Here is a 113986-nt window from a genome sequence, read left to right on the forward strand (position 1 = left end):
CAGCAAACCCCGCGCAACCCTCGCTCTCAGAGGACCCTTCATGCACCGTCCGCAGCACCGCCATTCCTCCCGCGCCCGGGAGTGGCTGCGTCCGGCCCGCATGGTGGGATCTCGGAAGGAATTTCCCTCACCATGAGTCCCGACATCAAGCACAACGGCAAAGTGCAGGTCGCGCCCCTGCGATCGATGCCGCCGATTGAGCGTTTCACACCCGTCACCCCTCACCTGGCCATCTCTCCGACGGTGAGTGTGGTGGTCCCGGCCATGAACGAAGCGGACAACCTGCCGCACGTCTTCGCCACACTGCCACAGTGGATCGACGAGATCATCCTCGTCGACGGCAACTCCGTTGACGAGACGGTGGCGGTGGCCAGACGCCTGCGGCCCAATGTGAAGGTGATCACCCAGACCGGCAAGGGCAAGGGTGACGCCTTGGCGGCCGGCTTCGCGGCGGCCAGCGGCGACATCATCGTGATGATCGACGCCGACGGCTCCACCGACGGCCACGAGATCATCACGTTCGTCGGCGCGCTGGTGACCGGCGCCGACTTCGTCAAGGGTTCGCGCTACGCCGCCGGTGGCGGCAGCGACGACCTGACGTTCGGCCGCCGGTTGGGCAACAGGGTCCTCACCGGCATAGTCAACGTGATGTACGGCACCCAGTACACCGACTTGTGCTATGGCTACAACGCCTTCTGGGCGCGCCACCTGGAGGCGCTCGACCTCGACTGCGACGGCTTCGAGGTGGAGACCCTGCTGAACGTCCGCGCCGCCAAGGCCGGATTGAAGGTGCACGAGGTGCCGAGCCACGAGCGCAACCGGATCCACGGCGAGAGCAACCTGCGCGTCGTGCGTGACGGCATGCGTGTGCTGACGACCATCCTGCGAGAGTGGCGCCGCCAGCCCGCCCCGCCGCAGCCCAAGCCCGCCACTGCTCCGGCCGCGGACCGGGGTGTCGCGTAAGAAGGTCCGTTGTGAAGACGTCTGTTGTCATCTGCGTATACACCGACGAGCGGTGGGAGGACATCAGGCAAGCCGTCGAGTCGGTCGAGCAGCAGCGATGCCGGCCACGCGAGCTGATCCTGGTCGTCGACTACAACCCGGACCTGCACCTGAAACTCAAGCGTGCCTACCCACAGGCCATTGTGGTGGAGAACACGCACGAGCAGGGGCTGTCCGGCGGCAAGAACACCGGCGTGGCCACGGCCACCGGTGAGATCGTCGCGTTCCTCGACGACGACGCGGTCGCCGATCCCGGATGGCTGGAGGCTTTGGAGGAGGGTTTCCAGGATCCGGGCGTCGTCGGCGTCGGCGGTCGTACCGATCCGCTGTGGGCGTCCCAGCGCAGACCGCGCTGGTTCCCGTACGAGTTCGACTGGACGGTCGGCTGCTCCTACCGCGGCATGCCCGCGGTAAAGGCGCCGATCCGCAATGTGATGGGCGGCAACGCCGCCTTTCTGCGCGAGGTCGTCTCCGAGGTGGGTGGCTTCCACAGCGGCATCGGGCGCAGCGTGCAGGGCCGCAAGAGCCGGCCTCTGGGCTGCGAGGAGACCGAGTTCTGCATCAGGCTGAGCCAGCGCAAGCCCGGCTCGGTCATGCTGTTCGAGCCGCGCGCGCTGATCGGGCACAAGGTGTCGCGGCAGCGCGAACGGTTCGCCTACTTCAGGTCCAGGTGCTACGCGGAGGGACTGTCCAAGGCCCTGGTCACCAAGGAAGTGGGCACCCAGGACGGGCTGGCCAGCGAGCGGGCCCACGCGCTGAAGACGCTGCCGCTCGGCGCGCTGCGGGGCGTCGGCGAGGCGTTCCGCGGCGACGTCGGCGGGCTCGGCCGGGCCGCCGCGATCGTGGTCGGTCTGGCCTGGACCACCTGGGGTTACGTGGTCGGTTCGGCACGGCTGAAGGCGGTGCGCGCATGATCCGCGTACCGATCCTGATGTACCACTCCGTCGCCGACAACCCGAACGACGAGACGCGCCCCCACTCGGTACGGCCGTCGGACCTGGACGAGCAGCTGGCCTACCTGTCGGAGAGCGGGTTCACCCCGCTCACGCTGGGTGATCTGGTGGCCTCGTTGAACAACAACAACGGCAGGAGTATGCCGGCCAAGCCGATCGTGCTGACGTTCGACGACGGCTACGCCGACTTCCACAGCCACGCGCTGCCGATGTTGGACCGCTACAAGTTCCCGGCCACGGTCTTCCTGACCAGTGGCTGGGTGTCGGACGCCGGGGACGACGCCGCGGGCCGGCCGCTGGACGACATGCTCACCTGGGGCCAGGCCCGCGAGGCCGCCCAGACCGGCATCGAGATCGGCGGCCACAGCCACAGTCACCCGCAGCTCGACCAGCTCCGCACCGACGAGCTGCGCCAGGAACTACGCCGGAACAAGGGCCTGCTGGAGGACATGATCGGCACACCCGTCGCCACCATGGCCTATCCCTACGGCTACTCCAGCGCCCGCGTGCGCCGCGAGGTGCGCAAGGCCGGCTATTTCGCCGCCTGCGCCGTGAACAACACCATCGCCGCCGACCGCCACGACATGCTGGCCATCCCCCGGCTGACCGTGGCCCGGCACACGTCCATCAGCATGTTCAAGCGCGCCGTCGAGGGCAGCGCCGTCCCCCTCATCTACCTGAAGGAGCGGGTCCTCACCAAGGGCTACGCGATCGTCAGGCGCACGAGGTACGGCCTGCAGCGGGTGCGTGGCCATGTCTAACCTCTGGGGGAGAGTGCTGCGCGACCTGCGTAGCCCGCTGTTCCGAAACGGTTACGCGCTGATGGCCAACACGGCGATCACCGCGACGCTCGGCATGGGCTACTGGCTGCTGGCCGCCCATTTTTACACGCCCGAGGAGTTCGGCCGCGGCCAGGCGATGATCACCGCGATGCGGCTGTTCGCGTCGCTGACCGCTCTGGGCCTGGTGGGCGCGCTCTCGCGCTTCCTGCCGCTGGCGGGCCGCCGCATCCCCGAGCTCATCCTGCGGGGGTACGGCCTGGCGGCGGCGACCGGCGGCGTTGCGGCACTCGGCTTCCTGCTGACCCTGCCGCTGTGGGGGCAGACCTACTCGGTGCTCGGCGGGTTCGGGCCGGGGCTGTTCTTCCTGGCCTCGGTGCTGGTCTGGTCGGTGTTCACGTTGCAGGACGTGGTGCTGACCGGCCTGCGCGAGGCCACCTGGGTGCCGCTCAACAACCTGGTCTTCGGCCTGGCCAAGATGGGGTTGCTGGTCGCGATGGCCGGCGCGCTGCCCGACGGCGGCATCTTCACCTCCTGGATGGTGCCGACGGCGCTCGCGCTGATCCCGGTCAACTGGCTGATCTTCGGCGTCATCGTCCCCCGGCACATGAAGCGGACCGAGACCGTCCAGGAGCCGCCGCGCCTGCGCGAGATCGGCCGGTTCCTGGCCGGCGACTTCCCCGGCACGCTGTCGATCCTGGCGATCGTCTACCTCGTTCCCACCGTCGTCGCGACCCGGGTGGACGAGGCCACGTTCGGCCGCTTCTCCATGGCCCACACGCTGGCCAGCATGATCGAACTGCTGGCCATGAACATGGCCGTGTCACTGACCGTCGAGGGCTCCTTCGACCGATCGCAGCTGGCCGAGAACTGCCGCCGGGCGCTGCAGCGGGCCTTTATGATCATCGTACCGATCATCGTGGTGGTGCTCGCCGGCGCGCCGCTCATCCTGAGCATCTTCGGGGACGGCTTCGCGGCGGTCGGTACGACGCTGCTGCGGCTCATGGCGCTGGCCGTGCTGCCGCGGGTGCTGATCGAGGTCTATCTGAGCGTGTTGCGGGCGCAGAGCGACGCGCGGAGACTGGCCGCCGTGCAGATCGGGCTCGCGGTGTTCGTGGTGGTCTCGATCTTGGGGCTGTTCCCGTTCGCCGGAGTCAATGCGGTGGGGTACGGCTTGCTGCTCAGCGAGACCCTGATGGCACTTTTGATCTTCAAATCTCTACGCAAAATACTCATTCTTGGTGATATGCGACAGGCTAGCGTCACTCAGGGGTCGTCCGGGGCCGCATGATGGTCAACGTGAGGCAACGTGACGGCGATGGCATGACAACGGGGATCACGGGCTCTTCCGAGCCCATGGGCGACTCCACAGACGGCGCAGAGGAGGAAACGGGCGTGGCCTTCGATCCGGATGCCACGGGCGTCATCCCGCGCCTGCCGCGCCTGGACGGCTCGGACAGCCCCGCGTCCGGCTCTTCCGCCGAGGTCACCGATGGTGACGACGAGGAGGAGCCGGGCACCCTGCCCGCGCTACGCCTGCCTGCCACCCTCCACATCGGCTCACCACCGAAGCCGGAGGGCACAAAAGACACAGCCACAAAAGCCTCGAAGGACTCAAAGGGCTCGAAGGACGCCGCGCCCGAGCCCGCCGCGGATGGCGCCGCCGCGGGGACCGTGCCGACGAAAGTGGCCGCTCCTAAGGTGACTGCCCCGAAGCCAGCCATCCCGGAGGCGACCGCCCCAAAGGCGCCCGGCCCGAAGGTAACCGCCTCGGAGGTGGCCGCCCCCAAGGAGACCGCTTCAAAGGCGCCGGTCCCGGAGGCGGCCGCCTCGGGGGTGGCCAGCCCAGGGGTGGCCGTCCCGAAGGCGGATGTGCCGAAGACGGCTGCCCCTCAGGCGGCTGCCCCCACGGCGGCTGCCCCGGTCGCGCGACTGTCCGTGGAAGCTCCCCCGGAGTCCCCGGCTCCCGCGAAGGCACGCGTCCAGCCCGCCACCGACCCCCCGGCCAAGACCGCGATCAACGCCCCGGCCAAGACCCCGGCCGAGCCCCCGGCCAAGACCCCCGCCAAGACTCCTGCCAAGGCGCCCGCCAAGGCGACGGGGTTGGGTGGACGGGTGGGGCAGTTGGTGCGGAGCGCGCCCACCTGGCTCCCCGCGCTGCTCACGGTCGAGGGCCTGGTCATGTACATCCTGGCCCTGCGTGTCGCCCCAGGTCCGCTGCGCGGTGTCAACCCGGCCGACATCAACGGCCTCGGCCTGATCGCCGCCCTCCCGGCCAGCGCGTTCGCCGCGATCCTGATCATGCTGGTGTCGTTCTTCGTGACCGTCGCCCAGAGCACGGACCGTAAGTTCCTCCTGCTGTTCCAGATCGCCGTCATCACGTTCGCCCTGCACGGCGCCGGTTCGCTGGTGGCGAGTGAGCCCAGGTTCCCCACGGCGTACATCCACGCGGGCTTCGTCGACTTCATCGGCCGGACCGGCGAGACGGCGATCAACATCGACGCCCGCATGGGCTGGCCGGGCTACTTCGCGCTGTTCGCCTTCGTGACGAAGGCCGCCGGCATCACCGACATGACCACAATCCTCCAGTGGACGCCGCTGCTGACGAACCTGCTCTACCTGTTGCCCTTCGTGCTGATCCTGCGTCAGGTGGTGGCCACCACGCGGGCGCGCTGGTTCGCGGCGCTGCTGTTCGTGCTGGTGCAGTGGATCGGGCAGGACTACTTCTCGCCACAGGGCTTTACCTTCGCCCTCTATCTGGCCTTCGTCGCGATCCTGTTGCGCTGGTTCGGGCGGGTGGAGCCGCGGACCAAGCCGATCGCGCCGAAGGGGCTGCGTAAGCTGCTCGGCCGCCTCGACGCGATGACGCCCGGCGAGATCGCCAACACCGGCACGTTCCGGGCCGACCGGCTGCTGATGCTGATGATGCTGCTCGCGCTGTTCTTCGCGGCGACGGCATCGCACCAGATCACGCCGTTCATGATGCTCGGCGTGCTGACGGCGTTCCTCATCTTCAAGCGGACCAAGCTGACGTGGGCGCTGCCGTTCTTCCTCGGCCTGGCCGTGCTGGCCTGGATCAGCTACGAGACCGTGGGGTTCTGGGCGGGGCAGATCAACGCGATCTTCGGCGGCCTGGGCAGGATTCTGACGAACCTGCAGACCAACACCGGCGACCGCATCGCGGGCAGCGACCCGGCGCACGCGCTGGTGTTGCAGGCGCGGCTGGGCATCCTGGCCGTGATCCTCCTGCTGGCGGCGGTGGGCCTGCTCAGGCGGCTGCGGCGCGGGGTGTTCGACCGGGCGGCGCTGATCCTGCTCTGCGTGCCGGTGCTGGCGCTGGGGCTGCAGAGCTACGGCGGCGAGATCGGGCTGCGCATCTACATGTTCGCGCTGCCCGGCGCCTGTCTGCTGGCCGCGTACGCGTTCTTCCCGAACCTGCCCGCCGACAGCGCGGACGTGCGCGAGGAGACCGTGCCCATCCGCAAGCGGAACGTGCGCTTCAACCCCGAGCTGACCAGGAAGCTGTCGGTCGTGCTCGCGGCCTGTTTCGCGGTGCTGTTCGCGGGGGCGTTCCTGGTGGCCCGCTATGGCAACGAGAAGTTCGAGCGGGTGACGACCGGCGAGGTCGCCGCGATGCACTACATCTACGCGCACGACAAGCCGAGCGCCAAGGTCCTCTACCTGACGGCCAAGGAGGGCCCCGAGGTCACCCCGACGCTGCCATGGGGCGAGAAGGACATCGAGCTGGTCAACTTCAACGGCCAGGCACTCGTGTACAAAGATCCGACGCAGATCGCCAAGGCGGTGGCGACGCTCAAGGCCAGCCCGCGCAACACCTATCTTGCCGTCAGCACCGGTCAGATCAGCTACCTGCAGCTCAACGAAGGCTTCCCGGAAGACTGGGGCGCCAGGTTCCGGGCCGCACTGGACGCCTCGCCGGATGTCAAGAAGGTCTTCTCCAACAGCGACGCCGCCTTGTACACGTGGAAGAAGTTCGTCAAGGGCACCGAGATCCCGGATCCCCAGCCGTACAAGGGGCGCGGCGACCCCACTTCGCCATGGACGCCGGTCGGTCTCGCGGCACTGGCCCTGACCTGGGCGAGCATGTTCGGTTACGAGGTGATCCGGCTCAACGGGCCGAACCGGGCGGTCAGGGCGCGCAGGGTGTTGCTGTGGGTGTCCATACCGGCGTTCGCCGTGGCCGTGGCCGTGATCATCGAGCGATTTATCTATATCGCATCAAAAAACTAGATTCACAGGAAACCCTCAGGTTTTGCGGAATGATGTTCGCTGATGAGGACACATCCCGCTATTTCACCCGAGCGATCCGTGGCCACCGCGCGCATCACCTCCGTCGATGCCCTGCGGGGCTTCTCGCTGCTCGGCATCCTCGTGGTGAACATCGCCTTCCTGGCCTCCGGCTACCGGATGGCCGGGATGGCCGAGCCCGCGTTCGTCTCTCCGCTGGACTGGGCGGTCCGGTGGACCGTGACGCTGCTCATGGAGAACAAGTTCTACTTATTGTTCTCCTTCCTGTTCGGCTACAGCTTCACGCTGCAGGTCGACTCGGCCGTGCGGCGGGGCAAGGCGTTCGTGCCGATGTTCCTGCGCCGCCTGGCCGGGTTGTTCCTGCTCGGGCTGGCGCACGCCGTGCTGCTGTTCCCGGGTGACATCCTCACCACCTACGCCGCGGTCGGGCTGGCCCTGCTGCTGTTCCGCAAGATCTCGCCCAGGACCGCGGTCATGCTCGCGGTCGCCTTGACGTCCCTGCTGGCCCTGGGGTTCGTGCTGCTGGCCGTCCTGGCGATGGTGGGCCTGGACACGGCGGGGACGGTCTCGCATGGGGTGGCGGAGGCGGTGAACTCGGACGCGGCGCTGCGCGGTTCCGGCTTTCAGATCATCGGTGAGCACCTGCGCAAGCTCTCCCTCATCGTCGTGCTGCGCGTGCTCTTCCAGGGGCCGGCCGTACTGGCCGCCTGCCTGATCGGGCTCGCGGTCGGCAAGCTCGGCGTGCTGCGCGACCTTACGGCGCACACGCCCACGCTCCGCAGGCTGCAGTGGGTCGGGTTCACCGTCGGGCTGGGCGGCGCGTTCGTCTACACGCTGTCGGCCTGGCACGGCAGCGTGAACAAGTTCCTCGGCGAGGCCGTGGACCTGGTCACGGCTCCCCTGCTCGCCGCCGCCTACGCGGCGACGTTCCTGCGGCTGCTGCCGTATCTGCCCCGCATCGGGCGGGCGCTGGCGGCGCCGGGCCGGATGGCGCTGTCCAACTATCTCGGGCAGTCGCTCATCTGCTCACTGATCTTCACCGGGTACGGCCTGGCGCTCGTGGACCGCGTCAGCCCGCCGCTGGAGGTGCTGATCGCGATGGCCGTCTTCGTCGCCCAGGTCCTCCTCAGCCACTGGTGGCTGCGATCGCACCGGTACGGGCCGGTGGAATGGCTGCTCCGCGCCCTGACGTACTGGAGCCGGCCGGGGCGGGGCGCCCATCAGAGGTCAGGGCGCGCCTGAGGTCCCCGATAGGGCAGCGTGCGGCTGTAGACCAGGTTGGTGGTGGTGCTGCCGAACTGGGCGAGGTCGTCGACGACCTGTTCGAGGTGGGACATGGAGGTCGCGGCCACCTTCAGCAGGTAGCAGTCGTCGCCCGTCGTACGCAGGCATTCGAGGATCTCGGAACGCTCGCCGAGCAGCCGGTGCAGCGGCTCGTGCCGGTTGCCGGGGTATTTGAGCCGCACCACGGCGAGCACGGCGAACCCTACCTTCTCCAGATCCACCTCGGCTCGATAGCCGGTGATGACCCCGGCCGCCTCCAGCCGCTTCACCCGCTCGGTCGTCGCGGACGGGCTGAGATTGACCCGTCGCCCCAGCTCGGTGAGCGCGATGCGCCCGTCTGTCTGGAGCTCGGCGATGATCGACCAGTCCGTCATGTCAAGGCTCTCGGCCATCCACCCAAAATACCGGCAATTCCCCGGCCAATCGTGACGTACACCGGGAAGACCCCCTTCCTGGCGCAACGACCGATTGGCTAGCCTTCACGGGTGCGGATAGGCGTGAATGTCCCGAACTTCGGACCAGGCACCAACCCCGACGTGCTGCGCGACTGGGCGCGGACGGTGGAGGGCCTCGGCTTCGACCTATTGATGATCTCCGACCATGTGGTGGTGACACCCGACGTCGCCAAGCAGTATCCGGCGCCGTTCTACGAGCCCTTCACCACGCTGGCCTGGCTGGCGGGCATCACCGACCGGATCAGGCTCGGGACCACGGTGCTCATCATGCCGTACCGGCAGCCGCAGCTCGTCGCCCGGATGGCCGCCAACCTCAACGACCTCAGCGGGGGGCGGCTGGTCCTCGGGGTGGGCGTGGGGTGGGCGCGGCAGGAGTTCGAGGCACTCGGCGTGCCGTTCCACCGGCGCGGGGCGCTGACCGACGAGTACCTCCACGCGCTGCGCGCCGCCTGGGCGGACGGCGAGGACTACCGAGGCGGGCCGGTGCCGATCTGGATCGGCGGCAACAGCGACGCCGGTCTGCGCCGCGCGGTGCGCCTCGGCGAGCCGTGGCACCCCCTCCGCAACACCCTGCCCTGGCTGCGCGAAGCCGTGGGCCGTCTCGAAGCCCTGGCCGGCGAGCACGGACGCCCGGTGCCCGCGCTGATGCCACGTATCGTCCTCCGGCTCACCACGACCCCGATCACCGATCCCGACCGGCTGGCCGGCGCGGGCACGATCGAGCAGATCGTGGACGACCTCGAACAGCTACGCCTCCTCGGCGCGGACACCGTCGTGCTCGACCCTTTCGGCGGCGACCCGCAGGAGACCTGTCACCCGGAGGTGGCCTGGCACGCCCTCGCGGCCGTAGCCGCCTCCTGGGACCTGCACGCGAACCACTCATAGAACGGAGCGATCATGACGCACGACGACGAGCAGTTCCTGCGCAGAGCCATCGGGCTGGCCGCCAAGGCGCGGGCGGGGGGCAACCCGCCGTTCGGGTCGCTCCTGGTGGGGGCGGACGGCGAGGTGCTCGCCGAGGACACGAACACCTCCATCAGCGACTCCGACATCACCGCGCACCCCGAGCTGAAGCTGGCCCGCTGGGCGGCCCGCGAGCTCACCCCCGAGGCCGCGGCCACCACCGTCATGTACACCAGCTGCCAGCCCTGCGGCATGTGCTCGGGCGCCATCGAGCGGTCGGGGCTCGGGCGGGTGGTGTTCGCGCTGTCCGGCGAGCAGCTCAGCGGGCTCAAGCCGCCCGCCGGGAACGCCGGGGCACAGCTCGACGGACCGGCGCTGTACGACGAGGCACGGGTGCCGGTCGAGGGCTATTACGTCTAGTCCGACACCGGCTTTTCCCCAACAACCTCAGTAAAACCACGCAAACCGCGCTGTCGGCCGCCAGGATGATCGATGGAAACCTGTCGACGCATCAGGAAGGACCGACAGTGAGGTTACGGTTGTTCACCGCGGCACTGGCCGGTGCCGCACTCGTGTCCCAGCTCACCGGGGTGGCGTCAGCCCAGTCGGCCGCTTCGGCCGAGCGGCTGGAGGCGGCGCCCAAGGCGATCGGCTGGGCGGAATGCGGCACCACGTACAAGGGTGAGTGCGCGACCATCAAGGTGCCGCTGGACTACGCGAAGCCCGGCGGCCCGACGATCGACCTGGCCATCGGCCGGTTGAAGGCGCTGGACCCGGCCAAGCGCCAGGGCGTGCTGTTCGTGCACCCGGGTGGTCCCGGTGGTTCCGGCCTCAACTCCTACATCATGGGCCGTGGCATCCCGGACGACAGCCCGCTGCGCCAGTACTTCGACATCGTCAGCGTGGACCCCCGCGGCGTCGGCAGCAGCACGCCCATCCTGTGCGGCGAGGACGTGGTCAACGAGACGCCGCCGACCTACCCGGCCAACGAGGCCGAGTACCAGAACTGGCTGGCCTTCAACGCCAAGCTGTCGAAGAACTGCCGGGAGCGCACCGGCCCGCTGTTCGACCACGTCGACACCACCAGCGTGGCGCGCGACGTGGACTCGATCCGGGCGGCGCTCGGCGAGCGCCAGATCAGCTTCTTCGCGATCTCGTACGGCACCCAGGTCGGCCAGCAGTACGCCGAGCTGTTCCCGAAGAACCTGCGCGCGATGGCCATCGACTCCAACATGGACCACAGCATCACCTCGGCCTACCAGTACATGAAGACCGCCACCGACGACCTCGAGGGCTCGTTCCTGGCGTTCGCGAAGTGGTGCGGCGAGACCGCCGCCTGCGCGCTGCACGGCCAGGACGTCCCCGCGCTCCTGGACGACCTGCTGGCCAAGGCCAGGGCGGGCACTCTGAAGGACCCGGAGACCGGCGACGTGCTGTCGGACGAGGCGGTCCGGATCGAGGTGTTCGAGCCGATGTACAAGCCGTCGGCGGGCTTCTTCCCGCTGGCTGAGCGGCTGAAGGCGCTGGCGGCCGGTCAGGCGGCCAAGAAGGCCGCCGACCAGCCGACGACCTCACCGTCCGCGTCCGCATCGGCCGAGTCGAAGACGACGGCCAGGGCCGCCGCCGCAGCAGCTTCGGCGTCGGCCGCCGAGGGCGTCAACTACGCCTACCCGGCCATCTGGTGCTCCGACTGGAAGTGGAACGTCAGGAGCTTCGCCGAGCTCGACGCCTACAAGCGTCGCCTCAAGGCCGTCGCCCCGCACACCGAGCTGTCCCCGTTCTGGAGCGACGTCCTGACCTGCCTCAACTGGCAGGGCAAGACGTCCAACCCGCAGCACCGCCTCAAGATCAGCGGCACTCCGGCGACCCTGGTCATCAAGGCGAAGGACGACGTGGCCACCCCCGCGGCCTGGAACTACGCCGCCGCCCGGCAGATCCCGCGCTCGGTCGTCCTGGAGTACGACGGTGTCGGCCACGGCCAGTTCCGCAACAGCACCTGTGCGCGCGACTACATCGAGAAGTACCTGATCAACCGCACGATGCCCGCGGCGGGAACGCACTGTCCCACCCAGTTCCCGACGGAACCGCCCGCGACGACCCTGTCCACGCAGGACTCCCCGCTGTCCATCACGGGCCGCCCGGTCCACTGACGTCGAGCCGACCGGTTGTGTGCCCCCTGACACATCGGGGACACACAACCGGCGGTTCTAGCCGATTCCCCTGGCGTAGCCGGGCGAGAACTCGACCGGCAGGGCCGACAGGGCGCGCAGCCGGAAGGACGGCCGCCAGACGAGATCGTCGGCGGGCACCGACAGCCTCAGGTCCGGGAGCCGGTCCAGGAGCACCTCGACGGCCGTGTAGGAGATGACCTCGGCGAGTTCCGGCGCCGGGTGCGGGCAGCCGTGCTCGCCGTGGCCGAAGGACATGTGCGCGTGGTTGCCGGCGGAGCCGCTGTAGGAGTCCGGCCGTACCTGCGGATCGGCGTTCGCGGCGGCGAGGCCGATGACCAGCGCGTCGCCGGCCCGGATGCGCTGCCCGCCGAGCTGGGTGTCATGAACCGCCCAGCGGCCCAGGCTGTTCTGGGCGGGCGACTCCTCCCACATGACCTCGTTCAGCGCCTGACTGGCACTACGGCGGCCGCCCGACAGGGTCACGGCGAACCGTTCGTCGGTCAGCATCAACCGCAGGGTGTTGGCGATCCAGTTGGCGGTCGGCTCCTGACCGCCGCTCATCAACACGACCAGGTCCTGGATGAGCTCCTCGTCGGTGAGTCCCGCGGGATGGGCCACCAGGCGTGAGGGCAGGTCCGGACCGGGGCGCTCGCGCTTGGCGTCGAGCAGCCGCTGCATCGTGGCCTGGACGCGCTGATGCGCCTCCACGACGCCCGGTCCGGTGTTCAGCAACTCGGTCACGTCCGCCACCAGGCGGGGCGTCTCGGCGTCCGGCAGGCCGAACAGCGTAGAGATGGACAGCAGCGGCATCGGCTGGGCGTACTGGGCTATCAGGTCGGCCCGGCCGTGGCCGGTGAACGCGTCGATCAGGCCGTCGGCGGCCCTCTCCGTGCGGGATCTCAGCTCGAACTGGTCGACGGAGGCGAGGGCGTCGCTGATGGCTCCGGCCCGCCGCTGATGCTCGGCGCCTTCGGTGAACAGAATGGACGGCTGGTAGCCGACGAACGCCATCAGCGGCCAGTCCGGCGGGATGCGATCCCAGGCGTTCCACCGGCGGGAGTCGCGGGCGAAGAGCTGCGGATTGCCGAGGACGTAGCGGAGCTCGCGGTAGCCGATCACCAGCCAGGCGAAGATGTCGCCTTCGAGCAGGACCGGGACGACCGGCCCGTACTCCTTCCTCATGTCCCGGTACAGCTGCGCCGGATCCTCCTGGAACCGGGGGCCGTACATCCTCACGGGCTCGGGGACATAGCTCATCGGGTAACCCCCTGGGCGGAGGACATCGCGTGGAGGTGGTTCACGAGGGCGATCAGCACGGCCTTGCTGGAGTCACGCTGGCGGGCGTCGCAGTCGATCAGCGGAACGTCGTCGGAGAGGTCCAGTGCCTCCCGGATCTTTTCCAGGGGATGCGTCGGCTCGTCGAAGTTGTTGCGCGCGACGATGAACGGCATTCCGTGGTGTTCGAGCCGGTCGATGGCGTACCAGGAGTCGGCCAGGCGGCGGACGTCCACCAGGACCACCGCCCCCAGCGTCCCCGAGAACAGCCGGTCCCACAGGAACCAGAACCGTTCCTGCCCCGGGGCCCCGAACAGGTACAGCACCATCTGCTCGTTCAGGCTGATGCGGCCGAAGTCGAAGGCCACCGTGGTCGTGGACTTGGTCTGTACGCCGCTCGCGTCGTCGATCCCCATGCCTGCCTGGGTCATCGTCTCTTCGGTGCTCAGCGGCCGGATCTCGCTGACCGAGCGGACCATGGTCGTCTTGCCCACGCCGAACCCGCCGACGACCACGATCTTGAGTCCGGTGGTCATCGTGTTCCGCAGCGGTGTGCGGACGGGTGGGTCAGAGGTTCTGAAGTCCAACTAGCACCTGCTCCAGGATGTGGGGATCGGGCAGTTGCGCCTTGGCGGGAGCCTTGGGCGGATGGCGGGCGGTGATGCGTCCGGTGTCGAGCAGGTCGCACAGCAGGATCCGTACGACGCTGATCGGCAGTTTCAGCTCCGAGGCGACCTCCACGACCGCCATCGGCTGGCGGCACATCTGGAGGATCTTGACGTGCTCGGACTGCATGCCCGGGGTCGGATCGCATTCGCTCACGATCAGGGTGACCATGTCCATGGCACTCTCGTCCGCGTGACTGCGCCCTCCGGTGACCGTGTACAGCCGGTCCGGGTCCTCGCTCGCCACTCGCCGATAGATCATAGGGCCCGGCTGCTCTGCTGAGGTTCGCGCGGCGGGGCGGTCAGGTATTCCCCGATCTGCTCGACCAGTTCGTTCATGTTGTGACCGATGATGCCGGGGTCGGCGTCATCGGTCGCCACGACGGCGAGGTGGGCGCCCTCTCCCGCTTCCACGATGAACAGCAGCCCGCCGTGGAACTCCGTCATGGACTGCCGCAGCCCGCCGGAACCGTCGCCGAACTCCATGGACGCGCCGTGGGCGAGGCTCTGGATACCCGAGGCGATGGCGGCCAGTTGATCGGCCCGGTCCACCGAAAGCGCGTGGGTGTGGGAGAGCTTGAGGCCGTCCTTCGACAGCACCAGGGCGTGCCGGGTCTGCGGCGTCCTCTCCAAGAGGTTCTCCAGCAGCCAGGCGAGGTCGCGATCTGAGGTTCTCATCGAGATTCTGGGACGGTCATCCGGCATCGGTGCCGGAAGGACAGCCCTCCCTCCAATCTGTCGGTCGGTCACAGGGTGTCGTCCTCTGCGCTGACAGCAGGTGTGTCGGCAGGTGTTGCGCCGCCACCGGTCCCCCGGCTGGCCTGGCGGAAAGCGCTGAATCTCGCTCCGGCGTCGGAGACGGACGGCCTGGGCCTCGTCCTCGCCGGAGGCGAGGGTTCGGCCGCGGGCGTCGTGGACGTCGCCGCCGCGAGCGTCTGGCCGCGCCGGCGCCTGGGCAGATCGCCATCAGCGACGGACCCGGCGGACGCCGGGGCGACCGCGACCGCGGAGGCGGAGGCGGGACGGCGGGCGGCCGGAACGCTCGGCGGACGCGGCGGGTCCGGCGCGGGGGGCGGCGGCGGCTGTGTGACCAGTTTCTGCGGGATCATGACCACCACTCCGGTGCCCCCACGTGAGGACGGCCTGAAGGAGACGGTCAGGTCGTGCTTGCGGGCCAGGCAGCCCACCACGGCCAGGCCCAGGCGCGTACCGGACAGCGTCGTCAGGTCCAGCGGCTCGGACGAGACGGCCTGCCGGGCGCGGCTCAGCGCGGCGGCGCTCATGACGAGACCGCAGTCCTCGATGGTGATCACGACGCCGGTGCTCAGCTCTTCCACGTACACGTGCACCTCCTCGGAAGGAGGCGAGAAGCTGGTGGCGTTGTCCATCAGCTCCGCGAGGGCGTGCATGACGCCTTCGGCGGCGTGCCCGGCGATCGCGACGGTGCTGGCCGAGTGCACCCGGACCCGCTGGTAGGCGCTGATCCGGCCCACCGCGCCGCGCATGATGCTCTCCATCACGATCGGCTTGGTCCAGCGCCGGCCGGAGCGCGCGCCGGTCAGCACGGCGATGCTGTCGGCCAGCCGGCCCGCCTGCGCGGTGCTGTGGTCCAGCCTCAGCAGATCGCCGAGGACCTTCTCCTCATGCCGGTCCTCCATCTCCCGCAGATCGGCCAGCATGCTGGTCGCCAGCGCCTGAACCCGGCCCGCGGCGTTCGCACAGGCCGACATGGCGGCCGCGCGCATGCGGTCGCCTCTGCCGACCTCCTGCGCCAGGGTCCACAGGATGCGCTGCTGGGCCAGGTCGGCGGGCCTGTGCACCTCGGCGAGCGCGGTGTCGACCGACGCCCCGTCACGCAGTCTCCGCACCAGCGCGGGCAGCGTCTGGTCGGCGAGCTGGGCGATGTCGGCGTCCATCATCTGGAGACGGTCGCGGAGCTGCTGTGTCTGCTGCCGGCCGTACAGGCCGAACGTGATCGCGGCGCACACCACGACGGCGGCTGTGCCCAGGCACCAGGCCATGAGGGTGCGCCCCTCGACCGGCGCCGCGGCCACCGCCCACACGCACGCAGAGCCGGCGACGATCGCGACGGCCAGCGGCACGAGCAGAGCCCGACGGTGAACAGGTATGTGAGCTGGCATCAAGCGGTTCCTCGTCGGAGGTCGGAAACGTTGAACCTGAAAGATCTTCGTCGGAGTGTAGTGGAATCTTCGCTTTGTGTGGGCGGTTGGTCACCAATTGCTGCCGTTCTTGCAGGTAGGTCCACTAGCAATTGCCGGCGGCGTGCACCCCGAGGTGATGACGCCGGATCCGGATCCGGTCCGAGCGTCGCACCGGTTCCAGCTCGATCCGGCGCACCCCCTCCGGCACATGCCGCAGGTCGTGCGTGATGAGCAGCGTGGTCCGCCCCTCCATCAGGCGGCGCAGCGGCTCCATCACCCGCTCGGCGGTCTCCACGTCCAAGCCGGTCATCGGCTCGTCCAGCACCAGCACGGGCGCGTCGCGCAGGATCGCGCGGGCGATGGCGAGGCGCTGGCGCTGGCCGCCTGACATGAGGCGGCCTCGCTGGCCGATCGGTGTGTCGTACTTCTGCGGCCATGACTGGATGAAGTCGTGCACGTCGGCCAGTTTGGCGGCCCGCACCACGGCGGCGTCGTCGGCGTCCGGCGAGCCGTAGGTGATGTTGTCGCGGACGGTGCCGGAGAACAGGAGGTTCTCCTGGTGCAGGAGCGTGATGCTGTCACGCAGGGATGAACGGGTCAGGTCGCGCAGGTCCACGCCGTCCAGCATGATGCTGCCGGTGTTCGGGTCGTAGAAGCGCAGGAGCAGCTTGGCCAGCGTGGACTTGCCGGCGCCGCTGGGTCCGGTGCAGACGACGAGTTCCCCCGGTTCGATCACGAACGACAGCTCCCGCAGGGTCGCCCTGATCCGCTTGGGATAGGTGAAGCCGACTCGCGAGAACTCGATCCGGCCCCGGCTGCGTCCCCGCACCGGTCCGGCGGTGGGGCGGTCGACGACGGCCGGGCGTACGGACAGGACCTCCAGGACGCGGTCCGAACCGGCGGCGGCCTGCGAGACGGTGAGGGCGAGTTCGCCCAGGCTCTGTACGGCGGGGTACAGATACGCGAGGTAGGCGGCGAAGGCGAGCAGGCCACCCAGAGTGAGGCGGCCTTCGGTGATCTCCCAGGCGCCGAAGCCCAGGATGACGATCAGGCAGATGGTCTCCAGGACCTGTACGGACGGGCCGTAGAGGCCGGAGAGCCAGGCTTGGGACAGGTTCGCGCGGAGCCAGGTGCGGCCTTCGCGGTGCAGGTGCCTGGCCTCGGTCTGCTGCTGGTTGTAGGCCTGGACGAGCGACTGGTTGGACAGACTCTCCTCGATGACGCTGTTCATGACGCCGTTGCTGGTGCGCTCACGGGCGGCCGCGTTCCTGAACCGGGACGCGAAGAGCTTGGAGACCACCAGGAACGCGGGGACCAGCGCGAACGTGACCAGCGCCAGGTCCCATCTGATGAAGAACGCCGCGCCGGCGAAGAAGATCACGCTCGCCACCGTGGTGAACACCTTGACCAGGCCCGAGCCGACCATTTCCTCTATGGACTCGATGTCGTCGGTGAGTCTGGCCATCAGGTCGCCGAGGCGACGGTTCTCGAAGAAATCGGGTGTGAGGGTCTGCACGTGGCCGAAGACGCGGTCGCGGAGCTTGAGGAGAAAGCGTTCCGCGCCCGCGGCGGTGACGTACGCGCCGGCAAAGGAGACGAGACCGGCCAGCACGGCCAGGCCGAGCCAGGCGGCCGCGGGAGCCCAGAAGGCTCCCAGATCCCGTTCGCTGAGGACCCGGTCGGTGATGTAGCCGAACAGGCCGATGGCGGCGACCTCACAAAGAGCGGCCAGGATCGAGAACACGATCCCGGCCACGAACAGCCGCCTGACGCCGCGTGTGTCCGGCCAGAAGGCCCGGAAGGTGTTCCGGATGGACACCGTCGGCGCCAGGGGCTGAGCGGTGAGTGAGAGCCGCTGGGAGACCCGGCGGCTCTCAGGTGGCACCTCTGCTACCACCACCACCGCCTGCGCCAGCCGCCGCCCCAGCCGCCGCAGCCGCCGCCACATCCACCCCAGCGACGACGACGGCAACCGCCGCCGCGACCCCAGCCCCACCAGTCAGTGCGGTGAGCCGGGAAGAGCTTACCGAGAACCATGATTCCCCCCTGTGCACTAGCACCATTTCTGCTTTCAAAATAGGACGCTAGCACTCAAAAGGTGAGAAAACAGGGGTTGGAGGGATATTTGGGGGCAATTTGACGATCATCGCGGGAAAGGAATGTGGGCAGGCCAGAGGTAAATTGACGATAAAGCGCATACATCGAGCGGCATACCCGACCCCCGCCGGGGCCTGGGCAAACCCAAGCAGGCGCATCGATGATCACAGAAGTGACAATTCACCTCGACGTCTTTCCGAACGGCGCAAGTCGCCTTCGGCAATGGAATTACGGGCGATGGTAAATATTGTTTCGAAGAATGGCGAGGCGAGCGGCTCCGGCAGGCGTCCGGACACGCGAACAGGCCCCCGACCGGTATCCGATCGGGGGCCTGAGGCAGTCCTGGAGACCCCGTCAGGCCCCGCGGCCCGCCCACTGGATCTCGTACGGCTTCAAGGTCACCCGCTTGCCGTCCACGGTGGCGGTGACGCTCGTGTCGGCCGTGTTCACCATGACGATCTGCCGTTCCTGCCCCAGCACCTTGATCCGCTGATCGGAGGTGGTCACCTGCTCCAGTTTCACCCCGGCGGGGAACCACTTGGCGAACCCGCTCAGCAGCCCCGCCATAGGCATTTCCTGCCCCGACTCGGACGACCAGAGGCAGCCGGGGCACTGCGCCCCGCCCTTCTGCTCCGGGTTCCAGTAGAGGGCCGACGTCACACCGCTCTTGGCGAACTCCATCAGCGTCGTGGCCTGTACGGCGATGCGCTTGTCCTCGCTCCAGCCGGAGTTGACCGGCTCGACGTACCACTCCGCCCACCACACCGGCATGTCGTTGCTCTTCTTCTTGAGCCAGGTGGTGACCGCGCCGAACTTGGCCTGGGCGGCGAAGTCGTCAGGGACGTTGGCCTTGTCGTTGGTCATCGAGGCACCGTCGACGACGATGAAGTCCGCGCCCTTCTTGTGCTCGATCCAGTACTCGATCGCGTCCAGCGCGCGCTGGTCGACCGTGCCCCACGGGCCGCTGAGCTCCGAGGGAGCCTGGCCGGAGTTGGTCTCGACCGGGATGTACGGGCCACCGACCTGGATGTCGCCGTTGACCTTCTTCAGCGCCGTGTAGACCTTGTTGTAAAGCTCCGTGTAGCCCTCGGCGTCCCAGCGGTTCGTGGAGGCGTTCCAGAAGCCCTTGAACTCGTTCCACACCATGAAGTACTTGACCGTCGGATACTGCTTGGCGATCCTGACCGCGAGCTTGGCGTAGTCGTCGAAGTGCTCGGGTTTGGGGGCGACCGTGTGGTTCTTGGACCAGTCCGTACGGCCGGCCTGCCCGCCCTTCATCCAGTCAGGCGCGCAGCACAGCGTGATGACCGGGACGGCCCGCGAGGAGGCCATGAGCTTCAGCCGCCGGTCGAGATCTCGCAGGTTGAACTGTCCGGGGCTCGGCTCCGGATTGCCCACGCCCCAGCCCATGATGTGCTGGTTCTGCAGCATGGGGACCCGGCCGAGGATGCCTTTGGCCTGCTCGGTGATCTCGCGGGGCACGTTGTCGGCGCTGTACTGGGTGTGGGTGACGCCCCAGCGCGGCCAGTCGTCCAGGGTGGGCGGCTGCTGCAGCGTCGGCGGCGGCTCGCTCGGCTGGATCTGGGCGACCTCGCCGCCTTTGTACTCGTCGCGAGGGCCGCTCCGCGTGCCCGCGTACACCATGATCCCCGCCACGAGTGCGATCGCGAGGATTCCTACGCCTAACGCGATCGGCCATGGCGGCCTTCGACGTGCGTGTTTGCCATCGGTGGGAATCACGGAGCCTCCACCCTCGCGCGTGGACAAGGGCCGGGACACCTCTCCCAGCCCTTCTCACGGTATATATCAGTACTTGCAAGGGACTTGCGGTCGATCAAGACGCTGGCGGGCGCTGACCTCCAGCCGGGCCGGGAACGCCCGCATAACGGTACGCTACCGGCTGCCTGCCCGGTTGCACGATGAGCAGCGTGCCGGGCTCGTCGGCGTAGAAGGCGCTTTCGACGGCCGCGGCGACGTCGGCGGCGCTCAGCAACGGGAACCCGGCGTTGACGAACATCTCCCGTGCCCCCGCCACCAGCGGCGTGTCCGTGAACCCCGGGCAGACGGCGCCGATCCTGATCCCCTCCTTGGCCAGCGGCCCGGCCAGCGCCCTGACGAGCCCGACCACGGCGTGCTTGGTCATCGTGTAGATCGGGTCGCCGCCGAAGCCGACGAGCCCGGCCAGCGACGAGGTGACCACGATCGCGCCGCCACCCGAGCGCCTGAGCAGCGGCAGGCAGGCGGCGACGCCGAAGACCACGCCGTCCACGTTCACCCCGACGACCCGGCGGTATCGCTCGACGTCGAACGCCGCCACGTCCACCCCGCCCGAGATCCCCGCGTTGAGGTGCACCAGGTCGAGCCGGCCGTAGGTGTCCTCGGCGAGCGCGACGGCCGCCCGCGAGGCCTCCTCGGTGCTGACGTCGCCCGCCAGCCACACGCCGCCGACCTCCTTGGCCAGGCGCTCGGCGCCTTCGCCGTCGAGGTCGAGGATGACGCACTTGGCCCCGCCCGCCGACAGCCGCCGCGCCACCGCGGCCCCGATGCCGCTCGCCGCTCCGGTGATCAGTGCCACAGTGCTCATTTACGACTCCTATGGCTGGTCCAGCAGGCGGTGCGCGCGGGCGATGAGGGTGGGTACGGCGGAACCGATGTTCTCGAAGCCGTCACCCACGGTCTTACCCTGCCGGAAACGGGCGTGGATACCTTCCACTATGACCGCGAGCTTGAAGTTCCCGAACGCCACGTAGAACGGAAGGTCGGAGATGTCACGGCCGGAGACCTTCGTGTAGTGGGTGGCGAACTCGGCGGCGTTCAGGAACCCGGGGGCGAGCGTCACGTCGCCGGCCACCGGGATCCCGGCCCGCTCCTCGTCGCCGGGGTCCTGCCAGTAGGTGAGCGTGAGCCCCAGGTCGGCCAGCGGGTCGCCGAGGGTGGACATCTCCCAGTCGACCACGGCCAGGATCTCGGACGGACCGGGCGCCAGCCGTACGAGCGTGTTGTCGAGCCGGTAGTCACCGTGCACGAGCGTGCTGGCGGAACTGGCCGGCATGCGCTCGCCCAGCCGCGTGACCAGGCGGTCGTACTCCGGCAGGTCGGCGGTCTTCGACCGGTCCCACTGCTGGCACCACCGGGCGAGCTGCCTGGCCAGGTAGCCGTCCGGGCGGCCGAAGTCGCCGAGCCCGACCTCCCGGTAGTCGACGGCGTGGATGGCGGCCAGCACCTCGGCGAGCCGTTCGGCCAGCCGGCGCGTCTCGGCCGGCGAGGGGTCGCCGAGTTGCTCGCGGTTCCTGACGGCCAGGCCGTCCACGTGGCCCATCAGGTAGAACGGCGCTCCGATGACCTCCTCGTCGGCGCAGAACGCGACCGGCTCCGGCACCGGAACCGGCGTCCGGGCGAGCGCGGAGATGACCCGCCACTCGCGCCGCATGTCGTGCGCGGTGGGCAGCACGTGGCCGAGCGGCGGACGACGCAGCACCACGCGGCGCTCACGGGCCTCGATGAGGTACGTCAGGTTCGACTTGCCGCCGGATATCAGCGAGACGGACAGGGGCTCGCCCGCGTCGGGCACGTTGTCGCCCATCCAGCCGGTCAGCCGAGGCCAGTCAATCCCAGGTACGGTCATGGACACACATTAGAACGCCACTCGGTCCTGAAGGCTAGCTGAGAGTTATGTAACGTTCCGGAGCTGCGCAGACGACCATCATGTAAGACCGCTTACCCTGGCTGTACAACAGCTACCTCCAAACTAACTGAAGGTATGCCGACAGTAGGAGCCCATGCGCGTCACACTTGCTCACCCTCGCGAGCTGGGAGCACCTGAGCTGAGCCGATGGCGGGCTCTCCAGGAGGGACACGCGGCCTTCGACAACCCGTTCCTGTCTCCAGAGTTCACGATCACGGTCGGTGAGCTACGAGACATGGTCCGCGTCGCCGTGCTCTACGACGGGCCCGACATCGTGGGCTTCTTCCCCTTCGAACGCCACCCGATGGGCATCGGCAAGCCGGTGGCCGCCGGGCTCACCGACGCGCAGGGCTTAGTCCACGCCAAGGATCTCGAGATCGACCCGCGCCGGTTGATCAAGCAGTGCGGGCTGTCGGTCTACGAGTTCGACCACCTGGTCGCGGGCCAGCCGATGATCTCCGGGCGGCATGAGCGCCACCCGTCCCCGATCATCGACCTGCGCGAGGGACACGGCCCCTACACCGAGTATCTACGGCTGCACTCCGGCAAGACGTACAAGACGACTCTGGCCAAGTCGCGCAAACTCCAGCGTGACATCGGGCCGATCCGGCACGAGTACGCGACCACCGACCCGGCGCCGCTGCACACGCTGCTCGGCTGGAAGACCGACCAGTACCGGCGTACGGGGCGCACCGACCGGTTCGCGCACCAGTGGATCGTCGAGCTGGTCGAGCGGCTGCTGGCCACGCAGACCGAGGGCTTCGCCGGGGTGCTCGACATGATCTACGTGAACGACCTGCCGATGGCCGGCCATTTCGGTCTGCGCACGCGCACCACACTCGCCGGCTGGTTCCCGGCGTACGACACGCAGTACGCCAAATACTCCCCCGGCCTCATCCACCATCTCGCGATGGCCGAGCAGGCCGCCGGGTCCGGCATCCAGGTGATCGACATGGGCCGGGGCGAGAAGGAGTACAAAGAGAAGTTGAAGAACGGCGAGTTCCAGGTGGCCGAGGGCCGGGTCGCCACGATCGGCGCCGCTTCGGCCGTGCACTGGCTGGTGCGGGTGCCCGTGCGCAAGACCCGGGCCACTGTGCTGGCCAACCCGCTGCTGCACAAGACGGCCGACCGGGCGCTGAAGACGTTCGGGCGACTCCGCACGGCACTCCAGTCGTGACGGAGCCGGCCGCGACCGAACCGGTCGTGAAGAGGATCGCCGAGCGCACCGGCCGTCACTGCCTGCTGCTCCCGTCGAACCGCCTCGGCCTCTACCTCGCGCTGCGTCACTGGTGCATGCCGGGGCAGCGGCTGCTGATGTCACCGATCTCCGCCGACGAGATCCTCTTCCTGGTGCTGGCGGCGGGCCTGCGCCCGGTGATCGCGCCGCTGTCGCGCCGCGACGGCAACATCGACGCCTCCCGCGTGAACCTCGGCCAGGTGGACGCCGTCCTGACCACCAACCTGTACGGCCTGCCGGACGCCGTATCCGCCTTCACCGGAAAAATCCTGATCGAAGATGTCGCCCACGCGATGGAGACCACCGTCGACGGCCGGCCGTTGGGCACGTTCGGCCAGGCCGGGGTGTTCAGCCTCTCCAAGCATCCCGGCGCCGGGTCGGGTGGCGTCCTGGCGGTGGAGCGCGTGGAGGACCTGCGCGCCCTCGTACAGGCCCGCGACGCGCTGCTGGAGCCGGGTGCCTTCCGCGCCGAGCTGCTGGCCGTGGCCAGTTCGATGGCCCGTCAGGCCGCGCTCCGGCTCGACCTGGTCCGGCCCGCGCTCCGGCTCTCGCGGCTGCTGGGCATGGAGGAGTCGCGCGAGGGCTACCGGATCCCGCTGCGGCCCGACGAGCTCGAAGCGGCCATGAAGCAGGTGCCGTCGCTGCCGCCGTTCGATCCGTGGGTCCGGGCCGACCTGCACGACTACCGGGCCCGGCGTGGGGCGCTGGCCCGCTGGTACCAGTCGAGGCGGCTGGCCAAGGTGCCCGGGGAGCGGGCGCGCCGCCTGGCGGGCGTACGCATGCTGGCGGAGCTGCCCTCGGTGGCGGCGGGCGTACGGGATCATCTCGACCAGCCGCTGTTCCGGGTGCCGCTGCTGGTGCGCGACCGTGACGCGGCGATAGCCGCGCTGGAGCGGCGCGGGGTGGTGACGGGCTACCTCTACGACCCGCCGTACGACGACTACGCGGCCGCCTTCACCGACCCCTCCCCCGATCCGGCCCCGGCCCGCTGGTGGGCCCGCCACGCCCTGCCCGTCGACCCGGTGTACGCCGCCCGTTCCCTGCCGATCCTGCGCGAGCTCCAGCCCGCCTGAGGCGGCTACGCCTCGGCGCGGACCAGGCGGAGGAAGGCCTTGAGGCCGGAGATCACCTCCTGGTTGTCGCCGAGCCCGTCCACCGTCTCGTCGAAGCGTCGGGTCATGCCGGTCATGCGCCGGTTGAGGTCGTGGTCGGCCGTCTCCAGGGCGTACCGCGTGGCGGCCATCTCATCGCGCAGGCGTTCGAGGTCCCTGCCCAGCTCGTCGGTCCTGATGTGCAGCGCGTCGGCCGACTCGGCCAGCGAGACCACGTCCCTGCGCGGGTAGCGGACCTCCTCGGCCAGCGTCGTGACCCGCCGGCGAAGGTGCGCCAGGTACGCGCCGATCGGGCGGAAACAGGTGGCGAGCAGGTAGAAGGCCGCGAAGTAGTAGCCCACCTGCGCGCCGGAGAAGACCGTGATGCCCGCCAGCACGGCCGCCGACACGACGTGCCCGGCGATCGCGAGCCTGAGCATCCGCCGGCCGATGTCGCGCGCCTCGTCCTCGCGGCCCTGCGGCACCTCGATGCCGCGCTCGCGCGACTCGGGGATGTCTTGTGCGACCCGGCGGGCGGCGAAGTAAAGGTTCCACGGGACGGTGAGGAGGACGACCAGCCAGATAAGGCTGATGGCGCCCAGGCCGAGGGAGAGCAGCGTGGACAGCTGCACCCCCGCGTAGAGGATCAGCCAGGCGGTGATCAGGATGCCGATGACCGAGGCCAGAAGTAACCACCATTTCATGCCGTCCACTCTGGCTCAGGAGGGCGGCTCGGCATCACCGCTTACCTACTCATTCGGGGCTGAGCACATCAGACCGGCCACGATCCGGCAGCCGCGCCTGACGTCGGCCAGCGTGGCCGAGCCGTACCCGATCACCAGGCCGTGCAGGTGTTCGGAGCCGTAGTGGTGGCGGCCCGTGGAGTCGAGCAGCACGCCCTTCTCCCGCGCGGCGGCGACCAGCCCGGGGACGGTGCCGCGGGGCAGCTCCGCCAGCACGTGCAGGCCGGCCGTGTCACCGCGCAGGCGGCAGAGCGGGCCGAGGATCTCGACGATCGCGCCGCGCCTGCGGGCGTACTCCAGGCGCATCCGGCGCAGGTGGCGGTCCAGGTCACCGCGTTCCAGGAGGGTCGCGACGGCCTGCTGGACCGGGCCGCTGGTGCGGTCCGACAGCGTGAGGCGGATGGCGGCGATCCGGTCGAGCAGTTCGGGTGAGCCGACCAGCCAGCCGACGCCGACGTCGGGGGCGAGGGTCTTCGAGAGCGTGCCGAGCAGGACGACGCGCGACGGGTCGAGGCCGTAGAGGGCGGGCAGGGGCGCGACGTCGTAGCGGAACTCGGCGTCGTAGTCGTCCTCCACGATGATCGCGCCGGTGCTCCTGGCCCAGGCGAGCAGCCGCTCCCTGCGCGGGATCGGCAGGCGGCCGCCGAGCGGGTACTGGTGGGCGGGCGTGGTGTAGAGGACACGGAGGTCCTCGGGGAGCCCCTCGACGATCACGCCGTCCTCGTCGACCGGGCACGGCACGACCTTCGCGCCCCTGGCCGCGAACACCGTGCGCGCCACGTGATACCCGGGATCCTCGACGCCCGCCCGGCCGCCCTCGCCGAGCAGGGCCAGCGCGCACAGGTCGAGGCCGTTGCCGGTGCCCCTGGTGACCAGGACGTTCTCGGGGCCGACGGTCACGGCCCTGGCCCGCCGCAGGTGGTCGGCGAGCAGTTCGCGCAGGTACGGCAGGCCGTAGGGGTCCGGGGAGTCACCCGGAGGCAGGTCGGCGGCCTTGCGCCAGGCCCGCTTCCAGGCCGCGCGGTCGTAGTCGCGCACCCAGGGCGTGCCGGGGGTCAGGTCGATCGTCCGCTCGGCCGGTGGGCGAGGCGGCGGCTCGGGGGCGGGCGGCGCCTCGACGGCGAGATGCGCCGCCTCCAGCGAGGCCACGAACGTGCCGGAGCCGTGCCGCCCTTCCAGCCACCCTTCGGCGTACAGCTGCTGGTAGGCCTCCGTGACCACGGTCCTGCTCACCCGCAACTGGCCGGCGAGCCCGCGCGAGGACGGCAGCCGCTCCCCCGGCGCGAGCGTGCCCGCGAGCATGGCCCGGCGCAGCCAGCCGGTGAGCTGTGCCGAGAGCGGGACGGCCGACTCCCTGGACAGGGATATGGGCAGGTCGATGAGGGTGCGCACGAAAGTGGTCTCCGAGAAGCGGGCATTAGTGGCCATTCAGGCTATGTCCACTTTCTCATTACCGTGGTCGCATGCTCTCCACCACACCCCGCACGACGCTCGGCCGCGAGAAGCAACGTGGCAGCAGCGACAGGAACGACCTGTACGAGGTGCTCGACACCGGGCTGTTCTGCCATCTGGGTGTGGTGGTCGACGGCCACCCCATGGTGGTGCCCACCGGATACGGGCGCCTGGGCGAGACCCTCTACCTGCACGGCTCCACTGGGGCGCGGTCACTGCGCGCGGGCAGCGGCGCGGAGGTGTGCGTCACCGTCACCCACGTCGACGGCATCGTGCTGGCCCGGTCGATCTTCCACCACTCCGTCAACTACCGCTCCGCGATCATCTACGGCCACGCCAGGCTGCTGACGGACCCGGAGGAGCGGCTGACCGGGCTCCGTGTCCTGTCCGAGCAGCTCGCGCCCGGCCAGTGGGACTACGTCAGGAAGCCGTCGCCCAAGGAGCTGGCCGCGACCGCCGTGCTGGCCCTGTCACTCGAAGAGGCGTCGGTGAAGATGCGGCGCGGCGGGCCCATGGACGAGGAGGACGACTACGCGCTGCCCGTCTGGGCTGGGGTGCTGCCGCTGGTGACGTCCTGGGGCGAGCCCGTGCCGGATCCGGCACTCCCAGACGGTATGGACGTACCTGTTCACATCCGCGGCCGGGAGTAGTTCCATAAATCAGGAACCACCTGGCAAACTTCTCTCCTTGATCAGACGTCTCATCAGGTGGGCCCTACTCCTGATGGGGGATGGCGATGGAGTGGAACGCTCCTGGTTACACGGAGATCAAGCAGCTCGGGGCGGGCGGCAGCGGCCGGGTCGTGCTGGCGGTGCACGATGAGACGGGCGTCAAGGTCGCGATCAAGTACCTCTCGGAGAGGTTAAGAAGCGACCCGGTGGCCCTGGCCCGGTTCCAGTCGGAGGCGCGGGTGCTGACCACGCTGCGCGACCAGCACATCGCCACGCTGTGGGAGTACATCCAGGACGGCTACGGCGCGGCCATCGTGATGGAGCTGGTCAACGGCGTGTCCCTGCGGGCACTGCTGCGCGAGCACGGGACGACGGGGCCGGAGGCGGCCCTGGTCGTCCTCAAGGGCTCGCTGCTCGGCCTGGCCAGGGCGCACTCACATGGACTGGTGCACAAGGACTACAAGCCCGAGAACGTGATCGTCCGCGACGACGGGGCCAGCAAGCTGGTCGACTTCGGCATCGCCGTCCACCAGGGGACCGCCTCGCGTCCCGAGGGCACGCCCCCGTACATGGCGCCCGAGCTGTGGGAGAACCTGCCCGCCTCGCCCGCCACCGACGTGTACGCGGCGACGGCGGTGTTCTTCGAGTGCCTGACCGGGCACCGGCCGTACCGGTCGACCGAGCCGAGCGTGCTCGGCTACCAGCACATGCACGCCCCGATCCCGGTCCACGACGCCCCCGAGCCGGTACGCGAGCTGATCACGCGCGGGCTGGCCAAGGACCCGGCCGCCCGGCCCGTCAGCGCCGACGCCTTCGTCATCGAGCTGGAGGCGGCGGCGCGGGCCGCGTACGGCGAGGACTGGGAGGAGCGCGGCAGGCGGCGGCTGGCCGCGCTGGTGGCCCTGCTCGCCCTGCTCCTGCCCGTGCCGCAGACGCCTCCGGCCCAGGTCACGACCTCGCTGGCGCAGACCGTCTTCCGTTCGACGCTCCGTACGGCCAAGCGGAACTCGGTGCGGCTGGGCATGGGCGTGGGGCTGGTCGCGGTCGCGACCGTCGCCGTGATCGTCGCGCTGTCGAGCCGCGACCGGGGGACGACGCCCATAGACGTGGCCCTGGTGGGGCCCTCGCAATCGCAGGGACCAGCCGAGCAGGCCCCGCCGGCCACGCCGGTCGCGGTGAGCCAGGAGCCCCCTGCCGAGCTGCCCAGCGATGATCCATCCCCGCTGGCCGTGCCGTCCCACAGTCCCGAGCGGGAGACCGCCGAGCCTGTGGCGGCCACCACGCCGCCGACCACCGAGCCGGCGCCCACCCCGACACCCAAGGTCACCAAGAGCGCCAAGCCCACGCCCAAGGTCACCAAGCCGACTCCTACCCAAACCCCCAAGCCGCCCAAGACCATCACGCCGACGCCCGTGGTCACCGTGACCACGCCTACGGTGACGCCGGCGCCGGTGACCTCGGTCGCGGGGCTCACGCTCGGCGGGCTGACGGTCAATGACGACAACGTGGCCGGCTCCTCGCTCTCCGTCCTCACCACCGGCACGGGACCCATCACCGCGACCGCCGCCTGGTCCGTGGCCGGCGCCCCCGTCCACAGCCAGACCCTGCGGCTGAACGGCGGCCGGTCCTATGACCGCTCGCTCAGCTACACCATGGACGAGCGCCCGTGCGGCAAGAGCGTCACGCTGACCGTCACCACCTTCCCCGCCGCTCCCGGCGGGCCGCGGACCGCCACGGTGAACGTGCCGCCCTGTCCCACCCGGGTGACGGGCCTGCGGGTGTCGCTCGACCTGGCCGCCTCGCCGGGCCGTACGGCTCAGGCCCGGGTCAGGGTGACCACCAGCGGCACCGCCGAGGTCCCCGTGGAGGCCGCGTTCGCGCTGAACGGCGACCAGGTCGCCACCCGCTCGGCCACCCTGTCCGGCCAGACGGCCTACTCGCGGACGTTCACCCACGCCTTCAGGTCCCGCCCGTGCGACGCCACCGTCTCCGTGGTGGTCCGCGCGGGCGACCGGACGGCCACCGCCCGGACGAAGGTGACCTGCCCGCCGAGCGTACGGAAGGTGTCGATCGTGCGGGCCTCGCTCAGCCCGCGCGGCGCGGCCACCGCCGTCGTCTCGGTGACCACCGGCAACGACCAGCCGGTACGGCTCGCCGTCTCCTTCTCCCTCGGCGGCCGGATCGCGCACACCGAGGCCCTGACCCTGTCCGGCCAGACCTCCTACACCAGGACCGTGAGCTTCACCTTCGACAAGGTGCCCTGCGAGACGTCCTGGCTCGTGACGGCCGCGACCCGGCCCAGCGCGGCCGGCGGCGGCGACAGCTCGGGCGGCACGACCGCGGCCTGCCAGGAGGACCCGCCGAAGGACGACGACGACACCGACACCGACGAGCCGAAGAACCCGGACACTCCGGACACCCCCGCCCCTGACACCCCGTCGTCCGACGATTCCGGAACCATCGGCTGACCTCCAGATTCAGTCCTGTCTGGAGATAAGCCGTGAGAAAGCGGTTACGTCTGGTTAAGCTACGGTCCGTCTGATGAGCGTGGGGGCCCAGAGGACTTCAGAGGAGACCGCATGTACGACGATGGCCAGTGGGGGGTCCCGGGTTATACCGAGATTCGTGAGCTTGGCGCCGGATCCGCCGGGCGGGTCGTGCTGGCCCGGCGGGACCACGACGGCGTGGAGGTGGCCGTCAAGTACCTCTCCGAGGAGCTGCGGTCCGACGTCGGCTTCGTGGCCCGGTTCAGGCACGAGGCCAGGCTGCTCGGCACCATGCGCAGCCCGCACAACGCCCGCCTGATCGAATACGTCGAGGCCGGCGCGGGCGCGGCCATCGTCATGGAGCTCGTCAACGGGGTCTCGCTGCGCGAACTGCTCAGGTCGGAGGGCCCCACGGGCCCGGAGGCCGCGCTGCTGGTGCTCAAGGGCTCGCTACAAGGTCTGGCGGCGGCCCACGCGATCGGCGTCGTGCACCGCGACTTCAAGCCCGAGAACGTCATGGTCCAGGGCGACGGCTCCAGCAAGCTCGTCGACTTCGGCATCGCGGTCAGGAACGGCGAGGCCGCCGGCGCCGCAGGCACCCCGCCCTACATGGCGCCCGAGCAGTGGTCGGGCGCCTCCGCCGCGCCCACCACCGACGTGTACGCCGCCACCGTCGTGTTCTTCGAGTGCCTGACGGGCGCCCGCCCCTTTCGCTCGCCCAACCTCGCGGCGCTGGCCCGCCAGCACCAGAGCTCGCCGCCACCCATCGAGGAGGTGCCCGGGCCGCTGCGGAACCTGGTCGAGCGTGGCCTGGCCAAGAACCCCGTCGATCGCCCATCCTCCGCCGAGGCGTTCCTGACGGAACTCGAAGCGGTCGCGGCCAGGGCGTACGGGTCCGACTGGGAGGAGCGCGGCAAGCACCGCCTGGCCCGGCTGTCCGGCCTGCTGCTGATGCTGTTCCCCAGCCCGCCTGAGGGTCCGGCGGAGGGGCAGACCTCGCTCGCCGAGAACCAGTTCGCCGAGCCGGGGAAGGTGCTGAGCAAGCGCTCGACCAAGATCCTCGTCGGCGCCGCCTGCACCGGCCTGCTGATCGGCATCGCGCTCGTCCTGGTGAAGACCACGTCCGACGAGCCCGCCCTGCAGGCGCGGACCACGCAGGTGACCCCCTCCACGACGGAGCCGGCGCCGTCCGCCGCGTCCGAGGACGAGGAGCCTTCCGAGGAGCCCACTCCCACGGTCGAGGAGACCACGCCGGAGCCGACACTCTCGACGAGTACCGCGCCGCCGCCCGTCACCACCCGCAGGCCGACGCCCACACCGACTCGGACGATCACCAGGACTCCGAAGCCCAGACCTTCCAAGACGGCCACCAAGACCGCCGTCAAGACCGCGCCACCGACCGAGCCGACCGAGCCCGAGATCACCAGCAAGGTCGACGACCAGCCGGCGGCCACGTCCGCCACCACGAAGCAGCCCACGAAGCCGCCCACGACCGCGCCTCCGACCGTCCGGCCGACGCGTACCCTCAGCAGCCCGGAGCCCAGCTCCCAGTCGCCGAGGCCCTCCTCCGACGGTGGGGAGAACAGCGGGTCGGCGTACACACCGCCGCCGGAGGGCGGCGCGCTCCTGGCACTCGCACTGGTGACGTCCGGCGCGCTTCCCGTCACACTTGCAGTGAAGCGCCGTATGGCGGGACGACACCGGAGGAAGCGCTAGAAAGGCGTCGGGGGACACACGGTGATGGAGCAAGCGGCGATGGACAATCCGAGACACGGTATCGCCGGCTTCCGGCTCACCGAGAACACCTGGATCACGGAGCTGGGCAACTGGATCGACGCGATCTCACCCGACGGGCGCAGGGCCGGAGCCCTGCTGTTCGACCCGAAGATCATCGGGCTGCCCGGCGTGCGTGAGCGCGTCGTGGCGACGGTGCTGACCGACCAGCGGCTCGTCCTGGGCGGGCTGACCGGGCTGATCCCCGTCGCCGACGTCGTGGCGGCGGGCGATCAGGTCTGGCTGCTCACCGCGCAGGCCGTCAGCCCGACGCTGTCGGACCTGCTGGCCGCCGGGCCGATCGACGCGGGCGGCGCGGCGGCCGTACTGGCGGAGACGGCGCAGACCCTCCTCGCGCTGCACGCGGCCGGGGTCACCCACGGTTCCGTGCATCCCGGCACCGTGGTCATCACCGCCGAAGGCACGCCGCTGCTGTCGGAACGCGGCTTGTCCGACGCCATCCGCGGGCAGGTCTCCCCGCCGGAGCGGGACGCGGCGGCGTGGGCGTCGCTGGCGCGGGGGCTGGCCGCCTCGGTCATGCGGAGCGCCCCGCGGGCGGCGGCCCTCTTCGAGCGGGCCGCGGTCATCGCGACCACCCACGGCCTGGGCGCCGCCAAGTCCGTCGTACTCTCCGAGCCCGCGGCGCTGCCGGGCGGGGCGATCAGGCACGACCGGCTGGCGCAGGCAGCCCGGGGCAGGTCGGCGTTCGCGCATCCGCCCGTGGAGACGCAGCCGCCGCTCGACGAGGGTGACATCGTCACGTTACTCGCCGTCCCCAGCCCTCATCAGGCGCCGGTGCACTTCGGACCGGGGGTGAGCACGCAGGCGCAGCAGGCCGGCAGCACGGCGGAACGGATCTGGCGGGAGGGCCGGGACCAGATCGGAACGGTCCAGCGCGGCGACGGCAGGCCGTCCAGGGCGGCACGGGCGAGGCGGTGGCGGACCATCCTGGCGGCGGCAGTGTTCGCGATCATCATGGGCGGGGCGATCATCGCCTGGCTCAAGCTGAGCTCCGCCCCTGACCTGGCGATCACGTCGATCGACGTCGTCGCGCCGAAGAAGACGCAGGGCTGCAACAGCGCCGTCGTCGTCACAGGCAAGATCGTCACGAACGGTGAGGCCGGCGAGATCACCTACGAGTGGCGCAAGAACCTGGACAAGGAGGTCGTCAAACAGACACTCCACACGACCTCCGACCAGACCGCCTACAGCGTGCCGCTCCGATGGACACTCAAGGGCAAGAGCACCGTCAAGGCCACGGCCACTCTCCGGGTGCTGTCTCCCGGCCCGCTAAAAACCGACAAGGCGAGCTTCACGTACAAGTGCTGAAGCCGAGCCAGCAATGCATATCAAAGCTGTTGTTACTACGCTGACGAATATGACCACGCAGACCCCCGCGGGCTGGTACCCCGACCCGTACGGATCGCCCCAACTCCGTTGGTGGGACGGCGGCCAGTGGACGGACGCCACCCACCCGCTGGAGCAGGGGACGCCAGCGCAACAGCAACCGCCCTCCGGACCGCAGCAGCAGTCGAGTCCCGACTGGTCCGCCACGCCGGCGAACCCGACGCAGCAGTTCGGCCAGCCGACATACGGGCAGTCCGCGTACGGGCAACCCGCCCAGAGCCAGCCGGCGTACGCGCAGCCCACCCAGGAGCAGCCGGCGTTCGGCCAGCCCTCGTACAGCGCGCCCGGCCAGAATCGATGGGGTGACACCCCGCTGCCCGGACCCGGTTACGGTCCGCCGCCGAAGGAGAGCAACCCGTTGCCGTGGGTGTTCGGCGGGCTGGCGGCGCTCGTGGTGGTCGGCCTGATCGTGGTGGCCGGGATCTTCTTCGTGAACCGCAACACCGACGGCACCCTCGCCGAGTCCCCGACGCCCACTGAGACGGAGCAGTCGCCGGAGCAGGGCCAGACCACCGAGCCGCCGTCGCAGGCCCCGGCAGAGCTGCCACAGCCGCAGGACGGCCGCGTCTCCGACCCGCAGGCGGGCCTGTCGTACCAGGTGCCCGAAGGCTGGAAGGTGCCCGAGTCCAGCTCCATCAACGGCACCGACCCGCGCCAGCAGGCCTGGTCGAGCGGCGTGGAGGCGATCTCCCAGGAGAAGTACAACGGCAAGGACAACTGGAACGGCAACGTCTTCACCGGCCTGCTCAACCCGCTCTTCCCGTACACGGGGACGGACGGGCTGAGCAACGCGGCCAAGTCGGTGTTCGTGAACTTCGCCGAGTACTACCCGATCACGCACACCAACAAGATCATCCAGGACAAGGCGCTCAAGATCGGCGACAAGGACGCCTGGGTCCTCCAGTTCCAGCTCGACTTCTCGAAGGAGTCGAAGGCCAAAGGTTACAAGTGGAACAAGGAAAACGGCGCGATCGTCCTGATGGATCGCGGCCAGGGCAAGCCTCCAGCCCTCCTATACACGTCAGTTCCGGACAATCTGGGCACCGACGTGGTCAATCAGGTTCTCAGCTCGCTCAAGCCCGCATAACCGGTGGCACTAGGCTGATGGGGTATTCAGGCGGGCGGATGACTCCGAGCCGCTTGGGCGAGGAGATCGAATGAGTGACTTGCTGGTCTGGATCGACTGCGAGATGACCGGGCTCGACCTGGGTCGCGATGCGCTCGTCGAGGTGGCGTGCATCATCACCGACAGCGAGCTCAATCAGCTGGACGAGGGCGTCGACGTGGTCATCAAACCGCCGCCCGAGTCGCTGGAGCAGATGTCGCAGGTGGTCCGCGAGATGCACACCGCCTCGGGCCTGCTGCCCGAGATGGCGGGCGGGGTGACGCTGGCGGAGGCGGAGTCGCTCGTGCTCGACTACATCCGCCGCCACATCCCCGAGCCGAAGAAGGCGCCGCTCTGCGGCAACTCCATCGGCACCGACCGCACGTTCATCTCGCGCGACATGCCCGCGGTCGACGGCTATCTGCATTACCGGATGATCGACGTGTCATCGATCAAGGAGCTGGTCCGCCGCTGGTACCCCCGGGTCTACTTCGCGGCCCCGGAGAAGCAGGGCGGACACCGCGCGCTGGCCGACATCACGGAGAGCATCAGGGAGCTCCGCTACTACCGGGCGGCCATCTTCGTCGGCCAGCCGGGCCCCGACTCGGCCACCGCCAGAGCGGTGGCCGAGCGTGTCACGGGCTAATTGGGTGGCGTAAAGACTCCCGAAGACCGCTACACTTTTCCTGTGCCGCCACGTCGGCGGTTCATGGTGGGTGTAGCTCAGCTGGTAGAGCGCCAGGTTGTGGTCCTGGATGTCGAGGGTTCAAGTCCCTTCACTCACCCCATGCACGCGGCCGGTCCCTCGGGACCGGCCGTTTGTCGTTTTCTACGGCAACGTCCCCAAAACATGACATTGCGAGTTATGCTCGCTGTCTACCGCTTACGCCGGATGCGCGGGGGCCTCGGCGATCTGACCGTCTGCGCGCGCCCCCGGAGGCCGGATGAGAGTCGAAGACGCAGCGTTCGATAGCGTGTTCACGTCCTTGAGCAAGCGCGAAACCGAGGTCATGGATCTGATCGCGACTGGGCAGTCGAATGGGCAGATCGCGCAGCGGCTGTTTCTCAGCGAGAAAACAGTCAAGAACCATGTCAACCGCATCTACGCCAAACTCGGCGTCGACTCGCGCGTCACCGCGATCGGCCTCTGGCAGTCGCGTCCCACGTCCTGATCGCGACGTCTTGATCGCGGTGCCCTGATCGTGGCGTCCTGATCACGTCGTTTTGGGCGCGGCGTCCTGATCGCGGCCGATCTCCGCACCTGCGGGCGTTCTCGCGTGCCGAGTGTTCTCGCGCCTCTCACATCTCTCGCGCGGGGCCCTGGCGGGTCTCCCCGTGTGGCGGGCCCTTCGTGTGGCGGGCCCTTCGTGCGGCGGGCCATCTTGTGTGCCGGGCCATGCACCGGTTCCCCGCGCGTGCCGACCATCTGGCGTGCCGCGCCTCTCGCGCCCGTTCTCCGCGCGTGCCAGGCCTCTCACGGGCCGGGCCTCTTGCGGGCCGGATCTCTCGCGGGCCGGCCCTTCGAGCGGGCCGGAGCTTCTCGTGGGTGTTGGGGGCCCTTCTTTTACGGCCGGCATGGGGCACCCCCACCCGCCACACGGGGCTGGGCTCTCTCCAGGGGGACGCTCCTCCGGTGGAGGTGGTCTGGCGCCGTTACGAGACGGTGAGACCGTCTCGGGGGCATTCGTGAGCTTGTGTCATTCCCTGCGGGGAATCGTGCTCCGTCAGGCGCGTGGGCTAGAAAGGGAGGCATGGAACGATTCGCGAGCGAGTTGCGGCGGTGGCGTAGCAACCGGCGGGTGAGCCAGCTGGAGCTCGCCAACCGGGCCGGCACCACCCAACGCCATCTGAGCTTCATGGAGCGCGGCCGATCCCGCCCCGGGCGGGCCATCGTCGTACGCCTGGCCGAGTCGCTCGATCTGTCGCTCCGCGAACGCAACGGCCTGCTGCTGGCGGCCGGGTACGCTCCCCTGTTCCCTGAGTCAGGTCTGGACGACGCCATGCTGCGCCCGGTACGCGAGGCTCTGGAGAGCATCCTCGACGGCCACCTGCCGTACCCGGCGGTCGTGGTCCGGCCCTACGGCGAGCTGGTGGCGACCAACGCGGCCTTCGACGTGCTCACCGAGGGGGCCGCGGCCGAGCTGCTGGAGCCGCCGATCAACGTGTTGCGGCTCGCCCTGCACCCCAAAGGCATGGGTTCTCGGGTCGTCAACCTCGCGGACTGGGGCCGGCACATCACCGAGAGCCTGCGGGCCGACTTCCTCCGCAGCCAGGATCCGCGGCTCGACGCGTTCATCGCCGAGCTGGAGTCCTACGTGCCCGAGGCGGTGCCGGGGAGCGACCATCTGGGGTTCGCGGTGCCGTTGCGGTTGCGTACCGGGGATGCCGAGTTGCGGCTGCTGACCACGCTCACCTCGTTCGCCACCGCGGTGGACGTCACGCTGGCCGAGCTCAAGCTGGAGGCCTTCCTGCCCGCCGACGCCGCCACCGCGGCATTCCTCCAGGCCCGCCACCACCGCGACTGATGCTGGGACGGATCACCCCGGCCCGGTGAGATGGGCTTCGGCGCATTTGCGGAAGGCCGCGACAAGGCGGCCGCGGTCGTCGGCTCGGGTGGCCAGCACGACGTGGCTGGGCTCGACTCCCTCCAGGGGGATCATGGTGAGGTCGGGGCGCAGGTCGCCGATCCGGAGGGTCGCAGGAAGGATGACAACGGCCTGCCCGCCGGCGACGAGTTCGAGCTTGTCCTCGCCCACCTCGATGAGGGGACCGTCCGGCGCCGGGCTTCCGTCGGGCCGGGGGTCGGCGCGCCAGAAGGCGTTCCAGGCCGGGTCGAGTGCCCGGGGCATGGGCTCGTCGGCGATGTCGTCGAGGGTGACCGATTCCTTGCCCGCCAGGCGGTGATCCACGGGCACCAGCAGCGCCCGTGGTTCGTCGTAGAGCACTGTGACGTGCAGTTCGTCGGTGGGGAACGGCAGCCGGGTCACTACCGCGTCCACCCGGTGGTCGAGGAGCGCGGCGCGTGGTTCGTCCCAGGCCAGGTGAATGATCCGCACCTCGGCGCCGGGATGCCGGTGGCGCAGCTCGCGCACCGCCGGGGTGACGACGAGGTTGCCGATGTAGCCGATCGCGATCCGGCTGGGCTGGGCGGCGGCCCGGGCCCGCGCCACGGCGCTGCTGGCGGAGCGCAGCAGCGTGAGGGCGAGCGGGAGGAAGGCCTCTCCGGCGTCGGTGAGCCGGGTGCCCTGCGGGGTGCGGTCCAGCAGGCGGGCGCCCACCTGCTGTTCGAGCCGGGCGATCTGCCGGCTCAGCGAGGACTGGGTGAGGTGGAGGGCGGCGGCGGCGCGACCGAAGTGCCGGTGCTCGGCGACGGTGGCGAACGAGCGCACCAGCCGCAGATCCAGGTCCACCGGGGGCAGTGGCGAGTCGGGCATGCGCCCAGCGTAGGCCCCATCATCTGGAGCTGCGGTGATGCGTGAATCGGGATGCGCCTTGCGAAACATTCATTGGACCCTGAATGCGCCGCGGTCCCAAGCTGAGAACCCACTACAGCCCCGTTCAAGGAGCACTCTCATGAGGACCACCGTGGTCGACACGGCCCGCCGGGCGTTGGGGCCGGTCGGCGTGACGCTGCCGGTCTCGTTCACCAGCGCCCTGTCCATCGACCTGCAGCGCGAGGCCGTCGAGCGGCTGGAACGCGCCGGCCACCGCGCCGTCTGGACCAACGAGGTCGTCGGCGGAAAGGACGCTCTTGTGCAGTTGGCCGTGCTGTTGGCCGCCACGCGGCGGATGGTGTTCGGCACCGGCATCGCCAACATCTGGGCCCGGCCACCGCAGACCATGCATGGCGCGGCGGCCGTACTGGCCCAGGCCTATCCCGGCCGGTTCGTGCTCGGGCTGGGGGTCGGCTATCCCCAGCAGGCGGCCGACACCGGCCGGGAGTTCGGCAGCCCGCTGGCCACGATGCGCGACTACCGCGACCGGATGGACAGCCCGACCTCGCCACCCGCACCCGACGTGGCCTATCCGCGGATCATCGCCGCGAACGGCCCGAAGATGCTCACCTTGGCCGGCGAGATCGCCGATGGGGCGCTGCCCGCCGGGGGGCCTCCCGAGTTCACCGCGCAGGCCCGGCAGGTGCTCGGCCCGGACAAACTGCTGGTCGTCGGGCTCTCCATGGTCCCGGGCGACGACCGCGACCGGACGCGAGCGATCGCACGGGAGCAGGTGTCGGCCAGCCTCCGCCTGACCTGGGTCGCGGCCGCCCTGGCCCGGCTCGGCTACTCGGAGCAGGAGATCGCCGAGGTGAGTGACCGGCTGGTGGACGCGATCATCGCCCACGGCGACCCGGCCGACATCGCCGCCAAGGTACGCGAGCACCTGGCCGCCGGCGCGGATCACGTGACGCTCATGCAACCGATCGGCACCGACTTCTCGGCCGGCGTGGACCAACTGGAGCGGCTCGCCCCGGCACTGCGCGACACGGTCTGGAGTTGAACTCCCATGCCGTCCGCACGGCTAGCGATCGCCGTTCCTCGTTGTAGCCCGTCGCTGCCGCGCAGGGGGCAGCGACGGTGAAGGCGTGGGTCAGGTGGCGGGTGGACGTCGTCGCAGGTCAGGTCAGCGGAGGGCCGCCGAGATGGCCATCAGGCCGTGGTCGAGGTCGGATTCCGGGATGTTGAGCGCGGGCCTGAGCCGTACCGAGCGCGGACCGCAGGCCAGGACCAGCACGCCCGCCTCGTCCCGCAGCCGCGTGACCAGCGCGTCGCGCGCGGCTCTGTCGGGCAGGTCGAACGCGCACATCAAGCCGCGGCCCCGGGGGTTGGAGACCAGGTCCGGGTGCTCCACCTGGAGTTTGGTGAGGCGTTCGACGAGGAGCGTGCCGAGGGTGGCGGCGCGCGGGATCAGGCCGTCGCGTTCGACGATCTCCAGGATGCCGCGCGAGCGGACCATGTCCACCAGGCCGCCGCCCCAGGTGGAGTTGATCCGGCCGCTGACCTGGAAGACGTTGTCGGGGACCAGGTCCACGCGGCGGCCGGCCATGATGCCGCCCACCTGGACCTTCTTCGCGAAGGCCACGATGTCCGGCGCCAGGCCGAGCTGCTGGTAGGCCCAGGCGGTGCCCGTGGTGCCGCCGCCCGTCTGCACCTCGTCCAGGATGAACAGCGCGTCGTACTCGTGACACAGATGCTGCATGGCCTGCAGGAACTGCGGGCGCATGTGGTTGTCGCCGCCCTCGCCCTGGATGGGCTCGGCGATGAAACAGGCGATGTCGTGCGGGTTCGCCTCGAAGGCGGCGCGGGCCTGGGCGAGCGCGTGCTGCTCGGCGGCCTCGACCTCTCCGAGGTGTATGGCGGGTACGTCGATGCGCGGCCAGCGGAACTGGGGGAAACGGTCGGTCTTGCCCGGTTCGGTATTGGTCAGGCTCAAGGTGTAGCCGGTGCGGCCGTGAAATGCCTTGGTCAGGTGCATGACCTGGGTGCCGAGGTCACGGGACCGGCCGGCCGCCTCGTTGCGGCGGCTCTTCCAGTCGAAGGCGGTCTTGAGCGCATTCTCGACGGCCAGCGCACCACCTTCGACGAAGAACAGGTGGGGCAGGTCGGGGTCGCCGAGGACACGGGTGAAGGTGTCGACGAAGTCCGCGAGGTGTGCGGTGTACATGTCGGGATTGGCGGGCTTGTTGCGGGCGACCTCGCCAAGGAGCCGGACGAACTCCGGCTCGAAGGGCGGGTTCACGCCGAGGGGTGCGCTCGCGAAGAACGTGTAGAAGTCAAGGTATCGGCGGCCATTTCGGGCGTCGACGAGCCAGGAGCCTTGGCTGCGCTCCAGATCGAGCACAAGCCGGTATCCGTCGACGAGCAGATGGCGGGCAAGGCGGTCGTGTACGTCCATGTCTCCTCCACGTTGAACCAGACATGGCATACGTTTCCCTGCCCCAGCCCGATATATGCGGAAAATTTCCGGGCTTCAGGCCGTAGGCGCAAGCTTCTTCACCCGGAACGACAGCACGATCATCGTGATGCCGTACAGGATGGCGAAGATGCCGACCAGCCAGACCAGCGTGAGCGCGCCCGCGCCCGGCCAGATGAGCAGCAGGGCGCCGAAGATAACGGACAGGATGCCGCCGATGATGAGCATCCATTCGTCCCGGATCTCCTTGCGCATCTGGATGCCGGCGATGATCTCCGACACTCCACCGAAGATCGCCCAGAAGGCGATCACGAAGAGCAGGGCCAGCGACGTGATTCCCGGCCAGACGAATGCCACGATGCCGGCGAGGATCCCGATGATTCCCGAGACGATGAGCCAGACGCGGGACTTGACGTCGTGCCGGAACGCGGCGAACAGCGAGAAGATCCCGCTGACGATCGCGTACGCCCCGAAGAAGATCACGAGTACGTACAGCGTGATCGCGGGCCAGATCAGCGCGAGGATGCCGAAGATCACCGCGAGAATGCCACGAATGAGGACGAGCCACCAGGTGTGTGCGATTTGCTCCATATTGGTCTGATCTCCCGATCGATCACGCAAGCAGACCACCGCACGGTCAAAAGTCAGTAATTCGCCACCTATGCCTGGGAGTAGACCACGATCGACACCGCGATGTACTGCACCACGTAGGCGGCCACCGTGAACGCGTGGAACACCTCGTGGTAGCCGAACCAGCCGGGTGACGGATCCGGGCGGCGCAGCCCGTACACGATGGCTCCGGCGGTGTAGAAGGCGCCGCCGACGGCGACCAGCACGACGGCCACCACGCCCGCGCCTTCGAGCAACTGCGGCATCACGAAGATCGCGGTCCAGCCGAGCGCCAGGTAGAGGAGCGTGTAGAGCCAGCGCGGCGCACTCATCCAGAACACCCGGAAGAGCACTCCGGACAGCGCGCCACCCCAGATGACCACCAGGACGGCGACGCGGGCGGCCCCGTCGAGCGCGAGCAGCGCGAAGGGTGTGTAGGTGCCGGCGATGATCAGGTAGATGTTCGCGTGGTCGAAGCGGCGAAGCACCTCGGCCAGACGCGGACCGAGCGTGCCACGGTGGTAGGTGGCCGAGATGCCGAAGAGCAGGCCCGAGGTGATCGCGTAGATCGCGGACGCGAGACGGGCCTGCAGCGTGGGACCGAGCGCCACGAGCGCGAACCCGGCGACCAGCGTCACGGGCAACGCTCCTGTGTGCAACCAGCCTCTCAGTCTCGGCTTCGCGGAGATGGTCGTCATATAACCTACGGTACCGTAGGTTATGGTGAATCTCTCAACGAGGTCATAGCCCGTTCAGGAAGCGGGCCGCGACCGGCAGCGCGGCGCTCCGGCCCGAGCCGCCGTCCCGTACGAAGACGCTGAAGGCCAGGTCGTCGCGGTAACCGATGAACCAGCCGTGCTCTCGCGACGCCCCCGCCTCGGCCGTCCCCGTCTTGCCGGACACGCCCGCCGGGAGTCCGGCGGCAGCGGCCGTACCGTGGTCGACGACGGCGGCCATCATGTCCCGCAGCGCCGTGACCGTCCCCTCGTCGAGTTCGACCGGCTTGGCGGGCGGGCCGTCGATCTGTTCCACCGCGTCCTTCGACAGGATGCGCGGCACGCGCAGTGAGCCGCTCTCGACCGCCGCCGCGACCATCGCCATGCACAGCGGGGTCGCCTCGACCGAGCCCTGGCCGAAGGAGTCCACCGCCAGCTCGTCCACGCTGTCGGGCGGGTCCATCCGGCCGCAGTGGCCGCCCAGGCCCGTATCCAGCTCGGCGCCGTTGAACCCCCACTTCGCGGCGGTCTCGACCAGATCGTCACCCGATAATCGGCTGACGGCCTCGCGCACGAACGTGGTGTTGCAGGAGTACGCGAACGCGTCGGCGAACGTCACGGTGCCGTGCCCCTGCTCGCCCGCGTTCTTGATCGACCTGGAGTTCGGGATCGTGTACTTGCCGGGGCAGTCCACCTCCGCCGCCGGATCCAGGCCCGCCTCCAGCAGCGCCGCCGCCGTGACCGTCTTGAACGTGGACCCGGGCGGGAAGAAGTCGCGGAACGCGCTGTAGTTGTCCTCCAGCCGGTCGGCCACCGCGAGCACCTCGCCGGTGCTGGGCCGTATGGCGACGATCGACGCGTTCCGCACCCCGTCGAGCGCCCGCGCGGCCGCCGCCTGCACCGAGCGCGACAGCGTGGTGCGCTCCTGACTCACCTTGGGCTCGACGGTCATGAGCCGTCGCGCCTGCTGTCCCGGCAGCGCCGACTCCAGTGCCCACCCCTGCCCCACCTCGTCGAACTCCGGCTTGAGCTCGGCGAGGTAGGACTCGGCGTAGCTGTCGTTGGGGATCTTCTCCCCCTCGCTGGTCACCAGTTGGACCGCGGGCCCGTCGAACTCGGTCAGCCGCACCGTGCCCCCGTCCTTGAGCAGGGGGTCCAGCGTCTCCGGCGCCCAGAGCACCTTCCAGGTCCTGTCGCGTACGGCCAGCCGCAACGTGCTGCTGAACGGCCACGCCCCGAACTCGCGCAGCGTCCTGCTCCCGCTGAACGGCACCTCGGCCGACGTCTCCCCGGTGCTCTTCACGGCCCCGGGCCGCAGCTGGATACTCTCGACGTGCAGGTCCTCCGAGAACGACCGGTGCCGGGTGCTGAAGTCCGCCGGCGGCTGGTAGACCAGGGCCGCCATGCCCTGCAGGTCCCCCCGCTTCCACGCCGCGAAATAGGCGGCCGAGGTCTGCGCGGCACTGCCCTTGACCCTCGTGGACGCCACCATCGCGAAGGCACCTGCGCCGACTACCGCGACAACGGCGATAAACAGCACAATCAGCCTTCGTCGTCGCATACGGTTTACTCCCAGGAGGGGGATCAGCGTGGCACGAGGACAGCGGGAGCCGATGCCCGGCCTGTACCCGGTGACGTTCGGCGAGATTGAACTGCTCCGGGACCTGGACAGGCAGGACGGCTGGGTGCTGTCCAAGGATGGCGTACCTCAGTCGTACGTTGACTTACAAGACCCTACTTATCTGGAATTCGAGTACGTACGCCTTATGGCAGACGTCATCGACCTTCTTCCGGAAGGCGCGCTCGCCTGCGTCCACGTGGGCGGCGGGGCGTGCACGATCCCGCGTTACGTCGCGGCCACCCGCCCCGGCTCCCGGCACATCGTCCTCGAACCCGACGGGCTGCTGGTCAACCTGATCCGCGAGCAGCTCGACCTGCGGTCCGTGCCACGGCTGAAGGTGATCGTGCAGGGCGGCCGCGAGGGCACCGCCAAGGTCTGGGACGACTCGGCCGACCTGCTGGTCCTCGACGCCTTCTCCGGCGCCACCATGCCGGTCGAGCTGGCCACGACGGAGTACATGGGCGACATCGCCAGGGTGCTGCGCCCGTCGGGCACGCTGCTGATCAACATGGCCGACGGCAAGGGGCTGGCCTTCGCCAGGCGGCTCGTGGCGACCGTCCAGGGCACGTTCCGGCACGTCGCGCTGCTGGCCGAGCCGGGCGTCATGCGCGGGCGCCGCTTCGGCAACCTCATCGTCGCCGCCTCGCGGGCGGAGCTGCCGATCGACCTGCTGACCCGCCGGGCGGCCGGTGGCCTCACCCAGGCCAGGTGCGTGCACGGGGAGGCGCTGACGAACTTCGTCGCGGGCGCCGCCCCGATCAAGGACGGCGACGCGGTGCTGGCTCCGGTGCCGCCTCCCGCCGTCTTCGGCTGAGCCCGCGCGCAACTCCGCGGATGCGCGGACGACGACTCACCGGGTGCGGTATGTAGGACGGGGCCGGTGGGCACGTGTTCCGCCGCGTCCGGACCCGAGCCTGAGTCGAAGGAGCTGCCATGTTCTCCCCGTCGAAACCGGCCCTTGCCGTCGTGGCGACCGCCGTGACGCTCACCGCGTGCGCGGGAGTGACCACTACGAACGTCGCCACCACGAGGCCGCTCACGATGTCTCTTGCCGGCTCCTTCGATTGGAACGTTCCACGATCGCTTCCGGCGCCCACCGCGCCACCCGTGGAGATTCCCGGCACGCCTGTCGGGCAGCAGTTGCGCTGGCTGCTCGACGCCCCCGCCAGGGCGCCGATCGGGCAGGCCGAGCTGGCCGAGCACCTCGCCCCGGCGTTTCTGGAGCAGGTGCCGGCGGCCAAGTTCAACGAGACCCTGGCCTCGCTGCGCGGGATCCGGCTGGAGAGGATCCTCGGAGCCGCGCCCACCGCTCTGATCGCCCACGTGGTGGTCGGCGCCCAGACGCTCAAGTTGACGCTCTCGGTGGACGCCACCGGCAAGGTCGACTCCGCGCTGTTCGCCGTACCGGCACCTCCTCAGCCCTCGCCCACGAGCTGGGACGAGTTGGACCGGCGGGCGCGCAAGGCGGCGGCCCAGGTGGGCTTCCTCGCCGGTGAGGTGAAGTCCGACGGCACCTGCCGCCCGGCCCACGCCATAGCCGGTGGCGTGGCGCGCCCGCTCGGCTCGATGTTCAAGCTGTACGTCCTGGGAGCCGTCGCCAAGAAGATCGAGCAGGGCAGGTTCTCCTGGGACACCGCGATGACGATCAAACCCGAGCTGAAGAGCCTGCCGAGCGGCCGGCTCCAGGACCGTCCCGACAACAGCCAGGTGCCCGTGCTGGAGGCGGCCAAGCTGATGATCGCCATCAGCGACAACACGGGCGCTGACCTGCTGCTCCACCAGGCCGGCCGGACCTCGGTCGAGCACACCGCACGGTCCTGGCACGGTCAGGCGAAGCGGAACACCCCGTTCCTGAGCACCAGGGAGCTGTTCGCGCTCAAGGGCGCCGACTACCCACGGCACGCCAAGGAGTACCTGTCACGTGACACGGCCGGGCGGCGGGCCTACCTGTCGGAGGTCGTCGACAAGCTCCCGCTGTCCAGCGTCGTCGCGTGGGCCGCGCCGCGCGAGCTGGACACGGTGGAGTGGTTCGGCTCCCCCGCCGACATCTGCCGCGCCTACGCGGAGCTGGCGAAGAGCCGTGACAAGCGGATCGGCGAGGTGATGTCGCAGAACACGGGCGGGATCAAGCTGCCCGCCAAGGAGTGGCCGACGGTCTGGTACAAGGGCGGCTCCGAACCGGGCGTGCTCGACCTGAGCTACCTGGCCCGCACACCGTCCGGACGCACCTTCGTGGTCACGGCCATGGCCTCCGACCCGTCCGCCGCCCTCAACGAGGATCAGGTCTACGAGGAGCTCGTCGCGCTGGCGCGGGGCGCGTTCGCACTGCTCAAGACGTCCTGAGGCGCAAAGCGTTCCGGGCGGCCCGATCGACTCTTGGACGCCCCCGAGAGCTCCTCGCGCGCCTCCCTGACGACCTCCGCGAGGATCTCGTCCAGCGTGCGCCGCGGCCGCCATCCGGTGAGCTCACGGATCTTGGTGGTGTCGGGGACCCTGCGGGTCATGTCCTCGAACCCCTTGAGATAGGCCTCGTGGTAGGGGATCAGGTCGACGCCCGAGGTGGATCCCGCGTGCTCGATGACCAGCTTGGCCAGCTCCAGGATGCTCACCTCCTCCGCCGAGCCGATGTTGAACGTCTGGCCGACCGCCGCCTCGTTGCCGAGCAGCCGCAGCAGGGCGTCCACCACATCGGCGACGTGGGCGAAGCACCGTGTCTGGGTCCCGTCTCCGTGCACCGTGAGCGGAACGCCGCTGAGGGCTTGTCGCACGAGGCGCGGGATGACCATGCCGTAGGCCGGGCTCTGCCGCGGCCCCACGGTGTTGAACAGCCTGACCACGATGGAGGGCAGGCCACGCTCGTGGTGGTAGGCGTTGGCCAGGATCTCGTCCACCGCCTTGGCCGTGCTGTACGCCCAGCGCACGACCCCGGTGTTGCCGAGGATGCGGTCGGCGTCCTCTCTGAGGGGGCCGGAGGAGTTCTTGCCGTAGATTTCGCTCGTGCTGGCGATGAGGATCTTCTTGCGGTAGCGGTGCGCCGCCTCGATGACGATCTCGGAGCCCCTGATGTTGGTGATCAGCGATCTCAGTGGCTGCTCCACGATCAGCTTGACCCCGACGGCGGCGGCCAGGTGGACGACCACGTCGCACTGGTGGACGAGCTCGTCCACGACCAGTTCGTCCAGGATGGAGCCGCGCACGAAGCGCAGAGCCGGATGCGGGCGCAGGTTGCCCGGCCGCCCGGTGGACAGGTCGTCGAGGACGACCACCGAGTCGCCGCGGGAGAGCAGGGCGTCGGTCAGGTGCGAGCCGACGAATCCGCTGCCGCCCGTAATCAGGTACGTGCACGTGGCTGCGTTGCTCATGATTTCTCCTCTGGACACGTTGACCAGGACTTTCACCTGCCCGTCCCCCCGGTAGCGACACGACGACCCCGGCGGGGCTGGGCCAGCGATCGGTATAGGGCCTCGGTGTCCGCGACGAGGCGGTCCACGTCGAACGAGGCGGTCGCCCAACGGCGGGCGGCCTCGCCCATCCGGCCGGCAAGCAGGGGGTTGGAGAGTAGCTCTACGGCGTGCTCCCCCAGTTCGGCGGCGTCGGTAGCGGCGAGCAGCCCGGTGCGCCCGTTCTGGACGACCTCGGCGACGCTGCCGACCCGGGTGGACACGACCGGGGTTCCGGCCATCTGCGCCTCGATGAGCGTGAGCGGGGTGCCCTCGTTGTCAGAGGTCAGCATGACCACGTCGGCCGCCGCGTAGACGGTCTCCACGTCCTTGCGCCAGCCCACCAGATGGAAGGCTCCGCGCATCGACTCGATGTCCCGTTCCAGTCGCTCCTGCAGTTCGCCGCCGCCGCAGACGACGAAGCGGCACTCCGGCAACCTCCGGAGGATCTCGCGCGCCGCCTGGACGAACCGGTCGGGCCGCTTGACCTGGGTGAGCCGGCCGACGTACGACACCACGGGCGCGTCCAGCGGCAGGCCGAGCTCCTCGCGGGCGATCAGCCGGTCGGGCGTCGGTCCCGGCCGCACGCCGGGCGGGATGACCACGTACTGCTCGGGGCGGCCGATCCCGGCCTCCAGGAGGTCGTCGCGCACGCGCGCGCCCACGGTCACCAGCCGGTCGGTCATCGACGCGAGGACCCGCTCGGAACGCACGTAGAGCGCTCGCTTCGCACCCGAGAAGTAACCGTGCAGCAGGTGCCCGTGGAAGACGTGCGCGCGGGCCGAGGGCACACCTGCCAGGCGGGCGGCGACCCGGCCGAGCGCGCCGGCCTTGGCCGTCCGCGTGTGGACGACGTGGGGTCGGAACGCGCGCATCTCGGAGACCAGCCTCAGCAGGGCGCGGCAGTCGTCGGAGGGCCTGATGGAGCGGCCCAGCCCGGCGATCCGGTGAACCCGCACGTTCGCCCGCCGCAGCCCGAGGTGGTCGCCCTCCTCGTCGTCCACGTGACCGGTGTAGAGGCGGTGCTCGAACTCGTCGGGGTTGAGGCGCTCGGAGATTCCCAGCACTTGGGTGGCGGGACCGCCCACGTTCATCCGGGCGATGATCTCCATTACGCGAATCCGATTGTCCGGCTTCATGCGGCTCCTCTGTGGCGGGCCTGCTTCACGTCGCGAAGCTAGCTGCGGTATCGGCCGTTTCGGCGCAGCGCGTCGCGGTCAGAGGGCAAATGTTTTATCGCTGCCTACCTGCGCGTGATCACGGGCAGTCGGCACTTACCGTCCCTAAGTCCGGCGATACTCCCGGGAACAGGAGCGGTTCTTTCCGGCAAGAATCCATCAAGTCGGGTAAGCAGCCGACCATGCTCGCCCTCCGGACGTGTTGTGACGCACCGCGCGACGCTAGCGTCGTCGTCGTCGCCGGCTTCGAGGCCGGCGGTTCGGTGGGTTGCTGGGCATGAGCGCGTGGCGCCCAGGTGGACTGAAGGTCGCATTCATGGAATACCTCATCGTCGCCCTCGCCGCACTGACGCTCATCCTTGTCGTCAACGCGAGCCTCGACGGCGCCATGGCCCGGCGGGCGCTGTTCGTCCTGCTGCTCGCATTCGCCATCCGTCTCGTCGTCCATGTGTTGGTGCTGCGGCCCGGCCTCATCGAGTACGGAGGTGACAACCACGGCTATGAGGGCGATGCGATGGAGATCGTCAGACTGTGGCGACTTGAAGGCATCCACTTCGTGACCGCGGACGAGTCCCCCTACATGCAGTCCGTCGCCGTGCCGTGCAACGTCTTCGCGTTGATCATGTACGTGTGCGGCGGGCTGGCGCCGCTCGCCTGCACGGCTTTCGTCGCCCTGCTCGCCTGCGTGCTCTGTGTGATCATGTACCGGCTCGCCAGGGTCGTCGGCGCCACCGAGCAGGGGGCCTTCCGCTTGCTCGTGGTGGTCGCCTTCATGCCGGCACTTCTGCTGCACACCGCCGACACGTACAAGGACGGATTCAGCGCCTTCCTGGTGGTCGCGTGTGTGGGCATCGGCGTGTCCCTCTCTCAACGCTTCGCGCTGAGCAAACTGCTGCTGTCCGGGGGGCTGCTGTGGTGCCTGTGGCATGTGCGGCCCTACATGGTGTTCATGTGCGCCGTCCCCTTGGTCCTGGGGATGGCAGTGTCCAAGACCCGGCTCTCCGTGCGGAGGCTGTTCGCACTGAGCGCGCTGCTGGCGACAGGCATGCTGGTCTTCGTAGGGGCCTACGACAACACTCTGATCGAGGAAGGGCAGCAGCAACTGGACCAGGGTCAGTCGACCGTCGTCCGCAGCGGCAACGCCGATGGAGGCTCCGGGATCGAGTTCACCGACGGCGGTAGTGCGTGGAGCGCTCTCGGGCCGAAACTGCTCTACACCGTCCTGTCGCCCTTTCCTTGGAGCTCCGGCAGCCTCACCCTGCAAATGGGCAAGATCGACGTGCTTCTGTGGTACTTCCTGCTCTTCTCCGCGGTGCGCGGGGCCGGGCGGCTCTGGCACCACGACCGCCACACGCTGCTCCAGCTGCTCGCCTTCATCGTGCCCAGCATCATCGTCTACGCCACCACCATGGCGAATGTCGGGCTCATCCTCCGGCAGCGCATCCCCATCGAGCTGATCACGAGCCTGCTCGCCGCCGTCGTATGGAGCAGGCTCTCCCAGGCCGGTTCGCCGTCGGAGTCGCCGGGAGACGACTCTTCCGCCGCCCCTGACCAAGCGGCAAAGCCGCTGACTCCACAACGCCTGCCGTGATCTCGCAAAGGCCCCGCATCACTCCGGTTGCCGGGCCAACCGCCGCCTGTCGAGCAATGGTCGCAGCACCAGCCGCACATCGGCCGCGCCGGGCAGCAGGGTTTGAACAGGAAGGCCCGTGGTGCGCGTGAACCGTGACACGGTCAGGACGGCCATGAAGACGTATGTCGCGCTGGAGGAGAACGCCGCGCCCATCACGCCCCACAGCGGGATCGCCACCAGGTTGAGCAGCACGTTGGCGGTCAGGGCGAGGAGCGAGATGACCGTCATCGTGGTCGGCCTGTCCAGCCGGACCAGATACTGTTCCAGCAGCCGGACCTGCACGAACGCGATCGCACCAGGAGCAAGCGCCAGCAGCGGGGCCACACTGCCCGCGAATGGGGCGCCGTAGACGAGCGGAATCAGCCAGGGGGAGGCACCCGCGAGAGTCGCCACCACGGCGGAAGACGTAAGAAGGTTGATCCGGAACGACCATGCGGTGATGCGCTTGGCCTCGTCAGGCTCGGACGCTGCCTGCCTGGGCAGCACGACCTGCGTGATCGTGTTTCCCGGGATACGGGAAAGCGTCATCACGGTGACGGCGACGGTGTAGAGCCCAGAGGCGGTCACCGACTGGAGCGCGCTCAGCAGCAGGACGTCAAGACTGGCGATGAGGTAGGTGGCCACCCAACCCACGTGGTATCTGCCCGAGAGTGCGAACTGCCGCCGTACGAGAGAGACGTCCCAGCACAGCGGGACTCGCCGCAACCCGTGGAGTGCGAAGAAGAAGGGCAGCGCGGCGCTCACCGCCCAACAGATGACCACGTTCGTGACAGTTATGCGATCGGCGGCCGCGAGAAGAGCGACCGTGAGGGACTGCCCCACCGAGCAGACAACGGTTCTGCGATTCAGTACGTCCATGCGGTCCTGCAGCACCAGGACGCTGCTGAGGTTGACGGCGGCGGCACCGAAGGGAACGGCGAGCAGAGCCCATATCCACAGATGCCATTCGCCGGGCATCGACGTGGCCGCCACCACGATCACCGCGGCCATCGCGGCCACCGTCCCCATCGCCAGGCCCAGGACCCAGCCATTGGTGATCAAGGCCGGATGCCGCGTGCGATCCGACCACAAGGCGAGCTGAGACTTCTCCAACGACAGATGACCCAGCAGCATGGCGATTCCGGCCGTGGTGGTGATGACCGCGTAGATGCCCCTGCCCTCCGGCTGCAGGAAGCGTGCGACGATGGCCCCTGTCACCATGGCGAGCGTCAGCCAGAGTGCACGCGTCGCCAGCGATCGGAACGCGACCCCTGCCGCGGGCCTCATGGCCGAGACAGGTGCGGGCGCCAGAGTGGGATGCGCTCATCCATGGCGCTGACCTCCAGAGTCCTCGCGACCGCCGGGCCGCTTACAGACTTCGTCGTACAGATGGTCGAACCATTCCGCTGTCCGGTTGATGTCCACCAGATCGCCGCTCTCCTGAGCGCCTTTACGGAGCCGCGCGTGGTTCTCCGGCCGCATCGCCTCCAGGATCGCCTCGGCCAGGTCCGCGGGATCACCAGGCTTGGTCAGGTAGCCGTTGTCGCCATGCTGGATCAGCTCCGGGATACCTCCCACCGCGGTGGACACGACCGGCACGCCTGCGGCAAGAGCCTCCATGACGACGACGGGGAGGCCTTCGTGATCAGAACTGAGCACGAGAAGGTCCGCGGCCGCGATCAGACGGGACGCCTCCGAAACCCGGCCGACGAACCGCACGGCATCGGACCGCAACTCGCCGGCACGGCGCGCCACCTCCTTCTCCAGGGGACCGGAGCCGACCAACAGAAACATTGCCTGCGGGTCTTGTTCCACCACGCTTTCCGCCACCTGCAGGAGAATGTCGTGCCGTTTCTCCGGTCGGTGGTTGGCCACGTGCGCGATCAGAAAGGCGCCCTGCGGAATGTTCCGCTCCCGTCGTGTCCGGTGAGCATCATCGGCCCGGCGGCGCAGCTCCGCGACATCGACACCGTGAATCCTGGTGGACAGCTGACGAGCCCCCCTGGCGACGACGGATCGCGCAACCTCTTGAGAGACGGCGATCGTATGGGTGTCCAGCCATATGGTCGCCTGGTCGACCAGCATCGTCGGCAGTGCGTAGCGCACGTTGTGCACTGTCGAGACGAGGATGGGCCGGGGTCTGGACAGGCGGGACGTCAGCCGGAGCAGCGATGCCGGCAGCGGCGAATGCAGATGCAGGACGTCGGGTCGCAGCCGCCTGACCGCCGCGGCCAGATGGAGGAGACGTAGCCGGCGCGGGCACGAACCCACCTGGACCACGTCAATGCCTGCCTCACTGAGTTGCCGGATGCGTTCGTCCGACGCCTGCAGACACGCGACGGTGTAGCGCTTCGAGGCTTGGGGCGCTTTCAGCAGCCTTTCGACGAGCAACGTCTCCGCGCCACCCGTATCCAGAAGCTTGATTACTTCGCAGATGTGCATCATGGGCTTCATGAGGCCATCATCGCCACCAGGTGCGCTTTCGGGGACTATGGCGCTCGGGCGATGGAAAACATTGCTCGCCTGCGGTTTCCGCATTACTCCCGTGCCGTGGAATTCAATGCGAAAAGTTACCCCCCGCTGATGCGCATAAACACGCCTGTAAACCATTGAGCTTTTTAGGCAACAGACGCCCAGGCCTGCCACAGGCAAATCGTCATGGCCCCGACCGACCTTTACGGTACGTCGTGGGCACGGCGCCAGAGTTCGAGTTGCAGAAGCGCCCAGAGTTGAGAGGCATGGTCGGCGCCGCCCATATGGCGCTCGATTATGGATCGGACCGCACCCGGCCGGAAAAGATCGCAAGCACACGCCGTGGGGTCCGTCAGCACGTCATACACCGTGTCCCGAAGCTCGTGCCGAAGCCAGGCGGCCAGGGGCACACCGAATCCTTTCTTCGGATACCGCAGCAGTTCTTCGGGGATCCACGGAGCAACGGCCTGCTTGAGCAGGACTTTCGTCTGAAACTTGCGTATGTGCAGGGCACTGGGCAGAGTAGCGGCCCACTCCATGACGTGGTGGTCCAGGAACGGAGACCTCGCCTCGATCGAATGAGCCATGGTCGTGATGTCCACCTTGGGCAGGAGGTCTCCAGGAAGATAGGTCAGCGTGTCGACGTCCAGAACCCGCCCCAGATCATCCTGGGCCGTCGACGCCTGGAAAGCATGCTCGAACAGTTGATAACTGTCCGTCCCTGCCAGAGCGCTCCGCATCCCGTCGCTGTACAGGCCCCAGCGCTGCTCCGGTCCGAAGCACGACATCAGGCGCGCGTACCGGCGAGAGGGTTTCTCGGCCACGAAATCGAGCATCTGGCCGAAGCGGCGGAAACGGCTGCCCGCAGCGGTTCTCTTCACGATGAGCGAGCCAAGCGCTCTGATACTGCGGGCTGGACCGGACGGCATGGCCGGTATCCACCGAGCCTGATTCATCAGGGCGTGCCGTCGGTACCCGCCGAAACACTCGTCGCCGCCGTCCCCATTCAGGACGACGGTGACATGCTGCCTGCTCATTTGCGCCACCCAGAAGGTGGGGATCGCCGAGGAGTCGGCATACGGCTCATCGAAGTGCCAGGCGAGCCGTGGGAGAACATCGACGAGATCACTCGTCACGACCAGCTCATGGTGGTCCGTGCTGAAGCGATCGGCCACCAGCCGCGCCTTGTGCCGTTCGTCGTACTTGCCATCCTCGAAACCGATGCAGAACGTCTTGATCCGCTCCGAGCTTTGCATGCTCATCGCGGCCACGATGGCGGAGGAGTCCACGCCGCCGGAGAGGAACGCGCCGATCGGACGCTCGCTCACCATCCGGATGCGCGTGGCCTCCAGAAGTAGGTCCCGCAACTGCTCCTCGGCCTCCCGCTCATTCACCACCGGGCGGGTGGTGCGGTCCAACTCCCAGTAGCGCCTGACCGTGACCTTCCCCGCCTCCCAGATGAGCAGGTGCCCCGGAGGGAGCTTGTGCACCCCCTGGTAGATGGACCAGGGGGCCGGGACGTACGAATAGGTGAGGTAGTGATCCAAGGCGATCGGATCTATCTGGCGCGGCATCTCTGGGTCACGAGCGAGTGCCTTCAGCTCTGACGCGAACCAGATCGAAAACTCGTCGCTGCGCCAGTAGAGTGGCTTCTTTCCCGCCCGATCCCGACCGAGGACGAGGCGCTGCCGGGTGCGGTCCCAGAGGGCGAAGGCAAACATTCCTCGGAGCTGATGGACCAGTTCGGGGCCGTGCTCCTCGTACAGATGGACGAGGCATTCCGAGTCCCCCTCCGTACTGAGCCGGTGCCCGAGGCCCGTCAGCTTCCGCCGAAGTTCGGCAAAGTTGTAGATCTCACCGTTGAAGACCGCTACGACGTTGCCGTCCTCGCTGTAGACCGGCTGATCGCCTGTTGCCACGTCGATGATGGCCAACCTACGCATGCCGAGGGACACATGCTCGTCACTATAGAAACCGGCACCGTCAGGCCCGCGATGTGCGATCACATCGCACATGTCGCCAACGAGGCCCTGAGGAGGACGCATCGTGGATGCCACTCCCGCTATCCCGCACATCTGTACCCCCGAAACCGGTTTACGGTCACATCTGCTCCTTGACATCTCTGAGTCGCGCGGCCGCTGTTCCGGCTCAGGCTCCCCGTCGGCGATTCGCTCGGCTTTCACAGCCGGCGGCGCTGCTCGTCGATGTGTCCTGCTCGGTCGGCGGCCAGCGCGGTCGCACCCCCGGTGTCAGTCGGCGGCCCCCGCCTCGGTCCGATAGACGGCGACATCGCTGGAACGAAACACCGGCTGGGCGAACACCGGCAGGTCGGGGCTAACGCCTCCGCGGGACTCATCTGCGATGAGCCACCGAACACCGTAGTGGTCGCGCAGGCGGCTGATCGTCTCTGTGGACGGCGACCGGAAGGCCGCCTCGTTGGTGTCGTATCGCACGCGGTCCCAGAACGGCAGGTGCATGACCAGCAGTCCCGGCTGCCACCGGTCCGCGTTCGTCGGCGTGAACGCCCACCCTTCGATCAGGACGCGCCGCTCGGTCAGGGCCGACACCCAGAACTGACGGGTGTCGCACGGGTTCTCGAAGCCCCACCGGCAGTGGACGTTCGTGGCGATGAGGTCGTCCTCCCCCGCATGCGCGCGCAACCAGCGCGCGGCGCTCAGCACGCCTCCCGGCGCGGGAGCCGGCTGAACCTCCGCCGCGGTCGTCCTGTCCCCGCCGTCGTCCATGCGGGACAGGGCGCGCACGTGGTGGGCGGCGGGCAAGCCGATCGCGGCCAGCCCGGCGAGCACGAGAGCCCAGACTTGTCGGCTCCGCCCCAGCATCAGCATGCCGCCCACCGCCACGGCGAGGACGTCGGCGAGCACGACGTACGGCAGGAAGAGAACGGAGACCGGCTGGCCCGGTGAAAGCGGTGCCCGGACGCCGCAGAGGATCGGGACGGCGTAGGCGCAGAGCGTTCCGGCCCCTGCCGCGCACAGCGCCGCCCGGCGAGAGACCCGCGCTCGCCGCAAGGCAACGACGAGGCCGTACACCGCCAGTGTCGCGAGGTAGGGATGGGCCGCCCACAGGAACCACAGGTGGCTGCCGCCAGGCTGATCCAGCACCAGGGCGGCGCCGAGGCCCGCGGCGCCCAGGCCCAGCATCAGCACCACGTCCGGCCGCAGCAGCAGCTTGGGCTCGCTGAGCAGCCCGAATACCGGAGCGCATGTGATGCCCCAGGCCAACAGGTAGATCGCCGTCACCGCCAGCAGCGGGAGGAGCGGTGCCGCCGTCTCGACCGGCATGCCGGTCAGGTCGTGCCAGATGTCGCCCATGTAGGCCAGGGGGGCGACGACGGTGCCCTGCCGCTGTCCGCCGAAGAGGACGAACTGCGCGAAGATCAGACACACCGCTGTCATCGCGAGGGCGACAAGCGCTCCCCACCGCGGCCGGCGCTCCACCAGAGTGCTCACGACCAGCACGATCAAGAGTCCTGCGGCCAGCATGGGCAGGTGGGTGGCCTTGCCGCCCATCACCGCCACCAGGAGGACGGCGAACAGCAGCCACGCACCGGCGTCGAGCGACCGGTGCTTGAGCAGGTCGATCAGAACCAGGACCACCGCGACGAATATCAGCGCCCCGAAGGTGAACGTGGGACTTCCCCACGCCGCGTCGTGGACCCCGCCATGGGTGAAGGCACTGACCGAGCCGAGGAACAGCCGCGGCGCTCCGATGAAGACCGTGGCCGCCGTGGCGATCACCGCGACCTTCCAGGAACTCGTCACCTTCCGCCCGAGCATCGCCACGAGCACCACGAACGCGGCCAACATCGGCAGCATGCTGAGCCTGAACAGCAGGACCATCGGCTCGATCCCGGTGATCCAGCTTGTGGCGGCGTAGTGCGCGTAGACGAACCAGTGGTAGAAGAGCGGCTCGCCCGCGACTATCGGCACCGTGGGTGGCATGTGCTGCTTCAGCTCAGCGATCAGAGCGAGGTGGAACGGCCCGTCATCCGGATAGCCGACCAGGTCCGGCCAGGTCAGCGGGCCGATGCTGAAGTGCGACCAGGCGCTCCAGGCAACCAGGTAGCAGAAAATCGCCGCCAGGGCCCACGACCACCAGACCGGCGCGTGTGGACGCGCACCGCCTCTCCAGTGCCAGCGCAGCCGCGGAACGGCGAGGAAGGCGAGGTAGGTGGCGATCGGCCACGCCAGGACGAGCAGCGGAACACCGAGGGCCCGGCCGACGATGTAGGTCATCACCTCGACGGCGTACCCGAGCACCGTCCCGAGCGCGACCTCCTCCGCCAGCGTGCGGCGACGTCCGAAGAGGGCGCGAATCAGCAGCAGCCCTGGGAGCGTCACACAGAGCAGGAGATACGCCCCGAAAACCGCTGTATCCCTGGCGGAAACGCCGTAGAACGTCAGCACGGCGACGACGTAGCCCGCGGCGAGCACGGCGGGCAGCCAGGAGATCAGGCGGGATGGGGCCACACGACCGAGCGCATGGCGCGTGACGGGCTGAGGCCGGTCGGCGTGAACGTCCGCCGCCGGCCCCGGTACGGCCCCCTGAAGGGACGAAGGCGTGTTCATATCGGGAGTGTGACAACGCGGACGATCACGGCGACGCAGGCGCTCGCGAACGGGCGGAATCCTTGCCATTCCTTGAGGTCGGCCGCACCGCACGTCACACGGCGTCGCCGGCCTCGGTCCCAGAACAGGCGGTGCTCCACCACCTCGCTGTCCATGTTCTTCGCCTTATGGCCCCAGCCTTTCGGCCGGCACGCCCCTTGGGATCATCGAGACGGGCGCCGTGAGCGCTTACGTCTAAAGATCTCCTGGTATGCCTCGACGTAACGGTCAACCATGGCATCGAGCGTCAAATGCGTGCGCGCCCATGTCTGAGCCTTGTCCGCGAGGCCACGAGCGTGTTCACGATCCTTGAGGACGCCGGCCAGAGCGTCGGCCAGAGCGACGCAGTCACCAGGGGGGACGATGACACCTCGCCCTTCAAGCAGTTCCGACGGGCCGCCGGAGTTCGTGGCGACAGCCGGAACGGACGCCGCCATCGCCTCCATCAGAGCATTGGAGAGGCTTTCACTCAACGACGGGAGCACAAAGACGTCCGCACGCCTCAAGAGCGCCGAGACGTCATGACGAGTGCCGAGAAAGCGGATGTCCGCGGAAAGCAGCCTGGCCTGCTCTTCGAGCGCGGTACGATCCGCCCCATCACCGACCAGCAGTAGCGTGCAGGAGACGCCTCTCTCCTCCATCAGGGCCACGGCTTCGAGAAGGTACCCGTGTCCCTTGGGGTGACGGAGATTGGCGACACATAGGACCACGGGCAGCTCGGTGTCGATCTCTGCCGGTGAAGCGTCGTCAAAGGCCTCCGGCGGCAGCCCGTTGTAAATGACCGCAATCTTTTCCGGCGCCACCCCCTCCTCACGCAGGGTGACGTCGGCCACCGCCTTGGAATTCGCGATAACCATATCGGTAACCCTGGTGGCGGCTCGTTCAACGGCCAGCAGCGCCTTCTTTTTTCGATTCTCTTTGAAGTAACCCAGGTTGCGCCGGCCTGCCACCACGACAGGAACTCCGGCCAGCCGGGCCGCTGGAGCGCATATCACATATCCATAGTAGAGAAAGGCGTGCACCACGTCCGGCCGGGACCGGCGAAGCAGGAATACCAGACGCAGAAACGCCACGAGCGTGTTGATCGGATCACGAGTTATGTGGCGCATGCTGCGGAATCCGAGGAATATGACGCTTATTCCCTCGTCTCGCAGAAGGGTCTCGTACGGACCACTTTCGAACATCACGAGAACACTTGTCGCGATACCTCGCCGATGTAGCATCCGGGCCAGGAGAACTACCGATCTCTCCGCCCCACCCACGCCCAATTTATCCGTGACCAAAAAAACGCTTTTGAGGTGGACTGCCGGATTTGCGGACTGCATATGCCTCTCCTTCCAGACACCTGCCAATTCACCCTCGACAAGCAAGGGGCCGCTCGCATGATCCCCACCCGAAACGGGGATCCCGGCTCACGCCACACCGGTATTGATTCTTTATTCGCCGCTGATTGACCGAGCCTCAAGGCATGATGACCAGGGGCCTGTGTGCTGTTCCGCCGCACCGCGCCGCCCCCGTTCGCCGAGATGGCCGCTGGGTTCGGCGTCGGTGCGGTGACCGCCCAGCGCTATGCGCATGAGGCCGTCGCCTGCTCGCTCGTCGGCGAAGCCTTCGGCCAAGCGGGCGCAGGTGTCGACGTTGCGCCGATGAGCCAGGCCCAGCAGCGCTTGCCGTGCCGGAGCCGAGCGCCGCCACCGGCAGCGGCGTTCGGCACGCCGTGCGCATGCACATCCGGCAGAGCGTCATTGCTGATTCTTGGCGACCGCTTTCGTCGCAGTCTCCTCACGTCGCGATATCGGAGCGGTGCGACTCGGCCTAGTAGACACGCCAGGCGGCATTCGCGTGATCGGACACTCACTCACCGTAATATGAGGCGACTGTTGGATCTGGGCGCACCGAGACGCGGTCATCCTGTTTCGCCTACTTGAACGGTCAACCGAATGGCTCTATCGGATCACGCGTCCTCCGACACCAAGCAGACGATCGTCTCGCATGTGAGGCAGGCCGGATCGCGGAGGGCACCGCTCCCCAAGTCATCCATATGTCATCACGAATGTGACAGGAGCCCATCCATGGGAGAGAAACTGGTCGTCGTTGGCCAGGGATACGTCGGCCTACCACTGGCGATGCGGGCGGTCGAGGCCGGCTTCGACGTCGTCGGGATCGACGTCGACGACTGGCGCGTCAAACGGCTGAACGCCGGGGAGTCGTTCGTCGAGGACATCTCCGACGACCAGGTGTCGGCCGCGCTGCGCTGTGGCCGTTACCACGCCAGCGCCGACTACGCCGCCGCCGACGGCTTCGACGTGTGCGTGATCACCGTGCCGACGCCCCTGTGTGAGGGCGCCCCCGACCTTCGCTACATCGCCTCGGCCGGCCAGTCGATCGCGCCGCGGCTGCGCCCGGGCGCCACCGTCGTGCTGGAGTCCACTACCTATCCGGGCACCACCGAGGAGTACCTCCTGCCGATCCTGGAGGGGGGCTCGGGGCTGCGCGCGCCCGAGGACTTCCTGCTCGGCTACAGCCCCGAGCGGATCGACCCGGGCAACACCGTGTGGCGTCTGGAGAACACGCCGAAGGTCGTCGCAGGCATCGACGAGATCTCTCTGAAGCGCATCCAGCACTTCTATGGGCGCCTCGTCGCGCACGTCGTGCCGGTGTCCTCGGTGCAGGTGGCGGAGCTGTGCAAGCTGCTGGAGAACACCTTCAGGCACGTCAACATCGCGCTGGTCAACGAGTTGTCGATCTTCGCCGAACAGCTCGGCATCGACGTCTGGGAGGCCATCGACGCCGCCTCGACCAAGCCGTTCGGGTTCATGCGCTTCACACCCGGACCCGGCGTCGGCGGTCACTGCCTGCCGATCGACCCGTCGTACCTGTCATGGAAGGTCAAGCGGAGCCTGGGGCACAACTTCCGGTTCGTGGAGCTGGCCAACGACATCAACGACCACATGCCCGACCATGTCGTGCACCGGCTGATGCTGGCGCTCAACCAGCGCGGCAAGGCACTCAACGGCAGCCGGGTGGTCGTGCTGGGGTTGGCGTACAAGAAGAACGCCGGCGACTGCCGCGAGTCGCCGGCGATCGAGGTGGTCAAGTCGCTGCACAAGGTGGGCGCGCAGGTGCGGGCCGCCGACCCGCACGTGCAGCACGTCCAGTTGCCGGCGGGCATCGAGATGGTCGAGGCAACGCGCCGCGAGCTGGCCGACGCGGACGCGGTGCTGGTGCTCACCGACCACGACTGCTTCGATTTCCAGCTGGTCGAGGAGGCCAGCCCGTACGTCTTCGACACCCGCAACCGCTGCCGCGGCGCCAACGTCGAGCGACTTTGAACGGTCGATCGCATGAATCTCGCACTCACCCACCCGGCAGCCCGCGCTCTGCGCCGGGGTGTCACCACAGTCACACCGGGTCACATCGAGGCCGGCTCATGAAGATCGTGCGCGTGAGCTACAGAGTGCCACCGGAGCCAGGTGGCAAGGAACGACACACCGAGTTCCTCACCCGCGAGCAGCTCAAGCGCGGCCACGAGATCACGCTCGCCTTTCGCCGCGGCCATGTGGTGCCGGACGGCGCCACGGTGCTGAGGACCCGGCCGACCCTGCTGTCGCGGGCGCTGGGCGCCAAGTCCGACGTACTCGCTTTCGCGGCGGAAGTGGGCGCGGCACTGCGCCGCAGCGAACGGCCCGACCTGGTGCACCTGCATGGGGACCACGTCGAGGCAGCGGTTCTCGGACCGGTCTGCCGTCGCCTCGGCATCCCGCTGGTGATGACCCTGCACGCCACCCTGTCGGAGCGGCACCGGGCATTCGCCAGGATGGCGCTGCGCGGCGTGGACGCGTGCTTCGCGCTCGGCACGGCCGCCGCTCGCGACCTTGTGGAGCGCGGCGTCGATCCACGCCACATCGAGACCGCCTCCAGCGGTCTGGACCTCGACTCGATCAACCGGACCCCTCATCCGGCGGCCCGGCAGCCCGGGTTGGTCGTGAGCGTGGGGTCGCTGGACCCGATGAAGAACCATGCCCTGCTCATCTCCGCCTTCCATGAACTGCGCCGCACCCGCCCGGACATCCAGCTGGTGATCGCCGGTGACGGCCCCGAGCGTGACGCGCTGCTCCGTCTGGCAGCGGGGGCGGGGGAGCGCGCCAAGGCCGGCGAGGGGAACGGCGTGGTCCTGGCCGGGCGCCTCGCACAGGACGACATCTACCGCCTGGTCCGGCGCGCCGAAGTCTTCGTGCTGGCCTCGCGCCGCCTCGACGGCAAGGGAGAGGGGGTGCCCACAGCAGCCCTGGAGGCCTTGGCTCTCGGCACCCCGGTCATCGTCTCCTCGGACGCCGCGCTCATCCCGGTCGTGCGGGATCCGCAGGCGTACCGGATGTTCACGTCGGGATCACGGGACGAGCTGGTCAGCGTGCTGGACTCCGTACTCGGCGATGAGGAGGCACGCAGCCGCATGAGCGCGTGCGGCGAGCGCGCCGCACGCGAACTCGGCTGGCCCGCCGTCGCGGACAAAGTCGAGCGCATGTACAGCTGGGCGCTCGGGGCCCCACCAACGCCACCGATCCGTGATGGCGCGACACGGATGTGAGGTCGTCGCCCGATGCGAGGCGTCCCGCAGGAGCCGGACTCGAGATTCGAAGACAACCGCAACACGCGCGCGGGGGGCACGCGCCGGTTGAATGAACAGGAGGAGCAGTGAAGGGTATGCAGCTCGACAAGGTGGTCGTGACGGGGGTGGCCGGTTTCATCGGGTCACACCTGGCAGAGGCGCTGCTGGGCCGGGGGGTCAGTGTCGTCGGCGTCGACCGGCGGCGTGCCGAGGAGGACCTTGTAGCGGCCGAGAACCTGGCCGGGCTTCTCGAGCAGCCCGGCTTCCACCTGGTCGAGGGCGATCTCACCGAGCTTGATCTGGTGCCGATGATCGGCGAGGCGTCCACCGTCTTCCATCTCGCAGGCCTTCCTGGAGTGCGTCCCTCGTGGGGCGATCGATTCGGCGAGTACCTGTCGGCCAACATCGCCGCGACGCAGCGTGTCCTCGAGGCATGTGTGACCACGCGCCTCCCGCGGCTCGTCCTGGCCTCCTCCTCCAGTGTGTACGGCGGCAGCGCCGACCGTCCTCTGAGCGAGGACGACTTGCCCGCGCCGCGGTCACCTTACGGTGTGACGAAGCTCGCCGCCGAGCGGCTGGCGCTCGCCTACGCCGCACGGCCGGACGCCCCGACCAGCGTGGTGGCCCTGCGCTATTTCACCGTGTACGGTCCCCGCCAGCGTCCCGACATGGCGATCGGCCGGATTCTCAGGGCGGCGCTCACCCGTGACCATCTGAGGCTGTTCGGCGACGGCAGCCAGCGGAGGGACTTCACCTATGTCGACGACGCGGTCGCGGCGACCATCGCCGCCGCGACGGCTCCCGCCCATGGCGAGGCGCTCAACGTGGGCGGCGGGCGGAGCTGGTCGATGCTGGAGGTGCTGGAACTGGCCGCCGAGGTCACCGGCCTGGACGTGCCGCTGGTGCGCGAGGGCAGGCAGCTCGGCGATGTGGAGGCGACGGACGCGGACCTGACCAGGACGCGTGCCGTGCTCGGCTACCAGCCGTCGGTCTCGCTACCCGACGGCATGAGCCGGCAGTGGCAGTGGATCGCCGCGCAGCACCGCCTCGCGATCGCCGCGTCTGTATAGGCACGTCGCCCAGGAGGTCTCCGAGGGAGGAGCAGCCGCCGCCGTTCGCGCGTACGTGCACGGCGACGGCCGTTCCGCCCGGGAGCCGCGCGGCAGTGCTACCTCGCCGCAACGCCATTACCGAGAAAGGCATGACTCACGTCCGGCTTCTCACGCCGGAGCATGGCCCCGAAATCATCCGTGCGGTTTCAGGCATCGGCGCGACGGGGCCTGGCGATCCGTGACCAACCGCCCGCAGAGAGGCTGACGATGAGCACACCCTTGCGAGACCCGGCGACCACCGGTGCGCTGCTGACCACGCGCAGGCCACGTATCAGCGTGATCGGCACCGGCTATCTGGGCACCACACACGCCGTCGGCATGGCCAGCCTCGGCTACGAGGTCACCGGCATGGACATCGACCAGAACAAAATCGCCATGCTGGTCGATGGGGAGGCGCCCTTCTATGAGCCGGGCCTCACCGAATTGCTGCGCAAGAACATCGAGGCCGGACGGCTCCGCTTCACCACCTCCTATGAGAAGGCGGTGGCGGATGCTGACGTTCACTTTGTCTGCGCCGGAACACCGCAGCTCGCCGGTTCCTACCGCGCCGACCTGCGGTGGGTGGAGGCGGCATTCACGGACCTCGCGCCTCACCTGCATGGCCCGGCGCTGGTCGTCGGCAAATCCACGGTCCCAGTGGGCACCGCTCGGCGAATGGCCGAGATCGTCCGCCGACACGCGCCCTCCGGCGCGTACCACGAGGTCGCGTGGAACCCGGAGTTCCTGCGGGAGGGACGGGCCGTAGAGGACACACTCCGGCCTGACCGCCTCGTCTTCGGGGTCGCATCGCCGTGGGCCGAGGAACTGCTGTACCGGGTCTACCAACCGATCATCGAGGACGATTGCCCGGCCGTGGTGACCGACTACGAGACGGCAGAGCTGGTCAAGACCTCCGCCAATGCCTTTCTCGGCCTGAAGATTTCCTTCATCAACGCGATGGCGCAGATCTGCGAGGCAACCGGGGGCGACGTCCTACGGCTGGCCGAGGCCTTGGGGCATGACGACCGGATCGGGCACGCCTTCCTCGGCCCCGGGCTCGGGTTCGGAGGTGGCTGCCTGCCCAAGGACATCCGGGCCCTGCTCGCATGCACGACCGATCTGGGGCTGCACGACGTGGCAACCCTCCTCGCGCAGGTTGACGCCATCAACCTCAGTCGTCGCTCACGCACCGTCGCACTCGGCCGCGAACTGCTGGACGGCTCATACGAAGGCAAGAACGTGTGCGTCCTCGGAGCGGCGTTCAAGCCGAACACCGACGATGTCAGGGACTCTCCCGCGCTGGCAGTGGCGATCGCGGTCCAGCAGGAGGGCGCCGAAGTCGTCGTCCACGACAGCGTCGCCGGGGCCAATGCCCGGCGTACTCATCCAGAACTGGCGTACGCCGACAGTCTGGTCGAGGCGGCACAAGACGCTGACCTGGTGATGGTGCTGACGGACTGGACGGAGTTCCGGTCCATGGATCCCGCTGTGCTGTCGCCACTAGTTCGCCGCCGCACCGTCGTTGACGCCCGCAACTGCCTGTCGCCGGAGTCGTGGCGAGCTGCAGGCTGGGAATACCGCGCCTGAGCAGGTCGCTCGACCGCTCCCTCTCCCCCGCGTCAATACTCCTGAGAGCGGCAGCACAAGCGCATCCCGATCCTCGTGGCGAGCCGTTCGAGGAGCATCTGCCGAACCGGGCCCTCGGGAGCCGCTGACCCGCCATGGACCGCCGGCTCCCGAGGGCGTCAGCCCGTCGCGGTGGGCTGACGCGAAGCGGTCCGGCGGCTCCGGGTTCTCCCGCACGTGTCCGTACGGAAGGACCGCATAGCGCGCGGCTTGCCACACACAGGGAATAGTTGAAACTTGGACTGAGTTGGGGTGGTCACAACACCACGTGAAGGAGCCCGAGATGCCAGCCGTGACCGTCGAGAACGTGCTCGCCCTGCCCCGTCTGCCTCGGCAGGACGCCTCCAGCCCCGAGCGCAAAGTGCTCGCCGTCGAGACCGCGCCCAGTGGCTTCGAGGGCGAGGGCTTCCCGGTCCGTCGCGCCCTGGCCGCGATCAAGCCGGAGTACCTCGACCCGTTCGTGATGATGGACCAGATGGGCGAGGTCGATTACGCGGCCGGCGAGCCCAAGGGCACCCCGTGGCACCCGCATCGCGGCTTCGAGACCGTCACCTACATGATCGACGGCGTGATGGAGCACCTCGACTCCAACGGGGGCGGTGGCACGATCACGAACGGGGACACCCAGTGGATGACCGCCGGCGCGGGCATCCTGCACAAGGAAGCGCCGCCGGAGTGGCTGGTGCAGCAAGGCGGGCTCTTCCACGGCATCCAGCTATGGGTGAACCTGCCCGGCGCCAAGAAGATGATCGCACCGAAATATCAGGACATCGGAAGCACCAGCGTCGCGCTGCTCAGCAGCCACGACGGCGGCGCCCTGGTCCGCCTCATCGCGGGCGACCTGGCCGGGAACACCGGGCCCGGCAGCACCCAGACGCCTATCACTCTGCTGCACGCCACGATCAGCCCGGGCGCGCGGCTGACGATGCCGTGGCGCAGCGACTTCAACGCGCTCGCGTACGTGCTGTCGGGACGCGGCACGGTCGGCACCGAACGGCGTCCGCTGGTCAGCGGCCAGTTGGCCGTGTTCGACGGGTTCGGCGACCGTCCCGGCCTGACCACGGCGGGCGAGACGATCACCCTGTCGGCGAAGGACACGATGGAGGTCATCATCCTGGGCGGCCGGCCGATCGGCGAGCCGGTGGCCCATTACGGTCCGTTCGTCATGAACACCCGCGCCGAACTGGTCCAGGCTTTCGAGGACTATCAGGCCGGGCGATTGGGATCCATTCCCGCCGCCTGATTTTTTGGCAGCGGAAATGACAGCACGACGATGGGCCGCCGTAATTCACGGCGGCCCATCGTGCTGAATGGGCCATTCTTTTACCGGCGGACTACTGTTTTCTTCGCCCCGCAGTAGTCGAACGGCTTGCTCACGCCCTTGGTACCTGACCTTGGCCATCGCGTAGCGGTGGTCGGTGCTGCGGTCGCAGATGATGATCTTGGTGTGGCTCACCAATCGGCGTCTGTGAGCACATTCCCGTGCCGGTCGGTCAGATAAGCACTGGGACTCGTCCGGGCGGCGGCCGAAGCGGCAATGGTGCCCATGGTGGCGAGCGCGAGTCCGGCGATGGCGGTGACGAGTAGCAGCTTTCTCACCATGCCCCTGTCGTTTGCATTTCCGTAGGAAAAGACGACGACATTCGCGGCTCATGAAAAGCCTGAGTCGATTTTCGCCGCGCCGTCAGCATCGGCTGGAGGTTGCCCGCCGACGGCTCGCCACACCAGTGCGGCGGTGCGTTGCGGCCAGCGTTCCGGCGGTTGGTCGTGGGCGAGAGCGCGGGCGTACCAGTTGCCCGTGCACAGGGTGACGGCGATCTCCAGATCGGCGTCGGCGTCGATGAGACCCCTCCGCATGGCCGTGTCGAGGATGGCGTGGAGACGGCGGCGCCTGGGGGCGATCACACGGGCGCGGTAGCGGGCGAGCACGTCAGGGGCGGTGGTGTCCTGCAGCATGGTGCCGACCAGCGACATTCTCCCTGGCCGGGAGACCGCGTTCTGGAAATCGGCCAGCTCGGCGACCAGATCCGCGAACGGATCTCCGGTGGGCGCGTCCTGCTCGGGTTCTTCCAGCGTGGCCACCGCGGCTGCGGCCAGCTCGGCTTTGCCCGGCCACCTGCGATACAGCGCGGGGCGGCTGGTGCCGGCCTCCTCGGCGACGGCGGCCAACGACATCCGCTCATACCCGTACGCCGACAGATGCCGCCGAGCGACTGCCAGGATCCGGGCGTCGATGGAGGCATCCCGCGCCCGCCCGATCTTCCGGGTCATGGTCCATCCCAATCCATTACAATGCTGTAATGTAATTAAAGTTACGGCTGGCTGAAGAGGTCCATCGTGGTCATCGAATACATCAGGTATACCGTCCCTCCCGCCCGCGCCGAGGATTTCGAGCAGGCATACCAGGAGGCAGCGGGCGCCTTGGACGAGGACCCCCACTGCCTGGGCTACGAGATCGCCCGAGGCATCGAGGAGCCCGAGCACTACACCGTACGGATCGAATGGGACTCGGTGGAAGGGCACGAGCAGGGCTTCCGCCGCAGCGCCCGTTTTGGGGAGTTCTTCGCCGCGGTGAAGCCCTTTTTCCCGCTCATCCAGGAGATGAAGCACTACACCACCCGGTTCGGAGCACAGGGATGAGCGTCTCGATGTCCATCGCCGGGCTGCTGGCGCGGGCCCTCCTGCTCAACCGCGACCTGGCACCCGGCGAGCCGCTGGCCGAAACGGTGATCCGGCCGCTGGCCGCCCTGCCCGAAGCCGCCGCGGAGCCCGAGCCGCACATCACCGAGAACGGCTCGCCGAGCGACCGGTTATGGGAGTTGGCAAAGGATGCGACGCGGTTACGCGCCCAGCCTGGTGCCACGGAGGGCCTGATCGAGGCGACCGCCGCGTTGCAGCACCTGGCCTGCCTGTTCGCCGAGGATGCCGATGCCTTGGCGGCCCGGATCGCCGAGCTGGCCGACATCCAGGCCGACCTGGAGACGCGGATCGACGGCGCCCTCGACGGGCCGTATCTGGTCACCAACGCCACGAAGATCACCAACTGGCTTGGGGAGCCGATCCAGACGTTCCCGCAGATGGCGCTCTGCCGATGCGGCCATTCCGCCACGAAACCGCTGTGCGACGGCAGCCACGCCCGCCACGGGTTCAGCTCCGCCAAAGATCCCGACCGGGTGCCCGACCGCCAGGACACCCATGAAGGCGTACAGGTCACCGTGCTGGACAACCGCGGCATATGCGCGCACTCGGGGTTGTGCACCGACCGGCTGTCCACTGTGTTCCGACAAGGCGAGGAACCGTTCGTGGCGCCCAGCGGCGGCCGGTCCGACGAGATCATCCGCGCCGTACGAGCCTGCCCATCCGGCGCTCTCCACTATGCGATCGACGGCCTAAAGGGCCCTGATCCAGTACGCGAACCCACGATCGAGGTGTCCAAGGACGGCCCGTACCGGATCACCGGTGGCATCCCGCTCGACGGCGACGGCTCTCGGGAGCACTACAGCCTCTGCCGGTGCGGTCACTCGCGCAACAAACCGTTCTGCAGCGGCATGCACTACTACGTCGGTTTCGTCGACCCACCGCTGTCCGACGAACCCACGCTCTTCGAGTGGGCGGGCGGGCTTCCCGCGCTGACGCGGATGACGCACATCTTCTACGACAAGTACGTCCCGCAGGACGACCTGCTCGCGCCGCTGTTCGCCCGGATGTCGCCCGACCATCCCGAACGCGTCGCCGCCTGGCTTGCCGAGACCTTCGGCGGCCCCAAGCTCTACACCGAGCAGTACGGCGGTTACGACCATATGGTCGCCGAACATGCCGGCAAGTCGCTGACCGAACAGTGGCGGGCCCGCTGGGCGCAGCTCATCGGACGAGCTGCCGACGACGCCGGGCTGCCCACCGATCCCGAGTTCCGCGCCGCGTTCGCCGGCTACATCGAATGGGGTTCCCGAATCGCGGTGGAGAACTCCCAACCGGGCGCGACACCGCCACCACACATGCCGGTACCCCAATGGTGGTGGGTGTGCGGGGCGAGACCGGGCTCCCGTATCTCCGCCCTGTCGCCGACCGCCGACCAGACGCAGATACGGCTCCCGGCACCGGACGAGCCGGTTCGCTTCACCGACCACATCAAACCGCTGTTCCGCGAGATGGACCGCAAGTCGATGAGCTTCGCCTTCGACCTATGGTCACACTCGGACGTCACCGAGCACGCCGACGCCATCCTGGACAGGCTCCGCGAGGGCAAGATGCCCTGCGACGGCGCCTGGCCCGCCGAGCACATCGACCTCTTCGCACGCTGGATCGCCGAAGGAACCCCATCATGAGGGCCGACGCTTCAGGTACCGGTAGTGGATCGACAAGTCGTGAAGTACGTACTAATGTACTGACTCATCATGAAGGACGTATATAAATCAGACTTCGACAGTGATCCCGACGGAAGCCTCTTCGATCCCGAGACCAGGGCCGCCATGCGGCAGTTCACCGACGGAGGCGACACTGCCGCACTGGAGGCCGCGGCCGCCGTCCGCACCGCCTTCCACGCCATCGAACGGATGCGCGCCCATGGCAGCCAGGGCAGGGGGTTGAGCTCCGGGGCGATGGACCTGCTGATGCGGCTCGGCGCCTCCGATGAGGACGGGGTGAGCATCGGGGATCTGGCCCAGTCCGCCGGTGTCAGCTCGCGGAACGTGACCGGGCTGGTCGACACGCTGGAGCGGGAGGGACTGGTGCGGCGGGTCCCGGACCAGCGGGACCGGCGTTCCGTACTGGCCCAGATCACCGCCGAGGGCCGGGAGTGGATCAAGGCGTTCAGCGAGCCGTCGCAGCGGGCGATGGCGGCGATGTTCCGGGATTTCACCACCGACGAACTGACCCGGTTCCGGCACCTCTGCCTCCGGGTGGCCGACAACCAGCACCGGCTCGCCCAGTACCTGGAAGGTGCCTCTTGAGCAGCGAGAGTCAGGCGCGCGACGACCTGGGCGACGAGAACCGGGCGCGTGACGCCGTGCAGGGCGAGAACCGGGCGCATGGCGAACTGCGGGGCGAGAGTCTGACGCGTGGCGAGCGGCGGACCCGTGACGTCGTGCGGGGCTACCACGAGGCGCGGTTCCGGGGCGACGTGCCCACCGCCGCTGCCCTCATCGGTGACGAGTTCAGCTTCCGGAGCCCGCTCATGACCTCCGACGACGCCGCCGGCCACCTGGCCGGGATCGTCGGCTTCGTCAATGTGGTCACCGGGGTCGACCTGATCAGCGAACTGTACGGCGAGTCGGAGGCCACGCTCGTCTACGACGTCCACACCGCCACACCGGTGGGCACCCAGCGCACCGCCGAGCATTTCAAGCTCGTCGACGGCCGGATCGCCTCGATCCTGCTGATCTTCGACGCCACACCGTGGCAGCCGATGAGGCAACTGATGGGTTGAGGTGGCGGGCTGAGCCGACGGTTTGCGCGGGGTCAGTCGCCCGTAGTCGACTGTGGTGCGCGGTCGGCCGCCCGTGACCGGCCGCGCGGGCCCGGCTGGCCGCAGCCGACTGTGCGCGGTCGGCGGCGGTCTGCCATGAGCGGTCAGCGGTGGATGGTTACGTGGACGGCACGGCGGCGGCGGTCTGGCGCCAGATCTTGCCGTCTCTGATCACCAGCGTCCCGAACGTGGTGACCTTGTTGCCGGCGATGGTCATGAGGGCGCTGTAGAAGATGACGTCCTCCACCACCTGGAGCGACGTGACCTCGACCACCTCGGGCTCGGCGGCCAGGTAGCCGGTGAACAGCTCGCGGATCTCGGCGGCCCCCCTGGCCACGCGGTCGAAGCGGACGACCATGGCATCGTCGTGATACTGCGCCAGCAGGGACTCCAGGTCTCGGTCCGCGATCGCGGCCAGCTGGCGGTCGAACAGGTCCATGAGGGTCATGCCTCTCCTCCGGGCAAGGGCCGGCGAAGGTCATAGGCGACCTGCGCCGCGCCGTACAAGAGAATCAAGGGGAGCGCCAGCGCGGCCGGGAGCGCGGACGTGACAAGCGTGAGTGCGGCGGCCGCGACGCGGACGCCGGCGGCCAGCCGGTCGCCGGAGCACAGGTGCTGGAGGCCGAGGGTGGCGAAGACCACGGCGGCGGGTACGCCGACGGCCCAGCCCGTGCCCGGATGGGCGATCGCGTGCTCGATCCCGATGCCGAACGCGACCAACCCCAGCGACAGCGGCAGATGAGAGTAGACCCAGACCTGTCCCGCCATCTGGGTACGCAGTACCACGGACTCGTCGATGTGGCCGAAGTACAGCCACCAGAAGGTCATGGCGATCGCGATGCCCGCGAGGGCGATCAGCAGCGTGGCCGGTGTGACCGCGTGCCCCTTCAGCCCGACCACCACCGCGGCGACGACCTCGCCCAGCACGATCACCACGAACAGCCCGAACCGCTCAGGCAGGTGCTCACTCTGCGGCGGCAGCGCGCCCTGGTGCCGCCGCGCCAGCAGCGGCGTGACGAGATCGATCACCATGGCGACGCCCCACAGCACATAGCGCAGTGGCGGATCGACGGCCAGCGACGCCACCCAGATGACCGCCGACACCGTGAACCCGGCCACATAACGGCTGGTCAGCGGCCGCCCTTCGGGCACGTGCCGTCCCGCCCGCAGATAGGCCACGATGAGCAGGACCCGCACGGCCACGTAGGAGAGCGCGAACAACGCGGACCGCTCCCCGATTTCGCCCACGCTCGCGGCCATCGTTCCGATGGCCAGGATTTGTGGAAGTACGAGCAGGCGATGGCTCACGTCATCGGTGTCGAACCGATTCGCGTAGAACACATATCCCGCCCAAGCCCACCAGACGGGAACGAACAACCCGACGAACGCCAGAACCCGCCCGACCTCGGTCCCTTCGGCCAGCACATCGGCCAACTCGGCCACGGCCACGACGAACACCAGGTCATACAGCAGCTCCAGCCAGGTGGCCCGCCGCTGCACCCCCTCGAACAGCCGTAACCGAGGCGGCTGCCAGCTCCTACCCACCCGTACCTCCAACGTGTAATCGTGTAATTATGCCGCCCTGGAAATCTGGTTTGTGCGGGTTTATGAGCCCAGTTGGCAAGGATCATCGACCGCGCTCGGGCTGGACGAATGGCCAAGCCACTTCCTGCGCGGATGACTCCGAAATCGCCCCACGAACGGCGACGCTATCGTCCCATGAACCGCATCGCGGAACCGGCCCGCAAACAGCCGCAGCATCGGCCTGCAAACCCTCGCGGAAGTTCGATGCCGCCCTCTGGTCAGGAGATTAACCGGCGACGCAGGTGCCAGGACCGATGCCAGGGTGCCGGTGCCCGCCCTGGTCGACGGCCACCTTGACCGTAGAGGTGAACTTCGACGTGGTCGTGAACCTGGATGTCGGCGTGATGGCCACGCCGATCGGCACGTTTGCGTGAAGAGCAGTACAAGGTGAGCGAGGTGCACGGCATCGGTTGAGTAGGGGGTACTCACGACAGAACACCCAATCAGTCCTACCTTCGCAAAAAGAACGGACGATGGGGGGACACCATGCACTTCGTTCCATTAGCGCCAGACGCTCTGGCCAAGTTGGAGACCCGCTTCTACGAGCTGAAGGAGGCCGGGCTCCTGCCCGAGCACCTGACGTTCGAGGACTACTACGCGATGTGGCGCTCCGAGCGGCGTGGGCCGCGCTCGGTGGGCCTGGATGACGGCAACACCACCCCGCTCGCCCCCGACGTGAGCCTGATCAACCGGCCGCCGAAGAAGCTCAAAGGCGTCATCAAGACCCTGGTGCTGCTGGTCGATTTCGAGGACCGACCGCACGATCCGGCTCACGACGCGGACCACTTCAGGCGGCTGCTGTTCGGCACTCAGCCGGGCAGCATGCGCGACTTCTACCGAAAGGTCAGCGGTTTCACCGACGACCACGGCATCGATGTCCAGGGCGAAGTGTTCGGCTGGTTCCGGCTGCCGCAGACGCTGGCCTTCTACGCCAACAACAAGTCGGGGATGGACGAGCTCAACTTCCCGCGCAATGCCCAGGGCATGGCGCACGACGCCGTGCTGGCCGCGCAGGAGGCGGGCGTCGAGTTCGACCCCTCCTTCGATGTGCTCGACGAACACCGGGTCACCGCGCTGTTCGTCGTGCACGCCGGACCGGGCGCCGAGACCTTCGCCGACGCCGCCGGGCTGCAGTTCATCTGGAGCCTGAAGTGGACCGTCGGCGAGCAGCCGATCACGGTCGGGCCCGGTCTGCAGGTGAGCACCTTCCTGACCGTGCCCGAGGACTGCAACGTCGGCGTCTGCGCCCACGAGTGGGGGCACCTGGCGGCGCGCTGGGCCGACTACTACGACACCGACCGGGCGCAGACCGGCGCCAAGTCGCACGGGCTGGGCAACTTCTGCCTGATGGCGGCGGGATCATGGGGCAACGGCGGCGTGACGCCCGTTTTCCCGACCAGCATGCTGCGCATGTTCCATGACTGGGTCACTCCGCGCCTGGTCACCGCGACCACCAGGGGCATCACGCTCCGGCCGGTGGCCGAAGGCGGCGACTTCGTGGTCGTCCACAACGATCGGACGATGAAGGACACGCAGTACCTCGTCGTCGAATACCGCCGCCAGCAAGGGCAGGACAAGTTCCTTCCCGACCAGGGCGTCGCGGTCTACGTGGTGGACGAGGCCATACCCAACGTCGACGACGAGCGCCGCCTGGCGATCGAGCTGATGCAGGCCGACGGCAAGCGCCAGCTCGCCAGGATCGGCAGCCTGGGGAACAGGGGCGACGCTGACGACCTGTACCCATCGCCGGGCAACGCGAGCATCGGCAGGGACACCTCACCCGCGCTGAATCTGCCCGGGGGCGGATGGACCGGCGTGACCATCGACATCTCCGGCACACCAGGCGATGAGGAGATGACGATCGACGTCATCATCAGCCCGTAGGGAAACGGCGGCGTCGGCATCCGGGCACGTTCTCAGGCAGGGGGCGCGGACCCGGACCCGACGCCGCGCCGAATCGGAGCCGACCGGCCTACGAATGACCACGGGGTCGGCCAAGAGTGCGCACGTCACGGCGCCCAGCCACGTGAACCGGAGGAGCGTGCCCCTGGAGGGAGCCCGGTCACGTGTGGCGGGTGGGGCCGGCCCATGCCGGCCGTAAAGGAAACTGTTCTTCGAACGAGAGCGAGCCGTAAAAACAGGAGAGACGTCAGCCCAGGGTGAGGCAGGCGACACGCGGCGCGGGTGGGGCGGACGGGGCGGTGGCCTTGGCGTGAAGGACCAGGGAGCGGGGCAGGGCGCCCGTCAGCGGCCAGTCGTGGTGGGCGGTGGCGCGCCCGCCGCCGGAGTTGTCCGTCTTCAGGTCCAGCCACACCTCGCTTGAGGCATCAGCCTGACCGGCTACGTGCTGGAAGTGCGCGCCCGCGTCACCGGGATGGGTCCCGCAGGGCGCGACGTGGAGGTGGGCGCCATACCGATGGTCGGGCAGCAGCCCTTCGACCACCAGCGAGGTCACCGTCTTGCCGCCGGCGGACTCGGCGGTCAGGCTCGCCTGGGCACCCTTGGGGACCAACTTGCGGTTGTAGACGATGGCCGCCGTGGTGCGTCGCTTGAACTCCCCCGCGCCGGTGAGCGAGGTGGGCGCCGAGACGACGCTGGGGCTGGCGCTCTGGGCGGCATCCCGGTCAGCCGCTGGATCGGACGGGCTCTGCGCGCAGCCCGCGACCGTGAGGACCAGCGCCAACGCCGACGCGCGCGCCCTCAGCCGACCCGGCCCTCGGACGGATCCGCGTGCGGCGCCGCCCAGGTCGGCGGACTTCTCCTCGACGACGAAGCCGGGGTATCCGGGGCGCGGCGACCGGTCGGGCAGGCGGACGGATGCGGGCTTCCTCGGTGCGGTGGCGGGTGTGGGCAGGCGCATGGGTACCCCCGGAAGCGGTGACGAGCCTGGGCCAGGCTCACGGGGCCACCACTCTAGCGAGTAACCGACTGGCTACGCACCGTGTTTGACGGCGATCCCGTCGATCAGGCCGGCCAGGATGAAGTCGTTCTCCGTGAGAGCACCTTTGTCGTGGGTGGTCAGCGAGAGGTGGAGTTTGCGCCACCGGATGTCGATGTCGGGATGGTGGTTCAGCTCTTCGGCCTGGACCGCGATCTCGTCGACGATCCGGATGGCCGTGGGGAAGTCGGGCGCGGTGATCGTGCGCCGGATCTCGTTGCCTTCCCTACGCCATTCGGGCAGGTCGTTGAGCTTGCTGTCGACGTCCATACGCTCACGTTACTTCAGCGCCCCCGCGCCGAGCCCGGATTGGATCTGGCGCTGGAAGATGATGTAAACGATCATCACGGGGAGGATCGCCATGCTGAGGGCGGCGAACAGGCTCGGCCAGTCCGCCTCGTAGCCGGCGATGGTGGAGATGTCGGCGATGCCCTGGGTGATGACCCACTTGTCCTTGTCGTCGGTGAGGAGGACCAGGGGCAGCAGGTACTGGTTCCACTGGCCGAGCACGTTGAAGATGGTGATGCTGATCAGGCCGGGCTTGGCCATGGGGAGCATGATCTGGAAGAACGTGCGCGTGTGGGAGGCGCCGTCGATCGACGCCGCCTCGGCCACGGTGTCCGGCAATGTACGGAAAAATGCGGCCAAGAAGAAGACCGTGAACGGCAGCGAGTACGCGATGTAGACCAGGATCAGCCCGATGTGGGAGTTCAGCAGGCCGAGCTGGAGGACGACGAAGAACAGCGGCCCCAGCGCCAGGAAGATCGGGAACGCCATCCCGGCCACGAAGAAGTAATAGATCACCTTGTTGCCGAAGAACTTGTAGCGCGCCAGGACATACGCCGCCATCGAGCCGAACAGCATCGTCCCAAAAGTGCTGAAAAATACGACGATAACGGTGTTGAGCATGTACTGCCCCACGTGGGCCTTGTCCCAGGCCCGTCCCCAGGCGTCGAGCCGCAACTGGCCGGGCAGTTGAAGCGCGTCCCCGAAGATCTCCGTGTTGTTCTTGAAGGACGCGAGGAACGTCCAGAGCAGCGGCAGAATGATCAGCAGCGCCCAGATGAAGAGCGCCACATGCGAAAGGCCGCCGAGCACGCTGGGCCGCGGTCTGGCCGGACGAGGCATGGCCATGTCAGAGTTCGATCCTCTCGCGCCGCGTGGTGCGCAGGGTCAGCACCGCGAACGTCACGGTGAGAAAGAACAGCACGACGCCCATCGCCGAGGCGTAGCCGACCTTGGAATAGGTGAAAGCGGTCTTCCAGATTTCCACCGGCAACACGGTCGTGGCCCCGTCGGGCTCTCCTTTGTCCCCGGCGAGCACCAGGATCAGCGCGAACCCGTCGAACGCCGCGATCCCCAAATACACCCAGCCCACCTGGATGGTGTCGCGCAGCAGCGGCAGCGTTATCGAGAAGAACAGCCGGGCGCGCCCCGCTCCGTCGAGTGCCGCCGCCTCGAAGTAGTCCTTCGGGATGGCGGCCATTCCGGCCGAGAAGAGCACCACGTAGAATCCGACGGCCTGCCAGATCATCACCGCGAGTATCGCCCAGAGGGCCAGGTTCGGTTCGATGAGCCAGCCGACGGGATCGAAACCCAACTTGATCAGGACTCCGTTGATCACACCGCTCTCGTCGGGCCGGTAAACCGCCTTGAACAGCACTCCGACCACGGCCACGGCGAGCACCTGGGGGAAGAAGAACACCACCCGATAGAACCTTGACCCCCAGATACCCTTCATTCCCGCACCCCGCGATCCCCCGCCCAGGTTCAGCAGGAACGCGAAGAACAACGCGAGGACGACCGTCACGAGCGGCAGCACGAGCAGCAGGATTCCGTGATTGCGCAGGGCCCGCCAGAAGACCTCGTCCCCGAACAGCCGGGTGAAGTTGTCGAACCCGACATAGTGCAGCCTCGACTTGTAGCCGTTCCAGTCCGTCAGGGAGATCTGGAACGCCTGGATGTAGGGGCTGATCACGAACACCGAGTAGAGCGCGACCGGAACGGCGAGAAACCCGGCGACGAACCCGTACTTGCGCAACCGCCGCATGGGTTACTGGCTCCGCGTCTGCTTGGTGACGGACGAGTCCTTCTTGATGGCGTCCGCCTTCTTCTGCATGTTCTGGCAGAACTTCTCGGGAGTGATGCGCCCGGCCATGACCACGTTGATCTGCTGGGTGCCGTAGTCGAACAGTTCCTTGTACCAGCCCTCGAAACGGGCGTCGGTGATGATGTTCTGCCCGGCGGCGTCCTGCGCCTTGGCCGCGCTCTTGAGACCCGGGGTGAGGTCCAGCCCTTCGGCCGCGCCGTTGACCACGGTGAGGTTCAGCGTCTTCTCGGTGAAGCCTTTGGCGCCTTCCTTCGACAGCATGATGCGGAGATATTCCAGGCCGCCCTGCGGGTTCTTGCCTTTGGCGGAGACGAAGAAGTTCTCGCCGACGCCCACCTGGATGGCCCCGTACGGCATCTTGTCGGCGGCCGTGACGTCGGGGACCGGGGCGATGGCGTACTCGAAGTCCTTGGGCTTGTCCTTGGCCATCTCGTTCTCGATCCACGAGCCGACCGGGTAGAAGAGCAGCTTGTTCTGGAGCTGCTTGACCTGGGTCTGGGTGTGATCGAGGCCGAAGTACGCTTTATCGCCATACAGCGTCTGGATCTCCACCCAGGCGGTGATCGACTGCTTCATCGCCTCGGCGTTCCAGGCGTTGTCGACCAGGTTGTCGATGTCGATGATGACCTGGTTGCCGCCGATCTTGGCGGCCGTGTAGAGGGCGTTCCAGAGCTGGTAGTACGGACCCTTCTGCCCGGGATAGGCGAACAGCAGGATGCCCTCCTGCTTCGCCGTCTCGCCGAGCGCCTTGAACTCCGCCCACGTCTTCGGAAGCGCCCATCCCTTGTCGGCGAAGAGCTTCGCGTTGTACCAGAGGGCGCGGTGGGAGACGGTGTAGTTCAGGACGAGGTTCTTGTCGTCGATCTTCGCGTTGTCCAGTACGGCCGGCGTCACGGTGTCGCGGACCTTCTTGGCCGGATCGTCGAGCGAAGGCGCGTCGAACAGCGCGGTCAGATCGGCCAGCTGGCCCTCATTGGCCATGGCGGCCAGGTCGAGCGCCTCGGGGCCCGAGTTGTTGACCACATCGGGCACGTCACCGCTGACGAAGCGCGGGCGGAGCTGGGTGCCGATCTGCTGGGTCGCGTTGTGCTTGACCGTCGCTCCGGGGAACCGCTTCTTGTACATCTCCTCGTGCAGGTCTTTGGCGTACGCGTCGCCGTACCCGCCGCTGAAGATCGTGACCTCCAGCGGCTTCTTGGCGTCGACGCCGAACGGGTTCTTGGGGTCGGCGGAGACTGCGATCGAGCCGGTCGGCGTCGCGGTGGGCTCGTCGCCGGCGCCGCTGGTGGCGCAGGCGCTCAGCAGGCCCGCGCCAGGACCGGCGACGAACGCGGTCAGGCCGATTCGGCGCAGCAGCTGACGACGAGTGATCTCTCCCGGGTGGGTCATGGGGGCTCCTGAAGAGGACGGATTAGGAAAGTTTCCTAACCGTTTGCCCGAAGGTACGAACGGCCGCCCGCGCACGTCAAGGGGCGCAATCGAGACGTAACTTTTGCCGCGATCGTCCTCCATGAAGGACAGTAGAGCGCCGCCGCCCAAACAGCCACCCGTAGCCGTACCTGTACTCGTCTTCAGTTACCTGTGCTCGCCTCGTACTTCAGCCGAAGTGCGCTCGGGTCTCGGCGAAGGCCAGGTCGGTTCCCTCCAGGGCCCGCGCCACGTCCTCCTCCGTATGCGCCGCCGACATGAACCAGTTGTGCCACGGGTGGATGTACACGCCGTGCCGCAGGCAGGCATCACTCCAGTACAGGGCGGTCGACAGGTCGGCGTCGCCGTCGAAGCTCAGCCACGGGATGGTCACGGGCCCCGTCTGGTTCACCACGAACCCGTGCGCCTTGGCCTGCCCATACAGCCCCTCACGCAGCTGCGTCCCGGCCCGCTCCATGGTCGCGATGCCCTCGGTGTCGCGCAGCGTCTCGATCGTCGCCTTCGCCGCCGCCATCGCCACGGCCGAGAACCAGAACGATCCCGTCGAATACAGCGACTGAGCCGGCCCGCGCAACGCGTCCGTGCCGGTCACGGCGGCTATCGGGTAGCCGTTCGCCATGGCCTTGGACCACGCCGTCAGGTCCGGCCGCACGCCATAGGGCTCCCACGAGCCCCGCAGGTCGATCCTGAACCCCGCCCGCACGTCGTCGATCACCAGCGCGGCGCCGATCCGGTCGGCCAGCGCCCGCGCGGCCCGCGCGAAAGCAGGCTCTACCAGTTCCTGATCCTCGAAGGAGTCGTGTTTGAAGGGCGTCACGATGATCGCCGCGACGTCCCCTTCGACGGTGGCCGCCGCGGCCTCCAGCGACTCGATCGAGTTGTAGTCGAACTCCACCAGGTCGGCCCGCTCGTTCGGCGTCGTCCCGGCGAGCGACGGGGTGCACCAGGGGTCGGCTCCGTGGTAGGCGCCGTGGGCCATCAGCACCTTCGTCCGGCCGGTGGCCGCTCGGGCGACCATGAGCGCCTGGGTGGTGGCGTCGGTGCCGTTCTTGGAGAACATCGCCCAGTCGGCGCTGGGCACGGTGTCGACCAGCAGCTCGGCCAGCTCGACCATGACCGCCCCCGGCCCGTTGAGGCAGTCGCCGAGAGCGAGCTGCCGCGCGGCTGCCTCCTCCACGCGCGGGTGCCGGTGCCCGAGCACGACCGGGCCCCAGCTGCACATGAAGTCGATGTACTCGCGGCCGTCCACATCCCACTGGCGACAGCCTTCGCCTCGCTCGAAGAACTGCGGATATCCGGGGGCGAAGATCGCCGCGTTGAGGTGCCCGTACATTCCGCCGGGCACGACCTTCAACGCCCGCTGACGAAGTTCAGCGTCTGTCATCTGAAATCCTTCTTTCCAAGTTCAATACACCGCGGGGCTCTGCGCGACCGGGGCTCCGTACGGCCGGCATCGTGGTCACGCCAGGAGGGCGAGGGTGGATTCGAGGTCGGTGAGGCCGGCGTCCGAGCCGAGCCCGGTGGCGACGCGGGCGGCGGCGGCCGTGCCCCAGCGGGCGGCGCCCAGCACGTCCTGCCCGTGCAGCAGACCGGTGATGAACCCGGCACAGTACGCGTCCCCGCACCCGGTCGTGTCGCTGACCTCGACCTTGAGCGCGGGCACCTGCTCGATCCCCGCCTCGGTCACCACCAGGCTCCCCGCGCCTCCCATGGTGACGAGCACCCCGCGCGGCCCTTCCGCCAGCAACGCCATTGCCGCCGCCGACACCTCCGCGATCGATCCACCCGCCAACGCAGCCGACGATCCGTCGGGGGTGAGGCCCGCCGCCATGAGGAGGGCCTGGGAGTCGTTCGGGAGCACATAGTCCACGTGCGGGAGGAACGCCCGTGCCATCCCCAGCAGGTCCGGCATCTCGGACAGCAGGTCCATCGTCACGATCACCCCGTCCGCCCGGAGCGAGTCCAGCAGCGAGAAGAACGCTGGATCACCCAGTCCGAACGTCACGTCCATCCCGCCCAGGTGAACAGCCCGGACCTCACGCAGCCGCGCCACGTCCAGGTCCGAGGACGTGACCCCGAGGTTCGCGCCGGGGACGTGGAAGCTGGGGCGGCCGCCGTCGGGGCGGATCGGGAGGATCGAGGCCGCTGTCTGTTCTCCGGCCTTGCGGGTGAGCTGGGAGACGTCCACGCCGCGCTTGGTCATCACCGCCACCAGGAAGTCGCCGAGTTCGTCGTCCCCGATCGCGCCCATGGAGACGACCTCGTTGCCCAGTTTGACCAGGTCGACCGCCGTCCCGGCCGCGGATCCCGCGGCGGTCAGCCGGATCTGGTCCACCAGGGCGGTGTCCTGTCCTTCCGGGATGTACGAGACGGGCCGGGCGAGGATGTCGACGATGTGCACGCCGACAGTGGCCACAGTGGGGACGGTTGGCTCGGTCATGGGTCTAAATAGACAGACGTCCGAATAAAAAGTCAATATGCTCAGAACAGCACCAGAAGGGGGCCGCCGGATGCCGAAGATCGTTGACCATGACGAACGCAGGCGCGAGGTGCTCTCAGCCGCCCGCCGGGTGATCGTCAGGGACGGCATCGACGCCGCCACGACCCGCGCCATCGCCAAGGAGGCGGGCTACTCCAACGGCGTGCTGGCGCACTACTTCGCCGACAAGGACGAGATCCTGCTGTCGGCGCTGCGTCAGTCGCACCAGCGCATCCGCGAGCGGCTGACGCGCAAGATCGAGGGCGTCACCGGCCTCGCCGCACTGCGCGAACTACTGCTGGACAACCTCCCCCTCGACGCGGAACGTACTCAGGAGACGCGTCTGGAGGTCAGCTTCTGGAGCCGCAGCCTGGCCTCGGAGCACCTCGCTGAGGTCCAGCGCGCCGAGGCCGCCGAGCTCCGAACCGCCGTGCGGCGGCTGCTCGGCGAGGCGCGGGTGGCGGGAGAGCTCGCCACCGACGAGAACCTCGACGACGTCGCCGAACGCCTGCTGGCGTTGGTCGACGGGCTCAGCCTGCATCTGCTGCTCTATCCCGGCCGCCTGGCCCGCGTGGACCTGGAGCGCCTGATGCTCTCCGCCCTCGACCGGCTGTGATCTCTTTAAAGAGAGTTCCATCCTGTACGGCAAGCCGCCCCACCCGCCAACCGCCGCAGATGGCGGGCGTCTGTCCAGGGAGACGCCCGCTGACCGGGCGCAACATCCCGCCGCAACGGCGCTTGGTCACCCGATTCGGCCGTCATCCTCGACCAGAGGCGCCCCGGCCACCCGATCAGCCCTCGGGTAAGGACGCCCCGTCACCGATCCGCCCTCGTCCTCGATCAGAGGCTCAACGTGAATGCCCCCAGTTCCTCCATTCGCCGGAGGAACGGTTCGGCTGGGAATGCCTCTGCCGCGCTGAGGACGCCGGTCTTCTGTGGTCCTTCGCCTCTTGTCAGGCGGATCGCCGCCTCCACCGAGGCCAGGGCGCCGACCCACCAGATGTCGCTCCCCCGCACGTGACCGTTGCGCCCGCCGCCGCCCGGTGAGGTGATCTGGACCGCGATCATGAAGTTGGTCCTGGCCCGGTCGGCGGGCGTGGCGTCCTGGCTGGTGAAGATCTGCTCCTCCTCGAACGTACTGGCCGTGAGCTGCGACTCCACCACTCTGGCGGGGACGTGCCGGGGGATCGTGACCACCTCGCCCGAGGGGAAGGGGGCGATCATCGTGCGTGGTCCGAGTGGCGGCGGGAACGGGAAGACGGTGTTGCGGATCTCCACGGGGCCGACCCGCTGGGCGCCGTCGGCGTACGTCACACGGTCGATCTCGCCGATCAGCAGTTCGGCGGTCTTCACGGCCGCGGGAGTCATCCGCCAGCCCGTCACCGAGTAACCGACCGTTACTCGGTCGACGCCGGGCAGCCCGTCGGCCACGGCGGCGGCGAGCAGGTCGGCGAGGGCTCCGTAGAAGCTCATCTGCGGGATCATCACGATCCCCGCCTGCTGGGCCGGGGCCTGCACGGTGTCGAACAGGTACTTCACCGGATGCGGCTCGATGGCGTGGTCGATGTAGTGGCAGCCCGCCGCTACGGCCGCGGTGGCGATCGGCTCGCAGGTCCGGGTGAACGGCCCGGCGCAGTGGATCAGCACGGCGGCGCTCTCGGCCAGCTCGCGCAGAGCCGGCGGGTCGTCGAGGGCGGCCGGATGGGTCCGTACCCGATCCGGTGCGTTGAGTTCGTCCGCGAGCGAGCGCAGGGCCTCCGCGTTGCGCCCGGCCAGCACGATCTCCTGGCCTCGGGAGAGGAGTTCGGTGGCGACCAGGCGGCCGGTGTGTCCGTTGGCTCCGTAGACGGCGATGAGCGGTGCCTTCATGACCAGCTCTCTTCCATACCGAGGGTATGCAACATTTCGAACATAGGTTCAGCCACCGCTGTCGTCAATGGCATTGCCGCAATTCGGACGACCGACTACATTGCCCGCCATGAGCCTCCGCGAGCAGCTGTGCGAGTACGGGCAGAGAGCCGTCGAGCAGGGCCTGGTCATCGGCACGTCGGGCAACCTGAGCGTCCGTCAGGGCGAACTGGTCGCGGTCACCCCGTCCGGAGTCGCGCTCGACCGGCTGACGCCGGAGATGTGCCCGATCGTGGACATCGAGGGCTACCTGATCGAAGGCGATCTGCAGCCGTCCTCGGAGACCCCGATGCATCTGGCCGTCTACGAGACCACCGCCGCGCAGGCCATCGTCCATACGCACTCGGTGTTCGGGACGGTGGTGGCCACGACGATGACCGAGCTGCCGCCGGTCCACTACAACGCGCTGTTGCTGGGCGGGGTGGTGCGGGTGGCCGAGTACGCGACGTACGGGACGCCGGAGCTGGCGGCCAACGTACGGGCGGCGCTGGAGGGCAGGCAGGCGGCGCTCATGGCCAACCACGGCGGCGTCACCATCGGCGCCACGCTGGAACAGGCCTTCGAGGCGACGCGGCTGCTGGAATGGCTGTGTGAGGTGTATGTGCGGGGGCTGAGCGTCGGCAAGCCCACGATCCTGACCGACGAGCAGCTCGCGGCCGTGGTCGACCGCGCGCTCAACCCCCCGGCCTTCCCCCGCCGCACGCCCTAACGAGCCGGCCACAGAGCCGGTCACAGAGCCGGCCCATGAGCCGGCCGTCACGAGCTACAGGTGTGCCGCCTGTTCCGCCAGTCCCAGCGGCAGGCCGCCCGAGCCCGCGATCTTGTCGTGGAACGACTTCAGCGACCCGTCGTACGACTCCCTGATCCGGTCGATCTCGATCGCCCCCGTCAGGTACGACGGCGCCTGCGTGGGCCAGGCGCAGTACCGGCTGACCTCCCCCTGCGCCGTCCCGGGAGACAGCGACGCCTTCGTCGCCATGAACGTCTCCGCCTCCTCGATCGACATGTCCTCGCAGTGCAGCGCCGTGTCCACCACGATGCGGGCCGCGCGGAAGATGCGGCAGTCCAGGTGCGCCAGCTCGGTGGCGAGCGTGTCGAAGTAGCCCTGCTCGTGCAGCAGCTTCTCGACGTAGAGGGCCCAGCCCTCGGTGAAGTACGGGGTGCGGAACACGTTGCGCACGGTCCGGGTGTTGCTCGCCATGTGCGACAGGTGCCAGTGGTGGCCGGGGTAGGCCTCGTGGACGGCGATCGACGGCATCTGGGCCCGTGAGTTCGTCCGCAGGCGCTGCCGTACCTGCTCCTCGGTGAAGTCGTCAGGCGTGTACGGCACGAAGAACACGCCGGTGCGCGAGCTGCTCAACGGCGGCGGCGCCAGGTAGTGGGCGACGGCGAGGACCGGCCTGGTGTATTCGGCCGAGGGCAGCACCAGGCACTCCTCCCCCTCGGGGAAGGTCACCAGGTCGCGTTCCCTGACGAACTCGCGGGCCCGGCGGGTCTCGGCCTCGTACTCGGCCCGCATGTCGGCCAGCGTGGCGGGGTGGTCGTCCATCAGGGACTCCATCGCGGCCCGCCAGTCCTCGGTGCCGTTGAGCCTCATGGTGACCTCGCGCATCCGCGCGTCCAGCGACGCCCAGGCCGCCTGGCCCTTGCGGTGCAGCTCGGCGGCGTCGTACCCGAGCAGCTCGCGCTCGCGCAGCAGCGTGGAGTAGAGCGGCTCGCCCATCCGCCAGGTGCCGCCGCACTCGAACCCTTCGAGAAAGGCGACGAACGCGTCGAACGCGACGGCGGCCGGCTCGGCGGCGTCCGCGAGCTTCGCGCGCAGGTCGGGGTCCGTCACCATCGACGGGACGGTTCTGGTGAGGAAGTTGCGTCCGGTGCGCGCCTGTCCGAGCCCGCGCTGGACGAGCAGCGGCGCGGCGAGATCGGCGTCGAGGTTCGTACGGCAGGCGGCCAGCACGTCCGGCACCTCGGCCAGCCGGGAGACGGCGGCGGACACCAGCTCGGCCTCGGGCTTGAGCCGCCGCTGGAACGGCGTGAACATGGAGGTGAAGATCGCCGACAGGTAGACGGCCGGGTCGCGCCGCCAGTCTGGCCAGGAGGCCAGGGCGATCGAGCCCCTTAACTGCGACAGGACGAGATCCCTGTCGATGGCGTCGTCCGGCGTCGCGGTCTCCAGCCTGGAGAGCCGGTCCAGCCAGAGGATCTCTTCGCGTTCGCGGGCGGCGAAGGCGGCGGCGGTGAAGTCACCGAGCGTGTGATCGTAGCCGTCGGCTCCCAGGTAGCTGGCGACGACGGGACGACCGGAAAAGTACCACTTGAGAAACTCGTCCACGTTCGCACAATATCCTGGGCTTTATGCCCCTTCAGATCACCGGCGCGCTCGGCGACCCCGACCTGATCCGCCTGCCATGGGATGTCCCTCTCACCGACTGGCCGTCGCATCATCTGGTCGACCTCCCGCGCGGTATCTCGCGGCACGTGGTGCGGTTCGTCAGGCTGTCCGGCAAGGTGTACGCGATCAAGGAGATCAGCGAGCGGTACGCCAAACGGGAGTACCAGCTGCTGTGGGACCTGGCCAGGCTCGACGCGCCGTCGGTCGAGCCGATCGCCTACGTCACCGGCCGGGACGAGGGGCTCGACGCGGCGCTGATCACCCGGCACCTGCAGTTCTCGCTGCCGTACCGCGCGGTCATGTCGGGGACGCTGCGGCCCGACACGCTCACCCGGCTGCTGGACGCGCTGGCCGTGCTGCTGGTGCGGCTGCACCTGACCGGTTTCTACTGGGGCGACTGCTCGCTGTCCAACACGCTGTTCCGCAGGGACGCCGGTGCGTTCGCCGCCTACCTCGTGGACGCGGAGACCGGTGAGATGCACCCGATGATCAGTGAGGGCCAGCGGCTCGCCGACATCGACGCCGCGCACACGAACATCTTCGGCGAGATGCTCGACCTGGAGGCCGGCGAGCTGCTGCACCCGTCGATCGACCCGATGGACACCGCCGAGGACATCGTGACCCGCTACCACCGGCTGTGGAACGAGATCACTCAGGACGAGATCATCGAGGAGGTCGACTGGCACCGGGTGGAGCAGCGGATCAGGCGGCTCAACCTGCTGGGCTTCGATGTGGCCGAGATGATGGTCCGGCGCAAGGTCGGCACCGGGCGGCTCATCGTGCGGCCCAAGGTGGTCGACTCCGGGCACCACCAGCGGCGGCTGCTCCGGCTCACCGGCCTCGACGTCGAGGAGAACCAGGCCAGGCGGCTGCTGAACGACCTCGACGGGTTCCGGGTCGCCAAGGGCCTGCGGCACGAGGACGAGGCCATCGTGGCGCACCGGTGGCTGGCCGAGGTGTTCCAGCCGACGGTCGAGGCCATTCCGGCCCGGCTGCGCGGGAAGCTGGAGCCCGCGCAACTGTTCCACGAGGTGCTGGACCACCGGTGGTACCTGTCGGAGGCGGCCGGGGCCGATGTCGGCATCGCGGCCGCGGTGAAGTCGTACGTGGACAAGGTGCTCGTCCACAAGCCCGACGAGAAGGCGCTCCTGCCGGAGGAGCCGGGCGGACTCTCCGAGGAGCCCGCAGAGCTTCAGTAGGCGCATAATGTGAACGAAATTCCTGAATGCCGCGATCAAACAGATGAATTCAGGAAATCTCCGTCGCGGTTAGGTTTTTCTCCTCCCTGGCCGTAGACATCTTCAACTTCATACATATCTCGCTTTATACGATCACCGCGCTGCCATCCATCGCTCCTACGCTGTCTCAGTCCTCACGACGGCGTGGGAGGGTGCACGTGCTGGGACTGGACGACTGCCTGACCGAGGTCATGGCGATACCAGGGGCATTGGACGCGATGCTCCTCGACCAGACGAGCGGCATGGCCGTGGCCATCAGCGGGCCGCCGCAGGGTGTGGACGCCGAGCGCTCCGCCGCCGCCCTGACCGAGACGCTGCGCGCGACGACGGACGGCCTGTCCCGTTCGTGCCCGGGCGAGACGGTCCGCATTGACGACATGTTGGTTACTACCGACAAAGGCCATCACTTACTCAGGATGCTGGAAACGGTATTCGAGGGGCCGCTCATCATTTACCTGCGCCTCGACTTGGAACGGTCGAACCTCGCCCTGGCGCGCTATCGCCTGCAAGCCATCTCCAGCCAGTTTCTGACCTGAGCCATGGCACCGCTGGACACGCTCCTCGCCGGTCTCGCCCGTGAACGTTCCACGGGCGCCCTCCGCGTGGGCCGAGCCGGGACGATCTTCCTCAGTGAGGGCCGCGTCACGTACATGGAGTGCGCCCACACGCCCGGCGTCGAGCGCGTGCTGGCGGCGCGGGGGCGGCTGCCGGAGACCGCGCTGCGCCGGTTGCAGGCCGACGGGGGCTGCGCCCGGCTGCTGGAAGAAGGGCCCGTCACGCTGGGCGAGCTGCAGTACTGCGTGCTCGCGGCGGTCCTGGACGCCGCGTTCTTCCTGCTGCCGGCCGGTGGGAACCGGCCGAAGTTCCGGCCCGGCGAGCAGCACTGGCTGGGCGGTCAGTGGTACTTCGACGTGGCGGGGCTGATGCGCGAGTGCGCGCGCCGCCGGGCCTATCTCGCGCAGATCTGGCCGTCCGCCCAGCTGGACACGGCGCCGGTACGGCCGCTGCCGCGGCTGCCGGGGAACGGGGTGACGCTGGACTCGGTCCAGTGGGAGGTCGTCACCGGGGCCGATGCCGAGGCGACACCGCTTGACCTGGCCAAACGGCTCGGCAGGTCGGGCTATTCGGTGCTGCTGGCCGTACGGAGGATGGCCGCGGCCGGGCTGCTGGCACCACCCCAAGAGCCCGCCAAAGACGGCCCGTACAAGGGCGCGACCACAACACGGGCCACCAAGGAAGGCACGGCACGGCACGCGGCAGGCGCCCCAGACGACGCGGCAGAAGCCCCCGAAGACGGCGCGGCGCAGGCCGTCGTGGATCGGCGGGGCGCGCTGCCGCGGCGGGTGCGTGGCTCGGCGGATCAGCGGCCACCACACGATTCCGATGCCCGGGGGCTGCCGCTCGGCCCGCCGATCTCGGCGGACCCCACGGACCTGGCCCTGCTGATGCGCCTGAAGAAGGCACTGGAGGAGCTGTCATGAGGTTCCTCCGCCCGCAAAGGAGGCCACCGGTGAAGCTGTGTGAAGAGGTGCTGAGGGAGATGGTTCTCCTGCGCGAGCGCACCCCGGACATCAGCGGGAGCGTCGCCTGCACGGTCGACGGCATGACCATCGCCTGCGACAACGGCGGCAAAGCCAACGGCAACAGCGAGCAGACCGCCGCGTTGTCGGCGGCGTTGCTCGCGCTGAGCAGGCGAATGACGATCATGACGTCCCAGGGCGTACTGGAGGAGACGCTCATCTCCGGCACCGCCGGCTTCGCCGCCTTCTACGCGGCGGGCCCCACCATCGTCCTCACAGTCCTGGCTGAGCCCGGCACCAATCTCGGGCTCCTCCGGCTGGAGGGCCGCAAGACGGCGGCCAGCGTGGCCGCCATCGCAGCACGGATTCACTGACCTTGAACGGAGGAAGGCATGGCCAGCATGGACGTCTCTCTCAAGGAGATGATGACGATCGACGGCTCGATCGGAGCGGCGATCGTCGACCACGGCAGCGGCATGGCGCTGGGCGCGCTCGGCGGTTCGAAGGACCTGGATCTCCAGGTCGCCGCGGCGGGTAACACGGAAGTGGTCAAGGCCAAGCTGCGCACGATGGACTCGCTGGGGCTCAAGGAATCCATCGAGGACATCCTGATCACGCTCAGCGGCCAGTACCACATCATCCGGCCGATCACCGGACGGGGCGGCAAGGGGCTGTTCCTCTATCTCGCCATGGACCGGGGGCGGGCCAACCTGGCGATGGCCAGGCACCAGCTACGCGGCATCGAGGAGAAGCTGGAGGTCTGACAGACCCGGTGGCTCGCGTACGGGCGCGGCGAACGCGAGCCACCGTCCTCCAGCGCTCTGCGGCAGGTCAGCCGGTGGTGAGCTTGGTGATGGCGTCGACGATCTCCGGCCAGAGCGGTTTCGGCAGATCGTGGCCCATGCCGGGGAACGTCAGCAGCCTGGCGCCCGGGATCGCCGCCGCCGTGGCCAGGCCGCCGGCGACCGGGACGAGCCGGTCGGCCTCGCCGTGGATGACCAGGGTGGGCACGCCCACTGTGCCGAGCTGTTCCGTACGGTCACCGGAGGCCAGGATCGCGGCCAGTTGACGGGTCGTGCCCGGCGGGTCGAAGCTCCGGTCGTACGCCTGGCCGGACATCCGGACGATGCGCTCCCGGTCCAGGTCGAAGCCGGGCGAGCCGATCACGGACCAGGTCGCCAGGGCCTGGGCGAGGACGCCCGCCCGATCGGCCGCGGGCGGTGCGAGCAGCACCGCGCTGGCCTCCGGCGTGGGCGGGGCCACGTCCGGGCCGGGGGTCGACATGATCGAGGTGAGGGTCAGCACGCGTTCGGGGTGCCGGATGGCGAGCGTCTGGGCGATCATCCCGCCCATCGAGGCGCCCACCACATGGGCCGCGGTCCAGCCGAGGGCGTCCATCAGCCCGGCGGCGTCGTCGGCCATGTCGTCCAGCAAATACGACGAGGACGTCCCCAATGCGGGAACGCCCTCGTCGTGCAGGTGCGTGGAGAGTCCGGCGTCACGGTTGTCGAACCTGACGACGTGATGGCCCTGCTCCGCCAGGAGCTCGCAGAGCTCGTCGTCCCAGTGGATGAGCTGGGCGCCGAGCCCCATGATGAGGAGCAGGGGACGTCCGTCGGACGAGCCGAAGGTCTCGTAGGCGATCTGGATGCCGTTGGCGACTGCATGCTTGGTCACGGGATCAGAATGACATTCTGTTTCCCGCGAAGCAAAGACCGACAGGCCGTCAGCGCTGGAGGAGGAGCTTACGACCGACCATCACGCCGCCGCCGACGATCGCCAGCCCGGCCCCCACCACGGCGCCGTCGAGAGCGACGCTCTTGTCGGCCACCGGCACCGCGGGCACGTTGGCGCCCGGAGCCTGCTTGGGGGTCGTCTTCTGAGCCGTGACGATCTTCGGGGGCTTGGCGGGGTTGTGGTCCACGCGGGCGTAGGCACCGGTGGAGAAGGCGACCGGGTAGTTCTTCTTGCCCGGGCCGTTGCCCCACTTGGTGATGATGTAGTCGACCTTGATGTGGCCCTTGCCGCCGTTGCCGTCCACACCCAGCGTGCTGGAGTTGAAGCGGCCGCCGGTCAGGTCGGCGAAGGTCTTGGCGTCGAGGTCGAGCATGACACCGCTGGAGGACGGCACGCCCGGGCCGCGGTCACCGACGAAGAAGGGCATCTTCTTGCCCTTGTAGACAACGTAGCCCTCTGTCATGAGCGGCCAGCTCGGGCTGGCGGCGAGACGCTTCTGCATGGGCTTGCCGCTGGCCGGCAGTCCGGTGTCCCCGGCGCGACCGGAGGAGTCGTCCCAGAAGTAGGACGCCGTGGTCGAACCCTTGAGCAGGACCTTCTTGTCAGTGCCGGAGTCGGCGTGTGCGGCGGTGGCGGCTCCGATGGACAGAGCGCCGACGAGGGCGGCAGTGAGCATGGCAGAGCGAACAGACATGGAGCAGCAAAGTCCTTTATACGGGTACAGGGGGAGAGAGCGCTCGCAGCAGAAAGGCGTAGCCGGGCGGAGTGCCTAACGGTCGCTACGCGGAGCGCGGGAAGAGCTTGGGGGAAGGTGCCGGTCAGTCGTGGGCGGATGACAACACGCGGACGGGCGGCACGGCAGGAAGGTAACGCATGCGGTAGGTGTCCTCTCCATCTCGCCTACCGGGTTAGCTGACGGGTTCGGGCGTGGAGATGCCCTACCGACCGACTGTGGTCGGATTCACCCCTAAGGAACGGTGGTTCCCCGGTTCTCGCCTGAGCGGGATTCGGCGCCTGCCGGTCGGCGCCTCTCTGCTGAAGCGCCTGGTCACCGGCTGGTAACTGTCATGGACTATATGGAGATAATCGGACAAAGGCAAACATAAGCCCATGAATCGGGCGAAGATCTACCTAGGAGGTCAAGAAAAAAGAGGGGTACGGCATGCCGTACCCCTCGAAAAGCCCTTGTCAGCCGCCGCTCTTCCGCCTGAAAGAACGCTTACTGGCGGCGGGCCCGTGAGCGCCGTGAATCTTGGAAGGGTCGTTGCCCCTGCCACCCGCGCTCGAGTCGGCGTGCTGTCCGCGCTTGCGCTCCAGCGCCTCGCGGAACTTGCGCTTCATCTCGTCCTCGGGAGTTTCGTCGACTTCCGGCTCCGGTGTTTCCGCCATGAGGACCTCCTGGTGTTGGGGACAAGGACAGCTTCCCATGGCGTCGCTCAGGACGCGAAACCAGCCTCGACCTTGGGCTGTGGAGCTTGCCGGTCGATGCGCGCGCCGGGCATGGCGATCAGGGCGACCAGCGCTATGAGGGCGCCCGCGACGCCCAGCGAGGGAATGACCAGGGCCGCGGCCGAGGCGTGCGCGGCGGCCAGCCCGTGCAGCGGCGCCTCTGTGGTGATCTCGGAAGTGTACGCGGTGCCGGCGAGCGCCAGCGCGACCGAGCCGCCGATCTGGCGGAAGAAGGTCAGGTTGGCCGAGGCCGTGCCGATGTACTGGGGCGGCACCGAGGACTGCACGGCCACCGTCAGGCCGGAGAGCATCGGGCCCATGCCGAGGCCGATCAGCGCCATCCACCCGACGAGCACCCAGGGCGGCGTGTCCAGCGTCAGACCAGAGCACAGCAGCGCGCCCACCGCCAGCAGAAACGGCGCCGCCACCAGCCACGGCTTGTAGACGCGCGTGCGGCTCATCAGCGCGCCCATGACGACGCTGCCCACCACCATGGCCAGGGTCAGCGGGTAGATCCGCAGCCCCGACTCGGTCGCGGTGGCGCCGAGCGCCTCCTGGAAGTAACGCGGCAGGAACACCACTCCGGCGAACATGCAGAAGGCGGTGAAGAACGACGTCACGTTGACCAGCGTGTACGTACGGTTGCGGAACAGGTGCAACGGCATGATGGGCGCCTCGGCCCGCCTCTCCACCACCACGAACACCACCAGCAACGCCAGAGCCAGCACGATCGGCCCGACCACCGGCACGCTGGTCCAGGTGTGGGCGTCGAGCCCCTTCTCGGTCAGGCCGATGAGCAGCGCGCTGATGGCCACCGTGAACACCCCGATGCCCAGGTAGTCCGGCCGCCCGCCGCCGTGCCCCGGCTGTCGCGGCAGGCGCAGCACGATGATCCCGATCAGCACCAGGCCGATCGGCACGTTCACATAGAAGGCCCAGCGCCAGCTCGCGTGGTCGGTGAAGAGCCCGCCCAGGAAAGGCCCGGCGAGGTAGCTGAGCGCCATCACCCCGCCCATCGCCCCCTGCACCCGGGCCCCGCCCTTGTCCGGCGGGAACAGTTCGATCACCAGGGCGATCGACAGCGGCAACAGCGCGCCCGCGCCCAGGCCCTGCAGCGCGCGGAACAGGATGAGCTGGGTCATGTCCTGGGCCACCCCGCACAGCGCGGACCCCACGAGGAACACGGACATGCCGGTGAGCAGCAGCGGCTTCCTGCCGTGCTGGTCCGACAGCCTTCCATAGAGGGGCACGGTCACGGTCGAGGTCAGCAGGTACGCCGTGACCACCCAGGTGTAGAGATCGGTGCCGCCCAGCTCCGCGGTGATCCGGGGCAGGGCAGTGCCGACGATCGTCTGGTCGAGCATCGCCAGGAACATGCCGCCGAGCACGGCGACCAACAGGAGGCCATCGCCTCCGCGCTTCGTGTCAGTATTCACGCGTGGAGATTGACATGTAAGAACTGACATGTCAAGACTTCGCTATGCTCAGGTACATGTCCCTACGGATCGCACTGCTCGGGCTCCTCGACGCCACGGGGCCGGCCAGCGGTTACGACCTGGCGAAATCATTCGAGCGGTCGCTCAATCACGTCTGGCAGGCCGGGCACACGCAGATCTACCCGGAGCTGGTGAAGATGGCCGCCGACGGACTGGTGGCGGTCGAGTCTGAGGGGGCACGCGGGCGGAAGCTCTATGCGATCACGCCTGAGGGCGCGAGTCAGCTCCGCTCCTGGCTGGTCGAGCGCGAGCCGAGCTCCGCGACGCGCAGCGAGGTGGCGCTCCAGGCGTTCCTGCTCCCGCTGCTCGACCGGGAGTCGGCGATCGCGGTGGTCGAGCGGATCAGGGCGCGGTTCGCGGAGCGGCTGACCGTCCTGGAGTGCAAGCCCAAGGACACCCCGGGTTTCGGCCGGTACGCGCTCCGCCTGGGTCTCACCCAGGGCCATGCGGGTCTCGCCTGGGCCGACGAGACCCTGGCCGAACTACGGGGCGCGTCCGACGGCTGAAAGCGGTGGTCAGGCGAGAGCGGCCAGCTCGTCGGCGGTGAGGACGAGGTCGGCCGCGGCGGCCGAGTCCACGATGGTCTCCGGCCTGCTGGCGCCGGGGATGGGGATCACCACCGGGCTGCGCGCCAGCTCCCAGGCGAGGCAGACCTGTTGCGGCGTCACGCCCCGCTCCGCCGCCACCCTGGCGAACGCCGCGTGCTGCCCGCCGAGCTCCGACGCCGAGCTGATGCCGCCCAGCGGCGACCACGGCAGGAACGCCAGCCCCAGCTCCTCGCACACGTCGATCTCCGGCTCACTGGAACGGAACCGCGGCGAGTACTGGTTCTGCACACTGGCCAGCCGCCCGCCGAGGATCTCGTGGGCGAGCCTGATCTGCTCCGGGTTCGCGTTGGAGATGCCCGCCATCACGATCTTCCCGGCGTCGAGCAGGTCGCGCAGGCCGCCGATCGTCTCCTCGTACGGCACGGCGGGGTCGGGCCGGTGGTGCTGATAGAGCCCGATCGCCTCCACCCCCAGCGCCTTCAATGAGCGGTCGCACGCCTCGGCCAGGTAGTCGGGCCGGCCGTTGACCTGCCAGCCGCCGTCCACCGTGCGGGTGTGGCCGCCCTTGGTGGCCACGAGCACCCCGCTGGTGTCGCCGGTCCAGCTCGCCAGGGCCTTGGCCACGATCCGCTCGTTGTGACCCACCTGGTCGGACGACGGCGTGTAGGCGTCGGCCGTGTCGATGAGGGTGACTCCGGCGTCGAGCGCCGCGTGAATGGTCCTGATCGACTGTGCTTCGTCGGGCATGTGCCCGTGTACGGACATGGGCATGGCGCCGAGCCCGATGGCGCCTACAGGGGTCTGGCCGATAAGTCGCGTATTCATGCACCCCATCCTCCCCAAGCGCCGAAATGACGCCGCAGCGGGGGCACTCTCCCCCGTCAGGCGCCGGTGAAACGGATGGTCACGTGTGAGCCGCGCCCTGGCCCTCAGTCGCGGACGTTCTCCGCCAGCCGGGTCAGGACCTGCTCGAACGCGGTGATCTGCTCCTCGCTGAGCCCGGCCCGCAGGCGCGCGTCGAAGGCGATCGCCACCTCGCGCAACCGGTGGAACAGCTGCTCCCCTTCCTCGGTCAGCTCCACTACGTGGACGCGCCGGTTGGCGGGGTCCCGGCGGCGGGTCAGCAACCCGCCGCTCTCCATCGCGTTGAGGTGGTGGGTCAGCGTCGCCCCCTGGATGCCCACCGCCTCGGCTAGCTCGCGCTGGTTGCCCAGTTGCCGGGACTTGATCGAGATGAGGATCTGCCAGATCGGCGCCGACCCGCCGACGGCGGCGAGCGCGTCGTCGAAGGCTCGGCTCGCCGCCCTGGCGGTGTTGGTGAGCCGCAGGCCGATCGGTGCCCGAAAGGGTGACGTCATGCCGCCCACTTTAGCAGTGGCATCTAATCGTTTGACATCTAATGCTTCGATATCTATCGTCGAAGGCATGAAACCGAACTCTTCGCTCAGTGGCAAGGTCGCGGTCGTGGCGGGAGCCAGCCGCGGCATCGGCGCCGTCACGGCTCACGCTCTGGCCCGGGCGGGCGCCGCCGTGGTGCTCGGCGCCCGTGACAAGCAGGCAGTGGAGCAGGTCGCCGCGGACATACGCTTCGACGGCGGGCAGGCGCTCGGCGTACCCCTCGATGTCGGCGACGTGGCGTCGAACGAGTGGTTCGTGCGGCAGGCGCTGGACACCTTCGGCCGGCTGGACGCGGCCTTCAACAACGCCACCGACGGGCCGATGCCCGCGCCGCTGGCCGACATCGATCCGGACGAGTTCGACCGGGGCATCCGGACGAACGTGCGCGGCACCTTCCTCGGCATGAAGTACCAGATTCCGGCCATGCTCGCCTCCGGCGGCGGCTCGATCGTCAACATGGCCTCGCTCGCCGGGATCCAGGGCCACTCCGGCCTGTCCGCGTACGTGGCGGGCAAGGCCGGGATCATCGGGTTGACGAAGGTGGCCGCGCTCGACTACGCCGACCAGGGCATCCGCGTCAACGTGGTCGCCCCCGGGCCGATCCTCACCCACCATCTGGAGGCGGCGGGCGCGGAGGCGCAGCGCCTGGCGGGGCTGTCGACGCCCATGCGGCGCATCGGCCGGTCCGACGAGGTGGCCGCGGCCGTCGTGTGGCTCTGTTCCGACCAGTCGTCGTTCATCACCGGAGTGACACTGCCCATCGACGGTGGGCAGGCGGCGGGCAGCAAGCCGCCGCGTATGTACCGCCAGGGCGAACCCATGGAGAGGCAGGAGGCCTGATCATGACCATCGACCAGCAGCTCGACGAACTCGGCAGGCAGTGGATGGAGGCGGAGCTCAGCGGCGACGCCGAAGCCCTGGACGCGCTCGCCGTCTCCGACTTCACGCTCGTGGGGCCGCTCGGCTTCATCCTCGTCAAGGACCAGTGGGTGTCGCGCTTCCGCGAGGGCGCCCTGGTCATGCACGAGATGAGCTGGACGGACATCACCGTGCGGGAATACGGCGACACGGCCGTGGCGATCGGCGTGCTGACGCAGCGGGCCTCATACCAGGGCACGTCGGCCGACGGGCGCTTCCGCGTCACGCAGATCACGGTCAGGGACGGGGATCGGCGCCGGCTGGCGGGCCTCCACTACAGCCCGATCGCCGCCCCACCAGGGCGCCCCTGACCCACGGGAGATCAGCGGCCGGGGTTGTCGAAGATCGTCTGGGTGGCGGCGAAGGTCTGGGCGCTCACGTCTTCCTCGGCCTGCCGGGCCGCCTCCATGAGCGCGTCGGACAGCGCCTCGGAGCCCAGCCGCATCGCGCGCGGCGCGATGCGCACGCTCGCCAGCCCCCCGCTCGGCAGGACCTCGACCGTCACCTGCCCGTCCGCCGCCACGCCGCGCCCCCTGGCCGACTCCAGACGGCGCCCCACCTCCTCTAGCTGCGCCGTCTGCGCGGCGAGCTGTGCCAGCGCCCGGTCGATCTCCGGATCGCCGCTCGTGGGTATGGTCATGCCGGCTCCTTATCGGTGGAGGATGAACGCCCGGGGGGCGTGCGCCATGGCGGATCGGAGCGACCCCTGGACGGACATCTCCCCATTGGCGACCAGGGCGTAGAGAGTGGCCGCCGACGTGGTCCGCCGGAAGAAATTGCCCATCGGACCGGTGCCGAGCATGGTCTCGGTGAACCTGGTGGCCGGGATGAACTTGCGTACGTCGCGCAGGGCCTTGATGCCGCCGTCATAGGCCAGCTCGGCGACGAAGTGCTTGCCCGCGTACTCCCACAGGTTGCCCATCGGCTGGCCGGTGGCGGCGGAGCTCGCCGCGTGCACGCCGGTCTTCACCGTGGCCCACACGACCGAGTCGGCCACGGCGTCGAGCCCCTCGCGCACCGCGTACGTGCCCACGTTGAACTTGCCCACCTTCGCGGCCAGGACGGTCTTCATCAACTTCTGGAAGATCGTCTTCTCCAGTCTGGCCCGCGCCACGAGCCACTTGAACACCCCCTCGGCCGCGATCCTGGCCCCCGGGTAGAGATAGCCGAACATCATGGTGAACGCCATGGCGGCGAGCTGGGTTCCGATGATCATGAGCTGGTCGCGGTGTTCCTCCACCGCCTCGGCGTAGTCGTCGCAGCCGTCGGCCATCTCGTTCAGCGCCGCCACCATGGCGGCGTAGCGGGGGGCGAGCTGGTCGGGCCACACGTCCGCGAAACGGTCGACCGAGCGGCTGTCGTTCGTCTCGCGCACGGCGGCGACTCCGCTCGCCGTGTGCTGCGCGAGCGTGCCGATCGCCTTGGCGAACTCACGCAGCTCCGTCGCGCGGGCCCGCAGGTTGGACACGTCCGCCACCGGCACGTGTACCTGGGCGAAATAGGCGAGCGCCTGGAACGGATCGAACATCAGGCACCTTCCCTGGCCGGTGGGGTCACGGGAATCGGGGCGTCGGGAAGGTCCAGGGCCGCGGGCAGGGTCGCGATGATGTCCTGCTCCAGGTAATGCCAGAGTTTCCGGAAATCGCGGAGGTTGCCGGCTGTCGTGAAGTTCTTTTCGGCGATGGCGTCCATGTGATGGGTCAGGGCGGTGTAGCCGGCGTGGTACCACTCGGCGAAATCGCGGCCCTCGTCGTCGCCGCCGACAAGGGCGGAGGTGTCTCCCAGCTTCCAGGAGTTCAGGCGGCGCTCGACGACGTCGTCGCCCAGTTTGTCGAAGAGTCCGGCGAGCTCGCGAATGGACGCCCAGTCGATCTGCACCCGGTCCGAAGCGCCCGGCCGGTGGGTCGGGGTTGGCGTTGGGGTGGGGGTCGGGGTGTACGTCGGGGAGGGTCTCGGTGTGGGGATCGGCGTGTACGGAGGGGTGCTTGACGTCGGGCTCGACGGCGTGGGGGTGCTCGGCGGAGTAGGCGTGGGGGTGTCCGACGGAGTTGGCGTGGGGGTGTCCGACGGAGTTGGCGTGGGAGTCGGGGTCGCCGTGTCCGACGGGGTTGGGGTCGGCGTCGGCGTGTCCGTCGGAGTGGGTGTTGGCGTAGCGGTGTCCGTAGGCGTGGGTGTTGGCGTAGCGGTGTCCGTAGGCGTGGGTGTTGGGGTGTCCGACGCGGTGGGGCTGGGAGTGCCCGTGGGACTGGGCTCCTCGGTTGGATCCGCCATTTACGCTCCCCCATTACAAACACGTTAATTTACGGACATAAGCACCTTAGTGATGTAAAATTACTCACACGTTAATAAATCCGTCGCCGCGGTTAATTTGTGCGCGCAATAAACTGCCCAGCCGATCCACCAATTCGTGTTCGGCGACGCCGCGCACGGCCGATGCCTCGACCCGCTCGCACACCTCGGCCGCGTCGGTGAGCCCGACGGTCGCACAGCTGCCCCTCAACCGGTGCGCGAGCGAGGCGGCTCGGGCCAGGTCTTCCTCGTGTACGGCCTGGAGGAGCTCGTCATAGACCCCCATGGCCGTCGAGCGGAACGCTTCGGCGATCGCCGCGACCTCCGCCCGCGACAGCCCCGCCAGCTCCGGCGGGAGCTCTGGCGCGGCGGCCCAGAGCGGCACCTGGGTCAGGACGTACTGCCAGTCCACGGGCTTGGCGAGGTGGTCGTCCATGCCTGCCTCCAGGCATCGGAGCCGGTCGTCCGGCATCGCCGCCGCGGTCATCGCGATGATCGGCGTACGCGGCTCCTCGCGCCGCCTGATCTCGGCGGTCGCGGCCAGGCCGTCGAGCACCGGCAGCTGGCAGTCCATGAAGACCAGGTCGTACCCGCCGGAGAGCACCGCCGCCACGGCCTGCCTCCCGTCGGCGACGGAGTCGACGTGATGGCCCGCCTTCCGCAGCACGAGCACGGCCACCTGACGACTCACCTCGTCGTCCTCGGCCACCAGGATCCGGACCGACGCCACACCCGGCGCCTCGACCGAAACGATCGCGGGCCCTGGCGCGAGGTCCGACGCGGGGGCCAGCCCGGCGCTCTGCGCGGAGGGCAGCCCGGCGGCCTGCGCGGGGGCCAGCGCAAGGGCCGACGCAGGACCCAGCGCGGCGCCCTGCGCAGGGTCCAGCGCACGGGCCGACCCCAGCACCTGCGTGTGGGCCGACCCGGGGACCAGCGTCGCGCCCGGTGTGGGGGCCAGTGCGTTCTCCACGGCGGCGAGCAAGCGGCGGCGGCTGAGCGGCCGGGTCATCGACTGCACGGTCCGCTCGGCCACCGAGATCGGCCAGGCGCGCCCCGGCCGCCCCGGCGTGACGAGCACGACGACGCTGGCGTCACGAAGCAGCGGATCGGTCAGCACCCCGCCGGTCGGCAGTTCGTCGGCCGCCACCCCGTTGGTCGGCACGTTGTCGGCCGCCACCCCATTGGTCGGCACCTCGTCGGCCGGCACCCCGCCGACCCGCCCCCCGTCGGTCGCCACCCCGTTGGCCCGTACCCCATCGGCCGCCACCCCGTCGACCAGCGTGGAGTCGGCATTCGTGGCGCAGAGGTCGAGGTCGATCACCGTCAGGTCGAACGGGCGGCCCGCTGCGGCGGCGGTGCGCAGGGCGGTCAGCGCGGTCGGGCCGTCGGATGCCGTCGACACCACGAGCCCGGCGTCGTCCAGGATGCGGGCGGCGAGCGCGAGGTCTTCCGGCCGGGTGTCGGCGACGAGGACCCGCCGGCCGCGCAGCTCGGGCGCGGCCGGGGCCGACCAGGTCAGCACGTCCACCGGCAGCGTGACCCAGAACCGGCTGCCCACCCCCTCGACGCTGTCCAGCCCGATCTCGCCGCCCATCAGCTCGGTGAGCTGCCTGCTGATGGCCAGGCCGAGACCGCTGCCGCCGGTCCGCCGGGTGATCGGGGAGTCGACCTGGCGGAAGATGCCGAAGACCCGTTCAAGGTCGCCCTGCCCGACGCCCACACCGGTGTCGGTCACCGTGAACCGCAGCGTGACCCGGTCATCGCCGGGACCGCCTTCGTCGAGGGTCACCTCCAGGTCGACGCCGCCCTGGACGGTGAACTTCAGCGCGTTGCCGACGACGTTGGTGAGCACCTGCCCGAGCCGTACCGGATCGCCGATCACCTGTTGGGGCAGGCTGTCGCCGAGCCGCGAGGTGAGCCAGAGTCCCTGCTGGTAGGCGTGCGGCGCGAACGGGGCCACCACCTCGTCGCAGAGCCGGGGCAGGTCGAACGGCACCGACTCCACCTGCAGATGCCCCGCCTCGATCTTCGACAGGTCGAGGAAGTCGTCGAGCAGCCGGAGCAGGCTCCGCGCGGACTCCTGGGCCGTGCTCGCGTAGTGGCGCTGCTCGCCGTCGAGCCGGGTCTCCAGCAGCAGGGAGTTCATGCCGAGCACGCCGTTGATCGGGGTGCGGATCTCATGGCTGATCTTGGCGAGGAACTCGGACTTGGCGCCGGACGCGCTCACCGCCTCGTCCCGGGCGGCGGCCAGCTCGGCCGCGTACCGGGCGAGTGTCCGCTGCGCCCGGCGCCGGCCGCGCGTGGTGTGGATCTGCAGGCCCAGCCCGATGAGGATCAGCAGCGCCAGGACGGCGGCGATCGACAGCACCCGTACCCGGAGCTGCTCGGCCGAGGCGAGCGCCGTGTCGGCGGGCACCTCGGCGGTGACCGTCCAGCCGACGTCGGGGATGGGCTCCGAGGCCGACAGCACCTTGCCGTCGGGGCCCTGGTGGGTGGTGAAGAGGGTACGGCCGGCCAGTGCCGCGTCCACTCTGGGGTCCTCGCGCAGGGAGGTGAGGGCGTAGAGCTTCCGGCCGGGGTCGGCGACGAGCACCCCTGACTGGTCGGTGATCAGCAACCGGATTCCCTGCGCCTCGGCGGCCTGAGACGCGAAGTCCTGGATGGCGTCCAGGCTGTAGACGACGGCCAGGACGCCCAGCACGCTCTTGCCGTCGGCGCTCGGGATCGCCGCGGCCGCCGCTACGGCCCTGGACACGCCGCGCATCGTGGGCGTGTAGGCCTGGGAGACGTACGGCTGCGGGCGGTCGCGGACGGAGACGTACCAGTCGGTACTGCTCACGTCCTGGGGCAGCACGCTCGTCGGCTCGGCGCCGGCGATGTCGCCGCGCGGCCCGATCACGATCACGCCGCCGACTCCGGCGCGCATCCTGGCCAGCTCCTCGCGGAACTCGATCATGGTGTCGCGGCTCGCCGGCTTCCCGGAGGTCACCGCGGCGCGTACCGCGGGCTGCTGAGCGAACGCGCTGACGAGCTGCTTGAGCGAGCCCAGCTGCTGCTCCACCACGACCCGGCTGACCGAGGCGGTGGTCCGCACCCGGTCGCCGACCTCGTCACCGACGGCGTCCGCCGACAGCGTGATGCTGGACGACGTCAGCAGCGCCAGCGGGAGCAGGCCGAGCAGAATCCACAGTGCCGTCACTGCCAGGAGCCATCCACGGTCTCTCACCAGCGTCACCTCCCCCTGCGGCTCGCGTACACAGTAGGAGGCGAGAGCGTCGCGCGAAGCCCCGCGCTGAGCAAAAGGAGCAGAATGCGATTTGTTGTAACACAACGTCCCTAAGATGCCCGCGTCGATCACAGTCGAGCTAGGAGTGTGGCGATGCCTGGAGCGGCGGACATCACCGTTCTCATCGTGGACGACGACCCGGTCGTGACCGCCGCGCTGCACGCCCAGGTGAACCGCGTCTCCGGGTTCAAGGTGGTGGGGATCGCGCACACCGGCCAGGTGGCGCTCGCCGCCGCCCACCGGTTCGCGCCGCGGCTGGTGCTGCTCGACCTCCACCTGCCCGACCTGCCCGGGCTTGAGGTCGCGCACCGGCTGCGGCGCCCGGACCAGCCGCCCACCGACGTGATCGTGATCTCCGGCCACAAGGAGTCGGCCGCGGTGCGCGCGGCCATGCAGCGCGGCGCCCTGTACTACCTGGTCAAGCCGACCAGGGCCGGGATTCTGGAGCAGACGCTGCTGCGGTACGCGGCGACGGTCGAGCAGCTCGGCTCGGACGGCAGGTTCGTCGAGCAGCAGGAGATCGACCGGATCTTCCGCTCGCTGCATCTGGACGCCTCTCCCCGGGCGAAGAGCATCTCGGCGGCGACCGAGCAGGCGGTGCTCGACGGGCTGGCCGCGGTCGAGGACGATCTGTCGGCGTACGAGCTGGCCGAGGCCATCGGGGTCAGCAGGGCGACTGCCCGCCGCTATCTGGAGCACCTGGTCGAGCGGGGGCAGGTCGAGGCCCGGCTGAGGTACGGGCCGACGGGCCGCCCGCAGCACCGGTACTGGGTGCGGTGAAGCCGGTCCGTGCGCTGCTCGCCGTACTCGCCTGCCTGGCACTGGCGGCCTGCGGCTCCTCCGGGGAGCCCGCGTTCCCCGAGAACTCCACGATGGCCCGCGTCCAGCGGAGCGGCATGCTCACGGTGGGGATCAAGTTCGACTATCCGCTGTTCGGGTTCAAGGACCCGGACAGCGGGCGGATCACCGGGTTCGACGCGGAGATGGCCAGACTGGTCGCCAAGGACCTGACCGGCAGCGAGCGCAACGTCCGGTTCGTCGAGACCCTGCCGGTGCAGCGCGAGGACTTCCTGCGGCAGGGGGTGGTGGACATCGTCGTCGCGACGTACTCCATCACGCCGGCCAGGAGCCGGATCGTCGGCTTCACCGACCCCTATTACTATGCCGGGCAGGACGTGCTGGTCAGGGCCGGGGACAAGCGCATCGATGGCGTGGCGGACCTCGACGGCCGGGCGGTGTGCACGACCACCGGCTCCACCTCCCTGGACCGGCTGCGCGAACGCGTGCCCGGCGCCCGACTGGTGATCGTCGACAACTCCAGCGAATGCGTGCCCGCGCTCACGGCCGGGCGCATCGACGCGATCAGCACCGACGACACGATCCTGCTCGGCCTGGTGAAACGGCGCCCGGGCGCGCTCCGGCTGGTCGGCAGGCCGTTCGGCCGCGAACCGTACGGCATCGGCGTCCGCAAGGAGGACGTCGCCTTCCGCGACTACCTCAGCGGCCTGATCGGGCGCTATCTGCGCGACGGGCAGTGGGATCGGGCCTTCAGGGACACCATCGGCCTGTCCGGCGCGACCGCCACGCAGGCCAAGCCGCCGGTCAATCGCTAACCGGCCCGCCGATCACTGAGCAGAACGCGCACAACCCTCTGCGTGACACATGCCGTTCCTAACGTTGCGCCAACGCGGACGGAAGGAGCGTTACCCGTGTCCGAGCAGGGGCTGGTCGTCCTCGACCAAGTCAACAAACGCTATGGCGATCATCACGTACTCAGGGACGTCGAGCTGAGCGTACGGCGGGGCGAGGTCGTGGTGATCATCGGCCCGTCGGGCGCCGGCAAGTCCACCCTGTGCCGCGCGATCAACCGGCTGGAGACCATCGACTCCGGCACCATCCTGATCGACGGCACGCCGCTGCCCGAGGAGGGGCGGCAACTGGCCAAACTGCGGGCCGAGGTCGGCATGGTGTTCCAGTCGTTCAACCTGTTCGCGCACAAGACGGTCCTGGAGAACGTCGTGCTCGGGCAGGTCCACGTGCTGAAGAAGAGCAGGGCGGACGCCGAGAAGAAGGCGTACGAGCTGCTGGAGCGCGTCGGCATCGGCGGCCAGGCGGCGAAGTTCCCCGCGCAGCTGTCGGGTGGCCAGCAGCAGCGCGTCGCGATCGCCCGCGCGCTGGCCATGGAGCCGAAGGTGCTCCTGTTCGACGAACCCACCTCGGCCCTCGACCCGGAGATGGTCAACGAGGTGCTGGAGGTGATGACGGCGCTCGCCCGTGAGGGCATGACCATGGTCGTCGTCACCCATGAGATGGGCTTCGCCCGCCGGGCCGCGGACCGCGTGGTGTTCATGGCCGACGGCGAGATCGTCGAGCAGAACGCCCCCGACGACTTCTTCGGCACCCCGCGCAGTGAGCGCGCCAAGTCGTTCCTCGCCAAGATCCTCACTCACTAAGGACGCGTCATGTTTGGAAGATCCCTTTACGCGATGTTCGCCGTCGTCGCCCTCACCGCCACCGCCACCGCGTGCGGCGGCGGCCAGGCGAGCTACGACTCGGTCGTGGACAAGGCCAAGAACGACAAGAAGCTGGTCATCGGGGTGAAGGCCGACCAGCCGGGGCTCGGTCTGCGGACGCCGGACGGCACCTTCTCCGGGTTCGACATCGAGATCGCCAAGTACGTGGCCAAGTCGCTGGGCGTCGAGGCCAAGGACATCACGTTCAAGGAGACGGTGTCGGCCAACCGGGAGGCGTTCCTGCAGCAGGGCCAGGTGGACATGGTGGTGGCGACGTACTCCATCAACGACGCGCGCAAGCAGAAGGTCTCCTTCGCCGGGCCGTACTTCGTGGCCGGTCAGGACCTGCTGGTCAGGGCGGACGACGCGACGCTGACCGGGCCCGACGCGCTGAACGGCAAGAAGCTGTGCTCGGTCGCCGGGTCGACGTCGGCGCAGAAGGTCAAGGACAGCTATGCCAAGGAGGTGCAGTTGCAGGAGGAGCGGACCTACTCCGCGTGCGTGGACCGGGTGCTCGGCGGGCAGCTCGACGCGATCACCACGGACAACGTGATCCTCGCCGGGTACGCCGCGCAGCACACCGGCAAGCTCAAGGTGGTCGGCAAGCCGTTCAGCACGGAGAAGTACGGCATCGGGCTCAAGAAGGACGACTCGGCGGGCCGCAAGGCCGTCAACGAGGCGCTGACCAAGATGTTCGCCGACGGTAGCTGGAAGAAGGCGCTGGAGACCAGCTTCGGCGGAGCCGGCTTCACCGTCCCGGAGGCCCCGAAGCTGGAGCAGTACTGATCATGGACGCGCTGCTCCTGGAGTGGGACACCGTCGTCGCGGCCTTCTGGATGACCGTGCGGCTGACGGCGGTGAGCGCGCTCGGCTCGCTGGTGCTCGGCACGCTGCTGACGGCCATGCGCGTCGCGCCGCTGGCGACCCTGCGCCGTACCGCCACCGTCTACGTGGCCGTGGCCCGCAACACCCCGCTGACGCTGGTGCTGCTGTTCATCGGCCTCGGCGTCGGCGCGAACCTGGGCGTGGAGCTCTCGTCCGACATCGCGACCAACAACTTCTGGCTGGCCTGCCTCGGCCTGACCGCCTACACCTCGGCGTTCGTCTGCGAGGCGCTGCGCTCGGGCATCAACACGGTGCCGGTCGGCCAGGCCGAGGCCGCCCGCTCGCTCGGGCTCGGCTTCCTCCAGACGCTGCGGCTGATCACGCTGCCGCAGGCGTTCCGCGCGGTGGTCGCGCCGCTGGGCAGCATCCTGATCGCGCTGACCAAGAACACCACGATCGCGCTCGTGGTGGGCGTGAGCGAGGCGTCGGTGCGGATGCGGGAGATGATCGAGACGTACGGGGATCAGGTGATGCAGATCTTCCTCGGGTTCGCGGCCGGGTTCGTGCTGCTGTGCCTGCCCATGGGCCTGCTGTTCGGCTGGCTGTCGCGGCGGCTGGCGGTGGCCCGGTGAGCTACGCCAACCTCTACGAGCCGCCGGGGCCGCGCGGCGCGCGCCGCAACCGGGTGCTGGCCGGGGTCATCGCGCTGGTGCTGCTGGCGCTGGCCTATGTGATCTATGTACGGTTCGACGCCAAGGAGCAGTGGTCGGCCGCCAAGTGGACGCCGTTCCTGCGGCCGGAGGTGTGGACCACCTTCATCCTGCCGGGACTGGCCGGAACGCTGGCCGCGGCGCTGGCGGGCGTCGTGCTGGCGGGCCTGTTCGGGCTGGTCTTCGCGACGGCCCGCCTCTCGGACCACCGGTGGATCCGGTGGCCGGCGGCGGCCGTGGTCGAGTTCTTCCGGGCCGTGCCGCTGCTGCTGCTCATCTTCTTCGCGTTCTTCGGCTCCTACGTTCTCATCGGGGTGAACGTCTCGGCCTTCACGGCCGTGGTGTTCGGGCTGACCTTCTACAACGGGTCGGTGATCGCCGAGATCATCCGGGCCGGGGTGCTGAGCCTGCCCCGGGGCCAGGCGGAGGCGGCCCACGCGATCGGGCTGCGCAAGGGGCAGGTCATGCGGCTGGTGCTGCTGCCGCAGGCGTTCCGGGCCATGATGCCGGCCGTGATCAGCCAGTTCGTGGTGCTGCTGAAGGATTCGGCGCTCGGGCTGATCGTGGGTTACGACGAGCTGGTGGACCGGGGGCTGAACGGGATCGCGGCCAACTTCTCGAACATCATCCCGGCGGCCATCCTCATCGCGGCCATCTTCATCGGCATCAACCTGTCGCTGGACCGGCTCGCCCACCGGCTCAGTCGGTGACCCCGTCATACATCGCAATAAGTGGGGTATGGGGCGCGCCAGGCCAAACTAGGCAGGTAGTAAATTAACCCATCATTCCGACTAGTATAGTCGGTTTCTGTCTTGGAGCCTGACTGGCGGCTCAGACAGAGAGGGATTGATGAGGGGCGGAACAACTCGCCTTGCGGCAGCGAGCCTGGCGATCGTGCTGGGGCTCGCGGCGTGCGGCGGAGTGGACACCGGCGGCGGCTCGACGAATGCGGCGAAACAGGAGATCACGGTCACCGCGTTCGCGGGGGCCTGGGGCGAGCTGTTCAAGAAGTCGTTCGTCGAGCCGTTCCAGCGCGACACCGGTGTCAAGGTGAACCTCGTCTACGGCGCGAACGCCGAATGGCTCACCAAGCTGCGTGCGGCCGGCGGCAAGAACCCGCCGTTCGACGTCATCGCCTTCACCCCCGACGCCTCCCGCCCGGCCGCCGCCGCGGGCCTGCTCCAGCCGCTCCAGACCGATCGGCTGGCGCACTGGAAGGAGCTGGACCCCGTACTCGCCGAGAAGTCCGCCCACGACGCCAAGCAGTACGGGGTGCCGCTGACCACGGGCTCGACCGGGCTGATGTACCGGACCGACAAGATCAAGAGCCCGCCCGCCGACTGGTCGGACATCTTCGACAAGCAGTACTGCGGCCATGTCGCGCTGCCGCCCCTGACCTACAACCCGGGCCTGGAGTTCTTCTCCGCCCTGGTCACCTCCCAGGGCGGCAAGCTGTCCGACCCGGCCGCGGTGGACAAGGCGTTCGCCCAGCTCGCGAAGCTGAAGGGCTGCGTGTCGTCGTTCCCGGCCAACGCCGGCAACGCGGCCACGGTCATGGAGAACGGCGACGCCTGGATCATGCCCTTCTGGGACGGCCGCGCCTTCGCCATGGCCCAGGCCGGCTCCCCGATCGGCTTCGCCTATCCCAAGTCCGGGCCGGTGGGGGCGCTGACCTCGTACTTCATCGCCGCTGGCACGACGAAGAGCGACCTGGCCACCAAGTTCCTCGACTACCTGACGGCGGCGCCCAACCAGAAGCCGTTCGCCGAGGGCACCTGGTACGCCGCCGGGAACGACACGATCACCTACAGCAAGGAGTTCGACCAGCGCGTGCAGCACGGTCCAGAGGTCTTCCGCAAGTTCACCTGGGTGGACTACGCGGTGGCCACTCCCAAGCTGAACGAATGGCAGCAGCGGTGGAACCAGATCTTCGGTTGATCGACCTGCCCGAGGAAGGCGCCGGACACGTCGAGATCGAGGGGCTGGTCGCCGGGTACGAGGGCGCGCGCGTGCTCGACCTGGAGACGCTGTCGATCCGCAAAGGCGAGTTCCTCTCCATACTCGGGCCCAGCGGCTGCGGCAAGACGACCCTGCTCAACTGCGTCGCCGGTTTCGTGCAGCCGACGGCCGGACGGATCGTGATCGACGGCGCCGACGTGACGGACCGACCGCCGTACCGGCGTGGGCTCGGCATGGTCTTCCAGAACTACGCGCTGTTCCCGCACATGACCGTGGCCGGCAACGTGGCGTATGGGCTGCGGATCCGGCGGCTGGGCCGGGCCGAGCGGGATGAGCGGGTCCGTGAGGCCCTGCGCCTGGTCGGCCTGGAGGGGTACGCGGACCGCCGCCCCCGGCAACTGTCCGGTGGGCAGCAGCAGCGGGTGGCCCTCGCCCGCGCCCTCGCCATCCGGCCCGCCGTGCTGCTCCTCGACGAGCCGCTCTCCAATCTCGACGCCAAGCTGCGCGCGGAGATGCGGGTGGAGCTGCGGGCCATCCAGCGGCGCATCGGCACCACGATGGTCTTCGTCACCCATGACCAGGAGGAGGCGCTGGCCCTGTCCGACCGGGTCGCCGTCATGAACGGCGGCCGGATCGAGCAGCTCGGCACCCCCGACGAGGTCTACCGGCGGCCGGCGACCCGGTTCGTCGCGCAGTTCATCGGCGCGGCCAACGTCCTGGAGGGCACAGTGGCCGACGGCCGGCTCGACGTGGACGGGATCCTGCTCGACCCCGGCCCGCTGCGGCTCCGGCAGGGCGACCGGGCGGTGGTCGCGATACGTCCCGAGCGCATCCGGCTGACCACGGACGGCCAGGGCCCGGACGGCCGGGGCGTCGCCGGGACCGTCGGCTATCGCGCCTTCGCGGGCGACGCCTGGCATGTGGAGGTGCGGCTGGCGAACGGGCGCACCCTGACCGTGCAGGTCGCCGACACGGGTGCGAACTCCGCCGACCCCCCGGGCGCCGGCTCGGCCGTCGTCGCCCACTGGGACCCGGCCGACGTGATCGTCCTGGACACGGGAGCGGGCGGATGACCCTCACCAGACGGTGGGCCGGTCTGGCGTACGTGGCTCCGCTGGTCGTCTTCCTGGCGGCGCTGTTCCTGGTGCCGCTCGTGGAGCTGTTCAGGCTCAGCTTCAGCCCGGTCGACCCGTACAACGCGGCGCTGCCCGGATTCACCCTGAACCAGTACAAGCGGGTGTTCACCGAGTCGTACTTCTACGGCTCGCTGCTGGAGACCCTGGCCACCGCGCTCCTGGTGGCCGCGCTGTGCGTCGTGCTCGCATACCCGGCCGCCTACGTCCTGGCCCGCCGTAGTGCCGGGGCGATGCGTACCCTGCTGTTCGTCATCGTGATCTCGCCGCTGCTGACCAGCGTGGTGGTACGCACCTATGGATGGGTGGTGCTGCTGTCCGGCAACGGGATCGTCAACCGGCTGCTGGTCGCCACCGGGCTGCGGGACCAGCCCGCCCGGCTGCTCACCAGCTACCCGTCGGTCGTGATCGCGGTCACGCACGTGCTGCTGCCGTTCGCGATCATCCCGCTCACGACCGCGCTCGGCGGGCTGGACCACAACCTGCACCGTGCCTCCCAGACGCTCGGCGCTGGGCCGGTGCGGACGTTCCTGCGGGTCACGGTGCCGCTCAGCCTGCCCGGCGTGGTCACCGGCGCGCTCATCGTCTTCGCCCTCGCCATGGGGATCTACATCACGCCGCTGCTGGTCGGCGGGGTCACCCAGCCGCTGGCCGGCATCCGCGTCTACGACCAGGTGGAGACCGTGTTCAACTATCCGGTCGCCGCCGCGCTGAGCTTCGCGCTGCTGGCTCTCACCCTGCTGTCCACGACGCTGCTCGCGGGCGCGTTCCGGATCTGGGAACGGCGGCTCCATGGCTGAGCGGCGGCGGAGACTCGGCTACGACCGGGCCGTGGGCCTGCTGAGCGGGGCGTTCGCGACGGCCGTGTTCCTGTTCCTGATCGCGCCGCTGGTGGTGCTGGTCGTGAGCTCGTTCAACCGGGACGCCTCGATGGCCTTCCCGCCGTCCGGGTTGTCGCTCCGCTGGTACGCCGAGGTGCTCGGCTCGCCCGACTGGCAGGTGTCGTTCCGGCTGAGCGGCGTGCTGGTGCTCCTGGTCGTGCCGACGACCGTGGTGATCGGCACCCTCGCGGCGTACGGCCTGGCGCAGGGCACCTTCCCGGGGCGGCGGCTGCTTCAGGGGCTGGCGCTGTCGCCGCTGATGGTCCCCGAGATCATCACCGCGCTCGGGCTGCTCTACTACTTCCACGGCGTCGGCCTGATCAACAGCGTCACCGGGCTGTGGCTGGCGCATTCGCTGATCGCGCTGCCCTTCGTGGTGCGCGCGGTCATGGTCAGCGCGGCGCAGCTCGACCCGGCACTCGAACGGGCCGCGACCAGCCTGGGCGCGGGACGGGTCCGGGTCTTCTTCACCGTGACGCTGCCGCTGCTGCGGCCCGGCATCCTCGCGGGCGCGATCCTCGCCGCGGTCACGTCGCTGGGCGAGGTCGCCGTGACGGCCCTCGTGGCCGGCGCGAACACCACGACGGTGCCGCTGCGGATCTTCTCGGCCGTGCAGTACCAGCTCGACCCGTCGATGGCCGCGGTGTCCACGCTCCTCATGGCGGCGAGCGTGGTCGTAATGGTGATCGCCGATAGGTTCGCTCGTATTTCGGAGGCTTTGTGACTACGGCTGTCCCCATGATGGCGCGGATCGGCATCGACGTCGGGGGGACGTTCACCGACCTCGTCGCCGCCGTACCGGAACGCGGCCTGGTGGTGCACCACAAGGAGCCGAGCACGCCCGCCGACCCGTCCAGAGCCGTCGCCGACGGGCTGGCGGCCATCCTCGCCCAGGCCGACCTGCGGCCCGAGGAGATCGGCGGCATCACGCACGGCACCACGATCGGGCTGAACGCCATCATCCAGCGGCGCGGCGCCCGGATCGCCCTGGTCGTGACCGAGGGCTACCGGGACATCCTGGAGATCGGCCGCAGCCGCATGCCGTCCTCCTTCGACCTGTACGCGGGCAAGGAGGAGCCGCTCGTCCCCCGTGACCGGATCGTCGAGATCGCCGCCCGGCTGGGCCCCGGCGGCGTACCCGTGTCCGCGCCGGACGCCGGGGAGCTGGACCGCGTCGCCGCCCGCCTGCGCGCCACCGGCGCCGACGCGGCGGCGGTCCTGGTCCTGCACGGCTACACCGACCCCGCTTTCGAGGAGGGCGTCGCGTCCGGCCTGCGGGAACGGCTCCCGGACCTGCCGCTGATGGCCTCCGCGACCGTCTGGCCCGAGGTCCGTGAGTACGAACGTGCGCTGGTGGCCTGCCTCAACGCCTACATCCAGCCGCTGATGCGCGACTACTTCGGGCGCCTGGAGAGCAGGGTGCGCGCGCTCGGCGTGCCCGCGCCCATCTTCATCAGCGCCTCCAACGGCGGCTCGATGAGCCTGCGCTCCGCCGCCGAACGGCCCATCGAGACGGTGCTGTCCGGACCGGCCGCCGGGGTGACCGCGGCCGCGCGGCTCGGCATGGGCGCCATCGTCACCTTCGACATGGGCGGCACCAGCAGCGACATCGCGGTGACGGTCAACGGCTCGCCCGAACTGGCCACCCACACCACGGTCGGCGGCCTGCCCCTGATCGTGCCGGTCGTCGCGGTGAGCGCGATCGGGGCGGGCGGCGGGTCGGTCGTCTGGGTGGACGGTCAGGGGGTGCTGAAGGTCGGGCCCGAGAGCGCCGGGGCCGATCCTGGACCGGTGGCGTACGGCCGGGGCGGGGAACGGCCGGCGGTGACGGACTGTTACCTGGTCACCGGAATGATCGACCCGGCGACCTTCCTCGGCGGCCGGATGCGGCTCGATGCCGACGCCGCCGCCAAGTCTCTCGCCGACATCGCCACCCGCCTCTCCGGGACCCTCCCCCACTCCCACCCCGACGCCGAACTGGGCTCCGACCCCGACTCCCACCTCCACACCCGTCCCGACCCCGACGTCCAGGCCCGTCCGGACACTCACCCGGGCGCGCACCCCGGCTCCCGTCTGGGCGCGGGGACGGGGCTGCGGCCAAGCACGAAGCTGGGCACAGGGCCAGACAAAGGACCGGGCGCGGGGCCGGGCGCGGGGCATTCTGCGGAGGACAGCGGTGCCGAGGCGGCGCATCGGGCCGCTGCGGGGGCGTTGCGGGTGGCCACAGCGGGCATGGCGACCGAGCTCCAGAAGATCATGGCCCAGTGTGGTCTCGACCCCCGGCGGTTCACCCTCGTGCCGTTCGGCGGCGCGGGCCCGACCCACGCCGCGATGCTCGCCGAAGAGGTCGGCATCACCCACATCGTGGTACCGCCCACGGCCGCCACCTTCTGCGCCCTGGGCGCGGCGGGCGCCGACCTGCGCCGCGACTTCGCCCGCAGCCTGCGCCGCCGCCTCGACCCGGCGAGCGCCGCCCGCCTGTCCGGCGTACTCGCCGACCTGTCCGACCAGGCCCAAGCCTGGCTCACCGAACAGTCCGCCGCCGGCGCCGGCTTCGCCGCCGCCCCCGGGACCGGCCGAACCGAAGACGACCGAGCCAGAGACGGCGAAACTGGGGACGGCTCAGCCGGAGACGGCCGAACCGGTAACAACGGAGCCGGAGACGGCCACACCGGTAACAACGGAGCCGGAGACGGCCACACCGGGGACAGCCGGGCCGGGCACGGCGCCGCGCCTGAGGACGCCGCCGCCCGAAGCGGCCGCGGCTTTGGAGCGCGGCTGTCCCACTCGGCCGACATGCGCTACGCCGGACAGGCGTACGAGCTCAGCGTCGCCCTGGACCCGGCCCGGCTCGACGTCGGGGCGATCTCCGAAGCGTTCCACGCCGAGCACGAACGCCTCTACGGCTTCCGCGACCAGCACGCCCCCATCGAACTGGGCACCGCCAGGCTCGGCGTCGTCGGCCCGGTGGCCGAGCTGCCGTCCGCCACCGTACCCCCGGGAACCGGAAGCCCCGCCCCGCACGGCCGCAGGCAGGTCCTGCTCGCCGGCGCGTGGCACGCCGCCGACGTCCATCTGCGAGCGGCCCTCGGCGTGGGCGACGCGTTCGCCGGCCCGGCGATCGTCGAGCAGGACGACACCACCGTGGTCGTCCCGCCCGGCTGGTCCGGGAACGTCGACGGCACCGGGAATCTGCATCTTCGTCGAAGTCGAAAGGGCTGATCGTGCGGCTCGACCCCGTCACATTGGAGATCGTCGGCAACCGGCTGAGCGCCCTGACCGAGGAGATGTGCCTGACGCTGCAGCGTACGAGCCGGTCTCTGTACGTCAAGGAGACCGCCGACTTCTGCTGCGCGCTCGCCGGGCTCGACGGCGGCTTCGTGGCGTACCCGCGGGGCATCGGCGTGTCGGGGTTCGTCGGGCTGAACCTCCTGGAGGCCGTACGGCGTGCCGAGCCCCTGGAGCCCGGCGACGTGATCATCACCAACGACCCGTACCGGTCCGGCGGCCTCGCCACCCACCTCACCGACATCCAGGTCATCGAGCCGTACTTCCACGAGGGTGCGGTGGTCGGCTACGGCTGGGCGTTCATCCACTGCTCGGACATCGGCGGCCGGGTGCCGAGCAGCCTGTCGCCGATCAACGACGAGATCTACCAGGAGGGCCTGCAGATCCCGCCGGTCAAGCTGGTACGGGCGGGCCAGCCAAGCCGTGACGTGGAGGCGCTGATCACGGCCAACAGCCGTACGCCGGAGGCCAACCTGGGCGACATCCGGGCCATGCTCGCCGCCCTGCGCACCGGCCGCGAACGGCTGGCGGGCGTCATCGCCCAGCACGGCGTGGACACGGTGCTCGCGGCCCAGGACGACCTGGTCGCGTACACCGCGGGCAAGGCCAGGGCCGCCCTGTCCCGGCTCGACGACGGCACCTACCGCTTCGTCGACTACCTCGACGACGACGCGGTCTCCAGCATCCCGGTACGCCTGTCGGTCACCGCGACCCTCGACGCGGGCAACCTGCACCTCGACTTCACCGGTACGGATCCACAGGTCGCCGCGGCCTTCAACATCGCGACCCTGGGCAAACCGCACGCCTGGATCACCACCCGGGTGCTCGCGCTCATCTGCACCCTCGACCCGGGCATCGCGCTCAACTCCGGCCTCATCCAGCCGATCAGCGTGACCGCGCCGGAGGGTTCGCTGGTCAACCCGGTGCGCCCGGCCGCCGTGGGCGTACGGCACGCCTCGGCGTCCCGCGTCAACGACGCCGTCGGCGGCGCGCTCGGACTCGCCGCCCCGGAGATCCTCCCGGCGGCCTCCAGCGGCTTGGTGGTCCCCGTCGTGGTCGCCGAGCTGCAGAACGTCCAGGTGCTGGAGCCGATGGTCGGCGGAACCGGTGCTCGCGAGGGCGCCGACGGCGTGGACGGCCGGGACAGCGGCATCTCCAACCTGTCCAACAACCCGGTGGAGACGGTCGAGACGGAGATCGGCGTCGCGATCCTCCGCTACGGCCTGCGGGCGGACTCCGGCGGCGCCGGTCGCTGGCGCGGTGGCTGCGGTCTCGAACTGACCTTCCGCGTACTGGAGGACGGCTCGAAACTGCTGGCCCGGGGGCTGGAACGGCTGTGCTTCCGCCCGTGGGGGGTGCGCGGCGGCGGCCCCGGCGAGCCCACCGAACTGATCGTCAACCCGGGCACGCCCCGGGAACGTCGGCATCTCAAGATCGATGTGCTGCCGCTGGAGCGTGGCGACGTCGTCACCCTCCTGACCTCGGGCGCGGGCGGCTACGGTGACCCGTACACCAGGGACCCCGCCGCCGTCCTGCGCGACGTGGAACGTGGCGTCGTCTCGCGCGAGGCCGCGGCCCGCGAGTACGGCGTGGTGCTGAACGACCTCACCGACACACTCGCCGTCGACGAGGCCGCCACGGCCGCGGCCCGCCTGCTCGGCCACCGCGGGGGCTTCGGATTCGGGCCAGAACGCCAGGCGTGGGAGTCCGTCTTCGACACCGGCACCGTCGACCGCCTGGTGGCCGTCCTGTTCCGCCTCCCGCCACCGGCCCGCCGGCCGCGCCGTACCGCCCTGTACGACGCCGTGCTCCGCGAACTGCCCGGCGACTTCCCCAGAACGGCCCCCACCCCGGACCAGCTCGACACCGCCCGACGTACGCTCTCCAAGGAGATCGTCGCGCTGGAGGAGGCGGTATGAGCGGAATCGACGCGGTGCTGACCCGGCTCGACGACGCGGCACAAGACGAGCTCGCCGCCCTCTACCGGGACCTGCACCAGCACCCCGAGCCCGCCTTCGAGGAGAAGCGCACCGCGCGCATCGCGGCCGATCGCCTCCGCGAGGCCGGATTCGAGGTACACACCGGCGTCGGCGGCACCGGCGTGGCGGGCGTGCTCCGCAACGGCGAGGGCCCGACCGTCGCGCTGCGGGCCGACATGGACGCCCTGCCGGTCCTGGAACGGACCGGCCTCCCGTACGCGAGCGTCGAGAACGGCCTCATGCACGCCTGTGGCCACGACATGCACGTGACCTGCCTGTCCGGCGCCGCGCGGCTGCTGTCGGCGGCCCGCGACCAGTGGCAGGGCACGCTCGTGGCGCTGTTCCAGCCGGCGGAGGAGATCGCCGGCGGGGCGCAGGCCATGGTGGACGACGGGCTGTTCGACCTGACCGGCCCGCCGTCCGTCGTACTCGGCCAGCACGTCTTCCCCCGCCCCGCGGGCACGGTGTTCATCCGGCCGGGAGAGATCCTGGGCGCCGCCGACAGCATCGAGATCCGCCTGTGCGGCAGAGGCGGGCACGGCTCCCAGCCGGAACGCACCGTCGACCCCGTGGTCCTGGCCGCCGCCATCGTGATGCGCCTGCAGACCGTCGTCTCCCGCGAGGTGTCCCCCTTCGAACGCGCGGTGCTGACAGTGGCCCAGATCCACGCGGGTCACAAGGAGAACGTCATCGCCGACGAGGCATCCATCACCCTCAACATCCGTACGTTCTCCCCCGAGGTCCGCCGCAGGCTCCTCGCCGCGATCGAACGCGTCGTCAACGCCGAGGCCACGGCGTCCGCCGCACCCCGCCCGCCCTCGTTCCGCACCCTCAACGCCTTCCCCCTGACCGCCAACGACCCCACCGCCACCGTCCGCCTGACCGAAGCCTTCACCACCCGCTTCGGCCCCGCCGGGGTGGCCGACATGGCGCCGATGATGGGCAGCGAGGACTTCGGCGTCTTCGGCACCGCCGCCGGCGTCCCCTCCGTCTTCTGGGGGCTGGGCAGCGCCGACCCGGCTCAGTACGCCCGCGCCGAGCAGGCGGGCCGCCTGGGCGAGGACGTCCCCGGCAACCACTCCCCCTTCTTCGCCCCCTTGATCTTCCCCACCTTGCCGATGGGCGTTGAGGCCCTGGTCACCGCCGCCCTAACCTGGCTGCACCCTTGACGCGCGCCGTCACTCCCGCCCCAGACTCCGTAGGTACGCCGCCACGCGGTGCTTGCCACCGTGCTCGGCCCAGCCGAGGGGGGTCGAGTCGTACGCGGTGTCCTTGATCGTGGAGTCGGCGCCGAGCTCGATCAGTGTCCTGGCCGTCTCGACGTCGTCGTTCCAGGCCG

At 69.1% G+C, this 113986-nt stretch carries 104 protein-coding genes, 1 tRNA gene, 1 pseudogene and 1 riboswitch (1 of these 107 only partly in view); of the genes and pseudogenes, 57 read left to right on the forward strand and 49 right to left on the reverse strand.

All coding sequences use genetic code 11. The features are described from left to right. Positions 1 to 132: 132 nt before the first annotated feature. The 6 genes from AB0B91_RS22100 to AB0B91_RS22125 all read left to right on the forward strand — a co-directional run bounded on the left by AB0B91_RS22100 (position 133) and on the right by AB0B91_RS22125 (position 8245). Positions 133 to 963, forward strand: coding sequence for a glycosyltransferase family 2 protein (locus AB0B91_RS22100; protein WP_358322456.1), 831 nt, complete (start codon positions 133 to 135; stop codon positions 961 to 963). An 11-nt stretch (positions 964 to 974) separates the two neighbouring features. Next, on the forward strand, positions 975 to 1916 hold the full coding sequence (locus AB0B91_RS22105) for a glycosyltransferase (protein WP_358322458.1): 942 nt from the start codon (positions 975 to 977) through the stop codon (positions 1914 to 1916). After that, complete coding sequence (locus tag AB0B91_RS22110; RefSeq protein WP_219530358.1) at positions 1913 to 2716, forward strand: polysaccharide deacetylase family protein; 804 nt, start codon at positions 1913 to 1915, stop codon at positions 2714 to 2716. The genes AB0B91_RS22105 and AB0B91_RS22110 overlap by 4 nt, the downstream gene beginning before the upstream one ends. Continuing rightward, the gene (locus AB0B91_RS22115) at positions 2709 to 4025 is read left to right on the forward strand and encodes a hypothetical protein (protein WP_358322461.1); all 1317 of its coding nucleotides are present in this window, start codon (positions 2709 to 2711) and stop codon (positions 4023 to 4025) included. The genes AB0B91_RS22110 and AB0B91_RS22115 overlap by 8 nt, the downstream gene beginning before the upstream one ends. 104 nt (positions 4026 to 4129) lie before the next feature. Next, entirely contained in the window at positions 4130 to 6985 is a 2856-nt protein-coding gene (locus tag AB0B91_RS22120; protein ID WP_358322464.1) for a hypothetical protein, read from the forward strand. Positions 6986 to 7027: 42 nt separating this feature from the next. Beyond that, positions 7028 to 8245, forward strand: a complete 1218-nt coding sequence (locus AB0B91_RS22125; RefSeq protein WP_358322466.1) for a DUF418 domain-containing protein — start codon at positions 7028 to 7030, stop codon at positions 8243 to 8245. Here AB0B91_RS22125 and AB0B91_RS22130 read toward each other — a convergent pair. Beyond that, complete coding sequence (locus AB0B91_RS22130; protein WP_358322468.1) at positions 8224 to 8679, reverse strand: Lrp/AsnC family transcriptional regulator; 456 nt, start codon at positions 8677 to 8679, stop codon at positions 8224 to 8226. The genes AB0B91_RS22125 and AB0B91_RS22130 overlap by 22 nt on opposite strands. Positions 8680 to 8772: 93 nt before the next feature. On the opposite strand from AB0B91_RS22130, the gene AB0B91_RS22135 reads away from it, so the two are divergent. From AB0B91_RS22135 to AB0B91_RS22145, 3 genes are all read left to right on the forward strand, one after another. After that, the gene (locus AB0B91_RS22135; protein WP_358322470.1) at positions 8773 to 9627 is read left to right on the forward strand and encodes an LLM class flavin-dependent oxidoreductase; all 855 of its coding nucleotides are present in this window, start codon (positions 8773 to 8775) and stop codon (positions 9625 to 9627) included. A 12-nt stretch (positions 9628 to 9639) separates the two neighbouring features. Continuing rightward, positions 9640 to 10065 (forward strand): nucleoside deaminase, encoded by a 426-nt coding sequence (locus tag AB0B91_RS22140; protein ID WP_358322473.1) that lies wholly within the window; start codon positions 9640 to 9642, stop codon positions 10063 to 10065. Between the two features lie 107 nt (positions 10066 to 10172). After that, positions 10173 to 11795, forward strand: coding sequence for an alpha/beta fold hydrolase (locus AB0B91_RS22145; RefSeq protein WP_358322475.1), 1623 nt, complete (start codon positions 10173 to 10175; stop codon positions 11793 to 11795). A gap of 57 nt (positions 11796 to 11852) precedes the next feature. On the opposite strand, the gene AB0B91_RS22150 is transcribed toward AB0B91_RS22145, so the two are convergent. The 9 genes from AB0B91_RS22150 to AB0B91_RS22190 all read right to left on the reverse strand — a co-directional run bounded on the left by AB0B91_RS22150 (position 11853) and on the right by AB0B91_RS22190 (position 21640). Continuing rightward, positions 11853 to 13073 carry a cytochrome P450 gene (locus AB0B91_RS22150; RefSeq protein WP_358322478.1) on the reverse strand — a complete coding sequence of 407 codons (1221 nt, stop codon included), beginning with the start codon at positions 13071 to 13073 and terminating at the stop codon, positions 11853 to 11855. Then, the gene (locus AB0B91_RS22155; RefSeq protein WP_358322481.1) at positions 13070 to 13627 is read right to left on the reverse strand and encodes an ATP/GTP-binding protein; all 558 of its coding nucleotides are present in this window, start codon (positions 13625 to 13627) and stop codon (positions 13070 to 13072) included. Before AB0B91_RS22155 ends, AB0B91_RS22150 begins: the two co-directional genes overlap by 4 nt. Positions 13628 to 13658: 31 nt before the next feature. After that, the gene (locus AB0B91_RS22160) at positions 13659 to 14018 is read right to left on the reverse strand and encodes a DUF742 domain-containing protein (protein WP_358322484.1); all 360 of its coding nucleotides are present in this window, start codon (positions 14016 to 14018) and stop codon (positions 13659 to 13661) included. After that, on the reverse strand, positions 14015 to 14434 hold the full coding sequence (locus tag AB0B91_RS22165) for a roadblock/LC7 domain-containing protein (protein ID WP_214637186.1): 420 nt from the start codon (positions 14432 to 14434) through the stop codon (positions 14015 to 14017). Before AB0B91_RS22165 ends, AB0B91_RS22160 begins: the two co-directional genes overlap by 4 nt. Before the next feature lie 68 nt (positions 14435 to 14502). Then, the gene (locus AB0B91_RS22170; protein WP_358322486.1) at positions 14503 to 15897 is read right to left on the reverse strand and encodes an ATP-binding protein; all 1395 of its coding nucleotides are present in this window, start codon (positions 15895 to 15897) and stop codon (positions 14503 to 14505) included. Between the two features lie 124 nt (positions 15898 to 16021). Next, a complete protein-coding gene (locus tag AB0B91_RS22175; RefSeq protein WP_358322489.1) occupies positions 16022 to 17914 on the reverse strand; it encodes an ABC transporter ATP-binding protein in 1893 nt (630 codons plus the stop codon). A gap of 455 nt (positions 17915 to 18369) precedes the next feature. Further along, positions 18370 to 19671, reverse strand: coding sequence for a xylan 1,4-beta-xylosidase (locus AB0B91_RS22180; RefSeq protein ID WP_358322492.1), 1302 nt, complete (start codon positions 19669 to 19671; stop codon positions 18370 to 18372). A gap of 178 nt (positions 19672 to 19849) precedes the next feature. Beyond that, positions 19850 to 20599, reverse strand: coding sequence for an SDR family NAD(P)-dependent oxidoreductase (locus tag AB0B91_RS22185; protein WP_358322495.1), 750 nt, complete (start codon positions 20597 to 20599; stop codon positions 19850 to 19852). A gap of 9 nt (positions 20600 to 20608) precedes the next feature. Next, the gene (locus AB0B91_RS22190; RefSeq protein WP_358322497.1) at positions 20609 to 21640 is read right to left on the reverse strand and encodes a phosphotransferase family protein; all 1032 of its coding nucleotides are present in this window, start codon (positions 21638 to 21640) and stop codon (positions 20609 to 20611) included. 154 nt (positions 21641 to 21794) lie between these two features. Between AB0B91_RS22190 and AB0B91_RS22195 the strand changes: the two genes are divergently transcribed. Further along, positions 21795 to 22877, forward strand: coding sequence for a GNAT family N-acetyltransferase (locus AB0B91_RS22195; protein ID WP_358322500.1), 1083 nt, complete (start codon positions 21795 to 21797; stop codon positions 22875 to 22877). Continuing rightward, entirely contained in the window at positions 22874 to 24010 is a 1137-nt protein-coding gene (locus tag AB0B91_RS22200; RefSeq protein WP_358322503.1) for a DegT/DnrJ/EryC1/StrS family aminotransferase, read from the forward strand. Before AB0B91_RS22195 ends, AB0B91_RS22200 begins: the two co-directional genes overlap by 4 nt. A gap of 5 nt (positions 24011 to 24015) precedes the next feature. Here the strand turns inward: AB0B91_RS22200 and AB0B91_RS22205 are convergent, their stop codons facing one another. Continuing rightward, entirely contained in the window at positions 24016 to 24732 is a 717-nt protein-coding gene (locus AB0B91_RS22205) for a hypothetical protein (protein WP_358322506.1), read from the reverse strand. 45 nt (positions 24733 to 24777) lie between these two features. Further along, a complete protein-coding gene (locus AB0B91_RS22210) occupies positions 24778 to 26199 on the reverse strand; it encodes a PLP-dependent aminotransferase family protein (RefSeq protein ID WP_358322509.1) in 1422 nt (473 codons plus the stop codon). Positions 26200 to 26234: 35 nt separating this feature from the next. On the opposite strand from AB0B91_RS22210, the gene AB0B91_RS22215 reads away from it, so the two are divergent. The 9 genes from AB0B91_RS22215 (at position 26235) to AB0B91_RS22255 (ending at position 36190) form a co-directional block, all read left to right on the forward strand. Continuing rightward, a complete protein-coding gene (locus AB0B91_RS22215) occupies positions 26235 to 26873 on the forward strand; it encodes a pyridoxamine 5'-phosphate oxidase family protein (protein ID WP_358322512.1) in 639 nt (212 codons plus the stop codon). An 86-nt stretch (positions 26874 to 26959) separates the two neighbouring features. Continuing rightward, the gene (locus AB0B91_RS22220; RefSeq protein WP_358322515.1) at positions 26960 to 29362 is read left to right on the forward strand and encodes a serine/threonine-protein kinase; all 2403 of its coding nucleotides are present in this window, start codon (positions 26960 to 26962) and stop codon (positions 29360 to 29362) included. A gap of 111 nt (positions 29363 to 29473) precedes the next feature. After that, on the forward strand, positions 29474 to 31096 hold the full coding sequence (locus AB0B91_RS22225) for a serine/threonine-protein kinase (RefSeq protein ID WP_358322518.1): 1623 nt from the start codon (positions 29474 to 29476) through the stop codon (positions 31094 to 31096). Between the two features lie 39 nt (positions 31097 to 31135). Continuing rightward, positions 31136 to 32482 carry a hypothetical protein gene (locus AB0B91_RS22230; RefSeq protein ID WP_358322521.1) on the forward strand — a complete coding sequence of 449 codons (1347 nt, stop codon included), beginning with the start codon at positions 31136 to 31138 and terminating at the stop codon, positions 32480 to 32482. Positions 32483 to 32531: 49 nt separating this feature from the next. Beyond that, the gene (locus tag AB0B91_RS22235; RefSeq protein ID WP_358322524.1) at positions 32532 to 33647 is read left to right on the forward strand and encodes a DUF2510 domain-containing protein; all 1116 of its coding nucleotides are present in this window, start codon (positions 32532 to 32534) and stop codon (positions 33645 to 33647) included. 70 nt (positions 33648 to 33717) lie between these two features. Then, on the forward strand, positions 33718 to 34311 hold the full coding sequence (orn, locus tag AB0B91_RS22240; RefSeq protein WP_214637174.1) for an oligoribonuclease: 594 nt from the start codon (positions 33718 to 33720) through the stop codon (positions 34309 to 34311). A gap of 66 nt (positions 34312 to 34377) precedes the next feature. Beyond that, positions 34378 to 34453 (forward strand) — tRNA-His (locus AB0B91_RS22245). A 156-nt stretch (positions 34454 to 34609) separates the two neighbouring features. Continuing rightward, positions 34610 to 34837, forward strand: coding sequence for a response regulator transcription factor (locus AB0B91_RS22250; protein WP_358322527.1), 228 nt, complete (start codon positions 34610 to 34612; stop codon positions 34835 to 34837). A 579-nt stretch (positions 34838 to 35416) separates the two neighbouring features. Beyond that, a complete protein-coding gene (locus tag AB0B91_RS22255) occupies positions 35417 to 36190 on the forward strand; it encodes a helix-turn-helix transcriptional regulator (RefSeq protein WP_358322529.1) in 774 nt (257 codons plus the stop codon). Between the two features lie 12 nt (positions 36191 to 36202). Here AB0B91_RS22255 and AB0B91_RS22260 read toward each other — a convergent pair whose 3' ends face one another. Next, on the reverse strand, positions 36203 to 37099 hold the full coding sequence (locus AB0B91_RS22260) for a LysR family transcriptional regulator (RefSeq protein ID WP_358322532.1): 897 nt from the start codon (positions 37097 to 37099) through the stop codon (positions 36203 to 36205). Positions 37100 to 37238: 139 nt separating this feature from the next. On the opposite strand from AB0B91_RS22260, the gene AB0B91_RS22265 reads away from it, so the two are divergent. After that, on the forward strand, positions 37239 to 38162 hold the full coding sequence (locus tag AB0B91_RS22265; protein ID WP_358322535.1) for a TIGR03620 family F420-dependent LLM class oxidoreductase: 924 nt from the start codon (positions 37239 to 37241) through the stop codon (positions 38160 to 38162). A 123-nt stretch (positions 38163 to 38285) separates the two neighbouring features. Here AB0B91_RS22265 and lat read toward each other — a convergent pair whose 3' ends face one another. The 4 genes from lat to AB0B91_RS22285 all read right to left on the reverse strand — a co-directional run bounded on the left by lat (position 38286) and on the right by AB0B91_RS22285 (position 42392). Further along, positions 38286 to 39557, reverse strand: a complete 1272-nt coding sequence (lat, locus tag AB0B91_RS22270; RefSeq protein WP_358322537.1) for an L-lysine 6-transaminase — start codon at positions 39555 to 39557, stop codon at positions 38286 to 38288. Positions 39558 to 39632: 75 nt separating this feature from the next. Then, entirely contained in the window at positions 39633 to 40166 is a 534-nt protein-coding gene (locus AB0B91_RS22275; RefSeq protein WP_358322539.1) for an HdeD family acid-resistance protein, read from the reverse strand. A 68-nt stretch (positions 40167 to 40234) separates the two neighbouring features. After that, positions 40235 to 40882: a hemolysin III family protein gene (locus AB0B91_RS22280; protein WP_358322542.1), complete on the reverse strand. Its 648-nt coding sequence runs from the start codon at positions 40880 to 40882 to the stop codon at positions 40235 to 40237. Between the two features lie 43 nt (positions 40883 to 40925). Then, positions 40926 to 42392 carry a penicillin-binding transpeptidase domain-containing protein gene (locus tag AB0B91_RS22285; protein ID WP_358322545.1) on the reverse strand — a complete coding sequence of 489 codons (1467 nt, stop codon included), beginning with the start codon at positions 42390 to 42392 and terminating at the stop codon, positions 40926 to 40928. Positions 42393 to 42489: 97 nt separating this feature from the next. On the opposite strand from AB0B91_RS22285, the gene AB0B91_RS22290 reads away from it, so the two are divergent. Then, a complete protein-coding gene (locus AB0B91_RS22290; protein WP_358322547.1) occupies positions 42490 to 43335 on the forward strand; it encodes a fused MFS/spermidine synthase in 846 nt (281 codons plus the stop codon). A gap of 119 nt (positions 43336 to 43454) precedes the next feature. Beyond that, positions 43455 to 44864: a serine hydrolase gene (locus tag AB0B91_RS22295; RefSeq protein ID WP_358322550.1), complete on the forward strand. Its 1410-nt coding sequence runs from the start codon at positions 43455 to 43457 to the stop codon at positions 44862 to 44864. On the opposite strand, the gene AB0B91_RS22300 is transcribed toward AB0B91_RS22295, so the two are convergent. Together AB0B91_RS22300 and AB0B91_RS22305 are read right to left on the reverse strand one after the other, a co-directional pair. After that, positions 44807 to 45883: a GDP-mannose 4,6-dehydratase gene (locus AB0B91_RS22300; protein WP_358322553.1), complete on the reverse strand. Its 1077-nt coding sequence runs from the start codon at positions 45881 to 45883 to the stop codon at positions 44807 to 44809. The genes AB0B91_RS22295 and AB0B91_RS22300 overlap by 58 nt on opposite strands. Before the next feature lie 32 nt (positions 45884 to 45915). Then, the gene (locus AB0B91_RS22305; protein ID WP_358322556.1) at positions 45916 to 47100 is read right to left on the reverse strand and encodes a glycosyltransferase; all 1185 of its coding nucleotides are present in this window, start codon (positions 47098 to 47100) and stop codon (positions 45916 to 45918) included. A 355-nt stretch (positions 47101 to 47455) separates the two neighbouring features. Here AB0B91_RS22305 and AB0B91_RS22310 point away from each other — a divergent pair, with 355 nt between their 5' ends. Then, positions 47456 to 48730 carry a hypothetical protein gene (locus tag AB0B91_RS22310; RefSeq protein ID WP_358322559.1) on the forward strand — a complete coding sequence of 425 codons (1275 nt, stop codon included), beginning with the start codon at positions 47456 to 47458 and terminating at the stop codon, positions 48728 to 48730. A gap of 18 nt (positions 48731 to 48748) precedes the next feature. On the opposite strand, the gene AB0B91_RS22315 is transcribed toward AB0B91_RS22310, so the two are convergent. The 6 genes and pseudogenes from AB0B91_RS22315 to AB0B91_RS22340 all read right to left on the reverse strand — a co-directional run. Then, entirely contained in the window at positions 48749 to 50038 is a 1290-nt protein-coding gene (locus tag AB0B91_RS22315; protein WP_358322562.1) for a polysaccharide biosynthesis C-terminal domain-containing protein, read from the reverse strand. Between the two features lie 36 nt (positions 50039 to 50074). Further along, positions 50075 to 51205 carry a glycosyltransferase gene (locus AB0B91_RS22320; RefSeq protein ID WP_358322565.1) on the reverse strand — a complete coding sequence of 377 codons (1131 nt, stop codon included), beginning with the start codon at positions 51203 to 51205 and terminating at the stop codon, positions 50075 to 50077. A gap of 221 nt (positions 51206 to 51426) precedes the next feature. Next, positions 51427 to 53343, reverse strand: coding sequence for an asparagine synthase (glutamine-hydrolyzing) (asnB, locus tag AB0B91_RS22325; protein ID WP_358323555.1), 1917 nt, complete (start codon positions 53341 to 53343; stop codon positions 51427 to 51429). A 129-nt stretch (positions 53344 to 53472) separates the two neighbouring features. Then, on the reverse strand, positions 53473 to 55713 hold the full coding sequence (locus AB0B91_RS22330) for a hypothetical protein (protein ID WP_358322568.1): 2241 nt from the start codon (positions 55711 to 55713) through the stop codon (positions 53473 to 53475). A 302-nt stretch (positions 55714 to 56015) separates the two neighbouring features. Next, a complete protein-coding gene (locus tag AB0B91_RS22335) occupies positions 56016 to 57176 on the reverse strand; it encodes a glycosyltransferase (RefSeq protein ID WP_358322571.1) in 1161 nt (386 codons plus the stop codon). Between the two features lie 279 nt (positions 57177 to 57455). Beyond that, positions 57456 to 57566: pseudogene (locus tag AB0B91_RS22340) on the reverse strand (IS5/IS1182 family transposase); the annotation flags it as partial. A gap of 357 nt (positions 57567 to 57923) precedes the next feature. Between AB0B91_RS22340 and AB0B91_RS22345 the strand changes: the two are divergent. The 5 genes from AB0B91_RS22345 (at position 57924) to AB0B91_RS22365 (ending at position 64420) form a co-directional block, all read left to right on the forward strand. Further along, entirely contained in the window at positions 57924 to 59183 is a 1260-nt protein-coding gene (locus tag AB0B91_RS22345) for a nucleotide sugar dehydrogenase (RefSeq protein ID WP_358322573.1), read from the forward strand. 113 nt (positions 59184 to 59296) lie between these two features. Continuing rightward, complete coding sequence (locus AB0B91_RS22350) at positions 59297 to 60439, forward strand: glycosyltransferase family 4 protein (protein ID WP_358322576.1); 1143 nt, start codon at positions 59297 to 59299, stop codon at positions 60437 to 60439. Between the two features lie 116 nt (positions 60440 to 60555). Then, on the forward strand, positions 60556 to 61530 hold the full coding sequence (locus tag AB0B91_RS22355) for an NAD-dependent epimerase/dehydratase family protein (protein ID WP_358323558.1): 975 nt from the start codon (positions 60556 to 60558) through the stop codon (positions 61528 to 61530). A 288-nt stretch (positions 61531 to 61818) separates the two neighbouring features. Beyond that, positions 61819 to 63138 carry a UDP-glucose/GDP-mannose dehydrogenase family protein gene (locus tag AB0B91_RS22360; protein ID WP_358323561.1) on the forward strand — a complete coding sequence of 440 codons (1320 nt, stop codon included), beginning with the start codon at positions 61819 to 61821 and terminating at the stop codon, positions 63136 to 63138. A gap of 322 nt (positions 63139 to 63460) precedes the next feature. Then, positions 63461 to 64420, forward strand: coding sequence for a pirin family protein (locus AB0B91_RS22365; protein WP_358322579.1), 960 nt, complete (start codon positions 63461 to 63463; stop codon positions 64418 to 64420). A 209-nt stretch (positions 64421 to 64629) separates the two neighbouring features. On the opposite strand, the gene AB0B91_RS22370 is transcribed toward AB0B91_RS22365, so the two are convergent. Further along, positions 64630 to 64779 (reverse strand): hypothetical protein, encoded by a 150-nt coding sequence (locus AB0B91_RS22370; protein WP_358322582.1) that lies wholly within the window; start codon positions 64777 to 64779, stop codon positions 64630 to 64632. Between the two features lie 48 nt (positions 64780 to 64827). Next, complete coding sequence (locus AB0B91_RS22375; protein ID WP_358322586.1) at positions 64828 to 65448, reverse strand: TetR/AcrR family transcriptional regulator; 621 nt, start codon at positions 65446 to 65448, stop codon at positions 64828 to 64830. Between the two features lie 66 nt (positions 65449 to 65514). Here AB0B91_RS22375 and AB0B91_RS22380 point away from each other — a divergent pair, with 66 nt between their 5' ends. The 4 genes from AB0B91_RS22380 (at position 65515) to AB0B91_RS22395 (ending at position 68602) form a co-directional block, all read left to right on the forward strand. Then, the gene (locus AB0B91_RS22380; RefSeq protein WP_358322589.1) at positions 65515 to 65817 is read left to right on the forward strand and encodes an antibiotic biosynthesis monooxygenase family protein; all 303 of its coding nucleotides are present in this window, start codon (positions 65515 to 65517) and stop codon (positions 65815 to 65817) included. Beyond that, a complete protein-coding gene (locus tag AB0B91_RS22385) occupies positions 65814 to 67502 on the forward strand; it encodes a CDGSH iron-sulfur domain-containing protein (protein ID WP_358322592.1) in 1689 nt (562 codons plus the stop codon). Before AB0B91_RS22380 ends, AB0B91_RS22385 begins: the two co-directional genes overlap by 4 nt. 69 nt (positions 67503 to 67571) lie before the next feature. Beyond that, complete coding sequence (locus tag AB0B91_RS22390) at positions 67572 to 68126, forward strand: MarR family transcriptional regulator (RefSeq protein WP_358322595.1); 555 nt, start codon at positions 67572 to 67574, stop codon at positions 68124 to 68126. Then, on the forward strand, positions 68123 to 68602 hold the full coding sequence (locus tag AB0B91_RS22395) for a hypothetical protein (RefSeq protein WP_358322597.1): 480 nt from the start codon (positions 68123 to 68125) through the stop codon (positions 68600 to 68602). Before AB0B91_RS22390 ends, AB0B91_RS22395 begins: the two co-directional genes overlap by 4 nt. Positions 68603 to 68759: 157 nt before the next feature. Here the strand turns inward: AB0B91_RS22395 and AB0B91_RS22400 are convergent, their stop codons facing one another. Then, complete coding sequence (locus AB0B91_RS22400; protein WP_358322600.1) at positions 68760 to 69089, reverse strand: nuclear transport factor 2 family protein; 330 nt, start codon at positions 69087 to 69089, stop codon at positions 68760 to 68762. Beyond that, entirely contained in the window at positions 69086 to 70186 is a 1101-nt protein-coding gene (locus tag AB0B91_RS22405) for a low temperature requirement protein A (protein WP_358322603.1), read from the reverse strand. The genes AB0B91_RS22400 and AB0B91_RS22405 overlap by 4 nt, the downstream gene beginning before the upstream one ends. A gap of 525 nt (positions 70187 to 70711) precedes the next feature. Between AB0B91_RS22405 and AB0B91_RS22410 the strand changes: the two genes are divergently transcribed. Further along, positions 70712 to 72109, forward strand: coding sequence for a M6 family metalloprotease domain-containing protein (locus AB0B91_RS22410; RefSeq protein ID WP_358322606.1), 1398 nt, complete (start codon positions 70712 to 70714; stop codon positions 72107 to 72109). A 265-nt stretch (positions 72110 to 72374) separates the two neighbouring features. On the opposite strand, the gene AB0B91_RS22415 is transcribed toward AB0B91_RS22410, so the two are convergent. The 7 genes from AB0B91_RS22415 to AB0B91_RS22445 all read right to left on the reverse strand — a co-directional run bounded on the left by AB0B91_RS22415 (position 72375) and on the right by AB0B91_RS22445 (position 79141). Further along, entirely contained in the window at positions 72375 to 73085 is a 711-nt protein-coding gene (locus AB0B91_RS22415; protein ID WP_358322609.1) for a hypothetical protein, read from the reverse strand. Positions 73086 to 73157: 72 nt separating this feature from the next. After that, positions 73158 to 73433, reverse strand: coding sequence for a 4a-hydroxytetrahydrobiopterin dehydratase (locus tag AB0B91_RS22420; RefSeq protein WP_358322612.1), 276 nt, complete (start codon positions 73431 to 73433; stop codon positions 73158 to 73160). A 9-nt stretch (positions 73434 to 73442) separates the two neighbouring features. Continuing rightward, on the reverse strand, positions 73443 to 74297 hold the full coding sequence (locus AB0B91_RS22425; protein ID WP_358322615.1) for a carbohydrate ABC transporter permease: 855 nt from the start codon (positions 74295 to 74297) through the stop codon (positions 73443 to 73445). A 1-nt stretch (position 74298) separates the two neighbouring features. Further along, positions 74299 to 75213 (reverse strand): sugar ABC transporter permease, encoded by a 915-nt coding sequence (locus tag AB0B91_RS22430; protein ID WP_358322618.1) that lies wholly within the window; start codon positions 75211 to 75213, stop codon positions 74299 to 74301. Between the two features lie 3 nt (positions 75214 to 75216). Continuing rightward, positions 75217 to 76662: an N-acetylglucosamine/diacetylchitobiose ABC transporter substrate-binding protein gene (gene ngcE, locus AB0B91_RS22435; protein ID WP_358322621.1), complete on the reverse strand. Its 1446-nt coding sequence runs from the start codon at positions 76660 to 76662 to the stop codon at positions 75217 to 75219. A gap of 208 nt (positions 76663 to 76870) precedes the next feature. Then, positions 76871 to 78085 carry an aminotransferase class III-fold pyridoxal phosphate-dependent enzyme gene (locus tag AB0B91_RS22440; protein ID WP_214637156.1) on the reverse strand — a complete coding sequence of 405 codons (1215 nt, stop codon included), beginning with the start codon at positions 78083 to 78085 and terminating at the stop codon, positions 76871 to 76873. Positions 78086 to 78160: 75 nt separating this feature from the next. Next, positions 78161 to 79141, reverse strand: coding sequence for a carbohydrate kinase family protein (locus AB0B91_RS22445; RefSeq protein ID WP_358322624.1), 981 nt, complete (start codon positions 79139 to 79141; stop codon positions 78161 to 78163). A 70-nt stretch (positions 79142 to 79211) separates the two neighbouring features. Between AB0B91_RS22445 and AB0B91_RS22450 the strand changes: the two genes are divergently transcribed. Continuing rightward, complete coding sequence (locus AB0B91_RS22450; RefSeq protein ID WP_358322627.1) at positions 79212 to 79796, forward strand: TetR/AcrR family transcriptional regulator; 585 nt, start codon at positions 79212 to 79214, stop codon at positions 79794 to 79796. A gap of 224 nt (positions 79797 to 80020) precedes the next feature. On the opposite strand, the gene AB0B91_RS22455 is transcribed toward AB0B91_RS22450, so the two are convergent. Next, positions 80021 to 81049 carry a saccharopine dehydrogenase NADP-binding domain-containing protein gene (locus AB0B91_RS22455; protein ID WP_358322630.1) on the reverse strand — a complete coding sequence of 343 codons (1029 nt, stop codon included), beginning with the start codon at positions 81047 to 81049 and terminating at the stop codon, positions 80021 to 80023. A gap of 109 nt (positions 81050 to 81158) precedes the next feature. Here AB0B91_RS22455 and AB0B91_RS22460 point away from each other — a divergent pair, with 109 nt between their 5' ends. Next, positions 81159 to 81797 carry a class II aldolase/adducin family protein gene (locus AB0B91_RS22460; protein ID WP_358322633.1) on the forward strand — a complete coding sequence of 213 codons (639 nt, stop codon included), beginning with the start codon at positions 81159 to 81161 and terminating at the stop codon, positions 81795 to 81797. 54 nt (positions 81798 to 81851) lie between these two features. Here AB0B91_RS22460 and AB0B91_RS22465 read toward each other — a convergent pair whose 3' ends face one another. Next, positions 81852 to 83420 carry a DUF885 domain-containing protein gene (locus tag AB0B91_RS22465; protein WP_358322636.1) on the reverse strand — a complete coding sequence of 523 codons (1569 nt, stop codon included), beginning with the start codon at positions 83418 to 83420 and terminating at the stop codon, positions 81852 to 81854. Positions 83421 to 83443: 23 nt separating this feature from the next. Between AB0B91_RS22465 and AB0B91_RS22470 the strand changes: the two genes are divergently transcribed. The 5 genes from AB0B91_RS22470 to AB0B91_RS22490 all read left to right on the forward strand — a co-directional run bounded on the left by AB0B91_RS22470 (position 83444) and on the right by AB0B91_RS22490 (position 87002). Continuing rightward, positions 83444 to 84679, forward strand: coding sequence for a DUF4032 domain-containing protein (locus AB0B91_RS22470; protein ID WP_358322639.1), 1236 nt, complete (start codon positions 83444 to 83446; stop codon positions 84677 to 84679). A 197-nt stretch (positions 84680 to 84876) separates the two neighbouring features. Beyond that, a complete protein-coding gene (locus tag AB0B91_RS22475) occupies positions 84877 to 85254 on the forward strand; it encodes a roadblock/LC7 domain-containing protein (protein WP_358322642.1) in 378 nt (125 codons plus the stop codon). Positions 85255 to 85257: 3 nt separating this feature from the next. Next, a complete protein-coding gene (locus AB0B91_RS22480) occupies positions 85258 to 86199 on the forward strand; it encodes a hypothetical protein (protein ID WP_358322645.1) in 942 nt (313 codons plus the stop codon). Between the two features lie 29 nt (positions 86200 to 86228). Then, on the forward strand, positions 86229 to 86612 hold the full coding sequence (locus AB0B91_RS22485; RefSeq protein WP_358322648.1) for a roadblock/LC7 domain-containing protein: 384 nt from the start codon (positions 86229 to 86231) through the stop codon (positions 86610 to 86612). Between the two features lie 18 nt (positions 86613 to 86630). Then, positions 86631 to 87002: a hypothetical protein gene (locus AB0B91_RS22490; RefSeq protein ID WP_358322651.1), complete on the forward strand. Its 372-nt coding sequence runs from the start codon at positions 86631 to 86633 to the stop codon at positions 87000 to 87002. A 67-nt stretch (positions 87003 to 87069) separates the two neighbouring features. Here the strand turns inward: AB0B91_RS22490 and AB0B91_RS22495 are convergent, their stop codons facing one another. The 4 genes from AB0B91_RS22495 to AB0B91_RS22510 form a co-directional block, all read right to left on the reverse strand. Beyond that, positions 87070 to 87915 (reverse strand): alpha/beta hydrolase, encoded by an 846-nt coding sequence (locus tag AB0B91_RS22495; protein ID WP_358322654.1) that lies wholly within the window; start codon positions 87913 to 87915, stop codon positions 87070 to 87072. A gap of 49 nt (positions 87916 to 87964) precedes the next feature. Beyond that, complete coding sequence (locus AB0B91_RS22500; RefSeq protein WP_358322657.1) at positions 87965 to 88669, reverse strand: hypothetical protein; 705 nt, start codon at positions 88667 to 88669, stop codon at positions 87965 to 87967. Between the two features lie 188 nt (positions 88670 to 88857). Beyond that, positions 88858 to 88998: riboswitch (cyclic di-AMP (ydaO/yuaA leader) on the reverse strand. A gap of 165 nt (positions 88999 to 89163) precedes the next feature. Then, positions 89164 to 89364, reverse strand: coding sequence for a DUF5302 domain-containing protein (locus tag AB0B91_RS22505; RefSeq protein ID WP_214637144.1), 201 nt, complete (start codon positions 89362 to 89364; stop codon positions 89164 to 89166). Between the two features lie 47 nt (positions 89365 to 89411). Continuing rightward, positions 89412 to 90860 (reverse strand): MDR family MFS transporter, encoded by a 1449-nt coding sequence (locus AB0B91_RS22510; protein WP_358322660.1) that lies wholly within the window; start codon positions 90858 to 90860, stop codon positions 89412 to 89414. 56 nt (positions 90861 to 90916) lie between these two features. Between AB0B91_RS22510 and AB0B91_RS22515 the strand changes: the two genes are divergently transcribed. Next, positions 90917 to 91426 (forward strand): PadR family transcriptional regulator, encoded by a 510-nt coding sequence (locus AB0B91_RS22515; RefSeq protein ID WP_358322662.1) that lies wholly within the window; start codon positions 90917 to 90919, stop codon positions 91424 to 91426. Between the two features lie 9 nt (positions 91427 to 91435). Here AB0B91_RS22515 and AB0B91_RS22520 read toward each other — a convergent pair whose 3' ends face one another. Together AB0B91_RS22520 and AB0B91_RS22525 are read right to left on the reverse strand one after the other, a co-directional pair. Beyond that, positions 91436 to 92293 carry an aldo/keto reductase gene (locus AB0B91_RS22520; RefSeq protein ID WP_358322665.1) on the reverse strand — a complete coding sequence of 286 codons (858 nt, stop codon included), beginning with the start codon at positions 92291 to 92293 and terminating at the stop codon, positions 91436 to 91438. A 104-nt stretch (positions 92294 to 92397) separates the two neighbouring features. After that, the gene (locus AB0B91_RS22525; protein WP_358322668.1) at positions 92398 to 92826 is read right to left on the reverse strand and encodes a MarR family winged helix-turn-helix transcriptional regulator; all 429 of its coding nucleotides are present in this window, start codon (positions 92824 to 92826) and stop codon (positions 92398 to 92400) included. Between the two features lie 67 nt (positions 92827 to 92893). Here AB0B91_RS22525 and AB0B91_RS22530 point away from each other — a divergent pair, with 67 nt between their 5' ends. Together AB0B91_RS22530 and AB0B91_RS22535 are read left to right on the forward strand one after the other, a co-directional pair. Next, entirely contained in the window at positions 92894 to 93706 is an 813-nt protein-coding gene (locus AB0B91_RS22530) for a glucose 1-dehydrogenase (protein WP_358322671.1), read from the forward strand. A gap of 2 nt (positions 93707 to 93708) precedes the next feature. After that, on the forward strand, positions 93709 to 94095 hold the full coding sequence (locus AB0B91_RS22535) for a nuclear transport factor 2 family protein (RefSeq protein WP_358322673.1): 387 nt from the start codon (positions 93709 to 93711) through the stop codon (positions 94093 to 94095). Between the two features lie 11 nt (positions 94096 to 94106). Here the strand turns inward: AB0B91_RS22535 and AB0B91_RS22540 are convergent, their stop codons facing one another. The 4 genes from AB0B91_RS22540 to AB0B91_RS22555 all read right to left on the reverse strand — a co-directional run bounded on the left by AB0B91_RS22540 (position 94107) and on the right by AB0B91_RS22555 (position 99299). Continuing rightward, entirely contained in the window at positions 94107 to 94424 is a 318-nt protein-coding gene (locus AB0B91_RS22540) for a YbaB/EbfC family nucleoid-associated protein (protein WP_358322676.1), read from the reverse strand. Between the two features lie 9 nt (positions 94425 to 94433). Next, the gene (locus tag AB0B91_RS22545) at positions 94434 to 95312 is read right to left on the reverse strand and encodes a hypothetical protein (protein ID WP_358322679.1); all 879 of its coding nucleotides are present in this window, start codon (positions 95310 to 95312) and stop codon (positions 94434 to 94436) included. Continuing rightward, entirely contained in the window at positions 95312 to 95662 is a 351-nt protein-coding gene (locus AB0B91_RS22550) for a hypothetical protein (RefSeq protein WP_358322682.1), read from the reverse strand. Before AB0B91_RS22550 ends, AB0B91_RS22545 begins: the two co-directional genes overlap by 1 nt. Before the next feature lie 457 nt (positions 95663 to 96119). Further along, entirely contained in the window at positions 96120 to 99299 is a 3180-nt protein-coding gene (locus tag AB0B91_RS22555) for a response regulator (RefSeq protein ID WP_358322685.1), read from the reverse strand. A 153-nt stretch (positions 99300 to 99452) separates the two neighbouring features. On the opposite strand from AB0B91_RS22555, the gene AB0B91_RS22560 reads away from it, so the two are divergent. The 13 genes from AB0B91_RS22560 to AB0B91_RS22620 all read left to right on the forward strand — a co-directional run bounded on the left by AB0B91_RS22560 (position 99453) and on the right by AB0B91_RS22620 (position 113816). Then, positions 99453 to 100139: a response regulator gene (locus AB0B91_RS22560; protein ID WP_358322686.1), complete on the forward strand. Its 687-nt coding sequence runs from the start codon at positions 99453 to 99455 to the stop codon at positions 100137 to 100139. Next, a complete protein-coding gene (locus AB0B91_RS22565) occupies positions 100136 to 100972 on the forward strand; it encodes a glutamate ABC transporter substrate-binding protein (protein WP_358322688.1) in 837 nt (278 codons plus the stop codon). Before AB0B91_RS22560 ends, AB0B91_RS22565 begins: the two co-directional genes overlap by 4 nt. Positions 100973 to 101068: 96 nt before the next feature. Further along, positions 101069 to 101812 carry an amino acid ABC transporter ATP-binding protein gene (locus AB0B91_RS22570; protein ID WP_358322691.1) on the forward strand — a complete coding sequence of 248 codons (744 nt, stop codon included), beginning with the start codon at positions 101069 to 101071 and terminating at the stop codon, positions 101810 to 101812. Positions 101813 to 101821: 9 nt separating this feature from the next. After that, positions 101822 to 102658: a glutamate ABC transporter substrate-binding protein gene (locus tag AB0B91_RS22575; protein WP_358322693.1), complete on the forward strand. Its 837-nt coding sequence runs from the start codon at positions 101822 to 101824 to the stop codon at positions 102656 to 102658. Between the two features lie 2 nt (positions 102659 to 102660). Then, the gene (locus AB0B91_RS22580) at positions 102661 to 103329 is read left to right on the forward strand and encodes an amino acid ABC transporter permease (RefSeq protein ID WP_358322695.1); all 669 of its coding nucleotides are present in this window, start codon (positions 102661 to 102663) and stop codon (positions 103327 to 103329) included. Next, positions 103326 to 104117: an ABC transporter permease subunit gene (locus AB0B91_RS22585; protein ID WP_358322698.1), complete on the forward strand. Its 792-nt coding sequence runs from the start codon at positions 103326 to 103328 to the stop codon at positions 104115 to 104117. The genes AB0B91_RS22580 and AB0B91_RS22585 overlap by 4 nt, the downstream gene beginning before the upstream one ends. 184 nt (positions 104118 to 104301) lie before the next feature. Further along, on the forward strand, positions 104302 to 105345 hold the full coding sequence (locus AB0B91_RS22590) for an extracellular solute-binding protein (RefSeq protein ID WP_358322701.1): 1044 nt from the start codon (positions 104302 to 104304) through the stop codon (positions 105343 to 105345). Next, positions 105324 to 106439 (forward strand): ABC transporter ATP-binding protein, encoded by a 1116-nt coding sequence (locus AB0B91_RS22595; RefSeq protein ID WP_358322704.1) that lies wholly within the window; start codon positions 105324 to 105326, stop codon positions 106437 to 106439. The genes AB0B91_RS22590 and AB0B91_RS22595 overlap by 22 nt, the downstream gene beginning before the upstream one ends. Then, on the forward strand, positions 106436 to 107299 hold the full coding sequence (locus AB0B91_RS22600) for an ABC transporter permease (RefSeq protein ID WP_358322706.1): 864 nt from the start codon (positions 106436 to 106438) through the stop codon (positions 107297 to 107299). The genes AB0B91_RS22595 and AB0B91_RS22600 overlap by 4 nt, the downstream gene beginning before the upstream one ends. After that, complete coding sequence (locus tag AB0B91_RS22605; protein ID WP_358322709.1) at positions 107292 to 108104, forward strand: ABC transporter permease; 813 nt, start codon at positions 107292 to 107294, stop codon at positions 108102 to 108104. The genes AB0B91_RS22600 and AB0B91_RS22605 overlap by 8 nt, the downstream gene beginning before the upstream one ends. After that, positions 108101 to 110602: a hydantoinase/oxoprolinase family protein gene (locus AB0B91_RS22610; RefSeq protein ID WP_358322712.1), complete on the forward strand. Its 2502-nt coding sequence runs from the start codon at positions 108101 to 108103 to the stop codon at positions 110600 to 110602. The genes AB0B91_RS22605 and AB0B91_RS22610 overlap by 4 nt, the downstream gene beginning before the upstream one ends. Before the next feature lie 2 nt (positions 110603 to 110604). Further along, positions 110605 to 112587 carry a hydantoinase B/oxoprolinase family protein gene (locus AB0B91_RS22615; protein ID WP_358322715.1) on the forward strand — a complete coding sequence of 661 codons (1983 nt, stop codon included), beginning with the start codon at positions 110605 to 110607 and terminating at the stop codon, positions 112585 to 112587. Beyond that, the gene (locus tag AB0B91_RS22620; RefSeq protein ID WP_358322719.1) at positions 112584 to 113816 is read left to right on the forward strand and encodes an amidohydrolase; all 1233 of its coding nucleotides are present in this window, start codon (positions 112584 to 112586) and stop codon (positions 113814 to 113816) included. Before AB0B91_RS22615 ends, AB0B91_RS22620 begins: the two co-directional genes overlap by 4 nt. Positions 113817 to 113825: 9 nt before the next feature. On the opposite strand, the gene AB0B91_RS22625 is transcribed toward AB0B91_RS22620, so the two are convergent. Further along, a protein-coding gene (locus AB0B91_RS22625; RefSeq protein WP_358322723.1) for an ankyrin repeat domain-containing protein crosses the window boundary here: on the reverse strand, positions 113826 to 113986 show its 3' end. The gene runs 1285 nt beyond the window's last position; 161 of the gene's 1446 nt are visible here — the last part of the coding sequence; its start codon lies off the right edge, out of view; the stop codon is at positions 113826 to 113828.

Source organism: Nonomuraea sp. NPDC049141 (assembly GCF_040648415.1).
GTDB lineage: Bacteria > Actinomycetota > Actinomycetes > Streptosporangiales > Streptosporangiaceae > Nonomuraea.

What these genes read in the sequence shown, in the direction of transcription:
- AB0B91_RS22100 (WP_358322456.1), top strand. Translation starts at nt 133, where the DNA reads ATGAGTCCCGACATCAAGCACAACGGCAAAGTGCAGGTCGCGCCCCTG.
- AB0B91_RS22110 (WP_219530358.1), top strand. Translation starts at nt 1,913, where the DNA reads ATGATCCGCGTACCGATCCTGATGTACCACTCCGTCGCCGACAACCCG.
- AB0B91_RS22115 (WP_358322461.1), top strand. Translation starts at nt 2,709, where the DNA reads ATGTCTAACCTCTGGGGGAGAGTGCTGCGCGACCTGCGTAGCCCGCTG.
- AB0B91_RS22125 (WP_358322466.1), top strand. Translation starts at nt 7,028, where the DNA reads ATGAGGACACATCCCGCTATTTCACCCGAGCGATCCGTGGCCACCGCG.
- AB0B91_RS22130 (WP_358322468.1), bottom strand. Translation starts at nt 8,679, where the DNA reads ATGGCCGAGAGCCTTGACATGACGGACTGGTCGATCATCGCCGAGCTC.
- AB0B91_RS22140 (WP_358322473.1), top strand. Translation starts at nt 9,640, where the DNA reads ATGACGCACGACGACGAGCAGTTCCTGCGCAGAGCCATCGGGCTGGCC.
- AB0B91_RS22150 (WP_358322478.1), bottom strand. Translation starts at nt 13,073, where the DNA reads ATGAGCTATGTCCCCGAGCCCGTGAGGATGTACGGCCCCCGGTTCCAG.
- AB0B91_RS22155 (WP_358322481.1), bottom strand. Translation starts at nt 13,627, where the DNA reads ATGACCACCGGACTCAAGATCGTGGTCGTCGGCGGGTTCGGCGTGGGC.
- AB0B91_RS22160 (WP_358322484.1), bottom strand. Translation starts at nt 14,018, where the DNA reads ATGATCTATCGGCGAGTGGCGAGCGAGGACCCGGACCGGCTGTACACG.
- AB0B91_RS22165 (WP_214637186.1), bottom strand. Translation starts at nt 14,434, where the DNA reads ATGAGAACCTCAGATCGCGACCTCGCCTGGCTGCTGGAGAACCTCTTG.
- AB0B91_RS22170 (WP_358322486.1), bottom strand. Translation starts at nt 15,897, where the DNA reads ATGCCAGCTCACATACCTGTTCACCGTCGGGCTCTGCTCGTGCCGCTG.
- AB0B91_RS22185 (WP_358322495.1), bottom strand. Translation starts at nt 20,599, where the DNA reads ATGAGCACTGTGGCACTGATCACCGGAGCGGCGAGCGGCATCGGGGCC.
- AB0B91_RS22190 (WP_358322497.1), bottom strand. Translation starts at nt 21,640, where the DNA reads ATGACCGTACCTGGGATTGACTGGCCTCGGCTGACCGGCTGGATGGGC.
- AB0B91_RS22195 (WP_358322500.1), top strand. Translation starts at nt 21,795, where the DNA reads ATGCGCGTCACACTTGCTCACCCTCGCGAGCTGGGAGCACCTGAGCTG.
- AB0B91_RS22205 (WP_358322506.1), bottom strand. Translation starts at nt 24,732, where the DNA reads ATGAAATGGTGGTTACTTCTGGCCTCGGTCATCGGCATCCTGATCACC.
- AB0B91_RS22210 (WP_358322509.1), bottom strand. Translation starts at nt 26,199, where the DNA reads ATGGCCACTAATGCCCGCTTCTCGGAGACCACTTTCGTGCGCACCCTC.
- AB0B91_RS22215 (WP_358322512.1), top strand. Translation starts at nt 26,235, where the DNA reads ATGCTCTCCACCACACCCCGCACGACGCTCGGCCGCGAGAAGCAACGT.
- AB0B91_RS22220 (WP_358322515.1), top strand. Translation starts at nt 26,960, where the DNA reads ATGGAGTGGAACGCTCCTGGTTACACGGAGATCAAGCAGCTCGGGGCG.
- AB0B91_RS22225 (WP_358322518.1), top strand. Translation starts at nt 29,474, where the DNA reads ATGTACGACGATGGCCAGTGGGGGGTCCCGGGTTATACCGAGATTCGT.
- AB0B91_RS22230 (WP_358322521.1), top strand. Translation starts at nt 31,136, where the DNA reads ATGGACAATCCGAGACACGGTATCGCCGGCTTCCGGCTCACCGAGAAC.
- AB0B91_RS22235 (WP_358322524.1), top strand. Translation starts at nt 32,532, where the DNA reads ATGACCACGCAGACCCCCGCGGGCTGGTACCCCGACCCGTACGGATCG.
- orn (WP_214637174.1), top strand. Translation starts at nt 33,718, where the DNA reads ATGAGTGACTTGCTGGTCTGGATCGACTGCGAGATGACCGGGCTCGAC.
- AB0B91_RS22250 (WP_358322527.1), top strand. Translation starts at nt 34,610, where the DNA reads ATGAGAGTCGAAGACGCAGCGTTCGATAGCGTGTTCACGTCCTTGAGC.
- AB0B91_RS22255 (WP_358322529.1), top strand. Translation starts at nt 35,417, where the DNA reads ATGGAACGATTCGCGAGCGAGTTGCGGCGGTGGCGTAGCAACCGGCGG.
- AB0B91_RS22260 (WP_358322532.1), bottom strand. Translation starts at nt 37,099, where the DNA reads ATGCCCGACTCGCCACTGCCCCCGGTGGACCTGGATCTGCGGCTGGTG.
- AB0B91_RS22265 (WP_358322535.1), top strand. Translation starts at nt 37,239, where the DNA reads ATGAGGACCACCGTGGTCGACACGGCCCGCCGGGCGTTGGGGCCGGTC.
- lat (WP_358322537.1), bottom strand. Translation starts at nt 39,557, where the DNA reads ATGGACGTACACGACCGCCTTGCCCGCCATCTGCTCGTCGACGGATAC.
- AB0B91_RS22275 (WP_358322539.1), bottom strand. Translation starts at nt 40,166, where the DNA reads ATGGAGCAAATCGCACACACCTGGTGGCTCGTCCTCATTCGTGGCATT.
- AB0B91_RS22280 (WP_358322542.1), bottom strand. Translation starts at nt 40,882, where the DNA reads ATGACGACCATCTCCGCGAAGCCGAGACTGAGAGGCTGGTTGCACACA.
- AB0B91_RS22285 (WP_358322545.1), bottom strand. Translation starts at nt 42,392, where the DNA reads ATGGTGGCGTCCACGAGGGTCAAGGGCAGTGCCGCGCAGACCTCGGCC.
- AB0B91_RS22295 (WP_358322550.1), top strand. Translation starts at nt 43,455, where the DNA reads ATGTTCTCCCCGTCGAAACCGGCCCTTGCCGTCGTGGCGACCGCCGTG.
- AB0B91_RS22300 (WP_358322553.1), bottom strand. Translation starts at nt 45,883, where the DNA reads ATGAGCAACGCAGCCACGTGCACGTACCTGATTACGGGCGGCAGCGGA.
- AB0B91_RS22305 (WP_358322556.1), bottom strand. Translation starts at nt 47,100, where the DNA reads ATGAAGCCGGACAATCGGATTCGCGTAATGGAGATCATCGCCCGGATG.
- AB0B91_RS22310 (WP_358322559.1), top strand. Translation starts at nt 47,456, where the DNA reads ATGGAATACCTCATCGTCGCCCTCGCCGCACTGACGCTCATCCTTGTC.
- AB0B91_RS22315 (WP_358322562.1), bottom strand. Translation starts at nt 50,038, where the DNA reads ATGAGGCCCGCGGCAGGGGTCGCGTTCCGATCGCTGGCGACGCGTGCA.
- AB0B91_RS22320 (WP_358322565.1), bottom strand. Translation starts at nt 51,205, where the DNA reads ATGAAGCCCATGATGCACATCTGCGAAGTAATCAAGCTTCTGGATACG.
- asnB (WP_358323555.1), bottom strand. Translation starts at nt 53,343, where the DNA reads ATGTCAAGGAGCAGATGTGACCGTAAACCGGTTTCGGGGGTACAGATG.
- AB0B91_RS22335 (WP_358322571.1), bottom strand. Translation starts at nt 57,176, where the DNA reads ATGCAGTCCGCAAATCCGGCAGTCCACCTCAAAAGCGTTTTTTTGGTC.
- AB0B91_RS22345 (WP_358322573.1), top strand. Translation starts at nt 57,924, where the DNA reads ATGGGAGAGAAACTGGTCGTCGTTGGCCAGGGATACGTCGGCCTACCA.
- AB0B91_RS22355 (WP_358323558.1), top strand. Translation starts at nt 60,556, where the DNA reads ATGCAGCTCGACAAGGTGGTCGTGACGGGGGTGGCCGGTTTCATCGGG.
- AB0B91_RS22365 (WP_358322579.1), top strand. Translation starts at nt 63,461, where the DNA reads ATGCCAGCCGTGACCGTCGAGAACGTGCTCGCCCTGCCCCGTCTGCCT.
- AB0B91_RS22370 (WP_358322582.1), bottom strand. Translation starts at nt 64,779, where the DNA reads ATGGTGAGAAAGCTGCTACTCGTCACCGCCATCGCCGGACTCGCGCTC.
- AB0B91_RS22375 (WP_358322586.1), bottom strand. Translation starts at nt 65,448, where the DNA reads ATGACCCGGAAGATCGGGCGGGCGCGGGATGCCTCCATCGACGCCCGG.
- AB0B91_RS22385 (WP_358322592.1), top strand. Translation starts at nt 65,814, where the DNA reads ATGAGCGTCTCGATGTCCATCGCCGGGCTGCTGGCGCGGGCCCTCCTG.
- AB0B91_RS22390 (WP_358322595.1), top strand. Translation starts at nt 67,572, where the DNA reads ATGAAGGACGTATATAAATCAGACTTCGACAGTGATCCCGACGGAAGC.
- AB0B91_RS22400 (WP_358322600.1), bottom strand. Translation starts at nt 69,089, where the DNA reads ATGACCCTCATGGACCTGTTCGACCGCCAGCTGGCCGCGATCGCGGAC.
- AB0B91_RS22410 (WP_358322606.1), top strand. Translation starts at nt 70,712, where the DNA reads ATGCACTTCGTTCCATTAGCGCCAGACGCTCTGGCCAAGTTGGAGACC.
- AB0B91_RS22415 (WP_358322609.1), bottom strand. Translation starts at nt 73,085, where the DNA reads ATGCGCCTGCCCACACCCGCCACCGCACCGAGGAAGCCCGCATCCGTC.
- AB0B91_RS22420 (WP_358322612.1), bottom strand. Translation starts at nt 73,433, where the DNA reads ATGGACGTCGACAGCAAGCTCAACGACCTGCCCGAATGGCGTAGGGAA.
- AB0B91_RS22425 (WP_358322615.1), bottom strand. Translation starts at nt 74,297, where the DNA reads ATGGCCATGCCTCGTCCGGCCAGACCGCGGCCCAGCGTGCTCGGCGGC.
- AB0B91_RS22430 (WP_358322618.1), bottom strand. Translation starts at nt 75,213, where the DNA reads ATGCGGCGGTTGCGCAAGTACGGGTTCGTCGCCGGGTTTCTCGCCGTT.
- ngcE (WP_358322621.1), bottom strand. Translation starts at nt 76,662, where the DNA reads ATGACCCACCCGGGAGAGATCACTCGTCGTCAGCTGCTGCGCCGAATC.
- AB0B91_RS22440 (WP_214637156.1), bottom strand. Translation starts at nt 78,085, where the DNA reads ATGACAGACGCTGAACTTCGTCAGCGGGCGTTGAAGGTCGTGCCCGGC.
- AB0B91_RS22445 (WP_358322624.1), bottom strand. Translation starts at nt 79,141, where the DNA reads ATGACCGAGCCAACCGTCCCCACTGTGGCCACTGTCGGCGTGCACATC.
- AB0B91_RS22450 (WP_358322627.1), top strand. Translation starts at nt 79,212, where the DNA reads ATGCCGAAGATCGTTGACCATGACGAACGCAGGCGCGAGGTGCTCTCA.
- AB0B91_RS22455 (WP_358322630.1), bottom strand. Translation starts at nt 81,049, where the DNA reads ATGAAGGCACCGCTCATCGCCGTCTACGGAGCCAACGGACACACCGGC.
- AB0B91_RS22460 (WP_358322633.1), top strand. Translation starts at nt 81,159, where the DNA reads ATGAGCCTCCGCGAGCAGCTGTGCGAGTACGGGCAGAGAGCCGTCGAG.
- AB0B91_RS22470 (WP_358322639.1), top strand. Translation starts at nt 83,444, where the DNA reads ATGCCCCTTCAGATCACCGGCGCGCTCGGCGACCCCGACCTGATCCGC.
- AB0B91_RS22480 (WP_358322645.1), top strand. Translation starts at nt 85,258, where the DNA reads ATGGCACCGCTGGACACGCTCCTCGCCGGTCTCGCCCGTGAACGTTCC.
- AB0B91_RS22490 (WP_358322651.1), top strand. Translation starts at nt 86,631, where the DNA reads ATGGCCAGCATGGACGTCTCTCTCAAGGAGATGATGACGATCGACGGC.
- AB0B91_RS22500 (WP_358322657.1), bottom strand. Translation starts at nt 88,669, where the DNA reads ATGTCTGTTCGCTCTGCCATGCTCACTGCCGCCCTCGTCGGCGCTCTG.
- AB0B91_RS22505 (WP_214637144.1), bottom strand. Translation starts at nt 89,364, where the DNA reads ATGGCGGAAACACCGGAGCCGGAAGTCGACGAAACTCCCGAGGACGAG.
- AB0B91_RS22515 (WP_358322662.1), top strand. Translation starts at nt 90,917, where the DNA reads ATGTCCCTACGGATCGCACTGCTCGGGCTCCTCGACGCCACGGGGCCG.
- AB0B91_RS22520 (WP_358322665.1), bottom strand. Translation starts at nt 92,293, where the DNA reads ATGAATACGCGACTTATCGGCCAGACCCCTGTAGGCGCCATCGGGCTC.
- AB0B91_RS22525 (WP_358322668.1), bottom strand. Translation starts at nt 92,826, where the DNA reads ATGACGTCACCCTTTCGGGCACCGATCGGCCTGCGGCTCACCAACACC.
- AB0B91_RS22530 (WP_358322671.1), top strand. Translation starts at nt 92,894, where the DNA reads ATGAAACCGAACTCTTCGCTCAGTGGCAAGGTCGCGGTCGTGGCGGGA.
- AB0B91_RS22535 (WP_358322673.1), top strand. Translation starts at nt 93,709, where the DNA reads ATGACCATCGACCAGCAGCTCGACGAACTCGGCAGGCAGTGGATGGAG.
- AB0B91_RS22540 (WP_358322676.1), bottom strand. Translation starts at nt 94,424, where the DNA reads ATGACCATACCCACGAGCGGCGATCCGGAGATCGACCGGGCGCTGGCA.
- AB0B91_RS22545 (WP_358322679.1), bottom strand. Translation starts at nt 95,312, where the DNA reads ATGTTCGATCCGTTCCAGGCGCTCGCCTATTTCGCCCAGGTACACGTG.
- AB0B91_RS22560 (WP_358322686.1), top strand. Translation starts at nt 99,453, where the DNA reads ATGCCTGGAGCGGCGGACATCACCGTTCTCATCGTGGACGACGACCCG.
- AB0B91_RS22575 (WP_358322693.1), top strand. Translation starts at nt 101,822, where the DNA reads ATGTTTGGAAGATCCCTTTACGCGATGTTCGCCGTCGTCGCCCTCACC.
- AB0B91_RS22580 (WP_358322695.1), top strand. Translation starts at nt 102,661, where the DNA reads ATGGACGCGCTGCTCCTGGAGTGGGACACCGTCGTCGCGGCCTTCTGG.
- AB0B91_RS22600 (WP_358322706.1), top strand. Translation starts at nt 106,436, where the DNA reads ATGACCCTCACCAGACGGTGGGCCGGTCTGGCGTACGTGGCTCCGCTG.
- AB0B91_RS22605 (WP_358322709.1), top strand. Translation starts at nt 107,292, where the DNA reads ATGGCTGAGCGGCGGCGGAGACTCGGCTACGACCGGGCCGTGGGCCTG.
- AB0B91_RS22620 (WP_358322719.1), top strand. Translation starts at nt 112,584, where the DNA reads ATGAGCGGAATCGACGCGGTGCTGACCCGGCTCGACGACGCGGCACAA.